This window comes from Methylophilus sp. QUAN, assembly GCF_015354445.1.
GTDB lineage: Bacteria > Pseudomonadota > Gammaproteobacteria > Burkholderiales > Methylophilaceae > Methylophilus.
Map to the genome: position 1 here is coordinate 461,374 of NZ_JADKYT010000003.1, position 114,883 is coordinate 576,256.

Annotated in this window: 119 protein-coding genes (2 of these 119 running past the window's edge); 40 read left to right on the forward strand and 79 right to left on the reverse strand. The window is 52.0% G+C overall.

Annotation, left to right across the window (positions count from 1 at the left end):
• On the forward strand, positions 1–393 hold the 3' portion of the coding sequence (gene tsaD, locus INP79_RS14670; protein WP_194754944.1) for a tRNA (adenosine(37)-N6)-threonylcarbamoyltransferase complex transferase subunit TsaD. It extends 630 nt beyond the left edge of the window; only the last 393 of its 1,023 coding nucleotides appear in the window; its start codon lies off the left edge, out of view; the stop codon is at positions 391–393.
• Positions 394–403: 10 nt separating this feature from the next.
• Here tsaD and plsY read toward each other — a convergent pair whose 3' ends face one another.
• Positions 404–1,015 carry a glycerol-3-phosphate 1-O-acyltransferase PlsY gene (gene plsY / locus INP79_RS14675; protein ID WP_194754945.1) on the reverse strand — a complete coding sequence of 204 codons (612 nt, stop codon included), beginning with the start codon at positions 1,013–1,015 and terminating at the stop codon, positions 404–406.
• A gap of 114 nt (positions 1,016–1,129) precedes the next feature.
• Here plsY and folB point away from each other — a divergent pair, with 114 nt between their 5' ends.
• Positions 1,130–1,480, forward strand: a complete 351-nt coding sequence (gene folB / locus INP79_RS14680) for a dihydroneopterin aldolase (protein ID WP_194754946.1) — start codon at positions 1,130–1,132, stop codon at positions 1,478–1,480.
• Between the two features lie 576 nt (positions 1,481–2,056).
• Here folB and xerD read toward each other — a convergent pair.
• The 22 genes from xerD to INP79_RS14790 form a co-directional block, all read right to left on the reverse strand.
• Positions 2,057–2,974 carry a site-specific tyrosine recombinase XerD gene (gene xerD, locus INP79_RS14685; RefSeq protein ID WP_194754947.1) on the reverse strand — a complete coding sequence of 306 codons (918 nt, stop codon included), beginning with the start codon at positions 2,972–2,974 and terminating at the stop codon, positions 2,057–2,059.
• An 8-nt stretch (positions 2,975–2,982) separates the two neighbouring features.
• Positions 2,983–3,459 (reverse strand): methylated-DNA--[protein]-cysteine S-methyltransferase, encoded by a 477-nt coding sequence (locus INP79_RS14690; RefSeq protein WP_194755093.1) that lies wholly within the window; start codon positions 3,457–3,459, stop codon positions 2,983–2,985.
• A gap of 103 nt (positions 3,460–3,562) precedes the next feature.
• Positions 3,563–3,952, reverse strand: coding sequence for a 50S ribosomal protein L19 (gene rplS, locus INP79_RS14695; protein WP_194754948.1), 390 nt, complete (start codon positions 3,950–3,952; stop codon positions 3,563–3,565).
• Between the two features lie 33 nt (positions 3,953–3,985).
• Positions 3,986–4,720 (reverse strand): tRNA (guanosine(37)-N1)-methyltransferase TrmD, encoded by a 735-nt coding sequence (trmD, locus tag INP79_RS14700; RefSeq protein ID WP_228520118.1) that lies wholly within the window; start codon positions 4,718–4,720, stop codon positions 3,986–3,988.
• A 17-nt stretch (positions 4,721–4,737) separates the two neighbouring features.
• Entirely contained in the window at positions 4,738–5,289 is a 552-nt protein-coding gene (rimM, locus tag INP79_RS14705; protein ID WP_194754950.1) for a ribosome maturation factor RimM, read from the reverse strand.
• A 22-nt stretch (positions 5,290–5,311) separates the two neighbouring features.
• Entirely contained in the window at positions 5,312–5,758 is a 447-nt protein-coding gene (gene rpsP, locus INP79_RS14710; RefSeq protein ID WP_194754951.1) for a 30S ribosomal protein S16, read from the reverse strand.
• Positions 5,759–5,839: 81 nt separating this feature from the next.
• Positions 5,840–6,541 (reverse strand): 7-cyano-7-deazaguanine synthase QueC, encoded by a 702-nt coding sequence (queC, locus tag INP79_RS14715; RefSeq protein WP_194754952.1) that lies wholly within the window; start codon positions 6,539–6,541, stop codon positions 5,840–5,842.
• Between the two features lie 2 nt (positions 6,542–6,543).
• A complete protein-coding gene (queE, locus tag INP79_RS14720) occupies positions 6,544–7,185 on the reverse strand; it encodes a 7-carboxy-7-deazaguanine synthase QueE (protein WP_194754953.1) in 642 nt (213 codons plus the stop codon).
• A gap of 84 nt (positions 7,186–7,269) precedes the next feature.
• Positions 7,270–8,127 (reverse strand): YbgF trimerization domain-containing protein, encoded by an 858-nt coding sequence (locus INP79_RS14725; protein WP_194754954.1) that lies wholly within the window; start codon positions 8,125–8,127, stop codon positions 7,270–7,272.
• Positions 8,114–8,668, reverse strand: a complete 555-nt coding sequence (gene pal / locus INP79_RS14730; protein WP_194754955.1) for a peptidoglycan-associated lipoprotein Pal — start codon at positions 8,666–8,668, stop codon at positions 8,114–8,116. Before pal ends, INP79_RS14725 begins: the two co-directional genes overlap by 14 nt.
• A 46-nt stretch (positions 8,669–8,714) precedes the next feature.
• Entirely contained in the window at positions 8,715–10,049 is a 1,335-nt protein-coding gene (gene tolB / locus INP79_RS14735) for a Tol-Pal system beta propeller repeat protein TolB (RefSeq protein WP_194754956.1), read from the reverse strand.
• Between the two features lie 58 nt (positions 10,050–10,107).
• Positions 10,108–10,938, reverse strand: coding sequence for a cell envelope integrity protein TolA (gene tolA, locus INP79_RS14740; protein ID WP_194754957.1), 831 nt, complete (start codon positions 10,936–10,938; stop codon positions 10,108–10,110).
• A gap of 21 nt (positions 10,939–10,959) precedes the next feature.
• Positions 10,960–11,352 (reverse strand): biopolymer transporter ExbD, encoded by a 393-nt coding sequence (locus tag INP79_RS14745; protein ID WP_194741265.1) that lies wholly within the window; start codon positions 11,350–11,352, stop codon positions 10,960–10,962.
• An 11-nt stretch (positions 11,353–11,363) separates the two neighbouring features.
• The gene (gene tolQ, locus INP79_RS14750; protein ID WP_194741264.1) at positions 11,364–12,038 is read right to left on the reverse strand and encodes a protein TolQ; all 675 of its coding nucleotides are present in this window, start codon (positions 12,036–12,038) and stop codon (positions 11,364–11,366) included.
• Positions 12,035–12,430: a tol-pal system-associated acyl-CoA thioesterase gene (gene ybgC / locus INP79_RS14755; protein WP_194754958.1), complete on the reverse strand. Its 396-nt coding sequence runs from the start codon at positions 12,428–12,430 to the stop codon at positions 12,035–12,037. Before ybgC ends, tolQ begins: the two co-directional genes overlap by 4 nt.
• A 1-nt stretch (position 12,431) precedes the next feature.
• Complete coding sequence (gene ruvB, locus INP79_RS14760; protein ID WP_194741262.1) at positions 12,432–13,478, reverse strand: Holliday junction branch migration DNA helicase RuvB; 1,047 nt, start codon at positions 13,476–13,478, stop codon at positions 12,432–12,434.
• A 139-nt stretch (positions 13,479–13,617) separates the two neighbouring features.
• Entirely contained in the window at positions 13,618–14,193 is a 576-nt protein-coding gene (gene ruvA, locus INP79_RS14765) for a Holliday junction branch migration protein RuvA (protein ID WP_194754959.1), read from the reverse strand.
• Complete coding sequence (ruvC, locus tag INP79_RS14770; RefSeq protein WP_194755094.1) at positions 14,190–14,750, reverse strand: crossover junction endodeoxyribonuclease RuvC; 561 nt, start codon at positions 14,748–14,750, stop codon at positions 14,190–14,192. The genes ruvA and ruvC overlap by 4 nt, the downstream gene beginning before the upstream one ends.
• A 41-nt stretch (positions 14,751–14,791) precedes the next feature.
• Positions 14,792–15,520, reverse strand: a complete 729-nt coding sequence (locus tag INP79_RS14775; RefSeq protein ID WP_194754960.1) for a YebC/PmpR family DNA-binding transcriptional regulator — start codon at positions 15,518–15,520, stop codon at positions 14,792–14,794.
• A gap of 143 nt (positions 15,521–15,663) precedes the next feature.
• Positions 15,664–16,566: a DMT family transporter gene (locus INP79_RS14780; RefSeq protein WP_194754961.1), complete on the reverse strand. Its 903-nt coding sequence runs from the start codon at positions 16,564–16,566 to the stop codon at positions 15,664–15,666.
• Between the two features lie 34 nt (positions 16,567–16,600).
• The gene (locus INP79_RS14785) at positions 16,601–16,978 is read right to left on the reverse strand and encodes a nuclear transport factor 2 family protein (protein ID WP_194754962.1); all 378 of its coding nucleotides are present in this window, start codon (positions 16,976–16,978) and stop codon (positions 16,601–16,603) included.
• Between the two features lie 29 nt (positions 16,979–17,007).
• Positions 17,008–17,520, reverse strand: a complete 513-nt coding sequence (locus tag INP79_RS14790) for a MarR family winged helix-turn-helix transcriptional regulator (protein ID WP_194754963.1) — start codon at positions 17,518–17,520, stop codon at positions 17,008–17,010.
• Positions 17,521–17,643: 123 nt separating this feature from the next.
• Between INP79_RS14790 and INP79_RS14795 the strand changes: the two genes are divergently transcribed.
• The gene (locus INP79_RS14795) at positions 17,644–18,075 is read left to right on the forward strand and encodes a CBS domain-containing protein (RefSeq protein WP_194754964.1); all 432 of its coding nucleotides are present in this window, start codon (positions 17,644–17,646) and stop codon (positions 18,073–18,075) included.
• 57 nt (positions 18,076–18,132) lie between these two features.
• Here the strand turns inward: INP79_RS14795 and yegQ are convergent, their stop codons facing one another.
• The 8 genes from yegQ to INP79_RS14835 all read right to left on the reverse strand — a co-directional run bounded on the left by yegQ (position 18,133) and on the right by INP79_RS14835 (position 24,765).
• Entirely contained in the window at positions 18,133–19,479 is a 1,347-nt protein-coding gene (yegQ, locus tag INP79_RS14800; protein ID WP_194754965.1) for a tRNA 5-hydroxyuridine modification protein YegQ, read from the reverse strand.
• Positions 19,480–19,514: 35 nt separating this feature from the next.
• On the reverse strand, positions 19,515–19,934 hold the full coding sequence (locus tag INP79_RS14805) for a secondary thiamine-phosphate synthase enzyme YjbQ (RefSeq protein ID WP_024930884.1): 420 nt from the start codon (positions 19,932–19,934) through the stop codon (positions 19,515–19,517).
• A gap of 105 nt (positions 19,935–20,039) precedes the next feature.
• Complete coding sequence (locus INP79_RS14810; protein ID WP_194754966.1) at positions 20,040–20,828, reverse strand: quinoprotein dehydrogenase-associated SoxYZ-like carrier; 789 nt, start codon at positions 20,826–20,828, stop codon at positions 20,040–20,042.
• Between the two features lie 96 nt (positions 20,829–20,924).
• Positions 20,925–21,356 (reverse strand): VOC family protein, encoded by a 432-nt coding sequence (locus INP79_RS14815; protein WP_194754967.1) that lies wholly within the window; start codon positions 21,354–21,356, stop codon positions 20,925–20,927.
• A 68-nt stretch (positions 21,357–21,424) separates the two neighbouring features.
• Positions 21,425–21,952: an adenine phosphoribosyltransferase gene (locus INP79_RS14820; RefSeq protein ID WP_228520122.1), complete on the reverse strand. Its 528-nt coding sequence runs from the start codon at positions 21,950–21,952 to the stop codon at positions 21,425–21,427.
• Positions 21,953–22,062: 110 nt separating this feature from the next.
• Entirely contained in the window at positions 22,063–23,853 is a 1,791-nt protein-coding gene (aspS, locus tag INP79_RS14825) for an aspartate--tRNA ligase (RefSeq protein WP_194754969.1), read from the reverse strand.
• Between the two features lie 32 nt (positions 23,854–23,885).
• Positions 23,886–24,485 carry a DUF502 domain-containing protein gene (locus tag INP79_RS14830; RefSeq protein WP_194741250.1) on the reverse strand — a complete coding sequence of 200 codons (600 nt, stop codon included), beginning with the start codon at positions 24,483–24,485 and terminating at the stop codon, positions 23,886–23,888.
• Between the two features lie 13 nt (positions 24,486–24,498).
• Positions 24,499–24,765, reverse strand: a complete 267-nt coding sequence (locus tag INP79_RS14835; protein WP_194754970.1) for an FmdB family zinc ribbon protein — start codon at positions 24,763–24,765, stop codon at positions 24,499–24,501.
• 130 nt (positions 24,766–24,895) lie between these two features.
• Between INP79_RS14835 and INP79_RS14840 the strand changes: the two genes are divergently transcribed.
• Positions 24,896–25,090, forward strand: a complete 195-nt coding sequence (locus INP79_RS14840; RefSeq protein WP_194754971.1) for a hypothetical protein — start codon at positions 24,896–24,898, stop codon at positions 25,088–25,090.
• Between the two features lie 24 nt (positions 25,091–25,114).
• Here the strand turns inward: INP79_RS14840 and INP79_RS14845 are convergent, their stop codons facing one another.
• Positions 25,115–25,486 (reverse strand): glycine cleavage system protein H, encoded by a 372-nt coding sequence (locus INP79_RS14845; RefSeq protein WP_194754972.1) that lies wholly within the window; start codon positions 25,484–25,486, stop codon positions 25,115–25,117.
• Between the two features lie 215 nt (positions 25,487–25,701).
• Here INP79_RS14845 and pbpG point away from each other — a divergent pair, with 215 nt between their 5' ends.
• Complete coding sequence (gene pbpG / locus INP79_RS14850) at positions 25,702–26,778, forward strand: D-alanyl-D-alanine endopeptidase (RefSeq protein WP_194754973.1); 1,077 nt, start codon at positions 25,702–25,704, stop codon at positions 26,776–26,778.
• A gap of 80 nt (positions 26,779–26,858) precedes the next feature.
• Here pbpG and INP79_RS14855 read toward each other — a convergent pair whose 3' ends face one another.
• The 3 genes from INP79_RS14855 to INP79_RS14865 all read right to left on the reverse strand — a co-directional run bounded on the left by INP79_RS14855 (position 26,859) and on the right by INP79_RS14865 (position 28,381).
• Positions 26,859–27,356 (reverse strand): DUF3106 domain-containing protein, encoded by a 498-nt coding sequence (locus INP79_RS14855; protein ID WP_194755095.1) that lies wholly within the window; start codon positions 27,354–27,356, stop codon positions 26,859–26,861.
• Between the two features lie 73 nt (positions 27,357–27,429).
• On the reverse strand, positions 27,430–27,801 hold the full coding sequence (locus tag INP79_RS14860) for a DUF3619 family protein (RefSeq protein WP_194754974.1): 372 nt from the start codon (positions 27,799–27,801) through the stop codon (positions 27,430–27,432).
• 4 nt (positions 27,802–27,805) lie between these two features.
• The gene (locus INP79_RS14865) at positions 27,806–28,381 is read right to left on the reverse strand and encodes an RNA polymerase sigma factor (protein WP_194754975.1); all 576 of its coding nucleotides are present in this window, start codon (positions 28,379–28,381) and stop codon (positions 27,806–27,808) included.
• Between the two features lie 285 nt (positions 28,382–28,666).
• Between INP79_RS14865 and INP79_RS14870 the strand changes: the two genes are divergently transcribed.
• Together INP79_RS14870 and INP79_RS14875 are read left to right on the forward strand one after the other, a co-directional pair.
• Complete coding sequence (locus INP79_RS14870; protein WP_194754976.1) at positions 28,667–30,271, forward strand: nitrogen regulation protein NR(II); 1,605 nt, start codon at positions 28,667–28,669, stop codon at positions 30,269–30,271.
• Positions 30,272–31,771, forward strand: a complete 1,500-nt coding sequence (locus INP79_RS14875) for a sigma-54 dependent transcriptional regulator (protein WP_194754977.1) — start codon at positions 30,272–30,274, stop codon at positions 31,769–31,771.
• A gap of 52 nt (positions 31,772–31,823) precedes the next feature.
• Here the strand turns inward: INP79_RS14875 and INP79_RS14880 are convergent, their stop codons facing one another.
• Positions 31,824–32,834 (reverse strand): sodium:calcium antiporter, encoded by a 1,011-nt coding sequence (locus INP79_RS14880; RefSeq protein WP_194754978.1) that lies wholly within the window; start codon positions 32,832–32,834, stop codon positions 31,824–31,826.
• A 126-nt stretch (positions 32,835–32,960) separates the two neighbouring features.
• On the opposite strand from INP79_RS14880, the gene ampD reads away from it, so the two are divergent.
• Positions 32,961–33,521 (forward strand): 1,6-anhydro-N-acetylmuramyl-L-alanine amidase AmpD, encoded by a 561-nt coding sequence (gene ampD, locus INP79_RS14885; protein ID WP_194754979.1) that lies wholly within the window; start codon positions 32,961–32,963, stop codon positions 33,519–33,521.
• On the opposite strand, the gene INP79_RS14890 is transcribed toward ampD, so the two are convergent.
• From INP79_RS14890 to purM, 7 genes are all read right to left on the reverse strand, one after another.
• Positions 33,518–34,459, reverse strand: a complete 942-nt coding sequence (locus INP79_RS14890; protein WP_194754980.1) for a DMT family transporter — start codon at positions 34,457–34,459, stop codon at positions 33,518–33,520. The two genes, ampD and INP79_RS14890, sit on opposite strands and share 4 nt — an antisense overlap.
• A gap of 877 nt (positions 34,460–35,336) precedes the next feature.
• The gene (locus INP79_RS14895; protein ID WP_194754981.1) at positions 35,337–35,870 is read right to left on the reverse strand and encodes a GNAT family N-acetyltransferase; all 534 of its coding nucleotides are present in this window, start codon (positions 35,868–35,870) and stop codon (positions 35,337–35,339) included.
• A gap of 6 nt (positions 35,871–35,876) precedes the next feature.
• Positions 35,877–37,103: a dicarboxylate/amino acid:cation symporter gene (locus INP79_RS14900; RefSeq protein ID WP_194754982.1), complete on the reverse strand. Its 1,227-nt coding sequence runs from the start codon at positions 37,101–37,103 to the stop codon at positions 35,877–35,879.
• 79 nt (positions 37,104–37,182) lie between these two features.
• Entirely contained in the window at positions 37,183–38,460 is a 1,278-nt protein-coding gene (locus INP79_RS14905) for an RsmB/NOP family class I SAM-dependent RNA methyltransferase (RefSeq protein ID WP_194754983.1), read from the reverse strand.
• Between the two features lie 22 nt (positions 38,461–38,482).
• On the reverse strand, positions 38,483–39,565 hold the full coding sequence (locus INP79_RS14910) for a DUF3108 domain-containing protein (protein WP_194754984.1): 1,083 nt from the start codon (positions 39,563–39,565) through the stop codon (positions 38,483–38,485).
• Positions 39,566–39,593: 28 nt separating this feature from the next.
• A complete protein-coding gene (locus tag INP79_RS14915; protein ID WP_194754985.1) occupies positions 39,594–40,310 on the reverse strand; it encodes a DUF3108 domain-containing protein in 717 nt (238 codons plus the stop codon).
• Entirely contained in the window at positions 40,310–41,356 is a 1,047-nt protein-coding gene (gene purM, locus INP79_RS14920) for a phosphoribosylformylglycinamidine cyclo-ligase (RefSeq protein ID WP_228520072.1), read from the reverse strand. The genes INP79_RS14915 and purM overlap by 1 nt, the downstream gene beginning before the upstream one ends.
• Before the next feature lie 176 nt (positions 41,357–41,532).
• On the opposite strand from purM, the gene INP79_RS14925 reads away from it, so the two are divergent.
• Positions 41,533–42,663 (forward strand): AI-2E family transporter, encoded by a 1,131-nt coding sequence (locus INP79_RS14925; RefSeq protein ID WP_194755097.1) that lies wholly within the window; start codon positions 41,533–41,535, stop codon positions 42,661–42,663.
• A 25-nt stretch (positions 42,664–42,688) separates the two neighbouring features.
• Positions 42,689–43,288: a DnaA ATPase domain-containing protein gene (locus tag INP79_RS14930; protein ID WP_194754986.1), complete on the forward strand. Its 600-nt coding sequence runs from the start codon at positions 42,689–42,691 to the stop codon at positions 43,286–43,288.
• A 6-nt stretch (positions 43,289–43,294) separates the two neighbouring features.
• On the opposite strand, the gene INP79_RS14935 is transcribed toward INP79_RS14930, so the two are convergent.
• Positions 43,295–44,392 (reverse strand): diguanylate cyclase domain-containing protein, encoded by a 1,098-nt coding sequence (locus tag INP79_RS14935; protein ID WP_194754987.1) that lies wholly within the window; start codon positions 44,390–44,392, stop codon positions 43,295–43,297.
• Between the two features lie 189 nt (positions 44,393–44,581).
• Between INP79_RS14935 and INP79_RS14940 the strand changes: the two genes are divergently transcribed.
• Positions 44,582–46,222 (forward strand): NAD(P)/FAD-dependent oxidoreductase, encoded by a 1,641-nt coding sequence (locus INP79_RS14940; RefSeq protein WP_194754988.1) that lies wholly within the window; start codon positions 44,582–44,584, stop codon positions 46,220–46,222.
• A 64-nt stretch (positions 46,223–46,286) separates the two neighbouring features.
• On the opposite strand, the gene ahpF is transcribed toward INP79_RS14940, so the two are convergent.
• The 4 genes from ahpF to INP79_RS14960 all read right to left on the reverse strand — a co-directional run bounded on the left by ahpF (position 46,287) and on the right by INP79_RS14960 (position 51,147).
• Complete coding sequence (gene ahpF, locus INP79_RS14945; protein WP_194754989.1) at positions 46,287–47,849, reverse strand: alkyl hydroperoxide reductase subunit F; 1,563 nt, start codon at positions 47,847–47,849, stop codon at positions 46,287–46,289.
• A gap of 186 nt (positions 47,850–48,035) precedes the next feature.
• Positions 48,036–48,599 carry an alkyl hydroperoxide reductase subunit C gene (gene ahpC / locus INP79_RS14950; RefSeq protein WP_019883695.1) on the reverse strand — a complete coding sequence of 188 codons (564 nt, stop codon included), beginning with the start codon at positions 48,597–48,599 and terminating at the stop codon, positions 48,036–48,038.
• Between the two features lie 161 nt (positions 48,600–48,760).
• Entirely contained in the window at positions 48,761–49,567 is an 807-nt protein-coding gene (soxZ, locus tag INP79_RS14955) for a thiosulfate oxidation carrier complex protein SoxZ (RefSeq protein ID WP_228520074.1), read from the reverse strand.
• A gap of 11 nt (positions 49,568–49,578) precedes the next feature.
• Positions 49,579–51,147, reverse strand: coding sequence for a M48 family metalloprotease (locus INP79_RS14960; RefSeq protein WP_228520077.1), 1,569 nt, complete (start codon positions 51,145–51,147; stop codon positions 49,579–49,581).
• A gap of 114 nt (positions 51,148–51,261) precedes the next feature.
• On the opposite strand from INP79_RS14960, the gene moaC reads away from it, so the two are divergent.
• On the forward strand, positions 51,262–51,750 hold the full coding sequence (gene moaC, locus INP79_RS14965) for a cyclic pyranopterin monophosphate synthase MoaC (RefSeq protein ID WP_194754991.1): 489 nt from the start codon (positions 51,262–51,264) through the stop codon (positions 51,748–51,750).
• A 633-nt stretch (positions 51,751–52,383) separates the two neighbouring features.
• Here the strand turns inward: moaC and INP79_RS14970 are convergent.
• Both INP79_RS14970 and INP79_RS14975 read right to left on the reverse strand, forming a co-directional pair.
• Positions 52,384–53,394 (reverse strand): FAD-binding oxidoreductase, encoded by a 1,011-nt coding sequence (locus INP79_RS14970; protein WP_194754992.1) that lies wholly within the window; start codon positions 53,392–53,394, stop codon positions 52,384–52,386.
• Positions 53,395–53,407: 13 nt separating this feature from the next.
• Positions 53,408–55,384, reverse strand: coding sequence for a cation:proton antiporter (locus INP79_RS14975; protein ID WP_194754993.1), 1,977 nt, complete (start codon positions 55,382–55,384; stop codon positions 53,408–53,410).
• Between the two features lie 230 nt (positions 55,385–55,614).
• Between INP79_RS14975 and INP79_RS14980 the strand changes: the two genes are divergently transcribed.
• From INP79_RS14980 to INP79_RS15000, 5 genes are read left to right on the forward strand one after another with little or no spacing between them, the layout of a single operon-like run.
• Positions 55,615–56,616 (forward strand): SIS domain-containing protein, encoded by a 1,002-nt coding sequence (locus tag INP79_RS14980; RefSeq protein ID WP_194754994.1) that lies wholly within the window; start codon positions 55,615–55,617, stop codon positions 56,614–56,616.
• Between the two features lie 26 nt (positions 56,617–56,642).
• Positions 56,643–57,275: an LPS export ABC transporter periplasmic protein LptC gene (lptC, locus tag INP79_RS14985; protein ID WP_194754995.1), complete on the forward strand. Its 633-nt coding sequence runs from the start codon at positions 56,643–56,645 to the stop codon at positions 57,273–57,275.
• A 15-nt stretch (positions 57,276–57,290) separates the two neighbouring features.
• Complete coding sequence (lptA, locus tag INP79_RS14990) at positions 57,291–57,947, forward strand: lipopolysaccharide transport periplasmic protein LptA (protein WP_194754996.1); 657 nt, start codon at positions 57,291–57,293, stop codon at positions 57,945–57,947.
• An 11-nt stretch (positions 57,948–57,958) separates the two neighbouring features.
• Positions 57,959–58,705 carry an LPS export ABC transporter ATP-binding protein gene (gene lptB / locus INP79_RS14995; RefSeq protein ID WP_194754997.1) on the forward strand — a complete coding sequence of 249 codons (747 nt, stop codon included), beginning with the start codon at positions 57,959–57,961 and terminating at the stop codon, positions 58,703–58,705.
• Positions 58,706–58,711: 6 nt separating this feature from the next.
• Positions 58,712–60,259: an RNA polymerase factor sigma-54 gene (locus tag INP79_RS15000; RefSeq protein ID WP_194754998.1), complete on the forward strand. Its 1,548-nt coding sequence runs from the start codon at positions 58,712–58,714 to the stop codon at positions 60,257–60,259.
• A 43-nt stretch (positions 60,260–60,302) separates the two neighbouring features.
• Here the strand turns inward: INP79_RS15000 and tyrS are convergent, their stop codons facing one another.
• A complete protein-coding gene (tyrS, locus tag INP79_RS15005) occupies positions 60,303–61,541 on the reverse strand; it encodes a tyrosine--tRNA ligase (RefSeq protein WP_194754999.1) in 1,239 nt (412 codons plus the stop codon).
• A gap of 119 nt (positions 61,542–61,660) precedes the next feature.
• Here tyrS and INP79_RS15010 point away from each other — a divergent pair, with 119 nt between their 5' ends.
• Together INP79_RS15010 and gltA are read left to right on the forward strand one after the other, a co-directional pair.
• A complete protein-coding gene (locus INP79_RS15010; RefSeq protein WP_194755000.1) occupies positions 61,661–62,788 on the forward strand; it encodes an anhydro-N-acetylmuramic acid kinase in 1,128 nt (375 codons plus the stop codon).
• Positions 62,789–62,955: 167 nt separating this feature from the next.
• Positions 62,956–64,245, forward strand: a complete 1,290-nt coding sequence (gene gltA, locus INP79_RS15015; RefSeq protein WP_194755001.1) for a citrate synthase — start codon at positions 62,956–62,958, stop codon at positions 64,243–64,245.
• 84 nt (positions 64,246–64,329) lie between these two features.
• Here gltA and INP79_RS15020 read toward each other — a convergent pair whose 3' ends face one another.
• From INP79_RS15020 to rplM, 7 genes are all read right to left on the reverse strand, one after another.
• Positions 64,330–64,926: a GDSL-type esterase/lipase family protein gene (locus tag INP79_RS15020; protein ID WP_228520079.1), complete on the reverse strand. Its 597-nt coding sequence runs from the start codon at positions 64,924–64,926 to the stop codon at positions 64,330–64,332.
• Positions 64,927–65,007: 81 nt separating this feature from the next.
• Positions 65,008–65,364, reverse strand: coding sequence for an iron-sulfur cluster insertion protein ErpA (erpA, locus tag INP79_RS15025; RefSeq protein ID WP_019883715.1), 357 nt, complete (start codon positions 65,362–65,364; stop codon positions 65,008–65,010).
• A 52-nt stretch (positions 65,365–65,416) separates the two neighbouring features.
• Positions 65,417–65,809 carry a polymer-forming cytoskeletal protein gene (locus INP79_RS15030; RefSeq protein WP_194755002.1) on the reverse strand — a complete coding sequence of 131 codons (393 nt, stop codon included), beginning with the start codon at positions 65,807–65,809 and terminating at the stop codon, positions 65,417–65,419.
• A 68-nt stretch (positions 65,810–65,877) separates the two neighbouring features.
• Positions 65,878–66,240, reverse strand: a complete 363-nt coding sequence (locus tag INP79_RS15035; RefSeq protein ID WP_194741209.1) for a hypothetical protein — start codon at positions 66,238–66,240, stop codon at positions 65,878–65,880.
• Entirely contained in the window at positions 66,240–67,286 is a 1,047-nt protein-coding gene (gene argC, locus INP79_RS15040) for an N-acetyl-gamma-glutamyl-phosphate reductase (RefSeq protein ID WP_194755003.1), read from the reverse strand. Before argC ends, INP79_RS15035 begins: the two co-directional genes overlap by 1 nt.
• A gap of 118 nt (positions 67,287–67,404) precedes the next feature.
• Entirely contained in the window at positions 67,405–67,797 is a 393-nt protein-coding gene (gene rpsI, locus INP79_RS15045; protein ID WP_194741207.1) for a 30S ribosomal protein S9, read from the reverse strand.
• 22 nt (positions 67,798–67,819) lie between these two features.
• Positions 67,820–68,248 (reverse strand): 50S ribosomal protein L13, encoded by a 429-nt coding sequence (rplM, locus tag INP79_RS15050; RefSeq protein ID WP_019883720.1) that lies wholly within the window; start codon positions 68,246–68,248, stop codon positions 67,820–67,822.
• Between the two features lie 427 nt (positions 68,249–68,675).
• Here rplM and INP79_RS15055 point away from each other — a divergent pair, with 427 nt between their 5' ends.
• A complete protein-coding gene (locus tag INP79_RS15055; RefSeq protein ID WP_228520080.1) occupies positions 68,676–70,241 on the forward strand; it encodes a FimV family protein in 1,566 nt (521 codons plus the stop codon).
• Here the strand turns inward: INP79_RS15055 and ubiA are convergent.
• From ubiA to thiS, 6 genes are all read right to left on the reverse strand, one after another.
• Positions 70,224–71,096, reverse strand: coding sequence for a 4-hydroxybenzoate octaprenyltransferase (gene ubiA / locus INP79_RS15060; RefSeq protein ID WP_194755004.1), 873 nt, complete (start codon positions 71,094–71,096; stop codon positions 70,224–70,226). The genes INP79_RS15055 and ubiA overlap by 18 nt on opposite strands.
• Positions 71,097–71,118: 22 nt before the next feature.
• Positions 71,119–71,673, reverse strand: coding sequence for a chorismate lyase (locus INP79_RS15065; RefSeq protein WP_228520082.1), 555 nt, complete (start codon positions 71,671–71,673; stop codon positions 71,119–71,121).
• Between the two features lie 5 nt (positions 71,674–71,678).
• Complete coding sequence (locus tag INP79_RS15070) at positions 71,679–72,884, reverse strand: murein transglycosylase A (protein WP_228520125.1); 1,206 nt, start codon at positions 72,882–72,884, stop codon at positions 71,679–71,681.
• Positions 72,885–72,969: 85 nt separating this feature from the next.
• Entirely contained in the window at positions 72,970–73,353 is a 384-nt protein-coding gene (gene apaG / locus INP79_RS15075) for a Co2+/Mg2+ efflux protein ApaG (RefSeq protein ID WP_194755005.1), read from the reverse strand.
• A 2-nt stretch (positions 73,354–73,355) separates the two neighbouring features.
• Positions 73,356–74,138 carry a thiazole synthase gene (locus tag INP79_RS15080; protein WP_194755006.1) on the reverse strand — a complete coding sequence of 261 codons (783 nt, stop codon included), beginning with the start codon at positions 74,136–74,138 and terminating at the stop codon, positions 73,356–73,358.
• Positions 74,139–74,184: 46 nt separating this feature from the next.
• The gene (gene thiS / locus INP79_RS15085; protein ID WP_194741202.1) at positions 74,185–74,388 is read right to left on the reverse strand and encodes a sulfur carrier protein ThiS; all 204 of its coding nucleotides are present in this window, start codon (positions 74,386–74,388) and stop codon (positions 74,185–74,187) included.
• Positions 74,389–74,739: 351 nt separating this feature from the next.
• Between thiS and INP79_RS15090 the strand changes: the two genes are divergently transcribed.
• On the forward strand, positions 74,740–74,928 hold the full coding sequence (locus tag INP79_RS15090) for a hypothetical protein (protein ID WP_194741201.1): 189 nt from the start codon (positions 74,740–74,742) through the stop codon (positions 74,926–74,928).
• 224 nt (positions 74,929–75,152) lie between these two features.
• On the opposite strand, the gene gndA is transcribed toward INP79_RS15090, so the two are convergent.
• The gene (gndA, locus tag INP79_RS15095; protein WP_194741200.1) at positions 75,153–76,667 is read right to left on the reverse strand and encodes an NADP-dependent phosphogluconate dehydrogenase; all 1,515 of its coding nucleotides are present in this window, start codon (positions 76,665–76,667) and stop codon (positions 75,153–75,155) included.
• Positions 76,668–76,837: 170 nt separating this feature from the next.
• Entirely contained in the window at positions 76,838–77,578 is a 741-nt protein-coding gene (locus INP79_RS15100) for a dienelactone hydrolase family protein (RefSeq protein WP_019883731.1), read from the reverse strand.
• Positions 77,579–77,731: 153 nt separating this feature from the next.
• Between INP79_RS15100 and INP79_RS15105 the strand changes: the two genes are divergently transcribed.
• The 5 genes from INP79_RS15105 (at position 77,732) to hemE (ending at position 87,912) form a co-directional block, all read left to right on the forward strand.
• Positions 77,732–78,748, forward strand: a complete 1,017-nt coding sequence (locus INP79_RS15105) for a serine protease (protein WP_194755007.1) — start codon at positions 77,732–77,734, stop codon at positions 78,746–78,748.
• Between the two features lie 63 nt (positions 78,749–78,811).
• Positions 78,812–80,092: a glutamate-1-semialdehyde 2,1-aminomutase gene (gene hemL, locus INP79_RS15110; RefSeq protein WP_194755008.1), complete on the forward strand. Its 1,281-nt coding sequence runs from the start codon at positions 78,812–78,814 to the stop codon at positions 80,090–80,092.
• Between the two features lie 417 nt (positions 80,093–80,509).
• On the forward strand, positions 80,510–85,159 hold the full coding sequence (locus tag INP79_RS15115) for a glutamate synthase-related protein (protein ID WP_370583288.1): 4,650 nt from the start codon (positions 80,510–80,512) through the stop codon (positions 85,157–85,159).
• Between the two features lie 88 nt (positions 85,160–85,247).
• Positions 85,248–86,675, forward strand: a complete 1,428-nt coding sequence (locus INP79_RS15120; protein WP_194755009.1) for a glutamate synthase subunit beta — start codon at positions 85,248–85,250, stop codon at positions 86,673–86,675.
• Positions 86,676–86,847: 172 nt separating this feature from the next.
• The gene (gene hemE / locus INP79_RS15125; RefSeq protein WP_194755010.1) at positions 86,848–87,912 is read left to right on the forward strand and encodes a uroporphyrinogen decarboxylase; all 1,065 of its coding nucleotides are present in this window, start codon (positions 86,848–86,850) and stop codon (positions 87,910–87,912) included.
• A 50-nt stretch (positions 87,913–87,962) separates the two neighbouring features.
• Here hemE and INP79_RS15130 read toward each other — a convergent pair whose 3' ends face one another.
• Together INP79_RS15130 and INP79_RS15135 are read right to left on the reverse strand one after the other, a co-directional pair.
• Entirely contained in the window at positions 87,963–89,525 is a 1,563-nt protein-coding gene (locus tag INP79_RS15130) for a glycosyltransferase family 39 protein (protein WP_194755011.1), read from the reverse strand.
• 300 nt (positions 89,526–89,825) lie between these two features.
• Positions 89,826–90,422: a cytochrome b gene (locus INP79_RS15135; RefSeq protein WP_194755012.1), complete on the reverse strand. Its 597-nt coding sequence runs from the start codon at positions 90,420–90,422 to the stop codon at positions 89,826–89,828.
• A 90-nt stretch (positions 90,423–90,512) separates the two neighbouring features.
• Here INP79_RS15135 and INP79_RS15140 point away from each other — a divergent pair, with 90 nt between their 5' ends.
• Positions 90,513–91,442 (forward strand): quinoprotein relay system zinc metallohydrolase 2, encoded by a 930-nt coding sequence (locus INP79_RS15140; RefSeq protein ID WP_194755013.1) that lies wholly within the window; start codon positions 90,513–90,515, stop codon positions 91,440–91,442.
• A gap of 9 nt (positions 91,443–91,451) precedes the next feature.
• Here INP79_RS15140 and INP79_RS15145 read toward each other — a convergent pair whose 3' ends face one another.
• The 4 genes from INP79_RS15145 to INP79_RS15160 are packed head-to-tail and all read right to left on the reverse strand — an operon-like array spanning position 91,452 to position 95,038.
• Positions 91,452–92,243 (reverse strand): SDR family oxidoreductase, encoded by a 792-nt coding sequence (locus INP79_RS15145; RefSeq protein ID WP_194755014.1) that lies wholly within the window; start codon positions 92,241–92,243, stop codon positions 91,452–91,454.
• A gap of 9 nt (positions 92,244–92,252) precedes the next feature.
• Complete coding sequence (locus tag INP79_RS15150) at positions 92,253–92,948, reverse strand: TenA family transcriptional regulator (RefSeq protein ID WP_194755015.1); 696 nt, start codon at positions 92,946–92,948, stop codon at positions 92,253–92,255.
• Positions 92,949–94,439: an AMP-binding protein gene (locus INP79_RS15155; protein WP_194755016.1), complete on the reverse strand. Its 1,491-nt coding sequence runs from the start codon at positions 94,437–94,439 to the stop codon at positions 92,949–92,951. It lies immediately after the preceding gene.
• 44 nt (positions 94,440–94,483) lie between these two features.
• Entirely contained in the window at positions 94,484–95,038 is a 555-nt protein-coding gene (locus tag INP79_RS15160) for a thermostable hemolysin (RefSeq protein ID WP_370583284.1), read from the reverse strand.
• A gap of 478 nt (positions 95,039–95,516) precedes the next feature.
• Between INP79_RS15160 and INP79_RS15165 the strand changes: the two genes are divergently transcribed.
• Positions 95,517–96,218 carry a phosphatase PAP2 family protein gene (locus INP79_RS15165; protein ID WP_194755018.1) on the forward strand — a complete coding sequence of 234 codons (702 nt, stop codon included), beginning with the start codon at positions 95,517–95,519 and terminating at the stop codon, positions 96,216–96,218.
• Entirely contained in the window at positions 96,215–97,894 is a 1,680-nt protein-coding gene (locus INP79_RS15170; RefSeq protein ID WP_194755019.1) for a phosphoethanolamine transferase, read from the forward strand. Before INP79_RS15165 ends, INP79_RS15170 begins: the two co-directional genes overlap by 4 nt.
• Here INP79_RS15170 and INP79_RS15175 read toward each other — a convergent pair.
• Positions 97,891–98,403 (reverse strand): hypothetical protein, encoded by a 513-nt coding sequence (locus INP79_RS15175; RefSeq protein ID WP_194755020.1) that lies wholly within the window; start codon positions 98,401–98,403, stop codon positions 97,891–97,893. The genes INP79_RS15170 and INP79_RS15175 overlap by 4 nt on opposite strands.
• Positions 98,403–99,377, reverse strand: coding sequence for a hypothetical protein (locus tag INP79_RS15180; RefSeq protein WP_228520084.1), 975 nt, complete (start codon positions 99,375–99,377; stop codon positions 98,403–98,405). The genes INP79_RS15175 and INP79_RS15180 overlap by 1 nt, the downstream gene beginning before the upstream one ends.
• Before the next feature lie 72 nt (positions 99,378–99,449).
• On the opposite strand from INP79_RS15180, the gene INP79_RS15185 reads away from it, so the two are divergent.
• Positions 99,450–101,174, forward strand: a complete 1,725-nt coding sequence (locus tag INP79_RS15185; RefSeq protein ID WP_228520086.1) for a PAS domain-containing sensor histidine kinase — start codon at positions 99,450–99,452, stop codon at positions 101,172–101,174.
• 2 nt (positions 101,175–101,176) lie between these two features.
• Positions 101,177–102,535, forward strand: a complete 1,359-nt coding sequence (locus tag INP79_RS15190; protein WP_194755021.1) for a sigma-54 dependent transcriptional regulator — start codon at positions 101,177–101,179, stop codon at positions 102,533–102,535.
• 8 nt (positions 102,536–102,543) lie between these two features.
• Here INP79_RS15190 and INP79_RS15195 read toward each other — a convergent pair whose 3' ends face one another.
• Together INP79_RS15195 and INP79_RS15200 are read right to left on the reverse strand one after the other, a co-directional pair.
• Positions 102,544–103,329 carry a class III extradiol ring-cleavage dioxygenase gene (locus tag INP79_RS15195; RefSeq protein WP_194755022.1) on the reverse strand — a complete coding sequence of 262 codons (786 nt, stop codon included), beginning with the start codon at positions 103,327–103,329 and terminating at the stop codon, positions 102,544–102,546.
• A 20-nt stretch (positions 103,330–103,349) separates the two neighbouring features.
• A complete protein-coding gene (locus INP79_RS15200; RefSeq protein ID WP_194741184.1) occupies positions 103,350–103,739 on the reverse strand; it encodes a DoxX family protein in 390 nt (129 codons plus the stop codon).
• 173 nt (positions 103,740–103,912) lie between these two features.
• On the opposite strand from INP79_RS15200, the gene INP79_RS15205 reads away from it, so the two are divergent.
• The gene (locus INP79_RS15205) at positions 103,913–104,794 is read left to right on the forward strand and encodes a LysR family transcriptional regulator (RefSeq protein WP_228520088.1); all 882 of its coding nucleotides are present in this window, start codon (positions 103,913–103,915) and stop codon (positions 104,792–104,794) included.
• Positions 104,795–104,802: 8 nt separating this feature from the next.
• Here the strand turns inward: INP79_RS15205 and INP79_RS15210 are convergent, their stop codons facing one another.
• A complete protein-coding gene (locus tag INP79_RS15210) occupies positions 104,803–105,207 on the reverse strand; it encodes a DoxX family protein (protein ID WP_194755023.1) in 405 nt (134 codons plus the stop codon).
• A 214-nt stretch (positions 105,208–105,421) separates the two neighbouring features.
• Between INP79_RS15210 and INP79_RS15215 the strand changes: the two genes are divergently transcribed.
• Genes INP79_RS15215 through INP79_RS15250 form a run of 8 tightly spaced genes read left to right on the forward strand, consistent with a single transcriptional unit; the run spans position 105,422 to position 113,776 of the window.
• Complete coding sequence (locus INP79_RS15215) at positions 105,422–106,060, forward strand: TetR/AcrR family transcriptional regulator (RefSeq protein WP_194755024.1); 639 nt, start codon at positions 105,422–105,424, stop codon at positions 106,058–106,060.
• The gene (locus tag INP79_RS15220; protein ID WP_194755025.1) at positions 106,053–107,141 is read left to right on the forward strand and encodes an efflux RND transporter periplasmic adaptor subunit; all 1,089 of its coding nucleotides are present in this window, start codon (positions 106,053–106,055) and stop codon (positions 107,139–107,141) included. Before INP79_RS15215 ends, INP79_RS15220 begins: the two co-directional genes overlap by 8 nt.
• Positions 107,141–110,278, forward strand: coding sequence for an efflux RND transporter permease subunit (locus tag INP79_RS15225; RefSeq protein ID WP_194755026.1), 3,138 nt, complete (start codon positions 107,141–107,143; stop codon positions 110,276–110,278). Before INP79_RS15220 ends, INP79_RS15225 begins: the two co-directional genes overlap by 1 nt.
• 35 nt (positions 110,279–110,313) lie before the next feature.
• On the forward strand, positions 110,314–110,970 hold the full coding sequence (locus INP79_RS15230) for a protein-L-isoaspartate O-methyltransferase (RefSeq protein ID WP_194755027.1): 657 nt from the start codon (positions 110,314–110,316) through the stop codon (positions 110,968–110,970).
• Between the two features lie 29 nt (positions 110,971–110,999).
• Complete coding sequence (locus INP79_RS15235) at positions 111,000–112,346, forward strand: TolC family outer membrane protein (RefSeq protein ID WP_194755028.1); 1,347 nt, start codon at positions 111,000–111,002, stop codon at positions 112,344–112,346.
• Between the two features lie 2 nt (positions 112,347–112,348).
• On the forward strand, positions 112,349–112,903 hold the full coding sequence (locus INP79_RS15240) for an isochorismatase family protein (RefSeq protein WP_194755029.1): 555 nt from the start codon (positions 112,349–112,351) through the stop codon (positions 112,901–112,903).
• Between the two features lie 17 nt (positions 112,904–112,920).
• Positions 112,921–113,259 (forward strand): tRNA-binding protein, encoded by a 339-nt coding sequence (locus INP79_RS15245; protein WP_194755030.1) that lies wholly within the window; start codon positions 112,921–112,923, stop codon positions 113,257–113,259.
• A 19-nt stretch (positions 113,260–113,278) separates the two neighbouring features.
• On the forward strand, positions 113,279–113,776 hold the full coding sequence (locus INP79_RS15250; protein WP_194755031.1) for a GNAT family N-acetyltransferase: 498 nt from the start codon (positions 113,279–113,281) through the stop codon (positions 113,774–113,776).
• Between the two features lie 11 nt (positions 113,777–113,787).
• Here the strand turns inward: INP79_RS15250 and nikR are convergent, their stop codons facing one another.
• A complete protein-coding gene (gene nikR, locus INP79_RS15255) occupies positions 113,788–114,192 on the reverse strand; it encodes a nickel-responsive transcriptional regulator NikR (protein WP_194755032.1) in 405 nt (134 codons plus the stop codon).
• A gap of 14 nt (positions 114,193–114,206) precedes the next feature.
• On the reverse strand, positions 114,207–114,883 hold the final stretch of the coding sequence (locus tag INP79_RS15260; protein ID WP_228520090.1) for a TonB-dependent receptor. 1,387 nt of this gene lie beyond the right edge of the window; 677 of the gene's 2,064 nt are visible here — the last part of the coding sequence; its start codon lies beyond the right edge, outside the window; it ends in the stop codon at positions 114,207–114,209.

Genomic DNA, 114,883 nt, shown 5'->3' on the forward strand with positions numbered 1-114,883 from the left:
AGCGGTCTAAAAACCGCTGTGCTCACTCTGGTCAATAACCAGCCACACATAGACGATGAAACCGTCAAAGATATTGCCTGGGAGTTTCAGGAATCTGTCACCGAGATCTTGGTGCATAAATGCCTCAAAGCACTCAAGCAGACCAAACTGAATCGACTGGTCGTTTCCGGTGGTGTCGGCGCCAACAAGCGTTTGCGCACCAGGCTGAATGAAGCCGCCAGCAAACGCGGCATCAGCGTCAGCTATCCACGGCTGGAATTTTGCACTGACAATGGCGCCATGATTGCGTTTGCCGGTGCCATGCGCCTGCACGCCATGCAGGCAGTGAAACAAGATTACAGCTTCAGCATCCGTCCACGCTGGGATTTATCGGAGCTCAAAGCCCCCGCCTAAATATGGTTGGCTATTTCTTGCCAAAGCGGCTTTCAGTGCCTGCCAGCAACTTTTCAATATTGGATTGATGGCGAATAATTAAAAACGCCGTCATCACGACAACGACCGCCACATACACGGGGTACGGCGACAAAAACTGCCAGGCAATCACGGGGGCCAGTACGGCAGCCACCAAGGCAGACAGGGAAGAAATGCGGCTGATTAAAAATACCGCCAGCCAAACCGCCACCACGCTCAATGCCAGCCAGCCGGAAAATGCAATCATCACACCTAGCGCAGTAGCAACCCCTTTGCCGCCTTTAAACTTATGGTAAATCGGGTACAAATGGCCGATAAATACCGCCAAACCCACCAGCGCGACCACATCCATGAGCATGCCGGCCTGTAATGCCAACCATGTCGGTAACCAGCCTTTAAACGCGTCGCCCAGCAAAGTCAGAATCGCCGCAGATTTTTTACCGCTACGCGCCACATTGGTCGCACCAATATTGCCGCTCCCCACCGTGCGCGGGTCAGGCAGGCGATACAGCTTGCTGATAATAATGCCAAAGGCAATCGACCCAATCAAATAAGCCGCCACGACCCACACCAGCGCCTCAATATCAAACCCAATTTCGTTCATGCTTTAAATTCCACTGAAATGCAGTCGCTTACGCCAGCCACTGCACGATGTTGTATGATGCCGAATCATACTGGATTCCGGCCCATGCGGAAATAAGAACAAGGAACAGCGCTGATGGATATTATCTTTCTCGAACAAGTAAAAGTGCAAACCAAACTCGGCGTACCCGACTGGGAACGCGCGGTCGCGCAGACTGTCATCCTGGATATTGAAATTGGCTATGACTTTAGCAAAGCCTGCCAAACCGATGCAATTGAAGACACCATCGATTACGGGCAAGTGGCTGCTCGCATCCGGGAAACATTAGCAGAACACAGTTTTAAACTCGTTGAAGCGCTGGGCGAGCATGTGTGCCAGCTGATTTTGCGGGAGTTTAAGGCGCAAAATGTGAAGTTGAAAGTGAGTAAACCGGGGATATTGCCGGGGTTGAAGGCTTTGGGCATTCAGATTTACCGTACGGCTTAAATATCTCCGAACTGTGTAAAAGTATCATTTCGCCTCTCGGCGAGTCACTTTCTGATGTTTGCCCCTCAGAAAGTAACCAAAGAAGAGGGCACCCAGCCATCACGGCCTGACGGCTCCCTTGCGTTGCTCGACAAAACAAGCGGTCACGAAACTCGCCCTAACAGCTTGCACACTACGCAAGCTGCCGCGGTGCTCAAACAGTCGCTCCCTTCTCTCTTGTTTTGTCTCCGCTACTCAGCGTGATGGGATGGGATTTATCTCGCCAAACTCACGTCGCATAAATGCGGACGGTTCAAAAACCAGATTCTTTTATTAAACCCGCTAAAGGATGGCGCTCGTAGGTTTTCGGGGTCCCCATCTGCCGCGCCGAGCAACGCAGGGTTGGCGGGAGTAGTCGGCAAGCAACTGTTTGAGCTCCGCAGGAGCGAGTTTTTGATTGCCGCCCGGCAAACCGAGTAGCACAGGATAAAAGCGGAAGCTGGGGTGTCTTGTTCTTTGCCTTCTTTCTTATGGACAAGCATAAGAAAGAATGGTCGCCGTAAAGGCGAAACAAAACGCCCCCCCCCAAAAAAACAATCACCCTCGAGGATGATGCACCTTATGCAACTGTTGCAACCTCTCCCTAGCCACATGCGTATAAATCTGCGTCGTAGAAATATCCGCATGCCCAAGCAGCATCTGCACTACCCGCAAATCCGCGCCGTGATTCAATAAATGCGTGGCAAACGCATGCCGTAGTACGTGCGGACTGATATGTTGTGAAATGCCCGCCTGCAACGCATAGCGCTGGATAATATGCCAGAACGCATGCCGCGTCATGGCCGCGCCGCGTGTGGTGACAAACACGGCATCGCTCAAGCCACCTTTTAATATCTCTGGCCGCGCAATCGCCAGGTAGCGGTCTATCCACTCTGCCGCTTCCTGCCCCATCGGCACCAGCCGCGTTTTACTACCTTTGCCCGTCACGCGCACCACCCCGTCTTGCGTACTCACTTCTGCAATACTGACATTCACCAACTCAGAGACGCGTAGGCCACTGGCATATAACAATTCCAGCATGGCGCGATCGCGCAGGCCCAACGGTGTATTCACATCCGGCGCATGCAGCAAATCTTCCACCTGCGACTCACTCAGCGTTTTGGGCAGTGATTTAGGCATTTTGGGCGCTTCGATATGCAGCGTCGGATCTTGCTTGATCAGGTTTGCCAGCAAGGCATAGCGGTAAAACCGGCGCAGGGTTGCAATCAAGCGATTAATACTGCGCACTTTGACTAACGGGAAGCGATGGGCAAGGTATTCCTGCACATGGTGTGATTGCACACCCCACAGCATTAGCGATTGCTTGTCACACCACTCGGCAAAGCCCTTTAAATCATTGCGGTAACTTGATAAGGTGTTGGCTGACAGGCCATCTTCCAGCCATAGCTGGTCGATAAAAACATCAATTTCAGGAAAAGGCGCTGTGACTGCCACAGAATTCTTTTTTTGCCGCATCTGATCACTTACTTGCGTCGCTGCTCATGTGCCAACAACCAGCGCTTGATTTCCAGGCCACCGTCTATGCCCTGCATAAAACCACCCAGGCCGTTGCTGGCGACAATACGGTGACAAGGATTAAACAAAGGCAAGGGGTTGGCGCCACAGGCATTTGCAACTGCGCGCGGACCAGACTTTACCGCAGCGGCTAACTGGCTATAGGTGCGTGTTTCACCGACAGGAATCTCGCGCATGGCTTGCCAGACACGCTGCTGGAACGGCGTACCGCGCTGCGAAACAATCGGCTGCCAAACGTGGTCTGGATTCTCGAGATAAGCGGCTATCTGGTCAGCCACAGCTTGGGCGCGTGGATTAGGCTTATGCTTGACTGGTAAGGCATGCAGTAAAAACTGCAGCGTCTCACCAGTGTCATCACAGCGCACGCCAACGAAGCCAAAAGGCGCCGGGACCAAGGCATCAAGTTCATCATCAAGGCTCTTCATCACCGTATTAAACTGTAATCTCGCCCAGGCTGCAACCAACACCGGTGTGTCATGGCAATAAAAAAGCCCTTCTGATGAAGGGCTTTTTTGTGCAACGTTTAAATTAACCGTTGTTTGCAGCGATGTCTTTCTCGCGAGCAACCAATTTTTCTTTAATACGTGCAGATTTACCTGAACGCTCACGCAAGTAGTAGAGTTTAGCGCGGCGAACATCACCACGGCGTTTCACTTCGATAGAAGCGATTTGTGGAGAGTAAGTCTGGAATGTACGCTCAACGCCTTCACCTGAAGAGATTTTACGCACGATAAATGAAGAGTTCAGGCCACGGTTACGGATAGCGATGACCACGCCTTCGTAAGCCTGCACACGTTTACGCGTACCTTCAACCACGTTTACACCAACGATCACGGTGTCGCCTGGCGCAAAGCTAGGGATGGTTTTGTTTAAACGAGCAATTTCTTCTTGCTCTAACATTTTGATAATGTCTGCCATTTTGGTTCCTTTTAATTGTAAAGTGACTCGTTCCTACTCGACCTCTTTGAGTAGCCTAGCCTCTTCTTTCGTCAACGGCCTTGCGGCCAATAAATCAGGGCGTTTAGCCCTGGTTAGCAGTAGCGATTGCTGTAATCGCCATTGTCTAATCTTTTCATGATGTCCGGAGAGTAATACCTCGGGCACCTTTAATCCTGCAAATTCTTCCGGGCGCGTGTAGTGCGGATAATCCAGCAGGCCATTCACAAATGAATCTTCCTGCGCCGAATCAGCATCACCTAACGCTCCTGGTAATTGCCGGATAATCGCATCCAGCAACACCATGGCGGGCAACTCACCGCCACTTAACACATAGTCACCAATGGAGACTTCCTCATCCACCAGTGTATCCAGCACACGCTGGTCTACACCTTCATAGCGGCTGGCTAACAACACCAGCCCCTGACATTCTTTGAGCTGCAACACTTTCTCGTGCGTCAGCGGTTTGCCACGTGGTGATAAATGCATCACCCTAGGCGCAATCCCTTGCGCCTGCAAACGCGCTTTGGCATCACCAATGGCAGCAGTCAACGGCTCTGCCAGCATCACCATGCCAGGACCACCACCATAAGGCCTATCATCGACCGTATGATGCACGTCCTGCGTATATTGGCGAGGATTGGTCAGTGTTAACTGATACAACCCGCGCTGTCTGGCACGGCTGGTAATGCCATATTCAGTCAGTGCTGCAAACATCTCAGGAAACAAACTGATGACTTCAATCTGCATCATGAGCTGCGCTTTCTTTAAAAATCAGCATCCCAATCCACCAGCACCGTCCCGGCTTTTATATTCACCTCTGGCACGGCATCGCTGGTAAACGGAATCAAGCGTTCACGATATTCTTCGCGTTGCTTGCCGTCTTTACCCTTGACACTGGTTGGCTGTGCTTCACGCACCACAATCACGTCATTGGCACCGGTTTCAAACACTTGCGTGATGTTGCCAAATGCCACACCTTCAGTGTTGGTCACACTCAGCCCAATCAAGTCAGACCAGTAATACTCGCCTTCCTCAGGCTCAGGCAGCGACTCACGCGGTACGGCGATTTGCTGCCCTTTCAAGGCAAACGCTGCATCGCGATCAGCGACACCCGCCAGCTTGATCAGCAACACATCATTGTGCAGTTTAGCTTGCTCAACTGTGACTTCACGCCAGTTGGGCGCTTTACCTACCCACCAGGCGTCGTAATCCAGCAAGCCATCCAGATACTCCGTATCCGGCACGACTTTCACCCAGCCATAAACGCCATATGGGGCGACGATGCGCCCCATTACGACCATGTTCTCAGACGCCATATAAACTCAGGCGCGGAAACAATTACTCAGCAGCTGGTGTTTCAGCAGCAGCGGCGGCTTCCGCAGCGGCAGCAGCTTCAGCATCTGCTTTGGCTTTAGCGGCAGCTTCTGCAGCAGCAGCGTCAGCTTCAGCTTTCAACTTAGCAGCAGCTTCAGCGATTGCTTTTTCTTTAGCAGCTTCAGCTTTGGCAACTTCTTTAGCTTTAACAGCAGCCATGCCTTCAACGCCTTTAGCGTGGAATTTAACCAAGCGTGCCACGGTGTCAGACAGTTGCGCACCGTTGTCCACCCAGTATTGTGTACGTGCTTCATCGATACGCAAGCCTTCAGCGCCAGCGCGTGCAGATGGATTGTAGAAACCAACGCGCTCGATAAAACGACCGTCACGACGGTTGCGGGACTCTGCCACAACTACGCTGTAAAACGGGTTCTTTTTGGAGCCACCACGTGATAAACGAATAACGACCATAATCTTGTTCTCTTAAAATTGAATTTCTTTGCAGAAAGGCGCGGATTATACTTGATATTATCAAAGCATGGCAAGTGTTTTTCACGCACCAGAAGATGTGCCTACATAGGGTGTAGGATCAACCACCCCGGCTTGCGCGAACCCTGCCTTACGGAAACGACAGGAGTCACATACACCACACGCAGCGCCTTGCTGATCGGCCTGGTAGCAGGAGACGGTTAAACCATAATCCAGCCCCAGTGCGTGGCCGCTGCGAATAATATCCGCCTTGGTCATATCAATCAATGGCGCATGCACAGTGATGGTCTGACCTTCTACCGCCGCCTTGGTTGCCAGATTGGCCATCTGCTGGAAAGCTTTGACATATTCACCGCGACAGTCCGGGTAACCCGAATAATCCAGCGCATTGACGCCGATAAAAATATCACGCGCCTCTAGCACCTCCGCCCAGGCGAGCGCTAACGACAACATAATGGTGTTGCGCGCAGGCACATAAGTCACGGGAATGCCTTGTGTTTCCTGCTCAGGCACAGCGATATTGCTGTCAGTGAGCGCGGAACCACCAAACAGCGACAGATCCAGTTGCACGGTTTTATGTTCAGCCGCACCTAGCGCAGTGGCTACGCGTTGCGCCGCTAACAATTCGACATTGTGGCGCTGGTGGTAATCCAGGCTCAGGCAGTAGCAGTCATAGCCTTGTGACTTGGCAATGGCCAGCACGGTACTGGAATCCAGCCCGCCGGAGAGCAAAATCACGGCTTTAGGTTTTTGTGTTGCAAGCACGCTTAAACTCCTTGTTTCTCGCCCCAAAGGATTTTGTGCAATTGCAATTGCATGCGCACCTTGAGGTGTTCCTGCAAAATCCAGCTGGCCAGTGTTTCACCACTGACATCATGAAAACTGGGTGAAAATAACTGGTCACAGTGCGCTGGAAACGGCTGGGTTTCTAACATCTGCTTGGCCCAGTCAAAATCTTCGCGGCTGCAAATCACCCATTTCACTTCATCACCGGCTTTGAGTAATGGCAGATTTTCCCAGCGGTTTTTCTCCACTTCGCCAGAGCCTGGCGTTTTAATATCCATCACTACTTTGACGCGTGCATCCACAGGCGCAATATCCATAGCACCACTGGTTTCCAGCGACACCTGGTAACCGGCATCACTCAAGCGGGCCAATAATTCAATACATGGCTTTTGCGCCAATGGTTCACCACCCGTCACACAGACATAAGGCGTCCCATACGCCGCAATCTGCTGCATGATGTCATCCAGCGTCATATTGCTGCCACCTTTAAACGCATACTCGGTATCACAATAACCACAGCGTAGTGGGCAACCGGTCAGACGGATAAAAATAGTAGGCAGGCCAACGCGCGAGCTTTCGCCCTGCAAGGAATAGAAAATCTCGAAAATTCTGAGTGTGGTCATGAGGATGTAAAAAATAAACGGGCAGATATTGCTATCTGCCCGCTATTATCGCCGAAATAAAGTAATTTCAATAACGAAAATCTGCTATTTGATACTTTCCAACACCTTCAGGCGTTTCTGCGCACTTGGCGTCACTTCAGCCGATGGATAAGTTGCAACCAGGTCTTTCAAGGTCTTTTTGGCTGCAGGAATCTGTCCCAACTGAATCTGGCTGTTCGCCAGGTTGAGCATGGCATTGGGCGCCAACGCATGCGAAGCATAGCTATCCAGAAACTTCTGCTGCGTTGCGGCAGACGATTTGTAGCTCTTCAATGCAAACTGGGTGTAACCCATGCCATACAGTGCATCAGGTGCCAGCTTGCTCGCCGCGTGGTTTTTCAAAAAAGCATCATAAGCATTAAATGCCTCTTTGTACTTACCTGCCTGGTTTAAAGACTCAGCCTCAGCAAAGGCACTCGACTCCTGCTGTGAAACGTCAGGCTTGGCATCGCCGCTACCGTTAGCAGAGGACACTGGCATTTGACCACTGGTCACAGACTGCGCCAGCGTTTCCAGCTTACGCACACGCGTATCAAGGTCAGTGTATGAAGCACTTTGCTTGGTACGCATATCTTCCAGCTGATGCGTCACCACTTCAAGATCACCCTTGAGCTGTGCCACATCTTGCCTGATCTGCTCCAGCTGGTTTTGCATATCCAGCAAGCCCTTGCCGTTAATCAGGGCTTCCAGGCTCTGCACACGCCGATCCAGCGATTGCTGGGTACGCGTCAGGTCAGTGATGGCTTTTTGTTGCGCATCATGGTCAGACGTTTGCTTGTTTTCCAGTTCGAGGATCCGCTTTCTGGCCTCTGTATCGTCAAACAAAGCCGCGTGGCTGACTGTCGACACTGTCAGCCCCAGGGCGATCAAAGCAGCAGAAAGTCGCAAATTACTGACCTGCATAGACGATGTCTACGCGACGATCTTGCTGGAAGCAACCGTCATCTGCGCAGTTTTGTTTAGAACGCTCTTCACCGTAGCTCACGGTTTCGATTTGGCTATCGCTTACGCCCAATACATTCAGTGCGTTTTTAACGGCCACTGAACGACGCTGACCCAAAGCCAGGTTGTACTCGTGTGTACCGCGCTCATCGGTGTTACCTTGCAGCACCACTTTAGTTTGCGGGTGAGCAACCAGGTATTTAGCGTGGTTAGCCACCAATGCCTTGTACTCTTCACGAATCGCATCGCTGTCATAATCAAAGAACACTTGACGTTTAGCCAACTCAGCAGCGCTCAACTCATCTTTACTGGTGTCAACATCCACTGTTTTGATATTGATTTTGTCTGTGCTGGCAGAGCTGTCAGCACCTGTGTTGCCTTGTGATTTGGCAATTGGGCGAGTCACGCTGGAATCTTCCACTTTTGCCGGGTTCATCGGGGTGCTTTTACAAGCAGTCAACACCAATGCAAGTGCTGCAACTGTCCAAATTGTCTTGTTCATACTTTCTCCTTAAAATGAGTGACTAAATAAATTGACCACGGATAGACTACTTGGGCGCTGCTTGTGCAGGCCCCCATGCAGGTTCACGAATATCTCCGCCCGCTTCTGACAAACGCTGCCTGACCAGACCATCCACAGTGACGGTCGCCAGCGTGCCTTTGCCGCCAACACGGGTTGCGTACATAATAGTACGCGAATTAGGGGCAAAGCTGGGCGATTCATCTTGCGAGCCGGTGCTGAGCACTTTGACATCGCCGCTGCCCAGGTCCTGCACAGCTACCTTGAATGCGCCGCCATCATTGCGGATATACGTCAGGTACTTACCGTCTGGCGAAAAGCGCGGACTCACATTATAACTGCCTTCAAATGTCACACGAGACGCTGAACCACCTGATGCAGGCACTTTATAAATCTGCGGGCGTCCACCACGGTCTGAACTGAAATAAATCGATTGGCCATCCGGTGAGAATGCAGGTTCGGTATCAATCGAACTGCTTTTCGTGACTTGCTGCAAATTGGAGCCATCAGCAGAGATGGTATAAATCTGCGAGTTGGCGCCATAAGTCAATACAACAGCCAGCTTGCTACCATCAGGTGCCCAGGCCGGCGCACTATTATTGCCTTTAAAGTTAGCAACCACTTTACGTTCGCCGGTATACAGGGACTGCACGAATACAATCGGCTTCTTTTTCTCAAAAGAAACATAAGCCATTTTGCTGCCATCTGGCGACCATGCCGGTGAAATAATCGGCTCATTGGATGACACCAGCGTTTGTGCATTAAAACCATCGTAATCTGCGATCTGCAAGGTGAAACGCTTGCCCACCTTAGTCACATAGGCAATACGTGTCGCAAACGCGCCTGGCTGACCGGTAAATTTTTCATAAATCTGGTCAGCAATCAAATGTGCCACATGGCGGTACTGGCTAGGTGAAACGGTATAAGTCAATTGCAACAAGGCGGTCTGGCGCAATACATCCATCACTTGCACAGAGACTTTCAAATTGCCACCCACTTGCTGCACCTCACCCAGGCTCAGGCCTTGCGCTTTCAGTGCGGTCCAGTCGGTATATTTGATTTGTGAAGCAGTTGTCGGCAACGCAGGCATGCCACTGGTATTGATAATGCGGAACATGCCGCTACCACGCAGATCATTGCTGATAATTTCATGCAAACGGCTGCCGGATGGCGCAGCGCCGGATTCAGCCATAGGCAAAATCGCGACAGGGACCTGGATCGCGCTACCGCCACTGATCTCGAGTTCCAGTGCGGCTTGGGCCGGAAGCGCAAACATCCAGACCAGTACGCCAACACCGATAGTATGAGACAAAAAATGGATCAACCCATTTTTAAGGTTTTGCATGGTCACAGTTTTATTCATTTTGGTTTGCTTATAGACAAGAATTATAACGAAAAGCTTGTTCAGCGTCATTGCTGTATTAGCTACGCGGCCTGAACTTTAAACGTATCTGATCCACCATCTTCTTGCGCGCGGCCGGATCATCAGGCATATCAAACGGTTTTGCCGCCAGAATGGCACGGATCACCGCATCATCACAGACGGCATCCCCCGAACCTTTAACCAGCTTGGGCATACCAGATATATCACCCGAATTGGTCATTTGTATGTCAACCAGCAGTTCCGGGTTGGTCACCGGACATAAACCAGAGTTCACATTGTTGCGAATCTTGCGGCTCATCAGCCCCATGTAATAGTTAAGCACAGAGGGATCAACTGCTGCTGCCGCAGCTGACTGCTGCGCATCCATATCCTGCTGACGCATGGCGTCCTGGATTTTTTTCAGCTTGTCTTCTTCCTCTTGCTTGCGCAGGGCTTCCTGAATTTTCTTCAGTTTCTCTTCCTGCTTTTTCTGCTCAAGTTCTTTCTTTTTCTCTTCCTCTAACAGGCGTTTTTTCTCATCTTCCCGTTTTTTGAGTGCAATTTCCGCTTCTTGTTCCGCTTGTTTGACTTGCGGCTCCGGCGGCGCTACTTTTTCCGGCGGCTTGGGCTCAGGTGGTTTGGGTTCTGGCTTAGGCTCGGGCGGGGGTGGCGGAGGGGTAGGCTCCACCGGTTTTGTCACTGGCTTGGATGGCTGTTTACTGGGCAAACTATCCCATAATGTAGCCTCCATCACGCTCGGATTGACGTGCACGGCTTTCCAGTCGACCATAAAAATCATGCCCAGGAATAGCAGCACATGCATGAGCACAGACAACACCGCTGCGCGTTTGCGTATGACCTGATCTTGTGGAGACAATGCGATTTTCATCTGTTTTAAATCACTGACTGCTTACTTCTCGTTCTGGAACAACAAGCCCACCTGATTGACCTGCGCCTGTTTCAGCAAGTCCATCACCGACACTACTTCACCATAAGGTGTATTCTTGTCGGCAGACACCACAACTGGCTTTTGCGCCTCAGCCAGGCGCTGACGGATCAATGCCAGCATATCGTCACGCTGCATTTCCTTACCTTCCATGAGCACGGTGCCTTCTTTTTGCACGGTAATGACAATCGGGTCGCCACTTTGCTTGAGCGCCTGCCCGACCTTGGGCAACTCGACCATACCGGGGTTAGTCATCGGTGCGGTCACCATAAAAATCACCAACAATACCAGCGTGACGTCGATATAAGGCACGACGTTAATCTGGTTCATCATGCGCCGTTTACGCGTTCTGCTCATAGTGGTTCCGATCAGGCTCTACGTTGCAAAATGTTGGTAAATTCTTCGATAAAGCTCTCGTAGCGTACGGACAGACGGTCCACCCCTGCCGCAAAGCGGTTATAGGCGATCACGGCCGGAATCGCCGCAAACAAGCCGATCGCCGTTGCCACCAGCGCTTCAGCAATGCCTGGTGCCACCTGGCTTAATGTGGCTTGTGCCACGTTAGACAAGCCACGGAACGCGTTCATAATGCCCCATACCGTGCCAAACAGACCGATGTAAGGGCTGACGGAACCGACCGACGCAAGGAATGGTAAATGCGAATCCAGGTAATCTAGTTCACGGTTATACGCGGCACGCATGGCGCGGCGTGTGGCTTCCATCACGTCACTCACTTCAGTATCTTTTTGCTGTTTGTAGCGAATAAACTCCTTGAGACCCGCCTGGAAAATACTGGCCATGCCTTGTGGCGTTTTTCTGCCTGCAGTAATGCGCTCATACAATTCGTTCAAGTCACCACCGGACCAGAACTGGGCTTCAAACTGGTCGACATTTTCATTGGCAGCCTTTAATGAAAACACTTTAATGAAGATATACCACCAGGAGACCAGCGAGGTCAGCAGCAGGATCAGCATCACCAGTTGAACTGGCAAACTGGCCCCACTCACCAGGGTAAAAATCGACATATCGTTCGCTACATTCATGAAGACTCCAGTGCAATTTTGAGTCGGGCCGGAATACCCGTTGGTTTAAATGAATCCGCATCAACGCAGGCCACCTTGACCTGCGCTTCTATTAACATCGTTTTGCCACACATGACCTGCTGCTGGCAGCTAAAACTGCCCCGCTTCATCTCGATCAAGCGTGACACGACCTGTAACTGGTCATCCAGCCTGGCTGGCTTTTTAAATTGCAGTTGCATGCTGTGTACAACAAAGAGCACTTGCTCTTGTTGCTTCAATGCAGCCTGGGCAAAGCCCGCCGCCCGCAACCATTCTGTCCGCGCGCGCTCCATAAAGTTCAGGTAGCGGCTGTGATAGACCACGCCACCCGCATCGGTATCTTCGTAATACACGCGCACCGGGAACACAAACATATTACTGCCCGGCCTCTTGCCACAACTCGCCAGAGACCATGCTGGCAGGCGCTTTGAGGCCAAAATGCTGATAGGTCATCAGCGTCGCAACACGACCGCGCGGCGTACGCATGAGATAGCCTTGCTGAATCAAATAAGGTTCCAGCACATCCTCTATCGTATCGCGCTCTTCGCCAATGGCCGCCGCCAAGTTATCAAGGCCGACAGGACCGCCACCAAATTTTTCCACCACCGCTTGCAGCAACTTGCGGTCCATCACATCCAGCCCTTGCTGGTCGACATCGAGCATCTTCAGCGCGGCATCCGCGACTTTGTCCGTCACCACACCATCTGACTTCACCTGCGCGTAATCGCGCACGCGGCGTAGCAAGCGATTGGCAATACGTGGCGTGCCACGCGCACGGCGGGCAATTTCAGAAGCACCGGCCTGTTGCATTTCGACTTCAAGCAAGCTGGCAGAGCGGCTGACAATCTTGGCCAACTCGTCATGGCTGTAAAATTCGAGGCGCGCGACGATGCCAAAACGGTCACGTAAAGGATTGGTCAGCATGCCGGCACGCGTAGTGGCGCCCACCAGCGTAAACGGTGGTAAATCCAGGCGCACACTGCGCGCAGCCGGGCCTTCGCCAATCATGATATCCAGCCGGTAATCTTCCATGGCCGGGTAGAGAATCTCTTCGACCACTGGGCTTAAGCGGTGGATTTCGTCAATAAACAGCACATCGTTGGGTTCTAGATTGGTCAGCAGAGCGGCCAAATCGCCTGCGCGTTCCAGCACCGGGCCGGAAGTCATGCGCAGATTGACGCCCATTTCTTTGGCAATAATATGGGCAAGTGTGGTTTTACCAAGGCCAGGTGGGCCGAACAACAGCACATGATCCAGCGCTTCCTGACGGCCACGCGCGGCATTGATGAAAATTTCGAGTTGACCACGTGCTTTTTCCTGCCCCACATACTCATCCAGCACTTTGGGGCGCAACGCACGTTCCAGCGCTTCTTCTTGGACGCTGGCAGTGGCAGGAGCGACGAGTCTATCGGTTTCAATCATGGGTGGTCGGTAATGAAGTGCAAAGCAAATTTAGTCAACGCAAAACCTCATTGCCGGTCACTAAAGAGGTAAGTTATTTTTTGTGATGATACCATGCGGCGTTTGACTATTACAGACCATGGCGCATGCGCGTGATGTCTCACTTGGCCAGATACTTCAATGCCTGGCGGATGCCATCGCTGACACTGACCCCTGGCTCCAGCAATTTGACGGTCGCAGACGCTTCACGCTCGTTGTAACCCAATGCCACCAGCGCATTGAGGATATCGTCGGTGGCTGCTTTAGCCGAAGGTTGCGCCGAGGTAGAGCCGGTCACGACAAACTTGTCCTTAAGCTCAAGCAGTAAACGCTCGGCGGTTTTTTTGCCAATACCAGGGATGCGTGTCAGCATTGAAACTTCTTGCTGGCTGACTGCCAGCATTAAATCATTGACGCTGACGCCACTGAGGATGGACAACGCGGATTTGGCGCCTATACCATTGACCTTAAGCAATTGCTTGAAAGTGTTTTTCTCCTGCTCACTGCCAAAGCCATACAGTAATTGCGCATCTTCGCGCACCACCATATGGGTCAATATCTGTACCGGCTGGCCCAACTCAGGCAAGTTATAAAAGGTGCTCATGGGCACCTCCACCTCATAACCGACGCCATTGCAGTCAATCACAATCAAAGGCGGTGATTTTTCCAGCAATTTTCCCTGCAAACGCGCAATCATACCAATCTTCCATTTCTGACTCTAAATCCGGTGGTAGCCAATGCACCCAAACCCTGACCGCCATGCGCATGACAGATGGCGCAAGCCAGGGCATCGGCTGAATCAGGACTAGGGGTGGCAGGCAATTTGAGCAAGCGCTTAACCATCTCTTGCACCTGCTCTTTCTGTGCGTGGCCATTACCGACCACAGACTGCTTGACTTGCAGCGCCGTGTATTCTGCCACCGGCAATTGACGGATCACCGCCGCTGAAATCGCCGCACCCCGCGCCTGCCCGAGCAACAAGGTCGATTGCGGGTTGACGTTCACAAATACTTTTTCAATTGCCACTTGTGTCGGCTGGTAAGTGGCAATCACCTCAAACAAACCATCCAAAATGACTTTGAGACGCTCAGGCAAGGCTTCTTTTTCCGGCTCGCCCTCTGCACTTTTTTTAGCTGAAGCGGTTTTAATCACGCCACTGGTGACGTACGATAATTTGCCATCCACGGCTTCAATCACCCCGAAGCCAGTGATCCTCAAGCCGGGGTCTATGCCCAGTATGCGTTGTACCGCCATCAGCAGTTTTCTGAACACATGCCAGCAGCGAACCGCATCAATTAAGCCTCTTCGATCACAGCAGAGGTATACACATCCTGCACGTCATCCAGGTCTTCCAGCATGTCGAGGATTTTCTGCATTTTGACGGCATCATCGCCGGTGAACACCACTTCATTCAGTGATTTCATTGTGACTTGCGCCATCACGGCTTTAAGCCCAGCAGCTTCCAGCGCTTCTTTGACGGTCACGAAATCGCCCGGTGCAGTGACCACTTCAATACTGCCATCTTCGTCGGTAATCACGTCTTCCGCGCCTGCTTCCAGTGCCACTTCCATCACCGCATCTTCTGACACGCCTGGCTCAAACACCAATTGCCCACAGTGCTTGAACATGAATGCCACGCTACCATCGGTGCCCAGGTTGCCGCCGTGCTTGGTCAGGGCGTGACGCACGTCCATCACCGCGCGCTGGCGGTTATCAGTCAGGCAGTCAATAATAATGGCCGCACCATTGATGCCATAGCCTTCATAACGGATTTCTTCATAATTCACACCTTCCAGTTCACCCGTGCCTTTTTTAATCGCACGCGTGATATTGTCAGAAGGCATATTCTCTTCTTTAGCCGCAGCCACTGCCGCACGCAAGCGCGGATTCATGGCGGTATCGCCGCCGCCCATGCGGGCAGAAACCGTGATTTCCTTGATCAGCTTGGTGAAAATTTTGCCGCGTTTGGCGTCTTGACGGCCTTTACGATGCTGAATATTGGCCCATTTACTATGCCCAGCCATAGTGCTTCCTTGTGTTTTTTAACAACGTTGTTGAGGTAATTTAAGCCGCTGATTTTACCACAGCCGCCCGATCACCAAACGACCGTCGCACATAACAAAAAAGGCCTGACATTGTCAGGCCTTTTATACGAACTGGCTTTGGGTTACTGGTTTTTACCGTAACCGGGCCGCATCATCAGGATGGAAATCAGGCTGAGCGAAAAGATAATCAACGCCATCCCCGTCATTTCCATATGATCAGGTACTTCGTTCAACTGTATCCAGGCCGCAATGACACCAATCACCGGTGCCAGCATGGACGCCATACTCGCCACCCCGGCGGGCAACCGTTGCAAGGCAAACAGCCACAACAACCAGGCCAGCGCGCCACACAGCACCACGTTAAACAACACAGCGCCGATCAGGTACGGTGACCAGTCTATCGGCGGCGCAGGCACCAGCCAGGCGATCAGCACCATGGGCAACGAACCCAGCAACATCGGCCATGCCGTCAGGTTGATCAAATCCAGCGTCGGATGGCGCCTGTGCAATTGCTTGGTCATGATGGCAGACAACGCCCATGACACGCCAGACAACACTGCCAGCAACATACTGAAACTATCGGCACGGATATGTAGCGGATCAAAAATAAACAGCATGCCCAACACCGCAGCAATCACCGCCAGCCACTGCCAACCGTGTACCCGCTCGCCCAGCATCGGCCAGGCAAACAGCAGGGTCCAGAACGGCATGGTATAGGTCAGCACGGCAGTTTTACCCGCGCCCCCCTCTACCAGGGCCCACATAAGCACACCGGTAAAGCCGACGTTTTGCAAAATACCCAACAGCAGCATGGTCGGAAACTCGGTTAAGCCCATCGGGCGGCGCGTCACATACAACACCAGGAACAACACCAGCGCACCAAAAAACGTACGCATGGCCGCAAACTGGAACGGTCCGGCATATTGCAGCGCGCTCTTCATCACCACCCAGTTATAACCCCAGATGATGGTGAGTACGAGCAAGGCCGTTAAAGCCTGCGAGCGTTGTTTGATCAGTTGATCCATAAACCCTGTTCCATAGAAGTATGTGACGTGTGTATTAGTTCCAGATATGTGTTACAGCCAGCCACTGGCCATCGGCCTGTTTCTGGAAAACGACTTGTACGTTGCCGCCAAACTGTTGTTTGACGCCATCTTCGCCGATCAAGGCACCTGCCCAATTACCGGTTTGTGTCGCCAGGGCATCCGTCACAACGGCCTCTTTCATGGTCAGTGCATGTTCAATCACGCCTGCCTGAATCAAGCCACCGAAGAAATCTGCAATCGCCTGACGTCCTTTGACTGGGGCACCAGCTGGTGCTGGCATCACAATCGCGTCTTCAGCATACAAGGCACCAATTGCCTGGGTATTTTTGCTATTAAAAGCCGCATCAAATTGCTGATTCAAAGCGATCAAGGTATCAACTACTGTTGCCATGGTGTTACTCCTCTTTAAAAATTGCGAAATTATTGATTAAAATCCCAGGCAGACATCCCTTGGTCTATCACACCTAAAATACTTTGCAGATCGTTGCGCTGGCTTTCTGATAACCCTTGCATACACAGGCGCAAGCGTGTGTAGTAGTCAGGCATCACGGCATCCAGCTTGGCCTGGCCCGCCGCGGTGAGGCGGATTTTCACGCTGCGCCTATCTTCTGGCACAGCCACTCGCTGCACCAGGCCCACTTGCTCCAAACCATCCAGCAAGCCCGTCATGGTCGCCCGGGTGACGCCAAGCTTCTCAGCCAAGGTAGAAGGCGTGGACGTCAGGTCAGCTTCACGCATGAGCAGGATCAACACCCACCAGCGCCCTTGCAACAAGTCATGCTTGCTCAGGCAAGCATCGAGCGCAATGGACAAATCCGTCGCCACCCGCAACAACATGAGGAAACTGGCAATAGCAGTGACGTCTGCTGCGGGGTACCGTTGGGCAAACCGCTGCAAGACTTCTTGGGTAGGGAGATCTCTAAGCTGCAACATAATTAGCCACATTATAGTTAGCCAGCTAATTATGTCAAGAGGTGAAATAAAATGAAACAAATATGTTACAAACTAGCACATCGGTGTATATTAACTATCCGTGCCCGATGAAAGGAGGAAGTCATGAAGACACTTCAACAAGTACTCGCTCATAAAAAACACCAAGGCATCATCAGCATTGCGCCCAACCGGCCGGTGTATGATGCACTGGTCATCCTGGCGGAATACCAGATCGGCGCCCTGGCCGTGATCAAGGACGGGGAATTGGTAGGCATCTTCTCCGAACGCGACTATGCGCGCGAGATTATCCTCAAAGGCCGCTCATCCAAAACCACGGCCATCAGTGAAGTGATGACCGAAAAGGTCATTACCGGCAAACCCACAGAACTGGTCGAATCAGCCATGAGCACCATGCTGGATAAACGCATCCGCCACTTACCGGTACTAGACAATGGCAAGATGCTGGGCATGCTGTCTATCGGCGACATCCTCAAGGAAACCATCAGTTACCAGCAAGAGCTGATCAAACAACTGGAAAGTTATATCCACAGCTAGCCGATCCAATAAAAATAAAGGGGAGCATAGCTCCCCTTTATTTTTAATGCCCATCGCTTACAAATACCGGGCCACCATCGCGTTATCCAGCACGCTGGCGACGATAGGCAGCTTGACGAAATGCCCACTGCCAGCAGCCTGCTGTACAGGCGCGCCGCGCTTATCAAACAATTGCTCCACCACAATATCGCGATTGCCGCTGGGGTGGATTAATTGCAACTTATCGCCCACGGCAAACTTATTACGCGCCTGAATGGAGGCCAGCCCACGTTCAGCATCGTAATCTATGACATCACCGACATACAAACTACGGTTGGCGCTGGAATGCCCTTGTACATAATTCTGGTGCTCAGCGGTATGGTGGCGCTGGTAGAAACCATCGGTGTAACCACGGTTAGCCAGATTTTCCAGCTCGCCCAGCAAGCGCCAGTCAAACGGCCTGCCCGCTACCGCATCATCAATGGCCTGACGATAGTTCTGGCTGGTGCGAGCCACGTAGTAACGTGACTTGGTGCGGCCCTCGATCTTGAGCGAATCCACGCCGAGCGCAATCAGTTTTTCCACATGCTCAATCGCACGCAGGTCTTTACTGTTCATGATATAGGTGCCGTGCTCATCTTCCATCATCGGCAGCAGCTCGCCGGGGCGGCCCTTTTCTTCAACCAGGTAGACCTGGTCGGCGGCCGGATGGCGTGGCAAGGAACCACAAGACGACAAGCTGGATTTCTCCAATTCCGCCTGGAAATCAAACTCTTTCAAGCGGATCACGCCTGCTGCATCCGGCTGCGCATCATGCACCTTGTAATCCCAACGGCAACTGTTGGTACAGGTGCCCTGGTTAGGGTCACGCGAATTGAAATAGCCAGACAATAAACAACGGCCTGAATAGGCAATACACAAAGCGCCGTGTACAAACACTTCCAGCTCCATCTCCGGGCATTCCTGGCGGATTTCGGCAATTTCATCAAGGGATAATTCACGTGACAGAATCACGCGCGCCAGCCCCATACGCTGCCAGAATTTGACCGAGGCGTAATTGACCGCGTTGGCCTGCACAGATAGATGAATAGGCATCTCCGGCCATTGCTCGCGCACCATCATAATCAGGCCAGGGTCGGCCATAATCAGCGCATCCGGTTGCATGGCGATCACTGGTGCCATGTCACGCATATAAGTTTTCACCTTGGCGTTATGTGGTGAGATATTGCTGGCGACAAAAAACTTTTTGCCGCGCGCATGTGCCTCCTGGATACCAATCGCCAGATTCTGCATTGAAAAATCATTTTCACGCACTCGCAGACTGTAGCGCGGCTGACCGGCATACACCGCATCCGCACCATAATCGAACGCCGTACGCATGCGATCGAGGTCGCCAGCAGGGGCTAATAATTCAGGAGACTTCATTACCGTATTCCCATTTCAACACGCAGTGTTTGCATTTACTCACCGATAATTTTCACCAGCACACGCTTATTGCGGCGACCATCAAACTCACCGTAAAAAATCTGTTCCCAAGGGCCAAAGTCCAGCTGGCCTTCAGTAATCGCCACCACCACCTCACGGCCCATGATCTGGCGCTTGATATGCGCATCCGCATTGTCCTCGCCGGTATCATTGTGACGATAACCACTCACAGGCTCATGCGGGGCCAGCTTTTCCAGCCACACTTTGTAGTCATGGTGCAGACCACGCTCGTCGTCGTTAATAAACACACTGGCAGAAATATGCATGGCGTTGATCAGTACCAGGCCTTCTCTGACGCCACTTTCGCGTACACATGCCACTACATCCTGTGTAATGTTCTTGAAGTCCATACGTGCGGAAATGTTAAACCACAGCTCTTTACGAAAACTCTTCATCTTGTCCCCTTTTCTAAAGCGGTTATTTTAGCACCGGGATTAAACAGTCATTTGCCATAAAACAAAAAAGGCCTCTATAAAGAGGCCTGATCCGCAACATTTCATCTAGCTGTGTACATCAAGACTTTGCGTAAAGGTTTTACCTTCATTATCCGTCGCCACGACTTCCAGCTTGCCCGGTGCATCTGGAATAAAACTGAATTTCATATAAGGATCCTCACTGGTTCCCACACCCACATCCACCGTCATCACCTCTTTACCGTTGTAGGTAAAAGTCGTTTTATTGATATAAAACGCGGGCACATACCCTTGGGAGACCAGGTCGCGCTGTAAGCCTGTGCGCATGACGTGGCGGATATTAAAGGTGGCCGTCGCCGCTTCACCAAACTTGGGTGCATCTACATTTAATTTGATTTTACCGGCCGCGGCCCGCACTTCAGCTTCATTATTATCCACGGTGCCACCACAGCCGCCTGCGGCGCGGATTTCACGCTTGCCCATATACAGCTTGCCATCAGCGGTTTCACCAATCAGGCGCACAAAAGAATCCGTTTCCTGGCGGATACGGGTGGCCATCTGGAAACCATTCAACATGTCGGTCAGGTGATAGGTAGACGCCAGTTGAATCGGGTTAGCATCCACAATGACATACAGTTTCTTCAGCACCACGCCATTGGCGGCGGCCTTGTCATAAATCAGCGTGACCGGCACTTGCGCCCCACTCTCGGCGCGGCGCGGTGCTTCAATTTTCAGGAAATCAACCTCCTGAATCTCACGCTTTGGAAAAAATGCTTCTTTAACGACGGCCCATAATTTGGGATCGGCTTCCGCATGCGCCTGTCCGGCCATGCCTAACGCCACCACCACCAACATCATCATCCATACTTTTTTCATGATCTTCCCCGTATTCAAATAATTGATTTTGATCTGCATGAAAATAATTGTCTAACGAATGCCTGACGTCAATATGTGATGCACATCACACTAGGCCTAGGCCAGTTTGCTCGGGTCACCTGAAGGCCGCATCTCGTAATTGGGATCGGCGTATTCAGCAAAATTCAATTCCACGCCATTACCCGCCGGGTCACGCATATTAATCTGGCGGATACCATTCGCCAGGATACGTGTGGTGTATGTCACCCCGCGCGCCTGCAGATTGGCTTCCATCGCATCCATATCGTTACAGTTAAATGAGACATGATCATAGGTACCATGCACATGCAGTTGCGGCGGCTCGGCCGTTTTATACTCAGCCAGGTGTACCACAGCCTGCCTGCCAATATAGAGCCAGTAGCCATAAGTCGTACTGGCCACCCGTTTACCTACCGTCAAGCCCAACACGTCGCAATAAAAGTCACGCAACAAATGCATGGTGTCGCGATCGGTGCGAAAGTTGACGTGATCAATTCCTGTCAATGGCATGATTTTCCAATCTAATTAGTGCCGTATCAAAAGTGTGTGCAAAGCGTCTGCGCAATATAGTACAAAAATCAGTGTCCTTCAAATTGACACAGGACAAATGGTTGGACGCCGCTCGCCTGCAAATGTTGCAAGCCGCCCAAGTCGGGCAAATCAATGACGAACCCGGCATGCTCGACCACACCTCCCAACTGACGTATCAACGCAACTGCAGCCAGAGCCGTCCCACCGGTTGCAATCAAATCATCAATCAGCAGTGTTTTTTCGCCAGCAGTAATCGCATCCTGGTGTATTTCCAGTGCATCTTCACCATACTCCAGCGCATAGCTTTGTGAAATGGCGGCCGCAGGCAACTTGCCTGGTTTACGCACTGGTACAAACCCGAGCCCAAGCTTGCTCGCTAAAGCAGCACCGATAATAAACCCACGCGCCTCAATACCGACCACTTTATCCAGGGCAATATCGGCATAATGCAATGCCAAGGCATCAATGGTGGCATTAAAAGCGGCCGCCTCTCTGAGCAAGGTCGTGATATCCCGAAACTGGATACCCGCCTTTGGGTAATCGGCAATCGTGCGTATATAACTGCGGATATCCATCATGCGCCCATCCCTTCAAGCAAGGCATTCAATCCAATAAAAAACGCGCCTACCCCATGGTAGACGCGCTTTATTTCTCTACAATTGGCTTGTCACCCAAGCCAATTATCTTAGCTGCCGGCGACGTTCTGCTGACGCACGCGGATATGCAGGTCGCGCAACTGTTTCTCGTCCACCTCGTTTGGCGCATTGGTCATCAGACATTGTGCACGCTGGGTTTTCGGGAAAGCAATCACGTCACGGATAGACTCGGCACCGGCCATCAGCGTCACCAAGCGGTCCAGGCCAAACGCCAGGCCACCGTGTGGAGGCGCACCGTATTGCAAGGCGTCCAGCAGGAAGCCGAATTTCTCTTGTGCTTCTTCCTTGCTGATTTTCAATGCATCAAACACTTTAGACTGGATGTCTTGTTTATGGATACGTACAGAACCGCCACCCACTTCCCAGCCGTTTAACACCATGTCATAGGCTTTAGACAAACAGGCACCTGGATTGCTGACCAGTAAATCTTCGTGGCCATCTTTAGGCGCAGTGAACGGGTGATGCAAGGCCACCCAGCGGTCAGCCTCTTCATCATGCTCAAACATCGGGAAATCCACCACCCACAATGGCGCCCATTGGCGACCATCGACATGACCTTTTTCATGACCGACTTTTGTGCGTAAAGCACCCAGCGCTTCGTTCACGATTTTGGCTTTATCGGCACCAAAGAATACGATGTCGCCGTTTTGTGCGCCTGTACGCTCAATAATGGCTTGCAGCGCATTGACGTGAATGTTTTTCACAATCGGGCTTTGCAGGCCTTCTTCGTTCAGTTTGGTGATATCGTTGATCTTGATATAAGCCAGGCCTTTGGCACCGTAGATTTTGACAAACTCGGTGTAGGCATCGATTTCTGAGCGGCTGATGGCAGCGCCGTTAGGCACGCGAATCGCTGCCACACGGCCGCCCGCCATATTGGCGGCACCAGCAAACACTTTAAAGTCAACATCTTTCATCACATCGCTAAGCTCAGTGATTTCCAATGTCACGCGCATGTCTGGCTTATCTGAACCGTAACGGTTCATCGCTTCAGAGAAAGGCATGCGTGGGAATTTGGCAGGCAGATCCACATCCTGAATTTTTTTCAACATGCGACGAATCATCTCTTCGACGATGTCCATGATTTCATTTTCTTCCAGGAAGGAAGTTTCAATATCGACCTGGGTAAATTCTGGCTGGCGGTCCGCACGCAAGTCTTCGTCACGGAAGCACTTGGTGATCTGAAAGTAACGGTCAAAGCCGGACACCATCAGCAATTGCTTAAACAACTGCGGCGATTGCGGCAATGCAAAGAACATGCCGTGATGTACACGGGATGGCACCAGGTAGTCACGTGCACCCTCAGGTGTCGAACGTGTCAGCATCGGTGTTTCAACTTCGATAAAACCGTTGTCATCCAGATAGTCACGCAGGTTTTTCGCCACTTTGTAACGCAGCATAAGGTTTTTCTGCATGGCTGGGCGACGCAGGTCGATATAACGATGCTCCAGGCGCACGGTCTCGGTCAGGTTGTCGTCATCCAGCATAAACGGTGGCGTCAGTGAGGCGTTCAACACTTCAATTTCAGTCGCCAGCATCTCCACTTCGCCAGTAGGCAAGTTCGGGTTGACGGTACCCTCTGGGCGCGCACGCACTTTACACACCACACGCAAGACAAACTCGCTACGTACGGTTTCAGCAATCGCGAATGCGTCTTTAGTATCCGGGTCAATCACAATTTGCGCCAGGCCTTCGCGATCACGCAAATCAATAAAAATCACGCCCCCGTGGTCGCGACGACGGTGGGCCCAGCCACACAGTGTCACAGTTTGTCCAATATGTTCGCGGTTCAGGTGACCGCAATAATGTGTACGCATCATAATAATTTTATAAAGTTAAAAGTGTGTTGCGGTTAATGATGTTTAGGCAAGGGCGCCACTGTACCCATGCTGATGATGTATTTCAAGGCCTGATCCACACTCATGTCGAGTTCCACGACATCGGACTTGGGCAACATCAGAAAGAAACCTGAAGTCGGGTTAGGCGTGGTTGGCACATATACGCTGACATATTCGCCCTGCAAGTGATTAGCGACATCACCGCCGGGCGTACCGGTCAAAAAGGCAATGGTCCATGAACCCTGACGCGGATACTCAATCAGCAAGGCCTGGCGAAAAGCATTGCCGGAATCAGAAAACAGGGTGTCAGAGACTTGCTTGACGCTGGAGTAAATGGATTTCACCACCGGCACGCGGATCAACAACCCTTCCCACAACTCAATCAACTGCTGGCCGAAGATATTGGTCGCCACCAGGCCGGTCGCCAGCACAATCGCCACGGTCAATATGACACCAAAGCCCGGAATGTCGACACCAAGCAAGGCTTCCGGGCGCCAGGCAACCGGCAGCAACAGCAGGCTTTGGTCCAGCGTTTGCACTAAAGTTTTGAGCACCCACACCGTAATAAATAATGGGACCAGTACCAGCAAACCTGTAATGAAATATTTTTTCATGCGTCTTGTTTTTTTAATGGCAGGCACAGCCTGGGTTGCACTTGGCAGCACTCTCTGTGCTGGCAGGCTCGGCAGGTTTAGCGCTGGAGGCCGACTGACCGTTTTTGAAGTCAGTGGCATACCAGCCACTACCGCTCAACTGAAAATTAGGGGCAGATACCTGCTTGCTAAAGGTCTCTTGCGCGCACTTGGGGCACGCCTCCACAGAGGGCGCGGACACCTTGCGCATCAGCTCTTGCTGGTAACCACACGCTGTACATTGAAAATCGTAGATAGGCATTTGTTAACACAACCTGAAGGACAACTTGCTGGAAAAATTTCACCAAGCGCAAATTATACCTGATTCGCGTTACAAATCACCAAAAGCACGGCGATGTATTTGAATTGAAAAGACTTTAAAGGAGCACGACATGCAACAACTCTCACTCAAACTACCCTTTATGCTGACCATGCTGTTTTTTCTGGGATTCGCCAGCCGCGACCTCAACATCCATCACACCATGCTGACATTTAACAGCCAGACACCATCCAACAAAATGGTGACCTTACACCTGGCAGATTTGCTATACGCCGAGCCGACACTCAAAATCAGGAAAGTAGAGTAGCCGCTGCGCCAAAAACGCAGTAATTTAGAGCTGCGCGTCGTAAGCAGCCTGATCCAGCAAAGCCGCCACACCGCTCGCATCGGGCGCCAGCTTGAATATCCAGGTGGCGTACGGATGGTCGTTGATCTTTTCCGGCGAAGAGAGCGCCTCTTCATTGACCGCTTGAACCACTCCTGTCAGCGGCGCATAAATATCTGAACCTGTTTTAACGGATTCAATCAAGCCGCAGACACTGAATTGCTGCACGGATTGGCCCACTTTTGGCGGATCCACAAACACCACATCACCCAGCATATTCTGCGCGTAATCGGTAATCCCAACCAACCACGCACCATCCTCGGCCTGCGCCGCCCAGGTGTGGTCTTTAGAAAAGAAGTATTTCAAGCCTGCTGACATATGATTTAAAAATCAAAAGTTTAGTGGATAATTATTGTGCCACAGTCTGCGAAACGCACCAAAACTTATTCAGACCGGCCAAAAAAACTGTTTAATTTTTTACACTAAAAAATTGCGATAAGTGATTGACTCTGAATAATAACTGGGCAATAATGAATCGGGTTTTCGGAAGGTTGATTATGAGTTTTTACAAGCATTGTCTTAAAGTGTTGCTAATGTGTTCCATCGCTTTCGCACCTGCGGGTCAAGCCATAGCAAAGTCACCTTCTAAAAAACAGACCGTTTCCGCGGCCAAAAGTAAAAAATACAGCACGCGATCTTCACAATATCGTGTCAATCCAGAAAAAACCAAATCCATGCGCCCGGTTAAACTCCATGCGCATGCCAGAAAATCAGCCAGGCCTGCGATTGATGCAGAAATGTTTGATTCATTTCAGGGTAAGTCTGGTAGCAATGGCAATCTATCCATCGCCTCCACCAAAGCTTTGGTGATGAACCAGAACACGCACGAAATCATCTACTCCAAAAACCTGGATACGCCGACTCCTATCGCCTCAGTCACCAAGCTGATGACTGCCATGGTCGTGCTGGATGCAAAATTAAACCTGAATGACCAAGTCTCCATTACCGATATGGATGTGGATTACCTGAAAGGGACCTCTTCACGCCTGCCAGTAGGCACTACCATGACACGCGAAGACATGCTGAACCTGGCCTTGATCGCCTCAGAAAACCGCGCCGCTTCTGCATTAGCCACCAATTACCCGGGCGGCAAAGCACGTTTTATTCAGGACATGAATGCCAAAGCAGCCAGCCTAGGCATGATGAATACGCACTTTGAAGACTCTACCGGCCTGACCAGCAACAATGTATCCACGGCCATGGACCTGGCCAAAATGGTACACGCGGCTTACCAATATCCGCTGATTCGTCAAATCACGACCACTTCTGACTACGACTTGAATGTGGGCAGCAGACGTCAACCGATACACTTCCACAACACCAATGCATTGGTGCGTGAGAGCACTAACAGCAGCTGGGAAATCGGCCTCTCCAAAACCGGCTACATCAGTGAAGCTGGCCGCTGCCTGGTGATGCAAGCCACGATCGCAGGCGAACCATTAATCCTGGTATTGCTGGACTCCGTTGGCAAACTGACCCGTATCGGCGACGCCAGACGCATCAAAAAGTGGATGGAACACAACTACAGCACCCTGAGCTCACAAAACGACGGCGGCATTGTGCTGACAGGTCTCTCAATGAGCAAAACACTGGGCGACGAAGCCAACTAATCACTGCACAGATTCAAATAAAAAACCCGCGATATTCGCGGGTTTTTTATTTGCTGATTCTTATCACGAAAACAATCAAACTAATGTTCAGCGCCATCAAACTCAGGATCATAGCCCTCAGTGATCGCCGCTTTTTGTTTGTGCTCTTTCCATTGCTTGCGCAGCACTTCTTTTTTCTCAGGGCTTAAGCTCTGGAACTGCTGATAACGCTTGCGCGCATTTTCGCGCTCATACGGCGTCATGCGACTCCATTTCACCAGTTGATGCTGAATACGCTGTTGTTTTTGCGCATCCATTTTGGGGTACTCTTTGGCAATATCCAGCATCTTCTCACGCTGCCACGGGCGTAAGGTATCCCACTCGCCACCTAGCGGCGATAACACAGCGCGCTGCTGGTCAGTCAGGTGCGACCAAGTCACATTGGCCGCAGGATCAGCAGGGGATAAATCATTTTTGATCGCACCAATATCTGCCATGGCGAGCCAGCGCTGACCGGACTCAGCATCAGCCGCGTTCACATTGACTGGCGCACACATCAACCACACCACCAACCCTAATAACACAGAATGATTTCGCATCATTTCTCATTGTTCCATTGACACATTATTCTCTTCATCACGCCCAGCATTTGCTTTTATCCAGCCTGGCCACTTAAATATTTTCTGAATATTGCCAAGCATCAAATCCGCTATCAACAAAGGCCTCGACCGGCAAATCATCACTCAGCAACATGGCATCATCGTTATGGCTGGCTGAAAGGACGAACAGGCCAACCGCAAAAAATACTGATAAGGCGGCCATACCGGCCATCCGCGGATGGCCAAAAGAGGCCCAGGATAGTGCATCCGCCCAAGCATGTCCGGACTGGCTTGATTTCGCAAATTGCGTCAATGCCGCCTGCCGCGCCTCAGCCAGGCGCGCCTCTACCTCAGCCGGTAACGGGCGATCATCTTGCTTCAGCCACTCAACACCTTCGCGCAGAGGGGTAGGCAAGTCGTCTTCAGGATGACGTTGTTTCCTCATGGCTTCACTCCTTCTTTTGTAACTTGCGGGTTCCGATCCCGGCTTGCTCTAACAATGTAGATAACGCACTGACCGCTCTCGAGCAATGCGTTTTGACACTTCCTTCTGAACAACCCATGACCGATGCCGTTTCAGCAACATCCAACTCTTCCCAATAACGCAGCACGAATGCTTCTCGTTGACGTAAAGGTAATTTTGCCAATGCCTTTTCGATCAGGGCCATGATTTGCGACCGCTCCAGTTGATCGGCGGGGTTGCTGTCTGCACTTTCTACTTCTATGGTTTCCAGCGGGTCGTAATCTTCGTCATCAGACTGGCCAAAAGACGAAAACAGCGTGGTCCACAGGTTGCGCACCTTCTGCCGACGCCAGTAATCCCGCATGGTATTTTGCAGGATACGCTGGAACAACATAGGGTATTCTTCAACAGGTTTACTGGCATATTTATCGGCCAGTTTCAGCATGGCATCTTGCACAATATCCAGCGCAGCATGGTCATCACGCACTGCATAAGCAGTTTGCCTGAACGCCCGCTTTTCAACCTGACGTAAAAAATCCGATATTTCTTGCGCACTCGCCACTACAAATCCTCTTCCCCGAGATCACCAGTGTTTGCCACTGACGCACGTGCTTTTTTCGCGATATTGTTGTGAATTATGAGATGTCATCACAGAAATATGCACCGTTTTATCTCCCTGTCGCTTGCGAGTATATCAGTTTTAAATTTATTTACTGTTAGAATAAGGCCGATAGCAGCGAAAGTACGCACACTCCTTAATGACGACGAAAATAACAATGCCCCTGCTTGACTCATTGCATCCATGGCGTTTCCACGCCATCAGCCACGCCTTTGCGGAGTCAGCCTGATGTCTGCAGACACCCTCACACCGACCACAGACAGAACACCAGACAGCCAACACCTGCGGCTTTACAGCCTGTTCCGCCTTGGAGCTTCAGGCATGCTGTTTGGCAGCCAGCTCTGGCCCTATTTCAGGAACGCCCCCACCGATCCTTCATTCTCGTTCTGGCTGCTGCTGATATTCTTTTTGTATGCCATCGCCGTCAGTGTTAGCTTCGAGTCACTACAATGCAAACGTGGCCTGGCATTAAAAGTCCAAACCAGCCTGGATATTGTGTTTATCGTCGGCATGATGCACTTTTTACCTGGCAACCAAAGCGGCATCGGACTACTACTGATTATTAATATTATTTTTGCCGGGCTGATCAGTGACGGACGCTTCGCCCTGTTTTATGCCGCTATTGCCACCATAGGCATTTTGCTGGAAAACACTTTCCAGGTGATTCACCGCAACCTGCCGCTCAATGACTATAGCAATGCCGTCTTGTTGTCATTGAGCTGCTTCGCGACAGCCTGGTTGGCGCAAACGCTGACCGCACGCATGCAAACGAGCGAAACCCTGGCAACACAACGCGGTCAGGATATTGAGTATCTGGCCAAAACCAATGCACTGATTACGCAGGAAATGCCCAACGGTGTGCTGGTCATAGATCAGCACCAACAGCTCAAGCACTATAACCAGCAGGCCTGCAACCTGCTGGGGCTGGAAGAAGACATGATGCAGGCAGCCGTGCAACTACACACACCGCTGGCACAACTCATGCCGACGGTGATACAACTGCTACAGTCTTCGCCCGCCAGCAAACTGACTGCCGCCGATGCCGTCAAACTGAGTATCAATAACCGCGATTTGGGCATCCGCTTTCATGCTATTTCTGAGAATATTGATAACGGCGTGGTGATTTTTATTGAGGACTGGTCACAAATCCAGACCCAGGCGCATCAGGTCAAGCTGGCCGCATTGGGCAGACTGACGGCCAATATCGCACATGAAATCCGCAACCCACTCAGCGCGATCAGCCATGCAACGCAACTCATGCAGGAAGACACCCAGCAGCCCGGCACACAGCGCATGCTGCAGATTATTTCTGATAACGTGCAGCGACTGGATCAGATTATCAAGGACGTGCTAGAGCTCAACCGCCGTGACCGCACCAATCAGGAACAACTCAATATCAACCATTTTGTGCAAGAGTTCTACCAGCAGTTTGGTGCTGTAGAAAAGATAGACCTGGCTCACTTTACGCTAGATCTGCCTGCTAAAGAGAGTACTATCGTTTTCGACCGCAGGCATATCAACCAGATTTTATGGAACTTATGTAAGAACGGCTGGCGGCATAGCCAGCAGCACGCCAAGAGTCTGCAACTGAAAGTGCTGGGCGACAAAAGCGGCCAGTTTATTCATATCACCATCAAAGATGATGGTAGCGGCATTGATCCGAAAATTCAGCCACATTTGTTCGAGCCATTCATGACCACGGAAAAAACCGGCACCGGCCTGGGTTTATTTATCGCCCGTGAGCTAGCCGAAGCCAATGGCGCAAAACTCAATTACATCAGCAGTGCCAATGGCACTCAATTTTCACTGACAGTTAAAAAGGCAATCGTTTAAATGGCAAATTCTTATCGCTGCCTGGTGGTCGATGATGAGACCGATATCCGGGAACTGGTCGTACTGACCCTGGAACGCATGGGCATACAGGCAGAAAGTGCCAGCTCGGTCACCGACGCAAAACACATGCTGAATTCTTTTAGCTACGACCTCTGCCTGACCGACATGCGCCTGCCTGATGGCTTGGGGCTAGAACTGGTGCAATATATCAATGCGCAGTTTCCCGGCCTGCCAGTCGCGGTGATTACCGCATACGGCAGTGCAGAAAATGCTGTCTCCGCCTTAAAAGCTGGGGCCTATGACTACATCACCAAACCAATTTCCCTCAAGCAGTTACGGCCACTGGTAGAGTCTGCGCTCAAGCTGTCGTCTCAAAAAGAATCTCAAGGCGCTAACACGGTAGACCTGATTGGTGCATCGCCAGCCATGGGTTACGTGCGCACCATGATCGCCAAACTGGCACGCAGCCAGGCACCCGTTTATATCAGCGGTGAATCCGGTAGCGGTAAAGAACTGGCCGCCAGGCTGATTCACCTCAACAGCTCGCGCAAAGACCAGTCGTTTATCGCCGTGAACTGCGGAGCGATCCCGGAAAACCTGATGGAAAGCGAATTCTTTGGCTATAAAAAAGGCTCTTTTACCGGTGCTATCCAGGATACGCTAGGCTTGTTCCAGGCGGCCAACGGCGGCACACTGTTTCTCGATGAAGTCGCAGACTTGCCACTGGCCATGCAGGTAAAACTGCTGCGTGCGATCCAGGAGAAAAAGGTACGCGTGGTCGGCAGCACCAGTGAAGAGGCGGTGGATGTACGCATTATTTCCGCCACCCACAAAAACCTCAATGCCATGATGGAAAAAGGCGAATTCCGCCAGGACTTGTATTACCGCCTGAACGTCATTCAGCTCAAAATGCCCGCCTTGCGCGAGCGGCCGGAAGATATTCCAGAACTGACCGAACGCTTGCTTGGCAAATTATGCCTGACCCAAGGCATTAATGTGCCTGGCATCGCAGACGAAGCCAAGGTGTATATTCAACAGCGACCGTTTCATGGCAACGTCCGTGAACTTGAAAACATGCTGGAACGTGCACTGGCATTATGCGACGGGCTCAGCATCACGGTAGAAGACCTGTCACTGGAAGAGATTCCGGCCAGCCTGAGCGACAAGCCAGTGCTGCCATGGAATGCCCCCAGCCTGGAAGAACCCAGCCAACCAATCCCAGCCATTCTCGCTGCCACACCACCACGCGAGAGCCAGCCAACGGCCCAGGCAACGCCCGGCGGCACCATGCTGCCTATGGATATCAGCTTGTCTGATTATCTGGAAGATATTGAAAAACGCACCATTTTGCAGGCCCTGGAAAAAACCAATAACAACAAAACGGCGGCGGCTAAATTGTTAGGCATCAGCTTCCGTACCCTACGCTATCGCTTGTCCAAACTAGGTTTATCCAAAGAACAAGATACTGATCTGGATGACACCGAAGGCGACGACGAATAAGACAGACAATAAAAAAGGGCGACTACAAGTCGCCCTTTTTAACACCTATGGTCTAGCTCAACACAATCGCCAGATACGCCAGGTAAAACAGGCCATTCACCAGCAAATGCCACACCAGTAAGCCGCCTTTGGCGATGCGGTAACGTACCCAAATGGCTGCCAGCAAGGTAATCAATATGCCTAAAGCGACTTCCTGTCTTGGGGCCCAGTCAGTCAGCATAATACCAATGGCTGGTAACAGTGTGCCCTGAAACACCATGGCACCTGTGATATTGCCAAACGCCAAGGTATCTTTACCTTTGCGTATCCACAAAATGCTGTTCACTTTTTCTGGCAACTCAGTCGCAATCGGGATAATCAGTAAAGACAGCAGCAAAGCAGACACGCCTAAAATCGCCGCCGCGGTTTCCACCTCGTTAATAAAGCCTTTGGCACCTGCAATCAACAGCCCCAGGCCAATCAGCAATTGCAACACAATGGTCGCCATATTGGTCGGCAAACCGAGTCTGGATAGCATCATGACATCTTCAGCTTCGGTCGCATGGCCTTCTTCCACCAGGCCTTTGGAAGCTTTAATCGTCATCAGCACATACACAAAATAGGTCAAAATCATCAGGATGCTGATACCGTAACGCACCAATGCCTCGGTGTGCGGGATAAACATGGCGATGGTGGCGAAAATAAAGGCCAGGATAAAGAAGTTGAGGTCACGAATCAGGCCAGTACGCTCAGGACGGATATGGCCATGCGCGCCACGGCGCTTCAACACCGAGAATGCCATCAGACTGATGGACAAAGTCGCCAGCATCAGCGGCGCCCCCAGAATCGCACCTACGCCGATATCATGCCCGGCATGGCTGTCGCCTGTGGATGAGGTATAAGAGAAGATGGCCAGCAACGGTACCAGTGTCTCTGGTAGCGCAGTGCCCACTGCAGCAAAAATAGAGCCGGTGACACCTTCGGAAATACCGAGCTTTTCGCCTAAATGTTCCAGGGCATTGGTGAAGACCTCAGCTGCCACCAAAATCAGCAGCAACATTAGCAATAATTGTAAAAAAACCATGACTGTTCCTGTCTGGCGGCAATCAATCTCGCATGCGGCCACCGCCTGGTCCGCATGTGCATGACAAACGTGTACACGCGGGCGGAATCATAACGCAATTCGCCCAAATTCACCTACAATGTTCGCATGTCGCAAACTCCTGCCCCTGCTATCCACATTGATACTGCTGGCCTTGCCAGCCCAGCCCAATGGCTATTGTCGCCCAACCAGGATGAACGACCGCCACCGGCCGAAGTGGATATGATTGTGATCCACAATATCAGCCTGCCGCCCAACCAGTATGGCGGCCAGGGCATTATGCAGCTGTTTACCAACCAGCTAGACCCACAAGAACACCCCTATTATGCCGAGATTGCGCATCTCAAGGTATCATCACATTTTTTGATTCGCCGCACAGGTGAGTTATTACAATTCGTCCCTTGCAGCCAGCGCGCCTGGCATGCCGGACTCTCCCAATGGCAGGGCCGCGAACGCTGTAATGACTTCTCAGTCGGCATTGAATTGGAAGGCAGTGACATAGAAGCCTTTGAAGATGCGCAATACGTCACCTTACAGGCGCTGATCCATGCCTTGCGGCAACGCTATGCCATCCAGCATATTGTCGGCCACTCAGAGATTGCACCGGGGCGAAAAACCGACCCCGGCCCATTCTTTGATTGGCAACGCATCTCACGATCAACAGATTAAGCGTCGGTATCGACTGCTTCAGGCGCGCGCGGCTGCTTTTCCAGACTAACCGCCATCACCCCGACCAGTACCAGCGCCGTGCCCATCCCCTGTATCCAGGACAGTGACTCGCCCAGAAACAGGTAAGCCAGCACAATCGTCGCCACTGGCCCAATCGCACTGATCAATGCCGCCTTGCGGCTACCGAGCTGGTGTATGCCCATATTCATCAATACCGACGGCAATACTGTTGCAATCAGCGCCATCAAAAAAGCCAGCACATACACGGCATTTGGCAGCGCCACCACATGGTCAAATGAACCACTGGTGCCAAAATGCACAGCACTGGCAAGCGCGGCCAAACTCATGGTCATCGCAGTAAACCGGCTGGCACCCAATTTAGGAATCAATTGCCCGCTCACCAGTAAATAAGCTGCATACACAATCGCACTCAGCAATACCAGCCATGCACCATAGAGCGTGTCAGCAGAATCCAGCCCGGCCAGCTCCACATCATGGCAGACCACCAGCACCACACCGGTATAACTGGTCACCATGGCAAACCACTCGCGACGCGTAATAGCGTGTTTGAAAAATACCGCGCTCATGGCTACCACCAGCGTTGGGTAGAGAAACAGAATCACCCGCTCCAACCCGGCCGACACATAGCGCAAACCTTCAAAGTTCAGCCACATCGAACCATAACCACCGACCACCGCCAGCAAAAGCAATGTCACCCAGTCTTTACCAGTCATATCCATAGGCACACCCTGACGCATCGTCCACCAGCCCAGCCCGGCAAAAAACGGAATGGCGAACGCCATACGCAAAGCGATCAAGGTCTCAGTATCAATGTGATAAACGTACGCCAGCTTGACCATAATCGCTTTAGACGAAAAAGCCACGGACGACAACAGCACCAGCATGGCACCGTAATAAGGATGGGAAGAGTCTTTCATATGAGCCCTGAATCAATGGGGCTCACCGGCAGAGGGACTACAATATCAACCGCGGAGAGCCCGCGGTTGCATAAAAATTACGACAAGCAGCAACCGCAGCACGATGTGGCGACTAGCCACAATGCCTTTCGGTTCATCACCACAACAGTAGATTGGAGGAATTGCTTGTTCATAAGGTTATCGAATTTACGTGGGTTTGGGAGAATGGTCAAGGGCGTTATGTGTGCTCGATTAAGCGAACACTATTTTTCGCCTCTCGGCGAGTCACTTTCTGGTGCTTGTCCCCCAGAAAGTAACCAAAGAGGAAGACACCCAGCCATCACGGCCTGCGGCTCCCTTGCGTTGCTCAACAAAACAAGCGGTCACGAAACTCGCCCTAGCAGCTTGCACACTACGCAAGCTGCCGCGGTGCTCAAACAGTCGCTCCCTTCTCCCTTGTTTTATCTCCGCTACTCAGCGTGATGGGATGGGATTTGTCTTGTCAAACAACCATTAGTGAAAATTTAACGGAAGCATAATTCTTCTGTTTTGCTGATAATCACCAAGAATGGTTGCGCTCACTTGGTGTTCGGGGTCCCCATCTGCCGCGCCGAGCAACGCAGGGTTGGCGGGAGCCTTCGGCCATCGGCTGTCCGAGCTCCGCAACAAGCCACGAAGTATGTGGCTTGTCAGGGCGAGTTTCGATGGACGCCCGGCAAACCGAGTAGCACAGGATAAAAGCGGAAGCTGGGGTGCATTTCTTTTGGTTACTTGTTCTTTGTGCAAGCAAAGAAAAGTAACTCGCCAAAAAGGCGAAAAGCAACCTCCCAACCAGCCCGCCAAAGAATTACCTTCTAGACCAATCTAACAATGCAACATCGCTGCCACAAGCAATCAATTAGACGATCAAATTCTTTTGTAAAGTGATCAACTGCATATTCTCCACCTTCGCCTGCCACATCTCCGGCAGATAAGGAAAAGGCTTTAACTCCCCCGTCGCCTGGTACCCAAGCCGCTGGTAAAACGCAATCAACGTTTGCCTCACACTGACCACAGCCATTTGGCTGGCACGCGCCCCCCAGCGCTCAACTGACAATTGCTCAGCGGCGAGAATCATTTTTTTACCATAGCCACGATTCTGTGCCGTTGGCTCCACGGCAATCATGCCCAGATGCGCGACTTGTTCGTCCGCATGCCATTCTGCACAAAGCGTGACCATCAGCGTTTCGGCGACCCAGCCAGTCAGGATCACGGCATCATGACGATTTAACAATGCCAGTACATCGCCGGTCGTGGTGCGTTTACCATCCAGCAAATCCGCCTCTGTGGTCCAGCCTGCCCGGCTGCTTTCGCCGCGATAAGCGCGATTGACTAGCGCCGAAATGGCATCGGCATCCTGCACTTGGGCAGGTTTGATGATTAATTCAGTCATGAGAATTTATTGTGCTAATTTTTCGATTCGGTGTTGCACCACCAGGCTACCGATCATGTCGCCTTCGACATTCACCGCAGTGCGCACGGTATCCAGCAGACGGTCTATCGGCAATAAAATGGCAATCGCTTCTGCGGGCAAACCCACGCTTTGCAATACCATAACCATGGTGACCATGCCTGCACTCGGGATACCAGGTGCGCCCATAGCGGCGATCATGGTGGTAAAACACACCACCAGTTGCTGCCCGAGTGACAAATCAATGCCAGCCAGTTGCGCGACAAACAAGGCAGCCGCAGCTTCGTATAACGCGGTGCCATCCATATTCACGGTGGCTCCCAGCGGCACCACAAAGCCTGCAATTTCGGGTTTCACCTGCATATTTTCTGTCGCGCAACGCATGGTCACCGGCATGGTGGCATTACTCGAACTGGTGGCAAACGCCGTGAGCAGGGACTCACGCGCCTGCCGCAAAAACCACCATGGACGCTTGCCCGTGAGCAGAAATAACAATAGCGGCAACACCACCAGGCCATGCAGCAAGGTCGTCCCTGTCACCACCAGCATAAACTTGGTCAAACTGGCAAACAGACTCACATCCTGGGTGGCGACCAGTTTGAACAGCAAGGCCGCAATGCCAAACGGTGCCAGACGCATAATCCAGTTGATCATTTGCATCGCCACCGCCATACCTTCTTCAAACACGGCCAGCAAGTGTGGATAGCGCTCGGCGGACATGACCAGCGCAATGCCTAATAACAAGGCAAACGCTACAATGGCCAGAATATTACCTTCAGCCAGCGCTTTAAACGGGTTCATAAACACGCCATGCAGAAATTGCGTGAAGAACTCCGGCAGGCTGAGTTGCTTGGCCTCAAACTGCTGCATGGCATCAGCAAACATATTGAGGTGCAAACCCGCCCCTGGCTGGAAAAGATGGCTGGCACCCAAGCCGATAACGACTGCAATGATGGTAGTCGTGGCAAAAAACAATAGTGTGGTTTTCCAGACCACGTCGATCTGGCTATGTTTACGCAGATTAGCGATACCGGTGACAATGGCGCAAAACACCAGCGGGATCATCACCATTTTGAGCAGGTCGATAAACAGGGTACCGACTAGGTTGGCAGCATATAAAGCATGATCAACCTGCCTGCCGTGGGCAAAGACACCAAGTGCCACGGCAGCCGTGGCGGCGAAAAAGATTTGTCCATTAAGCCCGAGCTTTTTCATGTATGTAACAACCTTCGAGATGACCCAATGAGCTAAATTGAATGAAAAAGAGGCAGCCTAGGCTGCCTCTATCTTAATCTTAAGCGGTTTTCTCAAATACCGCAGCAAAGAAGCCGTCCGTGCCATGCAAATGTGGCAGCAGTTTCAGGTAATCGCCTGTGTCCAGCACGATATTCTGTTGTGCCAGCACTTCATTGGCAGGCACCAATTTAAACTCAGGATGCGCTTGTAAAAAGGCTTCGGCAATGGCTTCGTTTTCGTCACGTAACAAACTGCATGTGGCATAGACCACACGGCCACCGGCCTTACACAATTTGGCGGCACGGGCGAGGATATTAGTTTGCTTGACGTTCAACTCAGCCACATCTTCTTCGGCCTGACGCCATTTTAAATCCGGGTTACGGCGCAAGGTGCCCAGGCCGCTGCATGGCGCATCGACCAGCACGCGGTCAAACTTGCCATTGAGGCGTTTGAGTTTCTGGTCGTTTTCGTTGTTGATGAGTTGTGCTTGCAGGTTAGACAGTCCGCTGCGTTTCAGGCGTTGGCCGAGGTTGTTCAGGCGTTTTTCAGACACATCAAACGCGTATAAACGGCCAGTGTTTTTCATCAGTGCGCCCAGGGCCAGGGTTTTACCGCCGGCGCCGGCACACAGGTCGGCCACCATCTGGCCGCGCTTAGGCGCAACCAGGTAGCTCAATAACTGGCTACCTTCATCCTGCACTTCAATTTTGCCTTCGGTGAACAGGATGTGTTTACCGATATTCAAGCGGGCGCCCATGCGGATACCAACAGGGGAATATGGCGTTGGCGTGATGACGTTATCTTTGACCGTGTTTTCTGCCAGCATGCGTGACAACACTTCTTCACGGCTGGACTTGATGGTATTGACGCGCAAATCAAGGCTGGCTTGTTCAAACATGCTGCGGCAAATGGTCATGGCCTCGGCCTCGCCATATTGTTCAACCAGCTTGTTCCAGAACCAGTCGCGCACATCGGCCAGCACGGCAGGTGCAAAGCCTTCGCTGTTTTTGCTTTTAATCGTCACCGCCCATTCTTTTTGGCGCTCATCCAGCAATTCATCCAGATCGCGGATGCTTTTGCCTTCAATTTTAAGCAACCAGGCGATAATCAGTTTACGCGTATCTTCCTGCTCGTCTGTCTCGGTGACGGAAACTTCGCGCAGGTAACGATAACGGCGTAACACGCCATAAGCAGTCTCGGCCACCCAGGCACGGTCTTTGGTACCGAGTTCACGGTGTTGGCGAAAAAACTCGCTCAGCTTGGCGTCAGCCGGACTTTCAAATTTCAGCATGTCGTTTAACAACATCGCTGTCTGGCGCATCAGGGATTGGTTCATCAGAATCTTTCAAATACTTACATTACTCGGCGATCAACCGCGTGGCAACTTGCTCAATCACCATGCCGTTTTTCTCCAGTTTTTTGATTTTGACCGGCACATAGCGATAATCGCTGGCCAGCCAGAGCTCTACTTTTTCGTCAGTGTCACCACGTGTATGCACGATGTGCACTGTTTGAATAGCCTGGTCAGCAATCACCAGACTATCTTCACCTTCAAAACTATATTCATATTCACCCACGCGGCGACCATTGGTCAGTGTCACATGCATCTCTTGCAACGGTGGCACAAACATAAACTGGTACATAAAGCTGAGAATGTCCTGCGTATTCACGCGTAAATCCCGTTGCTGCTCACCTTTGGCTGTTTTCAGGGTAATCACATTGGTTTCCCAGTCAAACGTGGCTTCATAGGTTTTACTGGCACGGCTACCAAAAGCATAGCGATACAAATGCGGCTTCAAGCCGCTTGGCCCCACTTCGCCAGTGCTTTGCTGTTCCAGCGAAGGATACAGCAATTTTAACAGGCCACGCCCTTCAACCAGCCAGCGCAAACGATAAGTTTCCGGCGTATCGCGTACATACTCAATTTCTGCACTGCCCGCGGGCCGCTCTTCGCCATTCACAAACACAACAAAGTCAGTCTTCACATGCTGGTAAGGCGGTAACCGCGCATCATCCGGCACCGCTTCAGGCTGATTCATTTCATGCCAGGCATTGATTTCAGCCAGCCTGGCTTGCTCGTTTTCTTCACCACTGACCGGCTGCTCATCGAGCGCAGGCGAGGCTTGTTCTTCCGCACTCACGCCAGCTGCCTCAGCTGCTGGGGCCTGCGCCACGGGTGAGGCAGGCTTCGGCTGCACCGACCTGGCCTTGGCTGGCGCTGCCTGTGCTGGTTTGGGCAATGCAGCGACCGCAGGCGGCTTAGGCGGAGGCAATAAACGCGCTTGCAATACCGAGGGCGCTGACGCTTCATCGGCAAACCAGTGGCGCCAATCCATTTCGCTAAACGCAAACACATGCAGTAATAAGGAAAAACAGAGCGCCAGTGCCAATGGCCATGAAACATGCTGTTGAATCCAGTGTCGCAGACCTGATGCTTGCATCACGCGCTTTCTCTCGCTGCAGAACCGGTTACTGACCGGTGATACTGGTGATCACCTGTTCCATACGTTTACCATCATCCTGAATCACCAACTTCACTGGCAAGTAATTCTTATCCTTGGCCAGATACAGGGTTTTCTCACCATCCGCATCTGTCAGTTTAATCACATTAAATGCCCCTGCTTCAGTCTGCAATAGCGTAGTTTCCTCAGTCACCACAAACGTATGCGGTGCCAGTTTTTTACCGTTGGCGACGGCAAAACTCACCTGCTTGTCCTTAGGCGGTTGCCACATCCAGCAATACATCACACTTAATAAATCCTGTGTGCCCTTGGATAACTTATCTGTCGCTTGCTCATCTTTAATCTGCATTTTGAGCACTTTCTTTGACCAGTCAAAATCACTGATCAGTGCTTTATCTGGGTGCTTGGACTGACGAGACTCAAAACGATTTGGGCGCAAGGCATTGGCAACTACCTGGCCCTGGCTGGAGAGTGTGCGCTCACCCATGAGCTTATAAATCCCCTTGCCTTCAGCCAGCGATGCGATTTGATAACGGTTGCCGGTTACACTCAACTGGTCTTTGACCGTGCCAATGGTGATGCCCTGTTGCAGCAAATCATATTTGAGCGTCAGTTGCTTGGGCGCGGCTGACAATACAGGCGCCCCCAACAGCAACATCGTGGCCAGCAGACTGGCCACGCAGCGCGTGTGATGGCTGAAAAGCAGCATTACACCATCACGCATTACACCACCACGGTTGGCGCTTCACCTGCTTGTTGCGCACGAATCTGGCCAATGCGGTACACCGTCTCGCCCGCGCCAGCCAGCACCGCTTGTGCCTGCTCTGCATGCTCAGCCGCCACGATCACTGCCATGCCGATACCGCAGTTGAATGTGCGGTACATTTCAATCGGTTCAATGTTGCCTTGTGCCTGCAACCACTGGAACAATGGCGGCAAAGTCCAGCTGGACTTCTGCACTTCTGCCGTCAAGCCTTCAGGCAACACGCGTGGAATATTTTCAGTGATACCACCACCCGTGATATGTGCCATGCCTTTTACTGGCAGGGTGTCCAGCAACTTGAGGATAGACTTCACATACAATTTGGTCGGTGCCATGACCACGTCTTTAAAGCGGCGGCCATGAAAATCGGATTCCATATCAATACCGGATTTTTCAATCAGCTTGCGGATCAGTGAATAACCATTGGAGTGCGCACCACTGGAAGCCAGGCCCAACACCACATCACCGGCTTTGATAGTAGAGCCATCAATGATATTAGCTTTGTCCACGCAACCGACCGCAAAACCAGCCAGGTCATACTCACCGGCGGGATACATACCAGGCATTTCGGCCGTTTCACCGCCCACCAGCGCACAACCAGACTCTTCACAGCCTTGGGCAATGCCTTTGATCACTGCTGCCGCCGTGCCGACTTCCAGTTTGCCGCAAGCAAAATAATCGAGGAAAAACAGCGGCTCAGCGCCTTGCACCAGGATATCGTTCACACTCATGGCCACCAGGTCGATACCCACGGTATCATGCTTATCCAGCTGGAAAGCCAGTTTCAGCTTGGTCCCTACACCATCGGTGCCAGATACGAGTACTGGCTCCTTGAATTTTTTCGGCATGGCAAACAGTGATCCAAAACCACCAATACCACCCATCACTTCCGGGCGCATGGTGCGCTTGGCAAATGGCTTGATTTGCTCGACCAGGGCATCACCGGCCTCCATGTCGACACCGGCATCGCGGTAAGTGAGTGATGTTTTATCAGAAGAAGTCGTCAAGATGCTCTCGTTTCTTTCAATGCGATTAATCAGGTGAACCACTGTAAGCAGCGCAGATGTTTACAACAAAGCGCGATACAGCGTTGAAATTCAGTATAATTTTAAAATAATCATTATTTTAACGCATCTTGCCGCTTCGACCTATGCCGGATTGTGCGGATGTGTCACACACGCCCATGTCAGACCAGGATCATCAGAAATCTGTCGCCACCCAGTTTGTCAGCGATCACCGCTGGTGGATTGTGACGGCGGTTTTTATCTACCTGTTTTACCTGTTGGAACCTATCCTGACCCCGTTTCTGGCTGCGGCGGTGATTGCCTACATGCTAGATCCGCTGGTAGACCGCCTGAGTGAAACCGGCATACGTGGCTGGCAAATTGGCCGTACCCTGGCAACGCTGCTAGTGATGCTGGGCGTGATCCTGGTCGTCACCGGCCTGTTGCTCATTATCATCCCATTGCTGCAACAGCAGTCACTGCTGATTGCACAGCGATTGCCGCTGCTACTCGACCACTTTCACCAGCAAGTGGAACCCTGGCTGCTACAACGCTTTGGTATCCATCTTGATTTCAATCATACCGATGTGCAAAAGCTCATCACCGAACACTGGCAAACTGCAGGCAGCATGATAGGCGCATTCCTGCTCAACGCTGGCCAGAAAAGCCTGAGCCTGATTGGCATTTTCGCCAATATCTGTTTGCTACCAGTGGTGCTGTTTTACTTTTTGCGCGACTGGGATGACATGGTGGCGGAGATCGGCGAGTTGATTCCGCGCGACTGGGTCGGCAGGGCCAAAAGCATGTCGGTTGAAATCGACCGCGTCGTTGCCGAATTCTTGCGCGGCCAATTGTCGGTCATGCTGTCATTGTGTGTGTTTTACAGTGTCAGCTTATGGTTAGCGGGCCTGGATATGGCACTTTCGATCGGCATGATTGCCGGTTTACTCAGCTTTGTACCCTACCTGGGGTTTGCGCTGGCGTTTGTGCTGGCGGTGGTACTGGCTTTACTGCAGTTCGCCTCGTTGCCAGAAGTTGTGCCAGTGTTACTGGTGTTTGGCGTGGGCCAACTGGTAGAAAGCTTTATCCTCACGCCGATTCTGGTCGGTGACCGTATCGGTCTGCATCCCGTCATTGTCATTCTGGCCTTGATGGCAGGCGGCCAGTTATTTGGCTTTGCGGGCGTATTGCTGGCATTGCCGGTCAGCGCAGCCATTGCTGTGGGGGTACGCCATACCAAACAAAGTTATTTGCGTAGCGAAGCTTATTTGAGCAGCCAACCGCAAATCATTCAAACCCTGGACGAATGATTTCCAGACACCTGAAACGACTGCTGTGAAACAACTGTTGCTCAATATTCAACCTCCGGCTGCGCCGCGTTTTGATAACTATATCGTTGGCCAAAACCAGGAGGCGCTTGCCAGTGTGCATGCCGTACTGGCTGGTCAGGCCACCACCCGCTTTATTTACCTGTGGGGAGAATCCGGCAGTGGTAAAAGCCATTTACTGCTCGCTGCGCAAGACATGGGCGCGCACATTGCAGACGACGTGCACCTGCTGGATGAAGAGTCACAAATCGTGTTGTTTGATACCTACAACCAGATTAAAGCCGAAGGCGGCGTGTTAGTCACCGCTGGCAATTATGCACCCACCCAAATGGGTTTGCGTGACGACCTGGCCACGCGTTTGGCCTGGGGACTGGTCTATCAATTACATCCGCTCAGTGACGATGAAAAAGCTGATGCCCTGCGCGCACATGCCCGTGATCGCGGCATGAAACTGCCAGACGAAGTGATTGCTTACTGCTTGCGCTATCTGCGCCGCGACTTACCAACCTTGATGGCGGTGCTGGAGGCATTGGATGAATGGTCACTGACGGCTAAAAAAGCAGTCACCGTGCAGTCACTGAAAAAAATGTTGCAAGACGCGCTCTGAGCGCCTTTATTCTGACCCAAAACTATAGCGGTTTTTGCCGTTTTTCTTCGAGTCATACATGGCTTTATCCGCCACATGCAGCAGCTGTTTGACATGCTTGCCATGGTGCGGATATTCGGCAATGCCGATACTGACACCAATCTCCAGCGGGATACCGCGCACCACCACCGGCTGCGCAAACAACCTGATCAGTCGCTCGGCCAGCTGTGTTAATTCGTGACGATATAAATAACTGCCCACCACCAGCACAAACTCGTCCCCGCCCTGGCGTGCCAGAAAATCCGACTGCCTGAGTACTTTTTTAAACATATCGGCCACTTCTATCAGCAACGCATCACCTACGCCATGGCCATATTTATCATTTACCAGCTTGAAGCCGTCAAGGTCCATAAACAGAACCGCAAACTGCTTGGAGGTATGCCTGGCCAATTGATAAGTATTGGCCAGATGTACATCGACACTGCGACGGTTAGGCAAACCAGTTAATAAATCGTGATCAGCCTGATGACTGGCCTGTTTGGCAACGGCCTGGTTTTCCAACACCTGTTCCAGCAAATCAGTTGTGCTGCGATAAGAAAACAGCAACACGCCAATAATCAGCACGCCCAGCAAAATAGCACCAATCACAGAGGCAAACATACGCTTGCGGATTTCCTGCTCAAACCCTTCCCTGAGCCGTTGTAACTTACTGTCAATCTCGTCGAGCTGATCATCAATCAGCTTCATCAATTCACGGCTTTTATCTTTACTGAGTGACAAATGCGATGCAAATTCGCCGGCATGTAATTGCACCTGAATGCTCTGATCCATCACATCAAATTTCTGGTGCACCAATTGTTTAATGGTTTCCAGGCCGGACCGCACCTCAGGGAAATCCAATGACTGCTTATCCAGCTTGGCCATCACTTGCTTGGTTTCTATACGGCCCTGCTCCAGCGTATCAAGAAACAGGGTATGGCCTGTGAGCAAGTAGCCACGCTGGCCGCTTTCGGCATTAGTGATCGCCTTGCCCAAAGCAACGATGTCATAGCGCTGGCGGTCAACCAGATCTTTTTGCTCGGAGTAATAGACAAGCTGATACATGGCAATAAACAGCCATATCATTGAAATGCACAACAGTGCAGCAGCAATGATTAACGGGATAAGTATTCGTCGCTTGTAATTAAACATACGATGTTTATATCGTCATTTTTTTGCGCAGATTAAATCGAAGCCGAATAAAATCTATGATACGACTAGTCTGATTATAATAAAATAGAGTTTTGATAGATAACCACTATCCACGAGACCTTTATGTTACGCATTACCGAAATCAAACTGCCGCTGGTACAAGCCGAAACCCTCAAACATCAGGACGACCAGATCAAAGCGGCAATCCTCAAACGACTGGAAATTCCTGAAAGTGAATTAATCAGTTTTGAGATTTTTAAACGCGGTGTAGATGCGCGAAAATCGCATGCGATCTTGTATGTGTATAACATAGATGCCGAAGTCAAAAACGAGGCGAAAATTTTAGCCAAGTTTAAAAAAGATCCGCATATCAAACCCGCGCCGGATACCACTTATCAATTTGTCACGACCGCGCCCGAAAAGGCTGTAGAAAACACGCTTAGACCGGTAGTGGTTGGCTTTGGTCCCGCCGGGATTTTTGCTGCGCTGATTCTCGCCCAGGCGGGCTTCAAACCGATTGTGCTGGAACGTGGCAAAGAAGTCCGCCAACGCACCAAAGACACCTGGGGATTATGGCGCAAACGCGAATTGAACCCAGAATCCAACGTGCAGTTTGGTGAAGGTGGCGCCGGTACATTCTCTGATGGCAAACTCTATAGCCAGATTAAAGACAGCAAACATTACGGCCGCAAAGTGCTGCAGGAGTTTGTTAAAGCTGGCGCACCGGAAGAAATTCTCTATATCAGCCATCCACATATCGGCACCTTCAAGCTGGTAAGCATGGTGGAGGAAATGCGTAGCACTATCATCAGCTTGGGCGGCGAAATCCGCTTTAGCCAACGCGTGACCGACATTGATATCAAAGACCAACAGGTACAGGGCGTCACCGTGCATACCGGTGAATACCTGCCGACCAACCACCTGGTACTGGCCGTGGGCCACAGCGCCCGTGACACCTTTGAAATGGTGCATGAAAAAGGCATTTATATCGAAGCCAAGCCGTTCTCGATTGGCTTCCGTATCGAACATCCGCAAAGCCTGATTGACCGTGCGCGCTACGGCAAAAGTTATAGCGACGATATTCTGCAAAAGCTGGGCGCCGCAGACTACAAACTGGTACACCACGCCAAAAATGGCCGTAGTGTATACAGCTTCTGCATGTGCCCTGGCGGCACCGTCGTCGCGGCCACGTCCGAACCTAATCGCGTCGTGACTAACGGCATGAGTCAATACAGCCGTAACGAGCGCAATGCGAATGCAGGCATTGTGGTCGGCATTACCCCGGAAGTGGATTATCCCGATCATCCATTGGCCGGCATTGAATTACAGCGCCAACTGGAAAGTCAGGCGTTTGTACTGGGCGGCAGCAACTATTCCGCACCCGGGCAATTGATTGGTGATTTCCTGGCGAATAAGCCGTCTACCGCCTTTGGTGAAGTGACGCCGTCTTACACACCTGGCGTACATCTCACCAACCTTGAGTCTGCGTTGCCCACTTTCGCCATTGAAGCCATTCGCGAAGCGATTCCAGCCTTTGCTAAACAGATTCCAAATTTTGATCTGAAAGATGGCATTTTGACGGGCGTGGAAACCCGTACGTCTAGCCCTATCCGTATCAAACGAGACGACGACACATTGCAAAGCATTAATACCAAAGGTTTGTTTCCATGTGGTGAAGGCGCTGGTTACGCAGGCGGTATTTTGTCTGCTGCAGTGGATGGGATTAAAGTCGCCGAAGCGGTTTCATTGTCTTTAGTTTCCTGATCAGTTTTCCAAGTCACCCCAAATAAAAAAACCTGCCGAAGCAGGTTTTTTATTGCTACTACACTTACTGGCGAATCAGGTAATCAAACGCACCCAGTGCTGCATTAGACCCTTCACCCATGGCAATGACGATTTGCTTGTAAGGGATCGTTGTCACATCCCCCGCCGCAAACACGCCTGGCAATGAGGTGGCGTTATGGTTGTTGATCTCAATCTCACCATACTTGCTCAGGTCCAAAGTACCTTTCAACCAGTCACTATTCGGCACCAGGCCAATCTGGATAAACACGCCTTCCAGTGCAACATGCTTGCTCTCGCCGCTGACGCGATCCAGGTAAGTCAGGCCGTTGACACGTGTACCGTCACCGGTAATTTCGGTGGTTTGCGCGCTGGTTAAAATAGTCACGTTTTGCAGTGAGCGCAACTTGCGTTGCAACACGGCATCGGCTTTGAGCTCGGTGTCGAATTGCAGCAAAGTCACATGCCCCACCACACCAGCCAGATCGATTGCGGCCTCAACACCAGAATTACCGCCACCGACTACCGCCACGTGCTTGCCTTTAAACAAAGGTCCATCGCAGTGCGGGCAATACGCCACGCCCTTGTTTTTGTATTCCACTTCACCAGGCACGTTGAGGTTTTTCCAACGGGCGCCTGTGGCCAGAATCACAGACTTGCTACGCAGGGTCGCTCCACTTTCCAGCTTCACTTCAATCAGGCCAGCATGTTTGTTGTCCTTTTGTGGTTCACTCAGGCCAACCGCACGTTGCAACGGCATGATATCCACGTCATAGGTTTTCACGTGCTCTTCAAGTGCTGCTACCAGTTTTGGCCCTTCGGTTTCTTTCACAGAAATAAAGTTTTCAATCGCCAGTGTGTCATTAACCTGACCACCAAAACGGTCAGCAACGATACCGGTACGTATGCCTTTACGGGCTGCATAAATCGCAGCTGAAGCACCCGCTGGTCCACCGCCAACCACCAGTACATCAAACGGTTCTCTGGCGCTGATTTTCTCGGCTTCTTTTGCAACTGCACCAGTATCAACTTTGGCCAGAAACTCTTCCACCAGCATACGGCCAGAGGCAAACATCTCGCCATTCAAGAAAGTGGCCGGCACCGCCATCACGTTGCGCGCATTCACTTCGTCCTGATACAAACCACCGTCAATCACCGTCACATTAATGCGCGGGTTAAACACCGTCATCAAGGTGGTTGCCTGCACCACGTCCGGGCAGTTATGGCAAGACAAGCTCATATAGACTTCAAAGTTCAAATCGCTGTCGAGCGCCTTGATCTGGTCGAGCACATCCTGCTCCACTTTGGGTGGATGGCCGCCGGTCCATAATAGGGCCAACACCAGTGAAGTGAACTCATGGCCTAATGGAATCGCCGCAAAACGCACGCCACGGGTCTCGCCCTCTTTAGCAATCACGAAAGAAGGTTTACGGGCATCATCACCAGTTTCGTCCAGGCTGACTTTGTCTGACAACGCAGCAATCTCTTGCAACAACTCGCGCATTTTGGCCGCATTGTCGCTGTTATCCAGGGATGCAATCAGACGGATAGGCTGACGCAGCATGCCCAGGTAGGTTTGCAGTTGTGTCTTTAAGGTATCGTCTAACATTTTTACTCTCCAAATTCACGCACTTGTCTAAACCTTGCGGCAACAACAAGCCGTGGCCATATCGTATGGCAATCAAACATGGTTGGGGGGAAGCTCGCTCAGGTAAAACCACCGCCATATTAAAGACAACCGGGTGACTTTACCTGAGCGCCCTGCTTGCGCAGGGCTTTGCTCAAGGCAATAAGATTAGATCTTACCTACCAAGTCCAAAGATGGTGTCAATGTTGCAGCACCGTCGTTCCATTTGGCTGGGCAAACCTGGCCTGGGTGGGCAGCGGTGTATTGCGCTGCTTTCAACTTACGCAAGGTTTCTTTCACATCACGGGCGATTTCGTTGCTATGCACTTCAGCTGTTTTGATTACACCATCAGCGTTGATCACGAATGTACCGCGCAATGCCAGACCTTCTTCATCAATATGCACGTCAAATGCACGTGTCAATTGATGTGTCGGGTCACCAACCAATGGGAATTTTGCTTTGCCCACTGCTGGTGAAGTCTCGTGCCAAACCTTGTGGGAGAAATGCGTATCGGTGGTCACGATGTACACTTCAGCACCAGCCTTCTGGAATTCTGCGTAGTTGTCAGCCGCATCTTCAACTTCTGTTGGGCAGTTGAAAGTGAACGCTGCTGGCATAAAAATCAACACAGACCATTTGCCTTTCAAAGACTCTTCAGTCACTTCGATAAATTTACCGTTGTGGAATGCTTGCGCCTTAAATGGTTGTACTTGTGTGTTAATCAATGACATGTAGTTCTCCTTTTATATAATTTAGAACACGGGTTAATTAAAGATTTGCTGCATTTCAACAGCGAATGGATGCATTTTAAGCACACATACATTATATGTAAAATTGATTATATTAATTTTATTGATAAATATTATTAATCAATAAAATTAACGATTAAAAATCAGGCCGACACCGAGACCTGACCATGGCCTTCATAACCCAGGTTATCTTGCCAGTTTACCGCAATCACATCCCCCACCTTGGCGTCTTGTAGATAAAAGGTAAAGTAAGGGTTACGCGAAATACCAGTGCCGGTTTGCACATCAATAATCACTTGTCCATTCAGCACCACCTGCATCAGTTGCATAAAATGCGCAGGCAGTAGCTGGCCGTCATCGTTTTTGCTGCGGCCGGTACGCATGGGATGCAAAATAATAATCTTTAGTTCAGTGACTGGCTTGCCTGGCGAACGCTCATCCATCAATCGTGCACGCATTTTCATGCTGCTGGCAAACGGTTCTTCACGTTCACTACCGGCACAGCCATCTTCCAGCACAATCACCTGGCGTCGCTGTTGCTGGAACTGACCGTTGGCCTGCTGCGCCAGGGCAATCACTTCGCCAGACTGCGCCAGCTTGATGCGCGTCACCAGCTTGGGCAACACCTGCTTACCGAATTCAAAACTGGCAATCAGTGGCGTCGGATTGGCATCGGCCAGCAAGCGCAAGCTACTCAGGCTACCAGCGAGCTGCTTACTCGCCAACTCCACCTGTACCACGGCACCATTTTCAGCTTTTTGTGGTGCATCAATCTGTAAATCAGGCGACACGGGCACCGCGGTCGCTTTAAGCGCAGTTATAACGTCCGCTGTTTGCTTAGCCTCAAAAGCTTGCGTAAACCAGGTAGCCGCCTCCAGCTTGCGCGCCACCAGCCAGAATGGCATGGCAATCAATGCCAGGCCCGCCTTTAACCACGCCCGTCTCTGCATCGCGCCCCCTATCATCCGTTTTTATCATCGCCTTGCTCAAGCTTGAGCTGCTGCCGGAGCGTTTTCAACCGCGCTTCCACTTTGGATTGCAGATAAAAATCACCATCTTTGGTTTTACTGGCAATTTCAAACTGGTCAATCGCGCGTGGCAAATCATATTTACGTACATAGCTCTCGCCCAAGGCCTGATGCCGCAACATCTGCTTGCCTTGCCCCTGATAAGCCGCCGCCAGCCAATCATATAACTTGGGGTCATCCGGAAAAGTATCCAGCTGTTTTTGAATAAATGTCACCGCTTGCGCCCATTGATTACCGCGGACCAGAGACTCAGCCTCCCCTTGCGCCAAAATTCTGTGCTTGGGATATTGCTGCAAGCCCTGCACAAACAGCGCCTGCGCTTGCGCCACTTGTCCCAGTTTGGCCAAGGTGACACCTTTGAGGGTGATCAGGTAAGGGTTATTCATGCCATGCTGCACCAGCCAATCGACTTCCACCTGCGCATTCTTGGGTTGATTAGCCCGCAGCCAGGCATAGGCCAGGCCGTAATGTTCCGCCACCTCGTTCTGAAAACGCCCTTCATTAATATTGTTCTGGAACTCTTCTACCATTTGTTGCGGGGCGCCCTCAAAAGCACGAATTTTTGCCCGCATCAGGAAAAAAGTCAGGCTTTCATTCACCTGCTTGTAAGGCAGGTTTTGCACGCGGTTACCAATGTCGGCAATCCGCTCACTGGTCAGCGGGTGCGTACGCAAATAGCTGGGCATGCTGCCACCATCAGCAAAACGTGTCGCGCGCTGCATGGTAGTAAAAAAAGCGGGCATGGCGCGCACATCAAACCCTGCATCCTGCAAAATGGTCAGGCCAACACGGTCTGCCTCGCGCTCATGTTCACGCGTGTAATCCAGCTGCTTTTGTATCCCGGCCGCCGAGGCGGCCGTCATAGCCCCCATGCCCACCTGCGGATTAGAGCGCGCAATCAACAACGCCAGCGCCGTTGCCGCGATATTCTTAAACATATCGTACTTTTGTGACGCCAGCATACGCGCCAGGTGATGCTGGGTAACATGGCCGATCTCATGCCCTAACACACTGGCCAGTTCTGATTCGCTGTTGGCCGCCATAAACAAACCGGTATGCACACCGATCACGCCACCAGGCATGGCAAACGCGTTAATGGTCTTGTCTTGCACCACAAAAAAATAAAACTTTTGTTGCCGGTCAGGGCTGCTTTCCCCCAGGCGCGTCCCCAGCGCCTGCAAATAATCCGTCACTTCAGCATCATCCAGCACATCTTCACTGGTGGCGACCTGCTTGAGGATCTGGTGCGCAATTTTTTCCTCGTCGCGCAATGACAATACGGTTTGCGAAGCATCGCCCAGCTCCGGCAATTGATTAGATGAATCTGACGGCAAACTCAAGTCCAGATCATCCGGCTCATACGGCTTACCCGAAAATACACCTGTCGCATAATTGGCCTGCAAGGCCGCGCCCGGCACCAGCAACAGGCCGCACAACAGCAAGCCACGTACCACGTGGCGGCTACTCTGTTGATAAGCATGTTGAAGGTTTTTAAAAGTCATGAATCCTAGCGCTTGAAATGGCACAACCTGATCACAAGCCTGTGCCAACTACCCAAACTTGTTATGATAACGACTTCATCGCTTGAGTTCATCCTTTTTCACACGCGTAAACCCATGACAAAATCAACCTCAGGACTCACCCATTTTAATGCCCAAGGCCATGCCCACATGGTGGATATCGGCGACAAAGCGCATACCAAGCGCATTGCCATTGCCGAAGGTCACATCACCATGCAAGCCGCTACTTTGCAAACCATCCTGCAAGGCAATGCCAAAAAAGGCGACGTGCTCGGCATCGCCCGTATTGCAGCGATCCAGGCCAGCAAAAAAACCAGTGATTTGATCCCACTCTGCCACCCGCTTAGCCTAAGCCGAGTCGATGTCAGTTTTATGGCAGATGAAACGCAACACAGCATCACTTGCCGCGTGCAATGCGAAACCACAGGCCAGACAGGAGTTGAAATGGAAGCGCTCACCGCGGTGCAGATGGGCTTGCTGACGATTTATGATATGTGTAAGGCGATTGATAGAGGCATGACCATACAAGGGGTGAGAGTGTTGGAGAAGCATGGCGGGAAAAGTGGGGATTGGGTAGCCGTTTAAGTAACGAAAGCCTATCCAAGTAACTAAGAATTACGTTTTCAAGCGACACTTACCGTATCGAGGCATTTCTTTCGCCTCTAGGCGAGTCACTTTCTGATGCTTGCCCCTCAGAAAGTAACCAAAGAAGAGGGCACCCAGCCATCACGGCCTTCGGCTTCCTTGCGTTGCTCAACAAAATAAGCGGTCACGAAACTCAACCTGGCAGCTCACACAAAACGTGAGCTGCTGCGGGATTCGGACAGTCGCTCCCTCTACTCTTATTTTGTCTCCGCTACTCAGCGTGATGGGATGGGACTTATCTCGCCAAACTTACAGCATAGAAGCTTGAACGGTTAAAAAAACAGATTGGTTTATTAAGAGCACTAATGGTGGTGCTCATCTGGGTTTCGGGGTCCCCATCTGCCGCGCCGAGCAACGCAGGGTTGACGGGAGTTGTCGGCAAGCAACTGTTTGAGCTCCGTAGGAGCGAGTTTTTGATTGCCGCCCGACAAGCCGAGTAGCACAGGAAACAAGCGGAAGCTGGGGTGCACTTTCTTTTGGTTACTTGTTCTTTGGGCAAGCAAAGAAAAGTAACTCGCCGAAAAGGCGAAAAGCAACCTCCCAACCAATCCGCCAAAGAATTACTTTCCCAGCCTAACCCAACAACGCCGCAATCCGCCGCGCACACTCCGGCGCCATGGTCACCCCATAACGAAAATGACCAGTATTCAGGTACAAATTCTCAATCTGCGGATGTCGCCCAATACTAGGAATATTATGCGGCGTTCCCGGCCGCAAACCGCTCCAGTGTTTGATAATCGGCTGCCCCTTCAAGGCAGGTAAGATAGCCTCAGCCTTTTGCAGCATTTCCTGCCGCATACTGTCGGTGACGCCTGTATCAAAACCGACATCCTCGAGGCTGCTACCTGCCAGCAAGTGCCCATCACGGCGTTGCAGCATATAGAACCCGTCGCGATAAAGAATATGCGGCAACAGGCCAGGCATCATGTGATACAACAACATTTGCCCGCGCATGGGTTTGATATCGAGACTGGAGGCCGTTTGTTTAAGCAGCTCGAAGCTCCAGGCACCGGAGGTGACGACAAACACATCGGCAGACAAAGTATCACCAGTGGTGGTTTGCCAGCGGGTGATTGGTGCGCCCCCCTCTTGCAGCGGCATCAATTGCGTTTGCTCACGCAAGATGACGCCATGCTTGATCAGCCAGGCCTTGAGTGATTGCAACAGGCGTGGGTTGCGGATCTGCACGACTTCGGGAATCAGCAGGTTGCCACCTTGTAGCGCGTATTCAAGGCCAAAGCGCGTACACCAGTCTATGGCTTGCTGCTGGTCAAACGGCGGTTGAATCAACATCCCGCTCTGGCTACATTCGGGGTCTATGCCAGTTTCGGCATATAACTCAGCACTCACGGCCGGATAGGCGCGCGCGCCTGCCAATGCCAGCTCATTGACCACATCCTGGTAAAACCACGGCAGCAAAGGGAAAGCAATGCCTGCCCCGGCCCATGAAGATTCACCCGAGGTTTGTGCGGCAATGATGTTGCGCTCAACCAGCGTGACCGCATGGCCTTGCTTGCGTAATTGCATGGCGGTCAGGCATCCGACGATGCCACCGCCGACGACCACGACTGAACGCTTAGCCAATGGTGTGTATGCCTTATGGTTTGCGGCCGGAAATCAGATAGACTTCCATCGCAATCAGGGCGGCGTTACTGCCCAGCAAGACAAGGATATCGCCTTCATTCAACACGATATCATCCCTGGGAGAGATAGGCTCGGGCATATTGGGTCGGCGCAATTGCTTAACCTCGACGGCAAAGTCGCTAAACGGGATATGGTCTAGCCGCAAGCCGTGCGCATAGAAATTTTTATAAACTTCTACCGAATGCAATTGTGGCAATGAGGCAGTCGAGGTATCTGCATCACTCACGCCGCGGAAATAGCCTTTGAACATCTTGTAGCGTTCTTCGCGGAACAGGCGAATACGCTTAACCACCCGGTTCAGCGGAATGCCCAAAGTCACCAGCGCATGTGAGGCCAGCATCAGGCTGCCTTCCAGGATTTCCGGCACCACTTCGGCTGCACCAGCATCTCTCAATGCATCCATTTCACTGTCATCGTGCGTACGCACAATCACTGGCAGATTGGGGTTGCGCTCTTGAATCACATGCAACACCTTCATGGTGCCGCGTGTTTCAGCGTAACTGATGATTACAGCCTTGGCCCTGGCCAAGCCAGCAGCCTCCAACACAGAGCGCCGCCCGGCATCCCCATAAATCACATTTTCACCGGCTGAGGCCGCTTCTTGCACGCGGCTGGCATCCATATCCAGTGCGACATAAGGGATATTTTCTTCGCGCAAAAAACGTCCCAGATACTGGCCGCTACGACCATAGCCGCAAATGATCACATGGTCGCGCAGGTCCTGACTATGCTCCTGGATGGTATCCACCACCTTGATGCTGTTGCGGCTATAACTCTTGACCAGTGCACGCGCAATACGCCCGTTTTTTTGAATAATAAACGGCGCGACCAGCATGGATAACACAGCAACAGACAATACCAGTTGCAAGGAGTCGCCATCAATCAGGTTGGTCTGCAACCCCAGCGCCAGCACCACAAAGCTGAACTCACCCGCCTGACCGAGAATGATCCCGGTACGCACGCCTACGCCCATTTCAAAACCGTAGAACTTGGTTAACAGTGCGATGAGGCCGATCTTGAATAACAGGAACAGGGCGAGCAGCACCACAATCAACCCGATATGCTCAACCAGCACAGACACGTTGAGCAACATGCCGACACTGATAAAGAATAGCCCCAGCAAAATATCGCGGAACGGCGCAATATCAGATTCCACCTGGTAGCGGTATTTGGTTTCTGAAATCAGCATGCCCGCGACAAACGCACCCAGGGCGTACGACAAGCCAACAAAGTTAGTGGCTGCGGCCATTAACAAGGTCACCATCAATACATTCAGTACAAACAGCTCGCGTGAGCGTTGTTTGGCGACCAATTCAAACCAGAAGTTGAGGATATTTTTGCCGAACTTGAACAGTAAGAACAGCAGGATTGAGGACTTGAACAAGGTCAGTCCCAGCACATCGAGCCAGTTATCGCTGTGTGAGCCTAAGGTCTGGATCAGCACCAGAATCGGGATCACTGCCAGGTCCTGGAACAGCAGCACGCCGATACTCAAACGTCCGTGCCTGGAGTTTAAATCAACCCGTTCCATCAGGATTTTGGACACAATGGCGGTCGAAGACATAGTAATGGCTGCACCAATAATGAACGCAGAGGTCAGGCTAAGGCCAGCCAGTTTGCCCAGCACCAGACTGGCCAGCAAGGTCAGCACCACCTGCCCACCGCCCAGGCCAAACAGGGTTTTGCGCATGGCATACAGTTTAGGCAGGCTGAACTCGAGACCGATGCTAAACATCAGGAACACAATACCGAACTCGGCCACCTGGCGACCAGTTTCTTCGTCTTCCAGCAAACCCAGCGCGTGCGGGCCGAGCACAATGCCAATCATGAAGTAAGCCAGCATCGCGGGCAAACCCAGGATGCGGAACAAGCCGACGGCGAAGACCGAGCTGGTGAGCAATAATAATAAGTGGATCAGGGAATCAAACATGCAAAAATTCTAAAGCATTAATGTCAGGCCGTGCAGACGTAGTACCAGCCAGCGAACAATATATTAAGACGCATCGTCAGTGATATATTCTGAAACAGTTGTGTTTCAGGATGATGCATCCTGCCATAAAACACTATTTTATGCAAAAAATGTGCCCACTAATAAAAAATCCGTAAAAAAGCTGTGTTTCGCTTTCTTGCCGGGGGCGTCACTTGCTATACTAACCCGCCATGAACACAGCAAAATCAGGTGTCCACCTCGTAAAAAGTCCAGACATCGTGACGCGTGCACGAGGCATACTGCTGCACGAGGCAGATGAAATCCGCCAACTGGCCGACCGTATCGGCAGCGAGTTTGAAGCGGCTGTCAGCATGATTCTTGCCTGCCGCGGCCGCATCGTCGTCACCGGCATGGGTAAATCCGGCCATATCGGCGGTAAAATTGCGGCCACCCTGGCAAGCACCGGCACCCCGGCCTTCTTTATGCATCCAGCGGAAGCCAGTCATGGCGACCTGGGCATGATCACGGCTGAAGATGTGGTGATTGCATTATCAAATTCCGGCGAAAGTGATGAAATCATCAACATTTTGCCTGCCATCCGCCGCATTGGTGCCCGTATCCTGAGCATTACCGGTAGTGAAGACTCCACCCTGTCGCGCGAGTCAGACGTGCATTTAAGTGCCGCGGTCAGCCACGAAGCGTGCCCACTAGGCCTGGCACCCACAGCCAGCACGACAGCCGCGCTGGCATTGGGCGATGCGTTGGCGCTCTGCGTGCTCGACTTGCGCGAATTCACTGCCGAGGACTTTGCGCGGTCACACCCAGGTGGCAGCCTGGGCAGACGACTGCTGGTACGAATTAAAGATGTCATGCGTACTGGGGATGCGATCCCCTCTATCAGCGAAGATGGCACCGTACAGGAGGCCATTGCGCAGATTTCGAGCAAAGGCATGGGATTTACAGCGATTGTGGATAGCGCGCAACACCCAATCGGCGTATTCACCGACGGCGATTTGCGTCGCCTGTTTATGCAAGGTGCCACCGATACGCAACAATCAATCAAAACGGTCATGAATACGCAGCCACGTTTATTGGGCATGCAACAAATGGCGGTTGAAGCAGTCAACCTGATGGAGCAATATAAAATTAACGGGTTTATGGCAGTGAACGAGCAACAGCAGTTAGTGGGCGCATTTAATATGCATGATTTACTCAAGGCAAAAATCGTTTAGGTTGATTGGCGCCCTGGAACTCCCACATGCTTAAACACCCCATCTTATTGCCGATTGCGCTCATGCTGTTTTTAGCGCTGCTGACGTTCTGGATTAACCAGACCGTGCAGGAGCAGGCACTGAGCTTGAGCCGCTTAAGCCGCCACGATCCGGACTACATGCTCTATAACTTTGTCAGCACGCGTACCGACGCCACTGGTAATACCAAATACGTGTTAGCAGCCGCAGAGATGCGCCACTTTCCGGATAACGACTACACTGAGTTACAACGCCCGCGCTTCACCCAGTTTGGGCAGGATAAACCTTACACCCAAATTCATGGCCAGCATGGCAAAGTCTCGGCCAATGGTAAACTGGTCGAGTTTAGCAAGCAGGTCAAAGTGGTTCGCCAGGGCACGCTGGCCAAACCTGAAATGCAGTTGCAGACCGAGCATTTAACACTGGAGCCGGATACAGACCTGGCATATACCGATTTGCCGGTCACCATCCGCCAGCTACCGGCGACCGTGATTACAGGCACCGGCATGCGCTTTGATAACAAAGCTGGCACCATGCAATTATTTAACCGGGTACATGTACATTATGTACGCCCACCCGTCGTCGCCAAAACTGCAAGCCCGGCAGCCAAGACGAAAAAAGGCAATCACAAGGGTCGTTGATTCTGGAGAAATGAGTTGAACACGCACAAGCCATTATTTTATGCCACCTGCTTGACCTTATGGGCACTGCTGCACTGGTCAACCAGCGTGCTGGCTGAAGAGTCAGACCGTGACCAGCCAATTGAGCTGGAAGCGGATACCGTCACTGTGAATGATGCCAAAAAGATCAGCATTTACACGGGTAATGTGATCCTCAACCAGGGCACCCTGCAAATCAAGGCCGACAAAATGATTGTGCGTGAAGACCAGGATGGTTTTCAGCACAGCACTTGTACCGGCAACCCGACCACATTCAAGCAAAAACGCACTGGCAAAGACGAGTGGATGCAAGGCAGTGGACAGCGTATTGAATACAACGCACGCATGGACAAGGTACAGCTATATACCAACGCCTGGGTCAAACGTGGTGAAGATGTCGTCACCGGCGACTACATCAGCTATGACGCCAATGCAGAGTACGCCGAAGTGATTGGTGGCACCAAAGCCAACCCGAACGGCACTGCTGGCAGCCGCGTCAAAGCAACCATTCAGCCAAAAAACAAAACCACGCCGCCCGTGATTGATAACAAGCCAACCTCGCAGCAAGGGCTTCGCATGAACCGCTCACTGCAAATCAAAGTGGAACCAGCACCTGCCGACGCCAATAATGAGCCCGCGAAAGTGCAACCTTAAAGAACGGCCTTATGCAGACAACAGTTTCACCAGATCATAACCATTTACGTGTCAGCCACCTGAAAAAGGCCTACCAGGGCCGCACCGTGGTTAAAAACACCACGCTAGAGCTACACAGCGGCGAAGTGATTGGCCTGCTCGGCCCCAATGGCGCGGGTAAAACCACCAGTTTTTATATGATTGTTGGCCTGGTCGCACTGGACGATGGCAGCATTACACTCAATGGCGCAGATGTGAGCCATTCCCCCATGCACGAGCGCGCACGCATGGGACTGGCTTACCTGCCACAAGAAGCGTCCATTTTTCGCAAAATGACAGTGACCGATAATATTTTATCGATTCTGGAAACCCGCCCTTATACAGAAGAAGAACGCGAAGTGCGGCTGGAGTCCTTACTGGATCAACTACATATCCAGCATATCCGCCATAGCCAGGCCGTGAGCCTGTCGGGCGGTGAGCGCCGACGGGTAGAGATTGCGCGCTGCCTGGCCACTGATCCGAAATTCATCCTGCTGGATGAGCCGTTTGCCGGGATTGACCCAATTGCGGTGATTGAGATCCAGAAAATTATCCGCTACCTGAGCAGCCAGAATATCGGCATTTTGATTACAGACCACAACGTGCGTGAAACCCTGGACATTTGTGACCGGGCATATATCGTCAATGAAGGCGCAGTGTTTGCCGCTGGCACGCCAGACGAGATCATTCAGAACGAAGGCGTACGTGAAGTCTATCTGGGCAAGAATTTTAGGCTGTAACCAGTTATGAAGCAAAACCTGCAATTACGCATCTCACAAAACCTGGCGCTGACACCGCAGTTGCAGCAGTCTATCCGGCTGTTGCAGTTGTCGACGCTGGAGTTAAGCCAGGAGCTGGAAACCATCCTGCAGGAAAACCCGCTGCTGGAAATGGCCGATGGTGAAGAGGGCGAATTTGAAGATAACGCCCCCACCGCAACCGGGGCAGCAGAATCTGAGCTACCCGATGCAAGTTCGTTTGATGTCGCGACGCAAACAGAAATTACCGCGCCAGCAGAGACCTTGCGCGAAGAGTTGCACGAGGAGCTCGGTGGCAACGAAGGCGAGCAGGCCAATCTGAGTGAAGAGTTTTCACCGCCCGAGTTTGAGGACGACTATGAAGAGTTTGGCAGCACCAGCAACTGGGATGAGGCTGGCCGCAACAACCTCGATGATGAAGATAGCGATTTCTCACGCCAGGATGCCAGCAACATCAGCCTGCGCGAACACCTGATCAACCAGATGCAACTGGCACACCTGTCTAAGCGGGACATGGATCTGGTGAAGTTCTTGCTCGACAGCATTAACGATGATGGTTATTTAGAGCAGGATTTACAGGAGATTGTCGACCTGTTGCCACCAGAATTGGAAATCGAGTTACTGGAGCTGGAAACGGCACTGAAATTGATCCAGAACCTGGATCCAATTGGTGTCGGTGCACGCGACCTGCGTGAATGCATCCTGCTACAGCTGCAGATACTGCCGCCTGAAACGCCTTATCTGCGTATTGCAATGGCGATTGCCAAAGACCACCTGGCATTGCTGGCCAACAAAGACTTTGTCAAACTGCGCAAGGTACTCACTTGCGACGAAGCTGCGCTCAAAGGTGCGCAGCAACTGATCCGCCAGCAAAACCCAAAACCCGGTAACGAGTTTGCCAGCTTTAGCCATGACCACTTTATTCAGCACGATGTGGTGGTCAAAAAAATCAAAGGCATCTGGATGGCGTCGCTCAATGACGGCGTGATTCCCAAGCTACGCATCAACCAGCTGTATGCGGATATTCTCAAGCGCAACCGTGAAAGCTCTGGCCAATACCTGCAAAGCCAGATGCAGGAAGCGAAATGGATGATTAAGAATATCCAGCAGCGCTTTTCGACCATCCTGCGCGTCTCACAGGCGATTGTGGACAGGCAACGCAACTTCTTTGAGCATGGCGAAATTGCCATGCGTCCTTTGGTATTGCGTGAGATTGCCGAAGAGCTGGATCTGCACGAAAGTACGGTTTCACGAGTCACCACGCATAAGTACATGCTTACACCGCGTGGTGTGTTTGAGTTGAAATACTTCTTCGGTAGCTCGGTAGCGACCGATGCAGGCGGCTCTTGCTCAGCCACGGCGATTCGCGCCCTGATCAAGCAAATGGTGGCCGAAGAAAACCCGAAAAAACCGCTGTCTGATAATCAGATCACTGACACTCTGGCGCAACAAGGCATTGTGGTTGCACGCAGGACCATCGCCAAATACCGCGAATCACTGAATATTCCGCCAGCCAATTTACGCAAATCGCTATAAAACAAAAAGGCCGCAATTGCGGCCTTTTTGTTTAGCAGGCTTTTTATTTAATGGTGATTTTGGCAAACTTGCGTTTACCCACTTGTGCCACCACAGTCATGCCTTTAGCCAGCGGCAGGTTTTTGTCCTCCACCTTCACGCTATCCAGTTTCACGCCGCCCTGCTGCACCGCACGCATGGCCTCACTGGTGCTCTCGACCAGGCCGGCCTGCTTGAGCAACTGGCTGATGCCTATGCTGTCGCCATCAATCACCACTTCCACCTCAGGCACATCATCAGGAATACCGCCTTTGGCACGTGTCTGGAAGTCCTGCAGGGCTTTTTCAGCCGCGGCCTGGCCGTGAAAGCGGGCGACGATTTCTTGTGCAAATCCAACCTTGATATTGCGCGGATTGTCACCAGCAGCCACTTGCGCCTTCCACTCGGCAATCGTTTCCAGGGTAGCAAATGACAGCAGGTCAATGTAACGCCACATCAGGTCATCAGAAATAGACATGATCTTGGCAAAAATCGTCTCTGGCGCTTCGCTGATACCAATGTAATTACCCAAGGACTTGGACATCTTGTTGACGCCGTCCAAGCCTTCCAGCAGCGGCATCATCAGCACACACTGCTGTGACTGGCCAGCCTGCTTTTGCAACTCACGGCCCATGAGCAGGTTAAATTTCTGGTCTGTGCCACCCAGTTCCAAATCTGCCTGCAACGCGACAGAGTCATAGCCTTGCAACAATGGATACAAGAACTCATGAATCGCAATCGGCTGGTTGCCTTTGAAGCGTTTGGAGAAATCATCACGCTCCAGCATACGGGCCACCGTGTGGCTGGCTGCCAGCTTAATCATGCCCGCCGCCCCGAGGTCGCTTAACCATTTGGAGTTAAACACAATCTCGGTTTTGGCCGGATCCAGAATCTTGAACACCTGTTCAGAATAAGTATCGGCATTGGCTTTGACCTGCTCAACGGTTAACGGTGGACGCGTGGTACTTTTGCCGGTCGGGTCACCGATCATGCCGGTAAAATCCCCGATCAGGAACAAAATCTGGTGCCCCAGATCCTGCAACTGGCGCAATTTGTTAATCAGCACGGTGTGCCCCAGATGCAAATCAGGTGCGGTCGGGTCAAACCCGGCTTTCACACGTAAAGGCTTGCCGGTTTTCAGCTTTTCAATCAGCTCCTGCTCAATTAACAACTCATCGGCACCGCGTTTGATAATCGCCAGGGCGTTTACAATGTCTGGACTCAGGGCTTCAGCCGCCGTTGAGGCTTGGTTTACGTCTGTCATAAAGATTCTTTTTTGAAGCGCGCGTTGCGCGCGCTTCGTCACGAAAGTAAAACAGCTATTTTAACGTAATCCCAGGCATTTCTGTAAGCAAGGCATGAGCAGTGTTACACTTATGCCTTATGAATTTTTCTGCCCCGCCCACTCAAACACGCCTATTTATTGGCCTGATGTCTGGTACCAGTCTGGATGGGGTGGATGCAGTGCTGGTCGCACAACAAGACGGGCATCTGCAGCAACAAAGCCAGTTTTTTCTGCCTTATCCTGCGGATATCAGACAAATCCTGCTGGATCTGCATACCCCAGCTGTCAACGAATTACATACTGCCGCTATAGTGTCCAACCAGCTGGCAGACCTGTACGCAGCGGCAGTTCAAGGCTTATTGCAAACAGCAAATATCTCTGCCGCAGCTGTCACCGCCATTGGCTGCCATGGGCAAACCATACGCCACTGCCCTGATCTGGCCAACGGCCAGGCCTATACTGTGCAGTTAGGCAATCATGCGCGCCTGGCTGAGCGCACAGGCATCACCGTGGTTGGCGATTTCCGCAGCCGAGATATTGCCGCTGGCGGCCAGGGAGCACCCTTGGTGCCCGCCTTTCACCAGGCAATCTTTGCGGCAGCTGATACCCATCGAGTGATCTTGAATATTGGCGGCATTGCCAACCTGAGTGATTTACCTATAAGTGGCAGCGTGACCGGGTTTGATTCCGGCCCCGGCAACTTGCTCATGGATGCCTGGACCCTGCAACACACCGGTCAGACGTATGATGCCGGAGGTGCCTGGGCAGTGCGCGGCAGCGTCAATCAAGCGTTGCTGGACGCATTGCTCGCGGAGCCGTATTTTGCGCTCCCCATCCCTAAAAGTACCGGGCGCGACCTGTTTAACCAAACCTGGCTCAACGCACACCTGCAAACCCATGCGGATACACCTCAGAATGTCGCCCGCACGCTGCTGGAATTGACCGCTGTGACGATTGCCCAGGCTTTAAAGCAACATTGCAGCGGTGCTACCGAGATTTATGCCTGTGGCGGCGGTGCACATAATCTTGCCCTAATAGACCGGCTGCAAACGCTATGCGGACTACCGGTGCAACGCACCGACGTACTCGGCATTGGGGTCGACTGGGTGGAAGCCGTTGCCTTTGCCTGGCTGGCGCAACGCTGCCTGGATCATCAACCCGGCAACCTGCCTGCCGTCACCGGCGCAGCAGGGCCACGAGTGTTAGGTGCGATTTACCAAAATTAAACCGAAGACACCCTAAAGCAGTGCGAATGCACTCAACGTTTGATTTAAACTGGTGCAGGATTGAAGACGATTTTTTAACTTTTCCATGCTCATTTCTGCACAAGCACCCATATTCAAAAACGATTGCGTATAATTTAGACAACCTAGACTTAAAGACAGAGTACGTTATGGCTACCAAAGCGACCATTACATTTGACAACGACAGTGCTGCAATTGAATTACCCGTCTTAAAAGGCTCTTTGGGCACAGATGTGATCGACATCCGCAGCCTGGGCAAACACGGCTACTTCACCTTTGACCCCGGCTTTATGTCTACCGCCTCGTGTAACTCGGGCATCACTTTTATCGATGGTGAACAAGGCCTGCTGTATTACCGCGGCTACCCGATCGAGCAACTGGCAGAAAACTGTGACTTCCTCGAAGTCTCATATCTGCTGCTCAATGGCGAATTGCCAGACCTGCAACAGCGTGAAGAGTTTGTCGGCACCATCCGCCAGCACACCATGCTGCACGACCAGATGAGCAATGTATTCCGCGGTTTCCGCCGTGATGCCCACCCGATGGCCGTCATGATTGCCGTCGTCGGCGCCATGGCAGCATTTTACCCCGACAATAACAACGTGGCAGACCCGGAATCGCGTAAAGTAGCCGCCATGCGCTTGCTAGCCAAAGTGCCAACAATCGCCGCCTGGAGCTATAAATACAATATAGGTGAGCCATTCATGTACCCAAAAAACAAATTGGGTTACGCTGAAAACTTCATGCACATGATGTTCGCCACGCCATGCGAAGAATACGTGCCCAACCCGATCCTGGCCCGCGCGTTTGAACGCATCCTGATCCTGCATGCGGATCACGAACAAAACGCCTCAACCTCGACTGTGCGCCTGGTCGGCTCCAGTGGCGCCAATCCATTTGCCTGTATCGCCGCGGGCATTGCCTCACTGTGGGGCCCATCCCATGGCGGCGCTAACGAGGCCACCCTCAATATGCTGGAAGAAATTGGCGATGTCAGCCGCATTGGTGAATTCATCAAACGCGCCAAAGACAAATCCGACAGCTTCCGCCTCATGGGCTTTGGCCACCGTGTTTACCGCAATATGGATCCACGCGCCTCTATCATGCGCAAGACCTGCCACGAAGTGCTTAACGAACTCGGACTGCATGACGACCCAATGTTCAAACTGGCCATGGAGCTGGAAAAAATCGCACTCGAAGATGAATACTTCGTTTCGCGCAAACTGTACCCCAATGTAGATTTCTACAGTGGCATCGTCATGCGCGCGATGGGCATCCCCAACTCCATGTTTACCGCCATTTTTGCCCTGGCGCGCACCGCAGGCTGGATTTCACAATGGTGCGAAATGAACGCAGACCCCGACCAAAAAATTGGCCGTCCGCGCCAGTTGTATGTCGGTTCAGAAAGAAGAGAGTTTGTGCCGCTGCATCAGCGCTAGCCGCAGGCTGCATCAGCAAAAATAAAAAGCCCGACATCAGCAGATTGTCGGGCTTTTTATTTTCTCCAATACCTATCGCCTCCGCTAACGCAACACACCAAGATCATGGAATTGTTTTGTCAGTGCATCCGCCAGCTGACGATAACCTTCTGCATTCGGATGCACTTGATCAGCACGCAGTCGGCCATCTGACAAGACAGCAGACACCGCGTTGGGCACTAATAATGCGCCAGTTGCCTCGGCCGCGCGTGCATAGAGCGGATGATCACTGAGCGGACCAGCCAGGCTCACTTCCGGCATAGCAATCAATATAGCGACCGCATCCGTCTGCTGTACTAGATGTACGATACTTTTCAGGTTCTCCTCGACACGCGCTGGCGCCATTTGCCGCAAGAAATCATTGCCGCCCAACTCAACAATGACCAATCTAGGCCGATGCTGTGCCAATAAGCCAGGTAAGCGTGACAAACCACCGCTGGAAACATCTCCAGCAATACCGGCATTGATGACCTGCCAGCCGGTCTTGCGTGCCAGCAGTGTCGGATAATCCTGCGTACCATGCTCGGCGCCTGTACCGTAGCTAATGCTATCGCCCAGCACAAGTACGGTCGCGCCAGCAGGGATAGCCTGCACCTCCACTGCATGCTTGGTACAGCCCTGGCCGATAACAGCCATACTCATGACAAGTATCAGCCGACATAAAAAAAGCCAAGCACACGCTTGGCTTTTCTCAATCATAAAACGCATGACTGAATGCAGTCGTTAAACCGAGAACGAACTACCACAACCACAAGTGGTGGTCGCATTCGGGTTACGAATCACGAACTGTGAACCTTGCAGGCTGTCGGTGTAATCAATTTCGGCACCGGCCAGGTATTGCAAGCTCATCGGGTCGATCAGCAATGTCACGCCGTCTTTATCCACTTGCGTATCATCGTCGTTCACTTCTTCTTCAAAAGTAAACCCGTACTGGAAACCTGAGCAACCACCGCCGCTCACAAACACGCGCAGTTTCAGGTCAGGGGTGCCTTCTTCGTCAATCAGCTCTTTGACTTTTTTGGCGGCGTTGTCGGTGAATACCAGCGGTACTGGCATTTCTAGGGTAGCTTCTGCGGTCATCATAGACTCCTGTCAAATTCTCAATAACAATATGGCGACGAAAAATTTAATTTCAAGTCGTCTCTGGTTCGGCAGTTTCTGCCTGCTCGCCCAGATAAATCAGTTTTCCTTCAATCACGGCGCCCGTATGCATTTCCAGCGACTTGTAATACAAGTCACCCACAATCCGTGCCTTGCTTTGCAATTCAATAAACACAGAGGATCTGACCGGGCCGCGTATCATGCCATTCAAGACTATTTTAGAAGCTTCTACCGCGCCTGTCACCGCCCCGTTTTCACTAATGATCAAAGTGCTGGGGTGTTCACGTTTTTCAATCACATTGCCGGCAATCAAACCATCGACTCTCAAGCCACCGGCAAACTGCATATTGCCATTGATTTGTGTCTCATGGCCAATCAGGGTATCAATGTGGCTATCGATTTGAACGCTTTTTTTGAAAAACATGCTACTTCCTGTTCAGAATTATCTTAAATGGCGATGCCCATTAAGCATCAGCCATATCATGCAGCCTGCTAACGCTTGGTCATATTCTTGTAAAACACCAATTCTTCTTTCAGTTTGATGCTTTCATCCTGCTGCGCTGTGAGCGTCTTGGCCAGGTTGTTACTGGTGGCCAGCTCCACTTGCAGCTCACGCTGCGAGGCAATCAGTTTTTTCTGTAATTCAATATTTTCGGTGGTCACTTGACGCAAACGCTGGCGTATATGCTCACCATCATCATCATGCACCACCCAGTAGGCTAATGCAAAACCAATCAGGACATAAGAAACCGCCAGCATGCTTTGAAAATACCAGGGCCTGTGCGAGCGTACTGCCACCTGCTTGGCGGTTAGGCCAAAATGGTTCCTCAGTCTTCTGCGTATCGGCCGGATCATTATGGCAACAACGGCAGCACTTGCAAACCGGCATCCGGTGCCAAGTTAAACATCAAATTCATATTCTGTACCGCTTGGCCAGAAGCGCCTTTGACCAGGTTGTCCTGCACGACAACGATTGTGACATAATCGCCCGCTTGTGGGTATAGCGCCATCCGCAAAACGTTGGCACCGCGAACTGAGCGTGTTTCCGGCAGTGAGCCTGCAGGCATCACATCCACAAAAGTGGCGCCCTGGTAACGTTGCTCATAGACTTGTTGCAACGCCTGTTGCCTGCCTTGTGCGTTAAGTTTGACATGTAAAGTGGTCAGCATGCCACGAATCATCGGAATCAAATGCGGAACGAATATGAGGTTGACCGCTTCGCTACCGGACAGTTTCTTTAACTGGGCCAGAATTTCGGGATGGTGCCGGTGCCCAGCCACGCCGTAGGCTTTCAGGTTATCGCTGGACTCTGAGAACAAGGTGCCCACTTCGGCTTTTCTACCAGCACCGGAGACGCCGGATTTGGCATCGGCAATAATAGGCACAGAAAAATCAATCCAGCCCTGCTCCAACAACGGAGCCAGGCCTAGCAATACCGTGGTCGGGTAGCACCCAGGATTACCAATCACTTGTGCCTGCTGCACATCAGCGGCATATAACTCCGGCAAACCATACACGGCTTCTTTCAGCACGTCCGTACAGCTATGCGGCAACTTGTACCACTTTTCGAACTCAACGGCATCTTGCAGGCGGAAATCAGCCGCCAGATCAATCACTTTCACGCCTGCCGCCACCAGCGCAGGCGTTTGTGCCATGGCAACGCCATGCGGCGTGGCAAAAAAGACGACATTACATTGCGTTAAATCGACCGTAGCGGGATCGCTGAACTTTAAGTCCACAACACCACGCAAGCTGGGAAACATATCGGCGACCGGCAATCCAGCCTCGCCCCTGGAGGTAATCACTTGCAATTGCACATTAGGATGCCTTGCCAGCAAACGCAGCAACTCAACACCGGTATACCCCGTTCCGCCTACAATGCCAACTTTGATTTTTTCCATATCTTTAAACCAGATGCGCGTTCAACAACGACCCATGCATAAAAAGTAAAACAATATAAATGAAAAAGGCCGCCAATGCGACCTTTTTGCACAACAGGTTTGTAACAAACCTTGGAAATTAACGTTTGGAGAACTGTTTACGACGACGCGCTTTACGCAGGCCGACTTTCTTACGTTCAACTTCACGTGCATCACGTGTGACGAAACCAGCGTGAGACAATGCGCTCTTCAAAGCTGCATCGTAGTCAATCAACGCACGGGTAATGCCATGACGCACTGCACCCGCTTGACCGGATTCACCACCACCATGCACATTCACCAGAATATCAAAGCTGGCTGTGTTGTTAGTCAATTCCAGTGGTTGACGCAAAATCATGCGAGAAGTCTCGCGTGAGAAGTAAACGTCAACTGGCTTGTCGTTGACCACGATGTTGCCACTGCCGGACTTCAGGAACACACGTGCCACTGAACTTTTGCGGCGGCCGGTGCCGTAGTTGTATTTACCGATCATGTTTTATCCTAATCGTCTTAAATTAGATGGTTAATGGTTGCGGTTGTTGCGCAATGTGCTCGTGCTTGTCGCCCGCATACACTTTCATTTTCTTGATCATGGCATAGCCCAAAGGACCTTTTGGCAACATGCCTTTCACAGCTTTCTCCAACGCACGACCTGGGAAACGATCTTGCATTTTTGAGAATGAAGTTGTAGTGATACCGCCTGGGTAACCGGAGTGACGGTGGTACAACTTGTCGCCAGCCTTGTTACCGGTTACTTTAATTTTGTCCGCATTGACTACGATGATGTAGTCGCCAGTATCCACGTGTGGTGTGTAAATAGCTTTATGCTTACCACGCAGGCGATGAGCGATTGCGCTGGCCAAACGACCCAATACCAAGTCAGTGGCGTCGATCACGAACCAGTCACGTTGTACTTCATGCGATTTTGCTGAAAAAGTTTTCATTTTATAACTACCGAGTTATAGCGTATAAATTAAGAGGGCGGATTATAAGTCAGCTTGAGAAAGGTTGTCAACGAATTATTCTAAAATAATCCGAACTAGCCTGACGGCATCAGGTTGCTGACTAAGGCAAGCAATTTTGTGGCTTTTTTGCCATCAATTATGCAAATTACCTGACATAAAACGTGCTTTTATCACAAACAAGCCTTGTTTTTTCAAGGATAATTGCAACTGGGTGCTATATTAGCTCAAGTTTTGACTTTCTGCACCCGTTTACTTGTTGCGACTGAATTGATTTAAGCCATCGCCATTTAACTAAACAGCAGCACCGACACTAAAAATAATTTTGATACTTTCGGGCATATACAAAGCTAAACAATATATTCACGCCGCCAGTTGGCGAGGGCTTTGCGCTTCCCTGCTGTTTGCGTTGACGCCCTTGCTGCAAGCTGCAGAGTTCGGTGCACTATCCATTGAGTCTGCGCCTGGCCAGCCACTGCTGGCACAACTGCCACTGAATCATGTGCAGACCAACACTGACATCAGTTGCTTCAGCCTGAACCAATCTTCCAAACAAGCCTCAGCAGATTCCAATCCTGTCCACCTGGAGTACACCACCCTGGGTAGCCAACAGGGCGTTTTAATGCTGTGGTCTGATGCCGCCATTGCCAGCCCACTGACGCTGACACTTACGGATCGCTGCCAGCAGTCGCGACAAACTGTCACTATTCACCCCGACAATACCGTCGCCATCGCCATGACAGCTATGCCGCCTCCTGTCAGCAACACAACGCCTGAGCCGGTTGCCACTCAACCAGAAGCCGTAGAGTTACCGCCCGCGCCACCAGCTATCCCGGTGGAGGCCTATACCGCACTGCAAGCGCAAATCAATGATTTGCAGCAAAACTTCAAACAACTGCAAACCAAGTCTGACGTGTTGTATGCCAGCAACCTGGCGCAAGCAGACATACTGGCAACCCTGAAAACCCAGCTGACCCGCCTGCAAAACGAAAACCACTTATTGCGTACCTTGGTGATTGCCCTAGGGCTCGCACTGATTGCCAGCGGCTTTTTCTTTGCTGACTGGTTACGCCGCCACGCTGCCGTGCCCAAAGTGATGAAGCCGCGCCGCGCGTCCAAGCAAAGTGAAGCGCCATCCATACCGACCGAGGGTGCATCCGGCCCGGCGACGCGCCCATTAAGCGGCAAACCTTTTTCCGCCACTGTATTGCCAACCCAGCAGACGAGTGACGCCAACCGCCTGCATACGCCGACACAACCACCAACGCCGACCAAAACAAGCAGCCGGTTAAAATCGGTGCCCATGCATGCCAACGATGATGCGGTGATGCCACACGGCGTACCGCAGAAAGTGAGCTCACAGCAAAGCACCCAGACAGTGATGCAGGATGCCTCACGCCTGTTTACACATGGCCGGGTGAATCAGGCGATTGATCATTTGCAACAGCATTTGGCCAAACACCCGAAATCCTCGCCCTGGATGTGGTTGTATTTACTGGATTTGCTATCTAAAGAAGGCAAGCAGCAAGAGTTTGATATTGTGGCTGGCGAATGCCGCAAGCACTTCAACCTCAACGTCGAACACGCGCCGGACTTGAAACAGCAAGGCATTGAATCGTTCCCGCGCGTGATGAAGGCTTTACAGCAGGCTTGGGGCACACCGCAGGTGATTGCCTTGATTGATGACCTTGTTTACAACACGCGACTGGTACCACGCATGGGCTTTGAGCGCAGCGTGTTTGAAGACCTGATGCTACTGAAGGAAATTGCCTGCCAGACACAAAACCTGCCTGCCGTGCCGCCAGCGCCAAAAACGGCTGACCATGAAGAACCGATCAATGGCAATTTGCGCGAATTGCAGCAACTGTCAGAAGATCTTTATATTTTGGCGCCGGTTGAACACACACCGTTCCAATACTGGACAGACTTTACCTTTGAGTTGGACGAACCTTCAACATTACGCAAGTCCGCCTAAACCGTAGCTGGCTGCCAGCCCGGCGGTCAATGCCGCACCAATCCAGACATTCTCCAGAAACGCCTTGAAACAATCGCTAGGCTGCCGGTGACGAATCAGCGTATATTGCCGCCATAACTGCACAGCCGCCGCGCCCCAACCCAGCCAGAATGGCCAGCCCAGTGAGAGTATATGCGCAACATAGGCCAATATCAGCAGCATGGCGGCAAAGCACACCATAATCGCCAGCACATCAAAACGGCCGAAGGTGATGGCTGACGAGCGGATGCCTATTTTGAGGTCATCTTCGCGGTCGACCATGGCATAAGCCGTGTCATAAGCGACCGACCAGCAGACGTTGGCCAGCAATAGCCACCAGGCGACCGCAGGCACCTGCCCCTGCAAGGCAACAAAGGTCATCGGGATGCCAAAGCCAAAGGCAATGCCCAGATAGGCTTGTGGAATGGCAAAAAAGCGCTTGGTGTAAGGATAACTGACGGCGAGAAACAGCGCGGGCACAGACCATAACACGACCTGCCAGCCCAGCGTACACACCAGCACAAATGCCAGCAACGATAATCCCGCTGCAACCAGGTAGGCTTCCTTGACAGAGATTTCCCCTGTCGCCAACGGCCGCTGATGGGTGCGCGCCACGGCGCCATCCCAATGCCGGTCAGCAATATCATTCAACGCACATCCGGCTGATCGCATCAGTATCGTGCCCAACACAAACACGCACACCACCCACCATTGCGGCCGCCCCTGTCCGGCAATCAGCAGACCCCACAGGGTCGGCCATAACAGCAGCCAGATGCCGATAGGCTTATCCAGCCGTGTCAGCCGGTAATAAGCATGCCATTGGGCGAGTGATCGCATAAAAAAGGATTCCTGATAAGGATTAACGAACAGGTGGCCGGACGCAAGTCGGCAAAAACACTTCAGTGACCAGCAAGCGATAATGCCGCAGACAAAACAATGAGCGCCTGGCCCATAGCCTCTGTGACATTTGCACGGAGGCATGACGGCAAAAAGCCTGGTGCAGCGGGTGCGCAGGTGACAGCTTGCGGTAGTGTAACCGACCACGCTGCACGCTGGCATTGGCAAACAGTGCTGCACCCAATGGCACACGCCCGATCTTGCGCAACTGACACCATGCCCCTCGCAGATCCTTGCGGGCAATGACGCTGTGCGCAAACACCTGCGGCTGTCCCTCGCCCATGAGCATCACCTCACGCACCCAGGCATGGGTAGCCGCTGGCAATCTCAACAATCCCTGTTCATCGACATTCGGCTTGCGCCAACCTTGAGATAAGACCTGCACAGCGAAATCCGGATATTGACGTTTTAAGCGCGCAGTTAACGAGCCACGCTCCTGCAACCATGGCCGCAAAGGCAACTGGCCAACAACATGCGCTTGCCAGCCGGAATCCTGCCTGTCATGAATGCGGTGCATGGCAGCTAGCGCGGCAAGGGGAATGTTTTAGGCAACCACACCCACAGCTGCCCTTGCTGGCGCATTGCACCTGCCAACTTGCCGGCGGACTCGCCCTCTCCCCAATAGACATCCGCCCGTACGCCACCTTTAATGGCACCGCCGGTGTCTTGCGCTTGCATCAGCTGCTGCAACGGGGCTTCCGAATTCGGGTAGGTGGTCGCCAGGTAAACTGGCGCACCCAATGGAATATAAAACGGGTCGACCGCAATACTGCGCGCAGCGGTTAATGGCACACCCAACGCCCCTAGCGGGCCGGACAACCCTGAAGGTAAAAATTTAAAAAATACGTAGCTAGGATTCGCATCCAGCAAGGCGCGCAATTGATCCGGATGTTGCTGCCCCCAGGTTTTAATCCCTTGCATAGAGGCTTCACTCGCCACCATTTCGCCACGCTCGACTAACAGCTTACCGATAGACTGGTATGGATGTCCGTTTTGGTCCGCGTAGCCCACCGGCAATCGCTCACCGTTTTCAAGCTCGACAATGCCTGAACCTTGCACCTGCAGGAAAAACGCTTCAACAGCATCATTGACCCATACCAGTTCATTGCCCGCCAGTGGCGATTGCGTTTGCTCAATATCTGCACGTGAGTAATAAGGGATGAGTGACTGCCCTTGCAAGCGGCCTCGCACGCGCTTGTATTTGAGCTCAGGAAACAGCCCGGACAAGTTCACTGTAATCAGGTCAGCAGGTGTTTTATAGAGTGGCACCGGGTAGCGGGCGCTGGCGGTACGCGCACCTTTTAATACCGGCTGGTAATAGCCGGTCATCAAACCTTGCGGCGCACCTTCTGGCTGCTGTGTCTGATACACATTAAAATATTGCTGCCAATAAGCTTGGATAGCGACAGCATCATCGGCCTTGACCAGCAAAGCCACAGCACAGACGGCTTGCCAGTCAGGCTTGTTTTTGAGTCCCTGGCAGCCCTGCATCCACGCACGCCAGCTTGTAACCCAGTCCTCTTTTGCCAGTCCAGGCAATTCTGCCCAACTGGCTGGCTTTAACAGGGCATAAGGCTGCGTCGGCACATTGCTCGCCGCTGGTTTTTCAGGCGCTGGTGCCACAGGCGGCTTAGCTGGTGTGGTTGGTTTGGTGACGGGGGGCACGCTTTGGCAACCCGCCAGCAAGCACATGGAGGCCAGCACAATCGCCTGGCAGAATTTGAGCATATGGTTGGCTATCACTGTGTTGTTTTTTGCAATGTCGATATTTGGCGTATGCATACGCCGGATTAAGTCAGCCACATCAACACGCTTAGTGCAAACCGGCAGCCTGATGTAACCAAAAGGTCGGGATATCCACCTCAAACCAGTGACCATCCACCGCAACCATTTGATACGTACCAAACATTTCACCACTTGGCGTGCTGAACATGACGCTACTGGTATAGCGATATTCAGCCTCAGGCGCCAGCAGCGGCTGGTCACCCACCACGCCCAGGCCTTTCACCTCGCGCACTTGCTGCATGGCATCAGTAATGACCCAATGACGGCTGATGAGTTGCACCGGCGTCTTACCGGTATTGCGGATGGTGATGGTGTAGGCATACACATATTGCCCCGCCTCGGGTGACGATTGCGCGGCCAAATACTCGGTAGCAACCGACACCTCGCATGCATATAAGCCAGTATCCGTCACGATTAGCCTATCATGCCTGTGGTTGGGGAGCTTGGGCTGGCAGAATACAGCTTCTTCGCCATGCGCCCGGCCAGGAATGACTCGCGACCCGCTTCAACCGCTTTTTTCATCGCGCTAGCCATTAGCACCGGGTCACGCGCCGCAGCAATCGCCGTGTTCATCAGCACCCCGGCACAGCCGAGCTCCATAGCAATCGCCGCATCAGAGGCACAGCCCACACCCGCATCAACCAGCACCGGGATCTTGGCACTTTCAATAATAATCTGCAGGTTCCACGGATTTAAAATGCCCATGCCGGAACCAATCAACGAGGCCAGCGGCATCACGGCGACACAGCCGATGTCTTCCAGTTGCTTGGCAATAATCGGGTCATCCGAGGTATACACCATCACCTCAAACCCCTCTTTCACCAGCGTTTTGGCTGCGGCAATGGTCTCAGTCACATTCGGGTATAAGGTGTTAGGGTCACCCAGCACCTCCAGCTTGACCAGCTTATGGTCATCCAGCAACTCACGCGCCAGGCGCAAGGTGCGTACCGCATCATCCGCACTGTAACAGCCAGCCGTATTTGGCAAATAGGTAAACTCACTGGGTGGCAAATAATCCAGCAAAGAAGGTTCACTGGCATTCTGGCCAATATTGGTCCGGCGGATGGCCACGGTGACAATTTCTGCGCCACTGGCATCAATGGCGGCACGTGTCTGCGTAAAATCCTTGTATTTGCCGGTGCCCACCAACAAGCGGGACTGATAAGACTTACCAGCGATTACCAAAGCGTCATTCATATTCAAAACTCTCTATTCAATGCTTTTCAAAACGGTCTGCCAGCCATTAGCCGCCACCAACAGCGCCCACAATTTCCAGCTTATCATCCGCCTGCAACTGCACATCGGCAAATTGGCTGCGCGGCACAATGTCGCCATTGCGCTCAATGGCAATGCGCTTGCCGGTGAGCTGCATATGCTCCACCAGCGCCAGCACGCTCATGGCCTCAGCGGGCAGTACCGTGGCTTTACCGTTGACAAAAATTTGCATGCCGCTCTTCATTTTTGATTAATCAAGCCGATATTTTACGAAAAATCAGCGCATTTGGCTTTCAGTTTTTCGTGCGCAGTCTTTTTTCATGTGTGGTGCAAGCACAAGCGTGCTTAAAGCCTGTCATCCGAACCGAATGGACATGCGTTAAGGTAGGGAAACATGGCACCATGTTTGCTTGTATGTTGTAGCAATACAAATATGTCGTAAGAAATTGACAAGTTTGGTCATCACGGCAGAGTTCACATTGCTGTACAAGGAACTTTTTGTTAATTTTGGCGCCACATGCACGACGAACACAATTCGTCGTTTTGTGCCCCGAATATTGGAAATCCCAAAAGGAATATTGAAATGCAAACCGCTCAGTCACACCAAGCCACTCCGTCCAAGCTTTTTTTAGTGGACGAAATCTATGCACCAAGCCTGAACCCTTCTGCCGCCAACCTGGCGGATGCCAAGGCAGCCATTGAAGCACAGCAACACACGAAAGCCATTAACGAGTTACACCGCTTTCTAGAGTCCAGCTGCGACTGCGTTTAATCACGCAGCATTCGCTGGCACAAGACCCGGTTTCGGGTCACGATTTTTACTCAATGCAGACACTGCGTTGAGTCTCAATACACTGATCTGAACTCAGCCTGTAGCTGGCTTTGCTTCCCTTAAAACAGGGCTTTCTGATCATTTCACAAAAAAAGATGGCGACTAGCGCCATCTTTTTTATTTATGCATCTCGCGGGCACCATTGCCAGTGCCCGACAAAACGATTACTCAATCGCCAGTTGCGGACGACCAGCTTCTGGCCAATCCAGGTGGAAGAACTGACCACGTGGTTGGTCTTTACGCTCATAGGTATGTGCGCCAAAGTAATCACGCTGACCTTGCAACAGGTTTGCAGGCAAATCTGCACTTCTGTAACCATCGTAATATGCCAACGCCGCAGCAAAGCCTTGCGCCGGGATACCATTGGTCACTGCCAGTGCAATCACCTTACGCCAGCCCGCCTGACCATCGTTCATCGCATTGGTGAAGTATGGATCCAGCATCAGGTTTTTCAGACGTGAATTCAATGCATAAGCATCGGTGATTTTTTGCAGGAAACGCGCGCGGATGATACAACCGCCACGCCAGATTTGGGCAATCTCACCGAAGTTGAGTTTCCAGTTATAAGCCACTTGTGCTTTGTCGATCAGTTGGAAGCCTTGTGCGTAAGCGCAGATTTTGGAGCAATACAAGGCATTCTTAATCGCTTCAATAATGGCAGCCTTGTCTTTCTCTTGCACAATCGCCGGACCTTTAAGAATTTTGCTCGCTTCTACGCGCTCTTCTTTCAGGCTGGACAACGCACGGGCATACACTGCCGCAGCAATCGCATTTGCTGGCGCACCCAGTTCGAGCGCGTTGGCAGCAGTCCATTGGCCAGTGCCTTTTTGGCCAGCGGTATCCAGGATCTGGTCAACCAGGAAGCCTTTGCCCGCAGGGTCTTTTTGCTGCAGGATGTCAGCGGTAATTTCGATCAGGAAGCTGGACAACTCACCTTTGTTCCACTCGGCAAACACTTTACCGATTTCATCCGCAGGCATGCCCAGCAGGTTTTTCATCAGCCAGTAGGCTTCGCAAATCAACTGCATATCAATGTATTCAATGCCGTTGTGCACCATTTTCACATAATGGCCAGCACCGTCAGGGCCGATATATTCAGCACAAGAGAAACCACCTTCCACCGGTTTGCCTGGTGTGCCACCTTCTAAAGGTGCGCCGGTCACAGGGTCAACCTTGGCGGCGATATCACGCCAGATCGGTTCCAGGCTAGACCATGCCTTACGGGTGCCGGATGGCATCAATGAAGGGCCAAAACGCGCACCGGTTTCACCACCAGACACACCAGAGCCAATAAACTCGATGCCTTTGGCAGCCAGCTCTTTTTCACGGCGGATGGTGTCCGTCCACAAGGCATTGCCACCATCAATAATAATGTCGCCCTGCTCCAAAAATGGCAGCAAAGCGTTAATTGTCACGTCAGTGGCACTCCCAGCTTTCACCAGCAGTACGATTTTACGAGGACGTTTGATGCTCAATACAAAAGAAGCCAGATCGGCATGACCTACCACGCGCTCGTGCGAAGGCTCATTCTTTTTGCATTCCTCAATGAAGTTCAGCATTTTTTTTGGGTCACGGTTATAGACCGCAATGGTATAGCCGTGATCCGCAATGTTAAGCGCCAGGTTTTGGCCCATCACTGCCAATCCCACCAATCCAATATCCGCATTTTTTGTAGTCATAGTTATCTCTAATAAATGGTTAATTTAGTTGTAAAAAAAGCACAGGCTTTTGGCCTGTGCTTGGACTAGGGTATGTATTGAATATTGCATGCTCGTTGTGTTGAAATTCGCAACTGGCATACTATATTCAGCACCGTAGTTTTCTTTCACTCAAGTTTGCTAGCAATCACTTACTTGAGTACGTTTCCGAACATTTGCAAGGTCAATTGATACCCGAGGTTGACCAGTTGCGCATCGTAACGTTCCCCTTCATCGCGCATAAAGGCATGTTGGCCATTAAATTCATGCCAGGTGTAATGCAAACCAGGCAAGGCCGCAAAGCGGTTATAGAGCTCCGCGCGCTTGTCGCCCGGAATGTGTGGATCCTGCTTGCCCCAGATCATCAGCAGCTCGCCCTTGATCTCGTTGACGCGCTCCATGCTGTGCTGGCCTGGTTTGTTAGGAATAATATTGGTATGCAAATCAGTGGCGTAGAAGCAGGCAGTTGCTTTCACTTCTGGTTGTAACGCGGCACGGAAAGCCAGGTGGCCACCGATACAGAAACCAGCAGCACCCAAATTGCCGTCATACCAGGCTTGTGCGTTCAGGTAATCAATCATGGCACGGTTGTCGGTGTCATACGCTTGCACGTCTTTAGCCATTTTGTCGGCATTGCCTTTGTCGCGGCCAGCGTCGTCATAGCCTAATACAGTGCCAATCGGGTTTAATTCATGAAACACTTCCGGCACCAGCACAGCATAGCCATGACCCGCTAAAAAGCGTGCAGCACGCTCAATTGGGCCTGTTTGCTGAAAAATTTCGGAATAAAACAAAACCGCAGGTACTTTGCCATCGTGTTTTGGACGATGAACATAAGTACGCATCACTCCGGTTGGAGTGTTTAAATCGACGATTTCGCTTGTAATCAGCATGGTAAATCCTTAAGACAATCAAAAATATCGGCTATTCTAGCGCTGTTTGCATGGCTTTTCACGGGTTATTGTGGGCCGGAATGAGAATTTTTTGCATTTTTGAGTCAAAAACAGATTGCAATGACAGCTTGTCATCCTATCGCCGGAGTTCATATGCGCTTATTGCCCTATATCTTCACATTACTGGCTTACGGGCTGCTGACACAGGCGGCACATGCCCAGCCCGACCTGGACCTGGTTTACCACCTCAAAGCTTCGGTAGTCAAAGTGCACGCCTTAACCAACAGCGGCGGCCACGGTGTCGGTAGCGGTGTCGTCGTCGATAAAGATACGGTTGCCACCAACTGCCATGTGGTTGCGCATAGCAACGGTATCAGCATTTCTAAGTTTGGCGACAGCATGAGCCCGGTCGAGATGATTGCCGACTGGCGACATGATATCTGCCTGCTGAAATTCAAATATCTTGAATTACCAGCGGTCAAACTCGCCTCAGCCGCTTCACTGCATTATGGCGATGAGGTATTTTCGATTGGCTTCCCGGGCGGCCCGCCCAAACCACAGACCATCGCAGGCAAGGAGCGTGCCTTATACCCTTACGACGGCAGCCTCATTGTACGCACGGATGCTGCCTTTATGATGGGTTCCAGTGGCAGCCCGACCTTCAACCAGGCTGGCGAGCTGGTATCCCTGAGCACGTTCAAAAGCCCGGGCAAGGATGCTTATTTTTATAGCGTGCCTGTAGAGTGGATACAACACCTGATGCAACAGCGCGCTGTAACGACTACGGTGCCCGATGCCACCGCCTTTTGGGATTTGCCTGCGGATGCACGCCCGTATTGGATGCAAGTGGTGCAGCCTTATCAAACCGGGGATTGGCAGGCGTTAGAAAGCATTGCACGCGCATGGCTTATGCAAGAGCCGCAATCGGCGGAGGCCAATTTTTACCTGGGCAGCGCGCTACATGGCCAAGGGCAAGCTGGCCCGGCGCAACAAGCCTATGAACGTGCAGTGAGTTTACAGCCCGCCCATATTGACGCCTGGCGCGGTCTGGCTATCCTGGCACAACAAACGCAACAGCCCACCTTGCTGAGCAATGCCGAGCAACATATCCAGCAACTGGACAGCCAGGCCTGGCCGGGCATTCAACAGCGCCTGCAACAACTGCAGTAGCATGATCAAGCGCGCCCGCTCTGATAGAATACGTTTTTTTGATGTTTAGCAGATTACATATCCATGACCTCTCGCAACCAGCAATTGTTTGAAAAATCCCAGCAACTGATTCCAGGCGGCGTCAACTCGCCAGTGCGCGCGTTTCGCAGCGTGGGCGGCACGCCTATCTTCTTTAAAAAAGGCCTGGGCTCCAAACTGTGGGATGTCGATGGCAAAGAATATATCGACTACATCAACTCCTGGGGGCCGATGATCCTGGGGCATGCGCATCCTGAAGTCATCGCCGCCGTGCAGCAAGCGGCTGCCAATAGCCTGAGCTTTGGTGCGCCCACCGGCCTTGAGCTGGAAATGGCCGAGCTGCTTAACGCGCTAGTGCCTAGCATGGAACAAGTACGCTTGGTGAGCAGTGGCACCGAAGCCACCATGAGCGCCATCCGCGTTGCGCGCGGCTTTACCAAGCGCAGCAAAATCATCAAATTTGAAGGCTGCTACCACGGCCACGCCGATGCTTTATTAGTCAAAGCTGGCTCCGGCTTGCTGACGTTTGGCGAGCCAAGCTCGGCTGGTGTGCCTGCAGAAGTGGCTGCTCACACCTTGACGCTGGACTACAACAACACGCAAATGCTCAAAGATACCTTTGCCAGCATCGGCGATGAAATCGCCTGCGTGATTCTGGAGCCCGTCGTTGGCAACATGAACCTAATCGTGCCGCATCAGGAATTCTTGCAAACCCTGCGCGAACTATGTACCCAACACGGCACAGTACTGATTTTTGACGAAGTGATGACCGGTTTCCGCGTGGCCCTGGGCGGCGCACAAGCCTTGTATGGCATCACACCTGACATGACGACATTGGGCAAAGTCATCGGCGGCGGCTTACCGGTCGGTGCTTTTGGTGGCCGCAAAGACATTATGGGTGTATTAGCGCCATTAGGCCCGGTCTACCAAGCGGGCACGCTCTCGGGCAACCCGGTGGCGGTCACAGCAGGCCTGACCACCTTGAAATTGGTGCAAACGCCAGGTTTTTATGAAAAACTGACCACACAAACAACCAAGCTCACCGCAGGCCTGACCCAGGCAGCGCAGGCCGCAGGCGTGACGTTTAGCGCGCAGAGTGTAGGCGGTATGTTTGGCCTGTACTTCAGTGCCAGCCACCCAAGCAGCTATGCAGAGATGATGCAGGCAGACAAAAATGCCTTTAACAAATTCTTTCACAGCATGCTGGACAGCGGCATTTACCTCGGCCCGTCCGCCTTTGAAGCAGGTTTTGTTTCAGCAGCGCATACCGATGCAGATATCGCGCAAACAGTACAGGCAGCAGCGACCGCTTTCGCAAGCCTGTAATCCCTCATGATCATGCGGCACGCCCATCCACTGGTGTGCCGCATGATGCAAATAAAGCCAACGGACCACATAAAAGCACAAGCCTCACATTGGGCGCTTAAATAAGACAATTCAAATGCGCGCCTTATTTCAAGGCGTCAATCCGCAAAAACCCACTTTCCTCAATTAAAACAGCGCACATCTCGTACACAACGTGCGCAACCGTGCCGTAAAAACAGCCAAACTTCGGTCTCGGCTGCCATTTTTAACGGGTAAATAAAAACCATTCTCAATTGAAATGAAAAAATAGATTTATCCGTTATTTAACGCAGGCTAAACAATTGAAATTGCTAAACTTTAACGGTATCATTGAAGGTTCCTCCAAATGTTTTGTAAGTGAAGAATCTGGCAATGGACATGCAGTCTGACAACAACGTGATGAGTGCTTCTCAAGATACCGCAACCGCTCTGGACGACCAGTTTGGTTTAGCTCCCCAATCTCAGGGTTTATACGACAGACGCCACGAAAAGGATAGCTGTGGCGTTGGCTTTGTGGCCCATATCAAAGGCCAAAAGAGCCACGATATCGTCGCCAAGGGCCTGCAACTGCTGGACAACCTGACGCACCGTGGTGCGACCGGTTACGACCCTAAACTGGGTGACGGCGCTGGCTTGCTGATGCAAATGCCTGACACCTTCATGCGCGAAGAAGCCGCCAAATTGGGCATGACCTTGCCTGCCGCAGGCCAATACGCCGTGGGCCAGGCTTTCCTGCCACAAAATGCAGATAACCGCGCCAAATGCGAAGCCATTTTTGCGCAAATCATCGCTGAAGAAAACCAGACCTTGCTGGGCTGGCGCGATGTGCCTGTTGACAACAGCAATATCGCTGATGCCGCGCGTGCCGTTGAGCCGGTCATGCGCCAGGTATTTATTGCCAGCACAGCCACTGACAGCACTGTCTTTGAACGCAAATGCTTCGTGATTCGCAAGCGCATTGAGCATGCGATTCGCGCGCTCAACCTGCAAGACAAAGCACAGTTCTACATGCCTTCATTCTCGTCCCGCACCATTGTCTACAAAGGCATGTTGCTGGCAAACGAAGTAGGCATTTACTACACAGACCTGAAAGATGCGCGAGTGGTCTCGGCATTAGCCCTGGTGCACCAGCGTTTTTCTACCAACACCTTCCCAGCCTGGGATCTGGCCCACCCATTCCGCATGATTGCGCACAACGGTGAAATCAACACCGTACAAGGCAACGTTAACTGGATGGCGGCACGTCACGAAACCATGAAGTCTGCCGTCTTGGGCGAAGACCTGGAAAAACTGTGGCCATTGATCGCCGAAGGCCAGTCTGACTCTGCCTGTTTTGACAACTGCCTGGAACTGCTGGTGGCCGGTGGTTACAGCCTGCCGCACGCGATGATGATGCTGATCCCGGAAGCCTGGGCCGGTAATCCACTGATGGATGAAGACCGTCGCGCTTTCTACGAATACCACGCTGCGCTGATGGAGCCATGGGATGGCCCGGCTGCCGTGGCGTTCACCGATGGCAAAATGATTGGTGCCACCCTGGACCGTAACGGTTTGCGCCCAGCGCGCTACCTGGTCACAGAAGATGACATCGTGATGATGGCATCTGAAATGGGTGTGATCACCTTCCCACAAGAAAAAATCGTTAAAAAATGGCGCTTGCAGCCAGGCAAAATGTTGCTCATCGACATGGAGCAAGGCCGCATTATTGATGACGAAGAAGTAAAAACTGAGTTGGCCCAAGCCAAGCCTTACCGTCAATGGATTGAACAAACCCGCTTCCACCTGACCGAGTTGCCAAATGTTGGCAACGGCGAAGTCAGCCTGAACGCTGACTTGCTGGATACGCAACAAGCCTTCGGTTATTCACAGGAAGACCTGAAGTTTGTGCTGCAACCGATGCTGGACAACGGTGAAGAAGGCTCCGGCTCCATGGGTAACGACGCGGCATTGCCGGTGTTGTCTAACAAAGCCAAAACCTTGTACAACTACTTCAAGCAGTTGTTCGCACAAGTGACCAACCCGCCAATCGACCCGATTCGTGAAGAATTGGTGATGTCATTGGTGACGTTTATTGGCCCTAAACCTAACCTGCTGGCGGTTGACGAAACCAACCCACCATTGCGCCTGGAAAGCAGCCAACCGGTATTAAGCCTGGACGGCCTGGAAAAACTCAAACAAATTGAGTCCCTGACCAAAGGCCAGTTCAAGTCCATCGTGCTGGACCTGACTTACGACGCTGCCCAAGGTAAAGCAGGCATGAAACAGGCACTGGACATCCTGCATGACCAGGCCGAAAAAGCCGTGCATGACGGTTACAACGTATTAATTCTGTCTGACCGCAGCGTGTCTGCCAGCCGCATCGCGATTCCGGCGCTGCTGGCCTGTTCGGCCACACACGAGTTCCTGGTTAAAGCAGGCTTGCGCACCAGCACAGGCCTGGTGATTGACACTGGCTCAGCACGTGAAGTACACCACTTTGCCCTGTTGGCAGGTTACGGCGCCGAAGCAGTGTGCCCATGGTTGGTGTATGAAACCATGAAGACCATGACCAGCGATGTTGAAAAAGCAGGCAAAAACTTCGTCAAAGCGATCGGCAAAGGCTTGTACAAAGTGATGTCCAAAATGGGCATCTCGACCTACCAGTCTTACTGTGGCGCACAGATTTTCGAAGCGATCGGCTTGAACAGCCAGTTCGTTAATGACTACTTCACCGGCACAGTGAGCCAGATTGAAGGTATCGGTCTGGAACAAGTCGCAGAAGAAACCGTACGCTTGCATAGCCAGGCCTTTGGTACCGACCCGGTATTGTCCAACGCACTGGAAGCCGGCGGCGAATACGCCTTCCGTGTCCGTGGTGAAGAGCACTTGTGGACACCACAGTCCATCAGCAAACTGCAAAATGCGACCCGTACTGGCCAGTATGACACTTACAAAGAGTATGCTGCTCTGATTAACGACCAGACCCGCCGTCACATGACCTTGCGCGGCCTGTTCGAAATCAAATCAGCAGGCAAAGCGATTCCGCTGGATCAAGTGGAGTCTGCCAAAGACATCGTCAAGCGCTTTGCAACTGGCGCCATGTCACTGGGCTCCATCTCTACCGAAGCGCACGCGACTTTAGCGATTGCGATGAACCGTATTGGCGGTAAGTCCAACACTGGTGAAGGTGGTGAAGACGTTAAACGTTTTATTCCGGTACAAGTGGATTCCAGCATTGCCAAAGTGCTGGGTTCTGACCTGATTGAAGCCGACGTAGCCTTGAGGGCTGGCGACTCTATGCGCTCACGCATCAAGCAAGTGGCTTCCGGCCGCTTTGGTGTGACGGCTGAGTACCTGAGCAGCGCCGACCAGATTCAGATCAAGATGGCGCAAGGCGCTAAACCAGGTGAAGGTGGCCAATTACCAGGCCATAAAGTTTCCCCATACATTGCGAAATTGCGTTTCTCAGTGCCTGGCGTAGGCTTGATCTCACCACCACCTCACCACGATATTTATTCGATTGAAGATTTGGCGCAGTTGATTCATGACCTGAAAAACGCTAATCCAAAAGCGTCTATTTCAGTGAAACTGGTATCAGAAACTGGTATCGGCACGGTGGCTGCTGGCGTGGCCAAAGCCAAGTCCGACCACATTGTGGTGGCAGGTCATGACGGTGGTACTGGCGCTTCGCCAATTTCATCGATTAAGCATGCCGGCACGCCATGGGAACTCGGCCTGGCCGAAACCCAGCAGACCCTGGTATTGAACCAGTTGCGTGGCCGTGTTGTGCTGCAAGTGGATGGCCAGATGAAAACAGGCCGTGACGTATTAATCGGCGCCCTGCTGGGTGCAGATGAGTTCGGCTTTGCCACCGCACCACTGGTGGTTGAAGGCTGTATCATGATGCGTAAGTGTCACTTGAACACCTGTCCGGTTGGCGTGGCCACACAAGACCCAGAGCTGCGCAAGAAATTTACTGGCCAGCCAGAGCACGTCGTCAATTACTTCTTCTTCGTTGCTGAAGAAGTGCGTGAATTGATGGCCAGCATTGGTATTGCCAAGTTTGATGACCTGATCGGTCGTGCAGACTTGCTGGACATGAAAGCCGGTATCGAGCACTGGAAAATCAATGGCCTGGACTTCAGCAAGGTATTCCACTTGCCAGAAATGCCAGCCAGCGTGTCACGCAAAAACAATGATGTACAAGACCACGGCCTGGTCAAAGCACTGGACAATCAACTGATTGAACTGGCAAAACCAGCGTTGGAAAAAGGCGAAAAAGTCAGCATCGCACTGCCTATCGTCAACACTAACCGCACCGTAGGCACCATGTTGTCACACGAAGTCGCCAGCCGTTATGGTCATGCAGGCTTGCCGGATGACACCATCAGCGTCAAATTTACAGGGACTTCCGGCCAGAGCTTTGCCGCATTCCTGGCCAAAGGCATCACCTTTGAGCTGACAGGTGAAGGTAACGACTACGTCGGTAAAGGCTTGTGTGGCGGTCGCATCATCATCAAACCACCAGCAACCTTCCGCGGTTTGTCTTACGAGAACATTATTGTCGGCAACACCGTCATGTACGGTGCAACCACCGGTCAGAGCTTCTTGAGCGGCGTCGCAGGCGAACGTTTCTGCGTACGTAACTCTGGTGCAACGGCAGTGGTTGAAGGCGTGGGTAACCACGGTTGTGAATACATGACCGGCGGTACTGTGCTGGTCCTGGGTCCGACTGGCCAGAACTTTGCAGCAGGCATGAGCGGCGGTATTGCCTATGTCTACGACATTGATGGCAAATTTGCCCAACGTTGCAACATGAGCATGGTGTCACTGGACAAAGTGGAAGCTGCTGAAGCCGATGTTGGTAAAGTGCAGCACATGGGCCAACCTGATGAAGTGATTCTGAAGGGCTTGATTGAGCAGCACCTGGCATTAACAGGCAGCCCACGCGCCAAAGAGTTGCTGGCCGACTGGCCTGCTTCACGTGCGAAATTCGTTAAAGTATTCCCGAATGAATACAAACGCGCACTGACCGAAATGGCAGCAGCTTCTGCCAAACAAGCCGCTTAATCGTTTTTGTTAATTAAATGCCCCGCCTCGCGCGGGGCCTTATTCAAGGTTGCGTCCATAGCAAGCAACAGGGAAGAGATGATTTCACATGGGTAAAGTCACAGGTTTCATGGAATTTGACCGTCTGTCAGAAGAAAATCTGCCGGTCAAAGATCGCGTCAAAAATTACAAAGAGTTCGTCCTGCATTTGACAGACGACCAGGCCAAACAGCAAGGTGCGCGCTGCATGGATTGCGGCATTCCTTTCTGTACGACCGGCTGTCCAATCAACAACATCATTCCAGACTGGAATGACCTGGTATATCACCAGGACTGGCGCAGTGCGATTGATGTATTGCACTCCACCAACAACTTCCCTGATTTCACCGGCCGCATTTGCCCGGCCCCTTGTGAAGCGGCCTGTACCTTGAACATCAACAATGACGCCGTAGGTATCAAATCCATTGAGCACGCCATTATTGATAAAGCCTGGGAAAACGGCTGGGTCACCCCGCAGATCAACCCGAACAAAACCGGCAAAAATATTGCCGTGGTCGGCTCAGGCCCCGCGGGCCTGGCAGCCGCACAGCAGTTGGCACGTGCGGGCCACAGCGTCACTGTATTCGAGAAAAATGACCGTATCGGCGGCTTGCTGCGTTACGGCATCCCTGACTTCAAACTGGATAAATCCAACATTGACCGTCGCGTTGCACAAATGGAAGCCGAAGGCGTGACTTTCAAAGTCAATCAATACGTCGGTGAGAACGTCAGCGCAGCGGATCTTGAGCGCGACTTCGATGCCGTGATCCTGGCCGGTGGTGCGGAATTGCCACGCGACCTGCCAGTGCCTGGCCGTGAACTCGATGGCGTGCATTTCGCCATGGACTTTTTGACCCCAAACAACAAAATGGTGGCCGGTGACACTGTGCCTAACCAGATCAAAGCCACAGGCAAACACGTTGTCGTCATCGGTGGCGGTGACACCGGCTCTGACTGCGTTGGTACATCTAACCGTCATGGCGCAGTTAGCGTCACTCAATTTGAGTTGATGCCGCAGCCACCAGAAAAAGAAAACAAATCCTTGGTATGGCCAAACTGGCCACTGAAAATGCGCACTTCCAGTTCACATGAAGAAGGCGCAGACCGTGACTGGTCTATCACCACCAAAGAACTGATTGGCGAGAACGGCAAACTGACCGCGCTCAAAGGCGCACGCGTCGAGTGGAAAGACGGCAAAATGGTAGAAGTGCCAGACTCCGAATTCACCATCAAGGCTGACCTGGTATTTTTGGCCATGGGCTTTGTCTCACCGATACAAAAAGTGCTGGATGCATTTGGTGTAGAGAAAGACAACCGCGGCAATGCCAAAGCCACCACTGATGGCGAAGGCTGCTACAAAACCAGCAAAGCCAAGGTGTTTGCTGCTGGCGATATCCGCCGCGGCCAATCCCTGGTGGTATGGGCAATCCGTGAAGGCCGCCAGTGCGCTCGTGAAGTAGATGCGTTCCTGATGGGTAGTTCTACCCTGCCACGCTAATACAGCCCAATGGCAAATCCAAAAACGCCGATGACCTTCATCGGCGTTTTTATTTGTCATAACACAAAAAAACCACATTCTTTCAGGTGAAACATCAGCTTGGCCTTTATAATCATGCTTTTACATTTTGTTGACCTGCCTGTGCCTCATTAGGCAATCACCATTAAATCAAATGACTCAACTGCAAAACGACACCTTTTTGCGCGCACTCATGCGCCAACCTACTGAATACACCCCGGTCTGGATGATGCGCCAGGCTGGGCGCTACCTGCCAGAATACCGCGAAAGCCGCAAAACAGCAGGTAGCTTTATGCAACTGTGCCAAAGCCCGTCTTTTGCAACAGAAGTGACTTTGCAGCCACTGGACCGTTATCCACAACTGGATGCGGCCATTCTGTTTAGCGACATTCTGACCGTGCCTGATGCCATGGGATTAGGCTTGTATTTTGAAGAAGGTGAAGGCCCGAAATTTGAGCGTACCTTGCAAGCTGAGGAAGACATCCTCAAGCTGGAAGTGCCTGACATGGCCAAACTGCAATATGTGTTTGACGCTGTCAGCAGCATCCGCAAAGCGTTGAATGGTCGTGTGCCATTGATCGGCTTTTCCGGCAGCCCGTGGACACTGGCCACCTATATGGTCGAAGGCAAAGGCGGCACCGACTTTCTGAATACCAAGAAAATGGGCTACGCCAGACCAGAGTTGTTGCATCGCATTCTGGAAATCACGTCACAAACCGTGATTCAATACCTGAATGCGCAAATTGCTGCAGGCGCCCAGGCGGTGATGATTTTTGACTCCTGGGGCGGCGCACTGTCGCATGACGCTTATATCGAATTTTCGCTGAATTATATGCAGAAAATCGTCGCTGGACTGACAAAAACAGCGGAAGGTAAAACAGTGCCCAGCATCGTCTTCACCAAAGGCGGTGGTTTGTGGCTGGAACAACAAGCGGCGATTGGTGCAGACGCATTAGGCCTGGACTGGACCGTCGACCTCGCGCAAGCACGCCAACGCGTAGGCAGCCAAGTTGCCCTGCAAGGCAATATGGACCCAGCCATTCTGCTAAGCTCACCAGCCGCGATCGAAAAAGAAGTTGCCCGCATCCTGGCCAGCTATGGTAATGGTCATGGCCACGTCTTCAACCTAGGCCATGGCATCACGCAATGGACGCCGCCTGAACATGCAGCCTGCATGCTGGAAACCTTGCGTAAACTGAGTCCGCAATACCATCGTTAATACAACTAAGGGCTGCGTCAAGCAGCCCTTAATACTTACATCCTTAACACTTACATCTTAGTGCAAGCACTCTCAATCTGTGCCGGACTGATGCGCCATAAATAGTGATCACGTACCCTGGCTTGCGGCGCGATATTGGCCAGTAACGGCAGATGTGCCGCGCTTCCAGGATCGCCCGCGACCCAGAGTGACTGACTCGCCTGCAAATGGCATATTTGCTGTGCCAATTGCTGGTCGTTCAACAAGTTTTCTGCAGCTACCTGTGGGTTAAAGCGCTTGGCCTCAAGCAATTCTTTTTCCCAACTGTCATCTAACACCTCGCGCGCAGCCGCCGTCCAATCAGCCACGACCCAGGCCGGTGCGGACAAATGCAAATAAAACGGCAAGTCAAACTGATATTTACCCAGCATCACTAACTGATCGTTTGCATGGGCGAGCGATTGCACTTGCATGGCCAATTGATAAGAGGCAACTCTTTTTGCATGCTGAATCACCGTCATAATTGCGATCACACAGGCCACAATGGCCACAGCCAGCGTCAGCCACAAACTACGACGCTTGAATACCGGGTCCTGGCAGGCCTGTACCATCAATAACGCAGTGAGAGTAGCCAACGCAGGTAGCACCGGCATGATATAGCCCAGGGGCTTGGATACCGGAATAGAAAAGAACAACAGAATAAAACCCAGCCAGCACAGCATGAGCAAGCCCACGTCACGTTGCACAGGTGTCCACATCCTAAGCGCCTGCCTACGGAATCTGAGCAACCATAATGACGAAGGTAATGTGAGCAACAAGAGTGCCGGGAAATAAAACCAGAACGGCTCCTGATTGTTAAAATTTGATCCGGCAAAACGCTGAAAATGATGATGGATGAAAAAGTAATCCAAAAAGCCTTTGAATTGGGACTCCATCAACACAAACCAGGGGCTGACCAGCAATAAAAACACCGCCACTGCTGGCCACCAGAAAAAATGCTTGATATAAGCTAACCGTCCACTTGCCAGCAACCAGCAAAAAATAACGGCCGCAGGCAATACAACGCCGATCAAACCTTTGGCGAGTATTCCTCCCACCGCAAAAAACATGGTCAACATTAAATGGTGTTCCGCTGGTCGCTCCCTGTCTATGCTCCAGACAAACTCTGCTGCAGACAGGATGGTGAGCGAAATCATACATGCGACCAGCATATCCAGATTGGCAAACTGCGCACTGGCAAAAAAGAATGGTTGTGTGACCAGCACCACGAAAGCCATCACCGCCGTTCTTTTATTTAAATACAGGAACAAGAACCTGAACAATGCGATGGCCATCACTATTGAAGATAACAGCGGCGCGACACGACTACAGAGGAGATGAGGGCCGCAGACGTTGAGGCTGGCGGCAGTCAACCAGTAAAACAGCGGCGGTTTATGAAAATAAGGCAACCCATCCAGATGTGGCACTAACCAGTCACCAGAAGTTAGCATTTCCCAGGCAATACCTACATAGCGCCCTTCATCCGGCAAAGCAAGCGGCCTAAACACAGCGGCGACGCCTAACCAAAGAATTGTAACTCCCAACCAGACCAGGTGACTGGAACTGCCCCACTGTTTTAACCGACCTTGCGACATGCCTACCCGCTTTTTTAATTGATTGATCCCTGTTTGCTGACGGCTAAAGCGCTCCCTATTCGCTGGAAGTCAATCGCATTTAAGTCAACAATAGCAACCATTTAGCAAACGGCATGCCGACAAAATAATTATTAATAATCAGACAGTTAAAATAAAAACAAGAATAATCTCTGCATCTTTTGCAGACCACTAATGCCTTTAATCAGTGGCCAATGCATTTTTTGCAGAGCTTACGGGGTTATTCGTGAATAACAGAGACAAAAAAGCCTGCAATCGCAGGCTTTTTATTAACAGGCAGATTTACTTTAAAGACATGCGTGACATGGTCTCATCTTTATCAATCAACTTATGCTTAAGCGCACCAAGCACATGCACGATAAACACAACCAGCAGAATATTGGCAAATAGCTCGTGAGACTCTTTGAACGCATCGCGCAAGTCTGCATTATCCAGACCACCGAACACCTCCAGCCCAAACCACTTCAAGCCAAATTTGCTATACAGCGTCATCAGCACGCCGCTTAAAGGCAAAGCAACCATCAGTAAGTAAAGCAAATGATGTGCACCGGTCGCCACTTTACGCTCCAGTGCAGAATAGCTGGCCAGCATGGCAGGCGGTGTGTGGCTGATGCGCCAGTAGACCCGGAACAGGATCAGCCACAACAAGGTAAATCCAAGTGACTTGTGCAAATTGAAATACAAGGTTCTGGCGCTGGCAGGCTCGTCCATCTGCCAGGTGTAAATCCCTAGGTCGAACAAGTCAAAAGCGGTTTGCTTTGGGCCATCCTTGGGCAATTCGCCCATGTACCAGCCAAGGGCAAACATGGCAATGATCGCCAACCCGATCAGCCAATGCAAAATAACGGCAACTTTGGTATATCGTTGCGTGGAACTCATGTTTTCTCCTTGAAATTACGTGTGACAGCAGTCACTTTGTCATCATGAATGATTTGATTATGATGTATGAAACATTCATGGGCAGTCGTCATGTTATCAAAAATAAAGCTATTGTGTGCCGGTGTTACATTCGGTTTTGTAACGTTTTGTAGTCATGTGCAGGCAGACAGTTTCGAGTTGAAGAAAGTTGCTGACGGCGTGTATGTGCATCATGGTAAACATCTGGATATCGACGACGGCTATCAGGGCGACATTTGCAACCTGGGCGTGGTGGTTGGTAGCGAAGCCATTGCCGTGATTGACAGCGGTGGCAGCAAACACACCGGTGAGCAATTATTGCAGGCAATCAAAACCATTAGTCCGCTACCAATACGCTATGTGATCAACACGCATGTGCACCCTGACCACACGTATGGCAATGCGGCCTTCCAAAATGGCGTCACCCACTTTGTCGGCCACGAAAAACTGGCGAATACCATGCTGCTACGCAAAGAACAGTATGAAAAACTCAATGCGCGACTGCTCGGTGAGGCAGGTAAAGCCAGCACAACCATTCCACCGGATACCATGGTGCACGATCAATTGACGCTGGATTTAGGAGGCCGCAGCTTGCAATTGCAAGCACAAACCGTTGCCCACACGCACACCGACTTAACCGTACTCGACACTAAAACCAATACCCTGTTTACCGGTGACCTGCTATTTGCCCAACGCACCCCGGTAGTGGAAGGCGATCTCAAGCGCCTGATCGCAGCACTCGAACAGATTAACCAGTCACATTACGCCCTCATCGTCCCCGGACATGGCTTGGAAAGCAATGACCAGCCAACCATGCTTGGTAATGAACTCAGGTATCTCAATTTACTGCTGGCTGACATCCGCACCAGTATCAAAAAAGGCATTAGCATGGAGCAGACCATGGACACCGCCGCCGCCAGCGAGCGCGACAATTGGCAATTATTCGACATTGCCAACCGACGCAATGTGAATGTGATCTACCCGCAACTGGAATGGGAATAAGCAAGCCAGTTACAAATACTTTTTCGCCAAGGCGACTTGTTGTTTGAGGCCCACATTCACCAACCTGGGGGCCAATCCATTAAGCCAGGCAAACAGGCTTTGTGGCTGGCCGATAAACAACTCCTGTTTATCTTTCTGCAATGCCTGCACAATTTTATCTGCCACGTCTTGTGGACTATCCACGGCTTGGCCAGAAGCCTGCCACATGGCGTTGGTGCGGTCATCGTTCATGGGGGTGGCTATCGCGCGTGGCGCAATATAGGTGATGCCAATATTGGTATCCACTAATTCGCGGCGCAAGGCCTGGCTAAAGCCATGGATAGCAAATTTGCTCGCGCAGTAGGTAGCAAAATGCGGAAAGCCTAGCGAGCCAAAGATGGAGCCGACAAACGCCAGGTGACCTCGCCCGCGTTGCAAAAAGTAAGCTACGAATTCGCGGCTTAATACCAGCGTTGCCGTGACATTGGTATGCACCATATTATCGATGCTGACTTCTGTTTGCTGCGCAAACTCGGTGAATTCAATCATTCCGGCATTGTTAATCAGTAAGTCTACATGCCCCATCTCACGCAGCGATTGTTTTAACACCTGGCTGGCCATATTGGGCTGGGCCAGATCGGTGACCATAATATGCGACTTGCCCCCTTGTGCAGCGACCCTTTTTTGCAGCGCATGCAACTTAACCGGGTCGCGACCAACCAGCCCGACCACGGCGCCTTGCGCAGCGAGCGCCAAGGCCAGCTTAGCACCCAGGCCACCGGTTGCGCCTGTTAACACCACATGCAGGTTACGTAACTCCATGACTGACTCCTAAGCGGCTGCAACCAGCGGTTGGCTGGCCGCTTGTGCCGCCACATGTTTGAAAATATCGCCATACAGACGGTAAAAGCGCTTGGCGGCATGAATAATGATTTGCTGATCTTCTGGCTTGGTCACTTGGTTCATCAAGCTCTCATAAAAGGTCACATGGCTGAGATCCAGCGAGCCGTGTGAAAACAGGTAGCTGAAGGCTTTTTTAGGCAATTTGAGCGCCTGCATGATTTTCTCACCCGCCTGGGTAGCCACTGCCGTGCTGGTGCCTTCCAGTACCAGCACCATGCCAAAAAAGCCAAGTGGATTGACGCGACTGATCATGTCGTACGCATACGCCACCATCACTTCAGTCTCATGACAGGCGGCATCTGCAGCAGTTGCACTATGGCGCACCGACTCTTTGTCGCCACCGCTAGCGGCAATATCATTGAGCACCCATTCCTGATGGCCCATTTCTTCTTCGATATATTCACCAATCGCCGTACGCAGCCATTCGTATTCACCACTGAGTCGGCCACCGCATGCCATCAGTAATGGCGTCGTATGCTTAACGTGGTGATACGCCTGGGTGAGAAATGCCCGATATGTCTCCAGGGTGATATTGCCTTGTGCGCCTTGCACAATCAGCGGCAAGCTCATCAATGTCTGACGCTCCTGCTCGGTCGCGTTTAATAATTGCTGATAAAAAGTCATTTATATTCCTTCGTAGATCGCATTGATTTCAGCAACATAAGCAGCTGCAATCACATCGCGTTTTAAACGGCCATTGGCCGTCAATTGTCCGTTATGCGGGCTAAATGGCTGATCAGCAAACACCACATCGCCCACCTGCGCGTAGTCTGGTAGCTGTTGATTCACCTGCGCAATGGCCTGCGCCACCTGCTCAGCGCTGTATTGCGGCTGTGGTACCACAATTGCCACATTAAACGGCCTCGCTTCTCCAAACACACACACCTGCAGCAATGCTGGCTGGTGTATTAAAGTACTCTCCACCCACTCAGGCGAAACATTGCGCCCAAACGAGGTAATAAACATATTTTTTTTGCGGCCCGACAGATAAACGTACCCATCTTCATCCTGATAAGCCAGGTCACCCGTGGCCAGATAGCCTTCTTCGTCCAGCACCGGCGCGACAATACCGCCTTCGGGTTGGGTGTAGCCGTGATACAAAGCGCCCTTTACCCAAAGCTCACCGGTCATATCCACGCGTAATTGCACATGGGGCAAGGGCTTGCCTATGCTGCCCGGCTTGTGTGACTGTGGTGTATTGAGGGCCACAACAGACGCACACTCTGACAATCCATAGCCTTCAAACACAGGTAATCCTAGCGCATGGGCCTGCAGGATCAACTCTGGCACCACCTTGGCGCCACCGACGGCCACAAAGCGCAACTGCGTCAGCGCGGCCTGTCCGGCTTGCACATACATCACCAACGCACGTAGCAATTCAGGAATCAGAATCGCAGTGCTCGCACGGCTGCCTTGCAAGCCCCGATACAAGCGGCTGATATCAAACTGGCTACCAGTAAAACCCACCGCCTGGCATGGATACACAACCACCGTCGCCCCTGAAATCAGGCTGGCATAAACACCCGCCACGTTTTCCAGTAAAGTGGCCAGCGGCAACACGCAAAAATGGCGATCAGCGGCGCCTGGCTGTATCAGGGTGGCAATAGAGTTCGCGACCTGCCACATGGTGTGCGCTGACAAACACACACCTTTGGGCGCGCCCGTCGTGCCCGAGGTATAGGTAATTTTATCGGCTGCCGCCACGCGATCATGGGTATGAACACGCAAGACTGCCACGGTTTGACCCGCCACTCTCCACTCAGCAAGCAGCGTACTGCCTGGGTAAAGCTGTTGCCAGGCCGCGGGCATATCTGTTAATACCAGGCTGACACCGGCATCCACAATCGCATGCTGTTTTTGCGCCGCAGTAAAAAATGCCGGGACTGGCACGTTACTCCAACCCGCCGCCACGACTGCCAGGTCCAGCACAATCCAGGCTGGGCTATTATCCAGTGCCAATGCCACACTGGCCCGATTTGTCAGCGCCTTCAAAGCGCCAGACACCCGTGCAATTTCAGCCGCCAGCTCACTGTAAGTCAGTTGTGTAGATTGCCCCTCGAGGGCGACACGTGTTGGTGATTGTATTGCCTGTGCCTGAATCTGTTGTAATAGCATGATGGTGATTAGTGCTTATATTGGTGACACTTAAATAGTGTCAGTTACAAAGGATCAGCCACACCGCGAATCGCCACAATCTGCGGCGTATGCTTGTAATAACTGCCCCATTTTGCACGCTCCTCAGCACTTAATCGCTCAGGGTGAGCCATGGCCAGCGGAAACAGATCGACACCGCCTTTAATCAGGCCATTTTGCAGGCTGTGATGCGCGGTCGCCACGCCCCATGGCAAGTTCATGCTCAAACTGTGTTGTATCACATGCGCAATCAGCACACCGGCATTCCGTGGATTTGCCACCGCCAGATTGCCTATACAGGTAATTTCTTCACGACCTATCTTTCTGTCGAGTTGGCGCGACATCAATTGCTCAATCGGTTCATCCAGGTATTGCTCAAGAAACAATGTCTCTTGCGCCGCATTACGCAAACCAAATGCGGCCATCAAAATGCCGCTGGCATCCCGCAACGCGACTAATTGCGGCATAAAGTGATTCACCTCTGCGCCATAAACCTGCTTGAACACCGCGGCAATAAACGCCTCCACCTCCTGACGGCATGGCGCGCCTCGCTCAACCAAATGACCCGTAATCTCATTCACTTGATACCTTTTCGCCTGGGCAAAGTTTCTCAATTCATAAGCAGATGACGCATGATAGAACGATGTATTTGATTCTGAATGCAGCATGTCATTTCTCTCGCTGACAACAATATTGCTCAGCTAATTGCAAGCACCATGCCAGCGCCAATTACTCATAATAATCATACAGTTACGATTAACCACCGCAACCACACCCTGCACTTTTTGCAGGTAGATTGCCATACATTTAATTCATAACCTGCATTTTTTGCATAAAACTCAAAAGAAAATCATTTTCATTACCAACAAGACACATTAATTTCCTCAACAAAATCAGCACCTTAAGTAGCCATACATCAACTTAATTATAAAGTGGCACACCGCTTGCATTTATGGTCAGAGTTTTTGAAAAAATGATGTATTCTGACGCTTGTCTGACTATCAACTATTTTCAAAAAATAACAACCCATTGCATTTTTGCAATCAACACAAAATAGAAATGATAAAAAGTCCCTGGTTACCTAAGCCAACGTTGGCAGCACTTTGGTGCATTTGGATCGCCCTCGCGATTGGCATCGTCTGGCTGGCGAATGCCACGTCTATTGACCTGACATTGGCTGACCAGCAATTTGATTTTTCGCAGCACGCCTTTACCCAAAAGCATAACTTCTTGTATGAAACCGTCATGCATGTGTATGCCAAACACCTGTTTACCGTGATCTGGTTAATCCTGTTATTGCTAGCCTGGCTGCCCGAGCGCCTGTTAGGCCATCGCCTTTCCGCGGCAACCAGTTACAAACTACGCTGGATTGTCCTGCTGGCTTTGCTCAATGCGATTGTCGTCTCCTGCCTTAAACACCAAATGCCGCACGCCTGCCCCTGGGATATCGTACGCTACGGCGGCAGCGCGCCATGGGTGCCTACCTTCACCAGTCATCCAGCGCTAGAAGCTGGCCATTGCTTTCCGGCAGGACACACGACCAGCGGCGTGTGGCTATCTGCACTCGGTTTACTGTGGTTACCGCAAGCGCCTCGCAAAGCCTTATTGGTAGCTATTACTGGGCTTGTGGTCGGCTTCGCGCTGGGTTGGGCGCAGCAAATCCGCGGCGCCCACTTTTTATCGCACACCCTGACCTCGCTGTGGCTGATGTGCGGCTGGTTATTAATGGTATTCACTTTTTCCAAGAGTCGTATTGAATGAAGATATTCGCAATGTTTACCCGCACACTACGCGCGCTGTTTACCCCGCAAATCTGCCTGATCTGGGGGGCGAGCCTTTGGCTGATGCTCACCAGCAACCACGCCCTGTTTGAACATCTGCTCAATCTTTACCCATGGAACGCACATAACGCAGGATTTATCGTCAGCATCAGCCTGTTTTTTACTTTTAGCATCACCTTATGGCTGATGCTGCTCAGCCATGGCAAATCAGCACGCTGGGTGTTGGCCATCATTCTGCTGTCTGCCGCCTGGGCCGCGTATTACATGGATGAGTTTGGCGTCATTATTGACCACGTCATGCTGGACAATGCGGCCAAAACAGATACCCAGGAGGTCATGGGATTACTGTCCTGGGGATTTTTTATCAAGATGCTATTGCTGGGCATGTTACCCGCATTCATCCTGATCAAAAAAGTGCCAGCCCGTTTTTTTCAGCGCGACCCGATCAGCGTCCGCCTTAAGCAGATTGCCTTGTTACTGTTAGGCATGATCCTGGTGGTGATTCCATGCAGCGCGGATTACGCCACGTTTGTGCGCGAGCATAAAATGGTGCGTATGTATGCCAACCCAACATTCTTCCATTACTCAGTGGTGAAATGGACTTCGAAAAAACTGTTTACGCGCAGCATCACCGGCTTGCAAAAAACAGCGACGGATGTGGTCAATGTAGAAGCGGATCAACATCATGAACTAATTATTATGGTGGTTGGCGAAACTGCGCGTTTTGATCGTTTTTCATTGAATGGTTACTCCCGCATCACCAACCCCAGATTAGCCAAAGAAAATGTCGTGAGCTTCAAGCAAGTCAGTTCTTGCGGGACATCAACCGGTGTGTCTGTGCCGTGCATGTTTTCCATGCTGACGAGGAAACAATATGACGAAGACAAGGCCTTGCATATGGAGAATGCACTGGATGTCTTAAACCGTGAAGGCATCAAAGTGCTGTGGCGCGATAATAACTCTGACTCCAAAGGCGTCGCCTTGCGCGTCCCTTATGAAGACTTCCGTTCCCCGGCCCACAATCCGGTGTGCGATGACAATGAATGCCGTGACATCGGTATGCTGAACGGACTGGACAAGTTTATTGAAAAAAACAAAGATCATGACATCCTGATCGTGCTGCACCAGATGGGCAATCATGGTCCGGAATACTATCGCCGCTATCCAGATGAGTTCAAGAAATTCACGCCTATTTGCAAAACCGGCCGCTTGTCAGAGTGCTCACAACAAGAGATTGATAACTCATACGACAACGCCATTTTATATACGGATTACTTCTTATCAGAGGTGATTCAGTTCTTGAAGAAATATGACAGCAATCGCGAAACCGCCATGCTGTATGTGGCAGATCATGGCGAATCACTGGGTGAACATGGCATATACCTGCACGCAGCACCCTATATGATTGCACCCAAAGAGCAAACCCACGTACCAGCAATCCTGTGGGTAGGTCAGCATTTTGACTACCAATTGCCACAAATTAAACCTTATGAAAACTACGCGTTAAGTCATGACGATGTATTTTGCACCTTGCTCACAGCCTATGAGCTGAAATCGCAAACATGCCATGCCGAGTTTGGCTGGCTGGCACAAAACCGTGAGCTACAAGAGGAACAGCGCAAACACTTGCATCCTATAAAAGCAAGTACGCACTAATTACTACTATCGCAACGCAAGGCTGGCGGCTCTGACGTCAGCTTGCTGGGGGTGAGCCAAAACAAGGGCTTGATGCGTTCATCCACATGGCACGCATCGATATAGCCAATGGCACCATCGGTCTCAGCCACATAACGGATCATGGCTTCTTCTGACTGCACGGTATAAGGCGGTTGCACGCCGTGAAAATAGAGGCCGTTCCAATAATTCACCTGTGATCTCGGTGTGCTATGCAATACTTGCTGTGAAAACTTTAAGCGCAGCGGGTGCTCACTATGCAAATTCACCGGGTGCAAAGCCTGCCCATGCGAGGCATAAAGTTTCTTGCGCCAAAAAATCAACCCCAGTTCATCGGCATGAATATCAGGCGCCAACCCGGCTTGCACAGGCACAATCACCGCAATAATGCGATTATCCTCAACTGCCACCACTGGCTTCGCCAGTAACAGGCCGATTGCACAGGCAGCATACAGCCAGCGGCGCATAGTAAATGTCGTACTGCACTGCATTAAAACATCACCGCAAAGGAGGTCACAAAGCCACGCGGTACATCTTCGTATTCACCACTACCGCCAATAAATTCAAACTTCAGCAACTGGTTCGGTTTCACACGCTTGGTGACACCCAACACCCAGCGATCTGCATTCTTGCTATCCACTTCATGCAAGGTTTCTAACCGCGTGATCCAGTACCACTCACTGCCTAGCGAATAGGCACTTTGCAGATAAGCGCCACTGCCGCCATCATCGCCGCCCGTCGTTTTGCGCTCATAGACCTCACCACTAAACTCCCAGCGATTAAATTCCAGCAAAAAGTCTAGGCCATATAAATGGTAGGTCGGCGAGCCATGAATATCCTTCTGGTAACTCATGACATTCAGGCCCAGCGTATTCAACCCGGCATTGTTACCGCTTAAACCAAGAATATTATTGAATGCGAGGCGCGCGCCCTTCACCTCACGATGGATAATTTCATTACCATCCTGATGCTGGTCTTTCAGTGCTTCAGCATATACCTGATATTCCATATCCATATGACTAATCGGCAAACTGCCAAACAGCATGGCGCCATTGATACTTGATGGGAACAATCTAGAAGTGACCAGGGGGCGGCTGGCAGTCCACACCAGTGGTGGCGCATGCAATTGATTCCAGCGGCCGGCCGGGGTCAGAAAGCGGCCCAGGCGAACATTGGCTTTTTCATTGAGGTTATAGTCAAAGTAAAATCGCTCAAGGTCGACATAACTTTGCTTGGTATGAACACCATCGTGATGATCATAGGAAAGCGGATTTTCCAGCTCTAGCTCGCTGAAAAACTTGACGCGGGTGCCTTGGTCCCAGGTCACGATCATACTCACTTCATTCAGATTGAGTTGTGCGGCTTCAGTCCGCGGTAAACGCGCATCGATGCTGGTGTAACCACCGACGTGAAAACCACGCCAGAAGGAGTCATCCTCTTCAGCCACAACTGACTTGCATAGCATACACAGGCTGATTACACTGAGCGTGACCCTGAGCAAACTGCTTAATATAGCTGATCTATACATGGCTAATCGATGACATGGCTAATGGATGACCGTTTCGGCAAAAAACATTTAACCCGTATTTTCTCACATCTCATGCGCTTTCATTCACCCCTCACTATCCGCAAAATGCTTTTAATTGCATTTTTGCTGGCTGGCCTGTTGCCCGCGCTTTTAGTGAGCCTGCTGAGCTTTTACCAAGCCAGGCAGGCATTGCGGATTGAAATTCAGCACGACCTGCAAACCACGGGTAACGCGGTGGCAGAGCACGTTGACCGTGTCATGAACGAACGCGTACAGAATGTGCGTAGCTGGAGCCAGCTCGCCATCATGCAGGACATGTTGATTGGCGACATTGATAAACGGCTATCCATCTTTTTGGCCGAGACCCGGCGTAGTTACGCAGAGCAATATGTCAGCCTGGATGTCGCAGATTTGCAAGCACATATTGTCGCCTCCAGCCGCCCCGCCAATATTGGCCAGGCATTACACACACCGCCGGTCTGGATGTCGTTTCGCGACAATGGCCAAACCATTACCATCTATCATCTCAACAATCACCAGTTGATGATTTCCGCGCCGATTTTTTCGCAAAACACGTTACAGCCCATGGGTCAATTGATCGCGACCTTTAACTGGCAAGTGATTGAAAACTTGCTAAACCATGCCGCGCGACACAGCACAGCGCTGGCGCTGCTGGACAATAAACAACATATGCTCGCACAATCCAGCCTGTGGTCAGACCAGAAACACAGCCTGCATGCCAAAGCGGCGATAACCAGCCGCTTGCCACTCCATGGCTGGCAGATACACCTGAACAAAGACCATGATGTAGCCGTTGCGCCCGTACACCGCCTGGGCATGATTTTTATTGCCTTGCTCAGCGCCATCCTGGTGTTCTCGTTATTACTGGTGCGCCCCCTCGCCCAAAACATCAGCCGCCCGCTCGAAGCGCTCACGCGCTATGTGCAACGCTTTCGCCAGCCAGGTGTGACTGCGCCCGCATCCAGCGGTCCGGCCGAAGTACAATCACTGCATCAGGCGTTCACCCAAATGGCCACCGACCTGGCTGAATCAGAACAGCAACTGACCCGTGCTGCCAAATTAGCCGTGGTGGGAGAAATGGCTGCCGCCATGAGCCACGAGGTGAGGACGCCGCTGGGCATCATGCGCTCCTCGGCCGATGTTTTACTCAGGGAGCCGCAGCTCAGTGAAGACGGCCGTGAAGTACTCGGGTTTATTATTTCAGAAACCGAACGCCTGAATAAACTGGTCAGCGCCCTGATTGACGCTGCCCGCCCACGGCTGCCGAATAAAATCCCGCTGGACCTGCAAGCGCACTTGCAGCATGTCGTCGCCATGCTGCAAAAACCGGCGCAGGCAAAGCAAATTACCCTCACACTACAAGCCACACAGCCGGTCACCATTGAGGCAGACCAGGACCAGATGACACAAGTGCTGGTCAACTTGCTCATGAATGCGATTCAGATTTTGCCGGAGGGCGGGCATATTCAGCTGCAACTGTCAGCGGACGCAGACTTTGCCCATATTACGGTGGCAGATGATGGCCCCGGTGTCCCGCCAGCACAGCAAGACCATTTATTTGAAGCCTTTTTCACCCAGCGTGCTGGCGGGGTTGGCTTGGGGCTAGCCGTCGTCAAGCAAATCATTGAGGCGCACGATGGTACAATCAGCTATAGCACCAGCCCTTGGCAAGGCGCCCAATTTAACCTATCACTTCCGTTAGCGACTGTATAACCATGTCCACCCCGCAACACACTATTTTGGCTGTCGATGATGAACCGCATATGCGCAGGTTACTGGAAATCAGCTTGCGCCAAGCGGGCTACCGTGCACTGTCTGCGGGCAATGGCCGCGAAGCACTTGAGTTAATACAGCAACAGCAAATTGACCTGGTGGTGAGTGACTTGCACATGCCTGGCATGAATGGTTTGCAATTGCTGGAAGTCATACGTAAACAATATGAGCGACTGCCATTTATCATGGTCACTGCACAAGGTGAAATTAAAACCGCGGTCGAGGCCATGAAACTGGGCGCCAGCGATTATATTCTGCGCCCGTTTGAACTTGAGACCCTGGAAATTGCCATTCAGAAAGCCCTGGCCGTAAACCGTATCCAGCTGGAAAATGCTTTTTTCAAGGAATCCAGCCAGCCAGCGGTGACCGGACTCATAGGCAACAGCGCCCCCATGCAATCACTCAAGCAAATGATCCAGCAAGTGGCTCCAGAACGTGCAACGGCGTTTATTGTGGGCGAAACCGGCACCGGCAAAGAGCTGGTGGCAAAAGCGCTGCACGATGCCTCGCCGCGTAAATCGCAACTCTTCGTGGCCGTCAACTGTGCCGCCATTCCGGTCGATATTCTGGAATCCGAATTATTTGGACACGAAAAAGGCGCCTTTACCGGCGCGGTGAAAGAGCGTGTCGGCAAGTTTGAACTGGCCAATGGCGGCACGCTGTTTTTGGATGAAATCACCGAAATGCCTATCCAGTTACAATCAAAACTGCTGCGCGTGCTACAGGAAAACGTGGTGGAAAAGCTGGGCGGCAACCGGCAGATTGCGCTGGATGTGCGCGTGGTGGCAGCCACTAACCGTGATCCGCTGCAAGCGGTGAAAGAAGGCAAGTTGCGTGAGGATGTGTATTACCGCCTGAACGTGATCCAACTGCAAGTGCCACCATTGCGGGAGCGCGGCGAAGATGTCGGTTTGCTGGCAGACTATTTTCTGCATAAACGCCAGGGCAAGCTGAGTGAAAGCGCCCGTGTATGCTTGCAGCAATATCGCTGGCCAGGCAATGTGCGCGAACTGGAGAACATTCTGGAACGCGCCGCCATTCTGGCCGGGGGCCAGACCATACAACCGCAACATCTGCCCGCCGATATTGCACAATCACTTGCACCAGCCAGCAGCGAACCCAGCACGGCAAACAATGAAGGCAGCGACCTGTCTATCCCGCGCGCAACCGAGACCATAGAGCGCCGGCTGATTTTGCAAGCGCTGGATGCCTGCCAGGGCAACAAAACCAAGGCAGCCAAACTGCTTGAAATTAGTGAGCGCTCACTGTGGAACAAACTCAACCAATACGGTTTGCGTTAATGACCCATTTACTGCGTCCATCGTGATTCAGCCCAGAGGTAAGCATCCATTGCTAAAATGCCGTAGGTGTTTTCTGGCGTAAACCGTTTTGCAATTCCTATTGCACTGCCCGCTGCCACAAACAAAGGCATTAAATGATCCTCACTCGGATGCGCACGCACGCCCTGTGGGCACTCGGCCCGGTAATTGAGCATGCTTGGCCATTGCTGCTGCGCGATGCGTTCAGCCATCCAGTCGGCAAACGGTGCAACATAGGGCAAAGGCGCCGCCTCCCTGTCACCGGTAAAAAAATCCGATAAATTATGTGTGATGGCGCCAGAAGCCAGTATCAACACATTTTGCGCATGCAGCGTTTGTAACACACGCCCCAACGCAAACTGCTGGGCGGGGGTGCTGCGGCTCTGAATCGACAACTGGGTGACCGGTATATCTGCTTCAGGATACATCAGCATCAACGGCACCCAGGCGCCATGATCCAACCCGCGCTGGGGATGCGCTTGCACAGCGATGTCGTGCGATTGCAATAAGGTAGCCACTTGTTGCGCCAGCGCAGCTGCCCCTGGTGCCGGGTATTGCTTTGCATACAAAGCAGGTGGAAACCCGGCAAAATCGTGGATGGTTTCCGGCTGCGTGGCCAGGCTCACGGTGGGTACCCGCGTATCCCAATGCGCAGACACCACCAGAATGGCCTCCGGCCTCGGTAGGTCAGCGGCAATCTCTGCCAGCAACTGGCCGGTTTTACCCGGCTCAATCGCCAGCGTAGGCGCACCATGCGAGACAAACAGCGTCGTCATACCCATTTACTCCGTTTAGATTAGCGGCGACGGTTGTCCACACTGAATGCGCCCGCGCCAAACGCCACCACCATCAGCAAGCCACCAACAATGGTCAGGTTTTTCAGGAACATGATCTGCTGCATCTGATCGGCCAGGTTGTTGTGGAACATAAAGGCAGTTGCAACGGTAAAGATAGCAATCCCGGCAGCGGCCAGACGGGTTTTGTAGCCCACCAGCAAAGCAACACCCAACACCAACTCAACAAACAAGGCAATGGCATAAGCCACTTCAGGCAACGGCGCCCCCACACTCTGGATATAACCGATGGTGCCCGCAGGATTAGCCGCCTTACTCAAGCCGCTGATAATAAAAATCTGTGATAACAAAATACGGCCAGCCACACTGGCTGCGGATTGGATTGCGTTCATGTTGTGCTCCTTTGTGTTGTTTGTGCGATGTGATCATCAGCCGGACATCACACACTTCCCTGAGAAAATAGTGACTGCATTGGTTTAGCTGATGAATGGCATTGTATTCCTGAAACAAAAAAATGATAATCCCACTAAAATTAGTAAAACTGTCTCATATAGGTTGACAATCTATGGCCTCATTAGAGGAAATGCATTTTTTTGTCGAAGTGGTAAAACACGGCAACTTCACCAGCGCAGCCCATGCACTGGGTATCTCCAAGCAACTGGTCAGCCGCCGCATTATCGCGCTGGAGGCCCGGCTAGGCGTACGACTATTGCTGCGTACCACACGCAAACTGTCGCCGACAGAAACCGGCAAAGTGTTTTTTCAGCGCGCGCAACAAATCCTGCAAGCCATCCATGATGCTGAATTAGAGATCAGCAACCGTTCGGATGAGTTGCGTGGCCTGCTCAAAATTTCAGTGCCATTGTCTTACGCCAACCTGCGGCTGGCACCTGCGCTCACGGTTTTTATGCAACAACACCCCTTAGTGGATGTGTGGCTAGATGCGGATAACCGCCATGTAGATATGATTAGCGAAGGCTATGACATGGTGATTCGTGTGACCGACCACCCCGAAGAAGGCATGGTGGCTCGCAAACTGGAAGATGCAGCAATGCGCTATTGTTGCAGCCCGGATTATATTGCCCGCTACGGAGTGCCCACCTCGCCACAAGCGCTTTCCAAGCATGCCTGCTTAACCCACAGGGCTAGCGAATGGCAATTTACCGAGAATGACCAGATACACCGCATCCCGATTCACGCACACTTAAAATCTAACCACGGCGAGGTCTTGCGCGATGCCGCCGTGGCCGGATTGGGCATTACCGGTCTACCGGCTTTTTATGTGCTGGAAGATTTGCAACGTGGCCGTCTGGTAGAAGTGCTGGCTGAATATCGTATGCAGCAGGCGGGCATTTACGCCATGTATCCTTACCACAAGCAGGTGTCGGCCAATGCACTCGCCTTGATCGAGCACTTGCGGCAGTGGTTTCGGCCCCCAGCCGCCTGATGCACACGCTATTCCATTACCGTGACGCGCTTGCCGCGATCTACGCTATAGCCGCCAGGGCCAAAGGCAATGATCACCAAGAGACCACCAATGATGGTGATATTTTTGAGAAACATGATGACCTGCATCGGGTCGGCCATATTGCTGTGAAACATTAAGGCGGTGACAAAAGTAAACACGGCGATGCCCGCAGCAGCCAACTGCGCCTTAAAGCCGACCAATAAGGCGATGCCCAGGCCTAGCTCAATCACCAGCGCCACCACATAAGCCACCTGCGGCAAAGGCAAGTGGGCACTTTCAATATAGGCAATGGTCCCTGCCGGGTCCATGATTTTGGCGATGCCGCTAATAATAAAAATTAAAGATAACAACACACGCCCCAAAAAACTGACCCAACGCTGCCGTACATTCATACTGATCGCTCCTTGTCGTTATTGAACGCGTGCCTCATCGCCCGGTCAGCAAATCAGGCATCGGTTGATGCATGTCGGTTTAGCGCTAACGCCACCCGAACATGTATCACATTTGTTACTCTGCACCATTCCTGGAAGAAACACCAGCACATTTGACATTTAAAAATAACAATGTTAAGTTAACGACGTTATATTTAATAAATCATTTATTTGCATGCCACCCAAGGTTAAAACCAGCGCTGAAAAACAGGCCGTACGCACCGCCATCATGGATGCTGCGCGCGAGCTGTTTATTCACCAGGGCGTAGAAGCCGTGACCATGCGCGCGGTGGCGCAACGTGTTGGTTATTCGGCCACCAGCCTCTACCTTTACTTTGGCGACAAAGAACAACTACTCAGAGCCGTGGTGGATGCCGATGTGATCAAACTGGCGCAAGCCTTGAAATCCACCTTAAACATCAGCGATCCCTTACAGCGTTTTTTACAATTCGGGCAACATTATGTGCAATTCGCACTCACTAACCCGAACCATTACCGCATGATGTTTATGACCCAACATCCGCCCTGCGACCCGGCGCTTTCGAGCATTGAGCAAAACAATCCGGAGCAGGATGCCTATTCACAACTGATAGGCGTAGTCACCAGCGCCTGGCATGCAGGCGTGTTCAAACCCACCCTGACTGACCCGGCACTCATCGCACAAACCATCTGGGCAGCCATACACGGCCTGTGCGCACTGCAAATCAACCTGGCAGACGATGCCTGGATTAACTGGCGCCCGCTCGAAGCCCGCGTGCAGGCAATGGTAGAAATGTGCATGTATGGATTAATGAAAGAAACGCCACATGAATAAGCCGTTCATCATGATCAGCAGCCTATGCCTGGCTTTACTCGCCAGCGGCTGCCACCAGCAAACCGAAGAAGCCGCTGCCCCGCGCCCAGTATGGGTGATGTCAGTCGGCAACAGCCCTGCGCATCGCACCGCCAGTTACACAGGTGAAGTCAAATCGCGCTACGAGTCAAACATCGGCTTTCGCATTGCAGGCAAAATCATTTCCCGCGCCGTGAATGTAGGCGAGTTGGTAAAAAAAGGCCAGTTGATCGCACAGTTAGACCCCAACGACAGCCGCCTCAATGCACAAGCGGCGGATGCCGAAGTACAAACCGCACAGGCCAACCTGGCATTGGCGCAGGCAGAACTGGCGCGTCGCCAGCAGTTATATAGCCAGAAATTTATTTCAAAATCGGCGCTAGACAGTTACGAAACCCAGGTAAAAACCGCCCAGGCACGGCTGGCACAAACAAAATCACAAGCCGCCGTCAGCCAGCACCAGACGGGCTATACGCAACTGGTGGCTGACCGCGCGGGCGTCATCGGCATGATACAGGCCGAGCCAGGCCAGGTCGTGGCCGCTGGGCAAACCATCGCCCAGATTTATGACCTGCAAACCCTGGAAATTTTAATCTCGGTGCCAGAAGCACTGATAGATAGCCTGCTTACAGGCGACGCCGCACGCGTGAGCCTGAACGATGTCAGCCAAGAAGCCTACCAGGGGCGCATTCGTGAAATCGCACCGGCCGCCAATAGCCAAACCCACGCCTTTGATTTGCGTATCCAGCTACTCAATGCCGACCAGCGCATCAAACTGGGCATGACCGCACAAGTCAGCTTTGAGCCATCGACAACGGCACAAACACTGATAGTGCCAAGCACAGCCGTGACCCGCCACGGCGAACAAGCCAGCGTGTGGGTAATTGACAACAAACACCAAGCCCACGCACGCACCGTGACCACAGGCGCACTCACTGAAAACGGCATCGAGATTACCAGCGGCCTGCAGGCAGGTGAGACCATTGCCACCATAGGCATACATACGCTGACCGAAGGCATGCGTGTACAAGCAGTGACGCCAAGTCCAGAGGTGCTGCGCTAATGAGCACGCCACACCACAGCGAAGAAGCACAGGCCTCTCCAGGCTTCAACCTGTCGACCTGGGCGCTCAAAAACCAGGCACTGGTGCTGTATTTTATTGTTCTGACATTGCTAGGCGGCATCTTTGCCTACACACATCTGGGCCAGTCTGAAGACCCGCCATTCACCTTTAAAGTCATGCTGATCCGCAGCAGCTGGCCAGGCGCCTCAGCCCAGGAAGTCGAGCAGCAAGTCACGGACAAAATTGAGAAAAAGCTGCAAGAAATCCCGTCTATCGACTATACCAGTAGCTATTCCCGGCCCGGCGAATCAGTGGTGTTTATCGTTATTCGCGACAATACGTTTTCGGAGAAAATCCCGGACTTGTGGTACCAGGTACGCAAGAAAATCGGCGACATCCGCCATACCTTTCCCAGCGACCTGCAAAGCCTGACCTTTAATGACGAATTCAGTGATGTCTACGGCACCATGTATGCCATCACAGCGGACGGCCTCAATCCGCAACAATTAAAACGACAAGCGGAATGGGTACGGGCGCGCCTGCTCAAATTGCCCGACGTGGAGAAAGTCGATTTATTTGGCGAACAGCCACAAAAAATCATTATTGAAATTTCCAACCAGAAACTGACCTCTCTTGGCATTAGTCCGGCGCAATTAGCACAACTGCTGCGACAGCAAAACGCAGTCACAGGCGCAGGCACCTTCGATACAGGCCCGGAAAGAATCCGGCTGGATGTGAGTGGCCGCTTACAAACCCTGGAAGAGCTGCGCCAATTCCCGATCCGGGCAGGCAACCAGAACCTGACCCTGGGCGATATCGCCACCATCAAGCATGGTTATGCTAATCCGCCCGCACAACGCATCCACTTTAACGGCACAGCTGCTTTACTGATTGGCGTCAGTATGCAACAGGGCGGCGACGTCATCGCCCTGGGCAAAGCCATGCAGCAAACCATCACCAGCGTACAAAAGCAATTGCCTGTCGGCGTGCAATTGCAACTGGTCACCTCGCAGCCAGACATCGTGCAACACTCGGTACATGACTTTGTACGCTCGCTCAGCGAAGCGCTGATTATCGTGCTGGCTGTCAGCCTGCTCTCACTGGGATGGCGTACCGGCATTGTGGTCGCAGTGGCGATTCCCATTGTGCTGGCAGGCACTTTCCTGCTCATGGATTGGCTGGACATCGGCTTGCACAAAATCTCACTGGGCGCGCTGATTCTGGCGCTGGGCCTGCTGGTGGATGACGCGATTATTGCGGTTGAAATGATGGCCGCCAAAATGGAGCAAGGCTGGGACCGCATGCAAGCGGCATCGTTTGCCTACACCTCCACCGCCATGCCCATGCTGACCGGCACCCTGGTCACGGTGGCGGGCTTCTTGCCGATTGCCACCGCCGTATCGTCAACGGGCGAATACACGCGTTCTATTTTCCAGGTTTCGGCTATTTCACTGACACTGTCCTGGATCGCAGCAGTCATCGTGATTCCTTTCCTCGGCTATCACTTGTTACCCAAGGCCAAACACGCCACCAGCGAAGCAAGTGCTCACCATCCGGCATCCCTCTATGAAACAAGGTTCTACCTGCGACTACAAAGCATTGTCACCTGGTGCGTGCAGCACAAGGGCAGCGTTATCCTGGCGACCATCGCCCTGTTTGTAGTGGCCATGTTGAGCTTCGGCAAGGTGCAACAACAGTTCTTCCCAGACTCCACACGGCTTGAGGTTGTGGTTGATTTACGCCTGGCCGAAAACGCCAGCGACCAGTCCACTGATGCGGCCGTCAGCCAACTGGAACAATGGCTGCAACACTGGCAGAAACAGCATGGCGCAGTGCAAAACGTGGTGTCTTATGTCGGCTCGGGCGCGCCACGCTACTACCTACCGCTGGATGTGCAATTACCACATCGCGCCTTTGCCCAACTGGTGATTCTGACCAACAACCTGGCGCAACGCGAGGCACTGCGCAACGACCTGCTGGCACTGTTTGAACACGATTTCCCGCAATTACGCGGCTCTGTGCTGCGCCTGGAAAACGGCCCGCCGGTGGGCTTCCCGGTACAGTTTCGCGTCGACGGGCAAAACCTGCCAGCCATTCGTGATGTTGCACACAAAATTGCTGATGCCATGCGCGCCAACCCGCATTTGCGTAATGTGCAACTGGGCTGGGAAGAGCCGAGCAAGGTCATTCATGTCGATATCGACCAGCACAAAGCCAGGTTGTTAGGTGTGAATTCGACAGACATTGCGCAATTGCTGAATACGCAATACTTCGAACAAGTGGTCAGCGAGTTCAGGGAAGGCAACGAACGCATAGACCTGGTCATGCGCAGCAGCAATGAACAGCATGCCCAGCTATCACAACTGGCGCAATTAACGGTGTTAAGCCAGCGTGGCGAGCGCGTACCGTTGGCGCAAGTGGCCAATATTCACCATGGTTTTGAAGAGGGCGTGATCTGGCGACGCAACCGTGTGCCTTCGCTCACCGTACGTGCGCATCTACGCGGCAATATGCAAGCGCCGGTGGTGTCTACTCAAATTCAACAAGCGATTGCGCCTATTTTGGAAAAGCTTCCTCCCGGGGTCACGGTTGAAACCGGTGGTGCGATTGAAGAGGCAGCCAAGGGCGCCACATCGGTGGCCAAAGGCGCACCGCTGTTTTTAGCCGTTGTGTTTACCTTGCTCATGTTGCAACTTCGCAGTATTTCCAACGTCATCCTGGTGGTGCTCACAGCGCCGCTGGGCATGATAGGCATCACCTTTGCCCTGCTCATTTTCAATATGCCGTTTGGCTTTGTCGCCATGCTGGGCAGCATTGCACTGTCTGGCATGATCATGCGCAACTCGGTGATCCTGGTCGACCAGATCAAGCAGGATATTGCCGAAGGCGCCTCGCTGGAACAAGCGGTAGTGCAATCCACCGTGCGTCGTTTCCGGCCGATTGTACTGACGGCAGCCGCGGCCATCCTCGCCATGATTCCGCTCACACGCAGCGTGTTTTTTGGCCCGATGGCGGTAGCGATTATGGGCGGGCTGGCAGCAGCAACCATCCTGACCATTTTGTTTGTGCCCGCGCTGTATACATTCTGGGCCGGATTCACGGCAAGAACCATGCAATCACGGTGCAATAAACTATAATACGAGCATCAATAATCGACATTGGGATTCAAGACATGACAGATCAGGCAACCGCACGTTTTAACATGATTGAGCAACAGATTCGCACCTGGGAGGTGCTGGACCCGCAAGTACTGGCGACGTTAAACAATATGCCACGCGAAGCCTTTGTCCCGGAAGCCTATCGCGGACTGGCGTTTGCCGATATCGAGATCCCATTGGCACATGGTCAGCAAATGCTCAGCCCTAAAGTGGAAGGCCGCTTTTTGCAGGCGCTGCAACTGCAAGCCAAAGATAAAGTGTTGCTGGTAGGCGCCGGCAGTGGCTACCTGGCAGCCCTGATGGCACAGCATTGCGCACAAGTGACTGCATTGGAAATCTTCCCCGAGTTATGCGCACAAGCGACGCAATCGCTGACCAAACAAGGCATTCAAAACGTGCAGGTGATTGAGTTAGACGGCCACAACGGTTACGAATCACAAGCCCCTTACGACGCGATTGTGTTTACGGCGTCCAGCCCGGTCGAGCCAGAAGGTGTACGCTACCAGCTCAGCATCGGCGGACGCCTGCTGATAGTGCTGGGTCAGGCACCAGTGATGCAAGCCACCCTGATTCAGCGTCTGGCAGAGCATAGTTACAAACAGGATGTGCTGTTTGAAACCAGCCTGGCGGAAATGCAAAATGCCCCACAGGCTCAGGTATTCAGCTTTTAAACCTCTCAGCCATTACACCCAAGACGCCTATGACCTTCAGCCGCCCTGCTCACTGGATATTGCTCCTAAGCAGCCTTTGGCTGGGGCCATGGGCAGCAGCCGCCCCGCAAAGCTTGTTTGATGTTTATCTGCAAGCCAAGCAAAACGACCCGCAACTGGCGGCGGCTGGCCATGGCAACCTGGCGGCACAAGAGCTGATTGAGCAAGCCAAGGCAGGCTACCGCCCCAACGTGGCGCTCAGTGCCAGCACCACTGCCAATCACACCGACCTAAAGTACAACACCGCCAATGTACCGCTGCCAGCAGGTGTCAACCGTTTTGAAGGCTATGCCGCCAAAGTGGAAGCGCGACAGCCCATCTACCGCAAAGAGAATCTTGAGCGCATAGACTTAAGCAAGGTGCAGGTCAGCGTCACCGACAAGCAGCTACACCTGACCCAGCAACAACTGATGCTGCGCACCACACAGGCCTATTTTGATGTGCTGCAGGCACAAGATCGCATAGAATTGCTGGCCGCGCAAAAACAAGCCATCCAGCAACAGCTGCAACAGGCCAAAGCCAGCTTTGAGACCGGGATCACGACCGTTACTGACCTACACGAAGCGCAGGCACGCTACGACCTGATCGTGGCCCAGGAAATTGCGGCAGAAAATGAGCAAGCTGTGGCGCAGCATAGCCTGCAAGCCATCATAGGCAACCCGCCACAAACGCTGGCAAAAGTGCGTGACGACCTGCAAATCACACCGGCCCTCAAGCCTATGCAAGACTGGCAAACTGTGACTGCCGCCAGCAACCTGAATATCCAGATCCAGCAGGCACAGATTGACATCAGTGACCGCAATATCAGCATCGCCCAATCCGGACACTACCCCACCCTGGATGCGGTCGCCAGCTACACCGATAGCCACTACAACGGTAGCCAAAACCGCTTTGGGACAGACCTGCAAAATGCGGTGATAGGCGTAGAGCTCAACGTGCCGATTTATCTGGGTGGCGCGGTAGACTCTCGCATCAGGCAGGCGTCATATAACAAGCAGAAGGCACAGGATGATCTCGAAAACGTCCACCGCCAGACCATGTTGGAAACACAACGTGCTTACCTAGGCTTGAGTAGCAGCATTGCACAAATCAAGGCACTGGAACAGGCCTTGCAAAGCAGCCAAAGTCAGTTAGATGCCACCAAGCTCGGCTATGAAGTCGGCATCCGCACCAGCGTAGACCTGCTTAATGCCAGACAACAACACTTTAGCGCCAAACGCGATTTATTGCAGGCCCGCTACAACTACCTGGTCAGCATCATCCGCCTAAAAACGGCCAGCGGCATTATCAACGAAGCCGACCTGCAGGACATAGACCAGCAACTCACCAAGAGATAGCCATGAAATCTGCCATAGCCAGCACAGATGCTGTTTGGATGTTGATTGATGTACAAACGCGGCTATGCCCCGTGATGCCAGAAGCTGCCATGGCAACGGTGAGCAAGAATATCCAACGCTTGCTGCAAGCAGCGCAATTACTGAATATTCCGCTGTGGGTCACCGAGCAATACCCAGAAAAACTGGGCGAGACTTTGCCAGAATTGCAATCTTTATTGCCTGATTACACACCCAGATACGCAAAACTCGCCTTCTCTGCCTGGCAAGAGCCGACACTGCAAGCGTCGTCCATCAGCGTTGCGCCGCAAGTAGTGCTATTTGGGCTGGAGGCGCATATTTGCGTGTTACAAACCGCACTCGATGCCCTGGCTGCGGGCAAACAAGTGTTTATTGTTGAAGACGCCGTGATTTCGCGCGATATTGCCAATCGCAACAATGCCATCGAACGCCTGCGCGCGGCCGGTTGCATCATCACCAATACCGAATCCATGCTGTTTGAACCCATGCAGAGCGCCACACATGCACAATTCAAAGCGATCTCTGCGCTGATTCGTTAATACTGCCGGTACGCCATATGACGCAAATCGAATGGAATGACTTTACCAAAGTGGAGTTAAGAGTGGGGCGCGTGATTGCCGCCGAAGTGTTTGCCGAAGCACGCAAACCCGCTTACAAACTGCAGATAGACTTTGGCCCAGAGATTGGCGTACGCAAATCCAGTGCTCAAATCACAGCGCTTTACAGTCCGGAAAGTTTAATCGGCAAACAAGTGGTCGCCGTGGTGAATTTCCCGCCCAAACAAATCGGGCCCTTGATGTCAGAATGCCTGGTCACCGGTTTTCATGATACCGAAGGGCGCGTCACCCTGTGCGTACCCGAGCACGACGTCCCGCTTGGCACCAAACTACTCTAACACCGGCACAAAGTACACTATGCATATCCGTGAAGCCACCCTTGCTGATTTTGACCAGATCTGGCCGATCTTTCAGGAGATTGTCGCAGCAGGCGACACCTACGCCTACCCGCGCGAAACCACACGCGAGCAAGCCATTAATCTGTGGCTGGAAACGCCCAGAAAAACCTTTGTTGCTGAGGAGAATGATCAGATTCTCGGCACCTATTACATCAAAACCAACCAGCAAGGCCCTGGTGATCATGTGTGTAATTGTGGCTATATGGTTTCGTCACAAGCGCGTGGCCGAGGCCTGGCCACCACCATGTGTGAACACTCGCAACAAGTTGCGAAATCACTAGGCTATCTCGCCATGCAATTTAACTTTGTCGCCTCAAGCAACGAGGGTGCCGTGAGCTTATGGACTAAATTAGGATTTGAAATCGTAGGTAGATTGCCGAAGGCGTTTAATCATCCACACAAGGGCTATGTGGATGCATTGGTCATGTATAAGTGGTTCACTACCCGGTCAGAATAAGCGTGTTTACCTTACCTCGGGATAATATGTACCTTGGCATGCGTTACACCTGTTTGTGACGAAATAGCATTCACGCACTCCTCTACTTCGGCGATCTTGCCTTTCAATATGACCGTTTCCATACAGTGATCATGATCCAAATGCACATGCTGTGCAGTAATAATCACGTGATGGTGTGCATGCTGTAACTGGTTCACGCGGCTGGCGAGTTGCCGCTCATGATGGTTATAGACGTAACTGAGCGACGCGACGCAATCGGCCTGGGTGTGGTTATTGTTTTGCATGACGTCCTCATCAAGGGCTTTGCGCACCAGGTCACGAAAGGCTTCTGAGCGATTCACGTAGGCTTTGACGGCCACCAGTTGGTCAAAGGCGTCGGCCAGGTCGTCCTCAACTGAAATCGTGATGCGTCGCATGGGCTAAGTCCTCGCTAAAACTGATAGGTCAATGTGAGTCGTGCAGCTCTGGGTTCTACCGGGTGAAAGTGAATATCATTGACCGGTGCAGCCTCGCCTTTGAGTTGCGACTCATAGTAATAGTCGATATCGCTGGCCTCGCGGTCAAACAGGTTAAACACATCCAGTGTCAGGCTGGTGCGTTGATTATACCGGTAGCCGATGCGGGCATAGGTAAGGAACGTGGCGTTTGAGCGCACAGAATTATCTTCTATCAGCGCCCTCGGGCCAAAGTAGCGTAATTGCATGCTGCCAAACCAGTTGCCCCAGTTTGTCACTGTTGCCCCTAGGGAGGCCACTTTGTTGATTGCGCCGGGGATGTATTGTCCTGCTGGGTCGTGGTCTCTAAAGCGGGCTTTGGAGAGTGCAACATCCATATCGAGCAATAGCCAGTCGTTGACGACGTAGTGGTTATTCCACTCCACACCATAGCGGCGGCTGGCGCGGCTGGGTTCAGTTTCACCGGCATCGCCAACAAATAACAATTCGGAGTCCATATCCAGTTGCCAGATGGCCAAAGAGCTTTGCAAACCAGGCACCCACTCGCTTCTGACGCCAATCTCGCTGCCGCGAGTGCTCACCAAGGGGGTAACAGGCAAGGCAGCAGAACCATCTAGCAGGCGGGTTTGCGTGGCAGCGCGCGCATCGTTGC

Excerpts from the sequence above, each read along its gene's own strand:
- INP79_RS15180 (WP_228520084.1), bottom strand. The coding sequence starts at position 99,377 with ATGCTATGCAAGTCAGTTGTGGCTGAAGAGGATGACTCCTTCTGGCGT.
- INP79_RS15165 (WP_194755018.1), top strand. The coding sequence starts at position 95,517 with ATGATAAAAAGTCCCTGGTTACCTAAGCCAACGTTGGCAGCACTTTGG.
- INP79_RS15155 (WP_194755016.1), bottom strand. The coding sequence starts at position 94,439 with ATGCTATTACAACAGATTCAGGCACAGGCAATACAATCACCAACACGT.
- trmD (WP_228520118.1), bottom strand. The coding sequence starts at position 4,720 with ATGCAGATTGAAGTCATCAGTTTGTTTCCTGAGATGTTTGCAGCACTG.
- queE (WP_194754953.1), bottom strand. The coding sequence starts at position 7,185 with ATGACCACACTCAGAATTTTCGAGATTTTCTATTCCTTGCAGGGCGAA.
- INP79_RS14910 (WP_194754984.1), bottom strand. The coding sequence starts at position 39,565 with ATGCAAGCATCAGGTCTGCGACACTGGATTCAACAGCATGTTTCATGG.
- rplS (WP_194754948.1), bottom strand. The coding sequence starts at position 3,952 with ATGGCAGACATTATCAAAATGTTAGAGCAAGAAGAAATTGCTCGTTTA.
- lptC (WP_194754995.1), top strand. The coding sequence starts at position 56,643 with ATGCTTAAACACCCCATCTTATTGCCGATTGCGCTCATGCTGTTTTTA.
- INP79_RS15120 (WP_194755009.1), top strand. The coding sequence starts at position 85,248 with ATGGGTAAAGTCACAGGTTTCATGGAATTTGACCGTCTGTCAGAAGAA.
- soxZ (WP_228520074.1), bottom strand. The coding sequence starts at position 49,567 with ATGCAGAGACGGGCGTGGTTAAAGGCGGGCCTGGCATTGATTGCCATG.
- INP79_RS15140 (WP_194755013.1), top strand. The coding sequence starts at position 90,513 with ATGTTATCAAAAATAAAGCTATTGTGTGCCGGTGTTACATTCGGTTTT.
- INP79_RS15010 (WP_194755000.1), top strand. The coding sequence starts at position 61,661 with ATGAATTTTTCTGCCCCGCCCACTCAAACACGCCTATTTATTGGCCTG.
- INP79_RS14745 (WP_194741265.1), bottom strand. The coding sequence starts at position 11,352 with ATGAGCAGAACGCGTAAACGGCGCATGATGAACCAGATTAACGTCGTG.
- INP79_RS14960 (WP_228520077.1), bottom strand. The coding sequence starts at position 51,147 with ATGACTTTTAAAAACCTTCAACATGCTTATCAACAGAGTAGCCGCCAC.
- ubiA (WP_194755004.1), bottom strand. The coding sequence starts at position 71,096 with ATGCGATCACTCGCCCAATGGCATGCTTATTACCGGCTGACACGGCTG.
- INP79_RS14845 (WP_194754972.1), bottom strand. The coding sequence starts at position 25,486 with ATGTCAGCAGGCTTGAAATACTTCTTTTCTAAAGACCACACCTGGGCG.
- INP79_RS14775 (WP_194754960.1), bottom strand. The coding sequence starts at position 15,520 with ATGGCTGGGCATAGTAAATGGGCCAATATTCAGCATCGTAAAGGCCGT.
- INP79_RS14975 (WP_194754993.1), bottom strand. The coding sequence starts at position 55,384 with ATGTTTGATTCCCTGATCCACTTATTATTATTGCTCACCAGCTCGGTC.
- INP79_RS14785 (WP_194754962.1), bottom strand. The coding sequence starts at position 16,978 with ATGGCAACAGTAGTTGATACCTTGATCGCTTTGAATCAGCAATTTGAT.
- rpsP (WP_194754951.1), bottom strand. The coding sequence starts at position 5,758 with ATGGTCGTTATTCGTTTATCACGTGGTGGCTCCAAAAAGAACCCGTTT.
- INP79_RS15170 (WP_194755019.1), top strand. The coding sequence starts at position 96,215 with ATGAAGATATTCGCAATGTTTACCCGCACACTACGCGCGCTGTTTACC.
- INP79_RS14925 (WP_194755097.1), top strand. The coding sequence starts at position 41,533 with ATGTCAGACCAGGATCATCAGAAATCTGTCGCCACCCAGTTTGTCAGC.
- INP79_RS15070 (WP_228520125.1), bottom strand. The coding sequence starts at position 72,884 with ATGCTCAAATTCTGCCAGGCGATTGTGCTGGCCTCCATGTGCTTGCTG.
- INP79_RS14935 (WP_194754987.1), bottom strand. The coding sequence starts at position 44,392 with ATGATATGGCTGTTTATTGCCATGTATCAGCTTGTCTATTACTCCGAG.
- ahpC (WP_019883695.1), bottom strand. The coding sequence starts at position 48,599 with ATGTCATTGATTAACACACAAGTACAACCATTTAAGGCGCAAGCATTC.
- rpsI (WP_194741207.1), bottom strand. The coding sequence starts at position 67,797 with ATGATCGGTAAATACAACTACGGCACCGGCCGCCGCAAAAGTTCAGTG.
- nikR (WP_194755032.1), bottom strand. The coding sequence starts at position 114,192 with ATGCGACGCATCACGATTTCAGTTGAGGACGACCTGGCCGACGCCTTT.
- aspS (WP_194754969.1), bottom strand. The coding sequence starts at position 23,853 with ATGATGCGTACACATTATTGCGGTCACCTGAACCGCGAACATATTGGA.
- INP79_RS14790 (WP_194754963.1), bottom strand. The coding sequence starts at position 17,520 with ATGTTGCAGCTTAGAGATCTCCCTACCCAAGAAGTCTTGCAGCGGTTT.
- INP79_RS14815 (WP_194754967.1), bottom strand. The coding sequence starts at position 21,356 with ATGCCATTGACAGGAATTGATCACGTCAACTTTCGCACCGATCGCGAC.
- INP79_RS15000 (WP_194754998.1), top strand. The coding sequence starts at position 58,712 with ATGAAGCAAAACCTGCAATTACGCATCTCACAAAACCTGGCGCTGACA.
- INP79_RS15235 (WP_194755028.1), top strand. The coding sequence starts at position 111,000 with ATGACCTTCAGCCGCCCTGCTCACTGGATATTGCTCCTAAGCAGCCTT.
- INP79_RS15250 (WP_194755031.1), top strand. The coding sequence starts at position 113,279 with ATGCATATCCGTGAAGCCACCCTTGCTGATTTTGACCAGATCTGGCCG.
- lptB (WP_194754997.1), top strand. The coding sequence starts at position 57,959 with ATGCAGACAACAGTTTCACCAGATCATAACCATTTACGTGTCAGCCAC.
- pal (WP_194754955.1), bottom strand. The coding sequence starts at position 8,668 with ATGAACAAGACAATTTGGACAGTTGCAGCACTTGCATTGGTGTTGACT.
- ruvC (WP_194755094.1), bottom strand. The coding sequence starts at position 14,750 with ATGGCGGTACAACGCATACTGGGCATAGACCCCGGCTTGAGGATCACT.
- INP79_RS14805 (WP_024930884.1), bottom strand. The coding sequence starts at position 19,934 with ATGAAGAGTTTTCGTAAAGAGCTGTGGTTTAACATTTCCGCACGTATG.
- INP79_RS14820 (WP_228520122.1), bottom strand. The coding sequence starts at position 21,952 with ATGGATATCCGCAGTTATATACGCACGATTGCCGATTACCCAAAGGCG.
- INP79_RS14855 (WP_194755095.1), bottom strand. The coding sequence starts at position 27,356 with ATGCGAAATCATTCTGTGTTATTAGGGTTGGTGGTGTGGTTGATGTGT.
- INP79_RS15150 (WP_194755015.1), bottom strand. The coding sequence starts at position 92,948 with ATGACTTTTTATCAGCAATTATTAAACGCGACCGAGCAGGAGCGTCAG.
- thiS (WP_194741202.1), bottom strand. The coding sequence starts at position 74,388 with ATGCAAATTTTTGTCAACGGTAAAGCCACGGTACTGCCCGCTGAGGCC.
- pbpG (WP_194754973.1), top strand. The coding sequence starts at position 25,702 with ATGTGTTCCATCGCTTTCGCACCTGCGGGTCAAGCCATAGCAAAGTCA.
- moaC (WP_194754991.1), top strand. The coding sequence starts at position 51,262 with ATGACAAAATCAACCTCAGGACTCACCCATTTTAATGCCCAAGGCCAT.
- INP79_RS15115 (WP_370583288.1), top strand. The coding sequence starts at position 80,510 with ATGAGTGCTTCTCAAGATACCGCAACCGCTCTGGACGACCAGTTTGGT.
- INP79_RS15240 (WP_194755029.1), top strand. The coding sequence starts at position 112,349 with ATGAAATCTGCCATAGCCAGCACAGATGCTGTTTGGATGTTGATTGAT.
- INP79_RS14940 (WP_194754988.1), top strand. The coding sequence starts at position 44,582 with ATGTTACGCATTACCGAAATCAAACTGCCGCTGGTACAAGCCGAAACC.
- INP79_RS15065 (WP_228520082.1), bottom strand. The coding sequence starts at position 71,673 with ATGCACCGCATTCATGACAGGCAGGATTCCGGCTGGCAAGCGCATGTT.
- tolA (WP_194754957.1), bottom strand. The coding sequence starts at position 10,938 with ATGAAAATCGCATTGTCTCCACAAGATCAGGTCATACGCAAACGCGCA.
- INP79_RS15190 (WP_194755021.1), top strand. The coding sequence starts at position 101,177 with ATGTCCACCCCGCAACACACTATTTTGGCTGTCGATGATGAACCGCAT.
- gndA (WP_194741200.1), bottom strand. The coding sequence starts at position 76,667 with ATGACTACAAAAAATGCGGATATTGGATTGGTGGGATTGGCAGTGATG.
- INP79_RS15035 (WP_194741209.1), bottom strand. The coding sequence starts at position 66,240 with ATGATCCGGCCGATACGCAGAAGACTGAGGAACCATTTTGGCCTAACC.
- folB (WP_194754946.1), top strand. The coding sequence starts at position 1,130 with ATGGATATTATCTTTCTCGAACAAGTAAAAGTGCAAACCAAACTCGGC.
- ruvA (WP_194754959.1), bottom strand. The coding sequence starts at position 14,193 with ATGATTGCGCGTTTGCAGGGAAAATTGCTGGAAAAATCACCGCCTTTG.
- INP79_RS14870 (WP_194754976.1), top strand. The coding sequence starts at position 28,667 with ATGTCTGCAGACACCCTCACACCGACCACAGACAGAACACCAGACAGC.
- INP79_RS14875 (WP_194754977.1), top strand. The coding sequence starts at position 30,272 with ATGGCAAATTCTTATCGCTGCCTGGTGGTCGATGATGAGACCGATATC.
- INP79_RS14980 (WP_194754994.1), top strand. The coding sequence starts at position 55,615 with ATGAACACAGCAAAATCAGGTGTCCACCTCGTAAAAAGTCCAGACATC.
- hemL (WP_194755008.1), top strand. The coding sequence starts at position 78,812 with ATGACCTCTCGCAACCAGCAATTGTTTGAAAAATCCCAGCAACTGATT.
- rimM (WP_194754950.1), bottom strand. The coding sequence starts at position 5,289 with ATGGCGTCTGAGAACATGGTCGTAATGGGGCGCATCGTCGCCCCATAT.
- INP79_RS14810 (WP_194754966.1), bottom strand. The coding sequence starts at position 20,828 with ATGAAAAAAGTATGGATGATGATGTTGGTGGTGGTGGCGTTAGGCATG.
- INP79_RS15100 (WP_019883731.1), bottom strand. The coding sequence starts at position 77,578 with ATGCTGATTACAAGCGAAATCGTCGATTTAAACACTCCAACCGGAGTG.
- tolB (WP_194754956.1), bottom strand. The coding sequence starts at position 10,049 with ATGAATAAAACTGTGACCATGCAAAACCTTAAAAATGGGTTGATCCAT.
- INP79_RS14725 (WP_194754954.1), bottom strand. The coding sequence starts at position 8,127 with ATGCAGGTCAGTAATTTGCGACTTTCTGCTGCTTTGATCGCCCTGGGG.
- INP79_RS15205 (WP_228520088.1), top strand. The coding sequence starts at position 103,913 with ATGGCCTCATTAGAGGAAATGCATTTTTTTGTCGAAGTGGTAAAACAC.
- INP79_RS14690 (WP_194755093.1), bottom strand. The coding sequence starts at position 3,459 with ATGAAGAGCCTTGATGATGAACTTGATGCCTTGGTCCCGGCGCCTTTT.
- argC (WP_194755003.1), bottom strand. The coding sequence starts at position 67,286 with ATGGAAAAAATCAAAGTTGGCATTGTAGGCGGAACGGGGTATACCGGT.
- tyrS (WP_194754999.1), bottom strand. The coding sequence starts at position 61,541 with ATGACAGACGTAAACCAAGCCTCAACGGCGGCTGAAGCCCTGAGTCCA.
- erpA (WP_019883715.1), bottom strand. The coding sequence starts at position 65,364 with ATGACCGCAGAAGCTACCCTAGAAATGCCAGTACCGCTGGTATTCACC.
- INP79_RS14890 (WP_194754980.1), bottom strand. The coding sequence starts at position 34,459 with ATGAAAGACTCTTCCCATCCTTATTACGGTGCCATGCTGGTGCTGTTG.
- ybgC (WP_194754958.1), bottom strand. The coding sequence starts at position 12,430 with ATGTTTGTGTTCCCGGTGCGCGTGTATTACGAAGATACCGATGCGGGT.
- INP79_RS15130 (WP_194755011.1), bottom strand. The coding sequence starts at position 89,525 with ATGTCGCAAGGTCGGTTAAAACAGTGGGGCAGTTCCAGTCACCTGGTC.
- INP79_RS15220 (WP_194755025.1), top strand. The coding sequence starts at position 106,053 with ATGAATAAGCCGTTCATCATGATCAGCAGCCTATGCCTGGCTTTACTC.
- INP79_RS15090 (WP_194741201.1), top strand. The coding sequence starts at position 74,740 with ATGCAAACCGCTCAGTCACACCAAGCCACTCCGTCCAAGCTTTTTTTA.
- INP79_RS14915 (WP_194754985.1), bottom strand. The coding sequence starts at position 40,310 with ATGCGTGATGGTGTAATGCTGCTTTTCAGCCATCACACGCGCTGCGTG.
- INP79_RS14830 (WP_194741250.1), bottom strand. The coding sequence starts at position 24,485 with ATGAAAAAATATTTCATTACAGGTTTGCTGGTACTGGTCCCATTATTT.
- yegQ (WP_194754965.1), bottom strand. The coding sequence starts at position 19,479 with ATGAAGTCTCCTGAATTATTAGCCCCTGCTGGCGACCTCGATCGCATG.
- INP79_RS15195 (WP_194755022.1), bottom strand. The coding sequence starts at position 103,329 with ATGACGACGCTGTTTGTCTCGCATGGTGCGCCTACGCTGGCGATTGAG.
- rplM (WP_019883720.1), bottom strand. The coding sequence starts at position 68,248 with ATGAAAACTTTTTCAGCAAAATCGCATGAAGTACAACGTGACTGGTTC.
- INP79_RS15145 (WP_194755014.1), bottom strand. The coding sequence starts at position 92,243 with ATGGAGTTACGTAACCTGCATGTGGTGTTAACAGGCGCAACCGGTGGC.
- INP79_RS15225 (WP_194755026.1), top strand. The coding sequence starts at position 107,141 with ATGAGCACGCCACACCACAGCGAAGAAGCACAGGCCTCTCCAGGCTTC.
- INP79_RS14905 (WP_194754983.1), bottom strand. The coding sequence starts at position 38,460 with ATGAACCAATCCCTGATGCGCCAGACAGCGATGTTGTTAAACGACATG.
- INP79_RS14840 (WP_194754971.1), top strand. The coding sequence starts at position 24,896 with ATGCAACAACTCTCACTCAAACTACCCTTTATGCTGACCATGCTGTTT.
- plsY (WP_194754945.1), bottom strand. The coding sequence starts at position 1,015 with ATGAACGAAATTGGGTTTGATATTGAGGCGCTGGTGTGGGTCGTGGCG.
- INP79_RS15030 (WP_194755002.1), bottom strand. The coding sequence starts at position 65,809 with ATGTTTTTCAAAAAAAGCGTTCAAATCGATAGCCACATTGATACCCTG.
- hemE (WP_194755010.1), top strand. The coding sequence starts at position 86,848 with ATGACTCAACTGCAAAACGACACCTTTTTGCGCGCACTCATGCGCCAA.
- INP79_RS15080 (WP_194755006.1), bottom strand. The coding sequence starts at position 74,138 with ATGAATGACGCTTTGGTAATCGCTGGTAAGTCTTATCAGTCCCGCTTG.
- INP79_RS15210 (WP_194755023.1), bottom strand. The coding sequence starts at position 105,207 with ATGAATGTACGGCAGCGTTGGGTCAGTTTTTTGGGGCGTGTGTTGTTA.
- INP79_RS14795 (WP_194754964.1), top strand. The coding sequence starts at position 17,644 with ATGAAGACACTTCAACAAGTACTCGCTCATAAAAAACACCAAGGCATC.
- INP79_RS14780 (WP_194754961.1), bottom strand. The coding sequence starts at position 16,566 with ATGGATCAACTGATCAAACAACGCTCGCAGGCTTTAACGGCCTTGCTC.
- INP79_RS15185 (WP_228520086.1), top strand. The coding sequence starts at position 99,450 with ATGACATGGCTAATGGATGACCGTTTCGGCAAAAAACATTTAACCCGT.
- ahpF (WP_194754989.1), bottom strand. The coding sequence starts at position 47,849 with ATGTTAGACGATACCTTAAAGACACAACTGCAAACCTACCTGGGCATG.
- INP79_RS15135 (WP_194755012.1), bottom strand. The coding sequence starts at position 90,422 with ATGAGTTCCACGCAACGATATACCAAAGTTGCCGTTATTTTGCATTGG.
- INP79_RS14835 (WP_194754970.1), bottom strand. The coding sequence starts at position 24,765 with ATGCCTATCTACGATTTTCAATGTACAGCGTGTGGTTACCAGCAAGAG.
- ampD (WP_194754979.1), top strand. The coding sequence starts at position 32,961 with ATGTCGCAAACTCCTGCCCCTGCTATCCACATTGATACTGCTGGCCTT.
- INP79_RS15215 (WP_194755024.1), top strand. The coding sequence starts at position 105,422 with ATGCCACCCAAGGTTAAAACCAGCGCTGAAAAACAGGCCGTACGCACC.
- INP79_RS14895 (WP_194754981.1), bottom strand. The coding sequence starts at position 35,870 with ATGACTGAATTAATCATCAAACCTGCCCAAGTGCAGGATGCCGATGCC.
- INP79_RS14860 (WP_194754974.1), bottom strand. The coding sequence starts at position 27,801 with ATGAGGAAACAACGTCATCCTGAAGACGACTTGCCTACCCCTCTGCGC.
- xerD (WP_194754947.1), bottom strand. The coding sequence starts at position 2,974 with ATGCGGCAAAAAAAGAATTCTGTGGCAGTCACAGCGCCTTTTCCTGAA.
- ruvB (WP_194741262.1), bottom strand. The coding sequence starts at position 13,478 with ATGATTGAAACCGATAGACTCGTCGCTCCTGCCACTGCCAGCGTCCAA.
- INP79_RS14880 (WP_194754978.1), bottom strand. The coding sequence starts at position 32,834 with ATGGTTTTTTTACAATTATTGCTAATGTTGCTGCTGATTTTGGTGGCA.
- INP79_RS15200 (WP_194741184.1), bottom strand. The coding sequence starts at position 103,739 with ATGAACGCAATCCAATCCGCAGCCAGTGTGGCTGGCCGTATTTTGTTA.
- gltA (WP_194755001.1), top strand. The coding sequence starts at position 62,956 with ATGGCTACCAAAGCGACCATTACATTTGACAACGACAGTGCTGCAATT.
- INP79_RS15105 (WP_194755007.1), top strand. The coding sequence starts at position 77,732 with ATGCGCTTATTGCCCTATATCTTCACATTACTGGCTTACGGGCTGCTG.
- INP79_RS14900 (WP_194754982.1), bottom strand. The coding sequence starts at position 37,103 with ATGAAAAAGCTCGGGCTTAATGGACAAATCTTTTTCGCCGCCACGGCT.
- INP79_RS15230 (WP_194755027.1), top strand. The coding sequence starts at position 110,314 with ATGACAGATCAGGCAACCGCACGTTTTAACATGATTGAGCAACAGATT.
- tolQ (WP_194741264.1), bottom strand. The coding sequence starts at position 12,038 with ATGAATGTAGCGAACGATATGTCGATTTTTACCCTGGTGAGTGGGGCC.
- INP79_RS15020 (WP_228520079.1), bottom strand. The coding sequence starts at position 64,926 with ATGAGTATGGCTGTTATCGGCCAGGGCTGTACCAAGCATGCAGTGGAG.
- INP79_RS15175 (WP_194755020.1), bottom strand. The coding sequence starts at position 98,403 with ATGCAGTGCAGTACGACATTTACTATGCGCCGCTGGCTGTATGCTGCC.
- INP79_RS15245 (WP_194755030.1), top strand. The coding sequence starts at position 112,921 with ATGACGCAAATCGAATGGAATGACTTTACCAAAGTGGAGTTAAGAGTG.